Raw genomic sequence first — 113,624 nt, 5'->3', positions numbered from 1 at the left:
GGACAGCCAGCGCGAGCCGGTCGATCAGCGCAAACGCCTGTTTGCGGTACTGCTGCTTGATGTCGCCGCCGACCTGCTTCATGAAGTTGAGCGTGTATTCGCCGCCGAACACGGCGCCAGGGTTCACCTGCCCCGCCAGCCATGCCGGCGAGACGTCCGCTTTCAGGGCTTCGATGTCCGCGGCCAGCGCCTGGCTGTGAAGCCCCTGCCGCTCGGCCGCCTTCTTCAAGGCGTCCCGGAGATGCCAATCGAGCTGGGCTTCCACCTGCTCGGCCAAATCCTCCTGAAACGCCTGCAGCCGTTTCTCCGTCTCCGCGGCCGTCTGCGCGGCCCGCGAGAAAAAGCCTACCTTGAACCCCGGCTTGCGGCTCTCCAAATACGCGTGAGCCTTATCCCGGGTCAAGGCAGGTGTAATATTGGCGTTCTCGATGATCACACCAAGCTCTTTGCGCAGCGCCGCCGTCAGCGTTTCCGGCAGCGCCTGCGCCTCCTCCAGCTCGCGCCGCTTCGCCTCCGCGAGCTGCCGCACTTCCTCCACGTCGCCATCCTGGCGGATCGCTTCGATGAGCTCCGCCTTCAGCGGCTCATTCCGCTCCGCCACCCAGTTGCCGTGCTCGGCCGCCAAATAGCGCGCGGATGCGTCTATGCTGCAGCTGCGCAGCAGCTCACCGCGCTCGATCAAACCTTGCAGGAGCCATCGCAGTTTCGCATATTCGTTATGCGGATGGCCCGGCTCCTTCATCGTGACATACAGCAGGCCGTCCGGCTCGATGCCCCAGCTTAAAAAAGCCTGCTTCGTTCCCTCCTTATACTGTTCGAAAGGGAGCTCCCGCTCTTTATGCTTGTCGATCATATTGACGACGAGATAGAGCGGCTTGCCCCACTCCTTCATCTTCTTCGTGAACGCCAAATTCACTTCCGACTGCACATGGTTGTAATCCATGACATAGAACACGACATCGGCCAAATGGAGCGCCGATTCCGTCGACTGATGATGCGCGTCATCCGTAGAATCGATCCCGGGGGTATCGAGCAGCGCTGCATGTTTCCCCAGAAAAGCAATCGGATACGTGATTTCCACGGATTCGATATCCGTACCATTGACGCAGTACGCTTCCAATTCATCGAGCGGAATAACGACAGCGCTGCGGTCTTCGCTTTTGTGACGATGCGTTACATGTGCCCCCGGTTCGCCGTCCCGAATACTTACAATATTTGCACTCGTCGGAATCGGGCTGGAAGGCAGCAGCGGGTGTCCGCACAGCTGATTGATCAGCGTCGATTTCCCCGCCGAAAAATGCCCGCAAAACGCAATATTCATCCGCTCCGAGCTTATTTTATCGAGAAGCTGCTGCAGCTTCCCCGCGTTATCCGCGTCTCCGGCTTGTTTTACCGCGTCCCGCATCTGTTTGATTGCTTCCGGCATGGACGCAATGCCGGGTTCTGCCAACTGATTCATGATCTATTCTCTCCTGACTCACGTACAAAAAGCACCGATGGATTCACTTCGGTTTTAAGTGTAATGCCCCGGTCGGATTTAGTCAATTTAAGCAAAAAAAATCTCCGCAAGGGAGATTTAAGAAATGGCCGCTTTTTCAGTTTCCGGCAGGAAAATTTCGAACACGTCGCGATGCTGCAAAATCGTAATGTCGGAATCTTTTACTTTCATCACGACAACTTCGGGCTTCGTTTTCATTTTGTCTATGTAGTTTTGAGGAACTTCACCGGATTCGCTGACGGTTACGCCTTCAATGATCTTTTCTTCGTTTTCTTGCAACGGCGTTTTGATCACTTCTTCATAAATATCGGAAAACAATTCAAAACTATTGGTGTATACGGCGATGCATTTCATTTCCATCCCATCCTTTGTTTACTTATCAGTTCTTTTTAGTAGCTTTCCTAGTTACACTTGGTTTCATACGTTTTTTACCTTCCCGGCAGTGATCCAGCAGCGGGCAAATGCCGCATTGCGGGTTTTGCGCCTTGCAATGGTACCTGCCGAAAAAAATGAGACGGTGGTGAGTCTGTGTCCATTCCTCGCGGGGAACTTTCTGCATCAGCTTCTTTTCAACTTCAAGGACGGAATCGTCCCATCCGGCAAGCCCAAGCCTCTTGGAAACCCGCTCTACGTGCGTGTCGACAGCAATGGCCGGCACTTCGAAAGCGTTCGATACGACGACATTGGCCGTTTTGCGGCCTACGCCGGGCAGCTCGACCAATTGCTCGTGCTTCTCGGGAATTTGTCCGTCATACTTGTCCAGTACAAGTCGGCATAACTTTTGAATGTTGCTTGCCTTATTCCGAAACAGCCCGATTCTGCGAATATCTTGCTCCAGCTCCTCAAGCGGTACAGCCAAATAATCTCGAGGATGCTTATATTTTTGAAACAAGGATTCCGTAACCTTATTTACCGTTTCATCGGTACACTGCGCCGAGAGCAGCACGGCAATCGTCAGCTCGAACGGATTGCTGTGATTCAGCTCGCAATGCGCATCCGGGAACATTTCGCCGATTGTGTCTAAAATGTGTCTTACCTGCTTTTGAGTCATCGTTATTATTCCTTGGGGCGTAATATTTTCAAGTGTATCGAATTGTGACTGCAGAATCAATGCTTGAAAGCGTTAAAATGAGAACATTTTTTAAAACTTATCTGATTTTAAGGAAATTTCGTAGAAAAAACAACCGTCTGTCCCAGGATCAGCTCCTGTTAAACAGACGGATGCGGAATACATTTCGTTCAAATTTACTGCTGGTCCATCTCGACAATTTTGTCATCCAGCACATAAATCATAATTTGGTCGCCTGCTTTGAAAGAGCCCGCGGTTACGGTGTTCGCGCCTTTGTGGAAATATGCCCTCGGATACAGGCTGTAGGAAGTTTTGTCTGCCGAGCTCGTCGATTTGAAGATCATTTGGTTAACGATGTTATTATAGCTGGAAAGCTCTCTCTTCGCCGCTGCAGCCACTTGAATGATCGTTCTGTCGGCCGCGTCCTTATTGACCTGGACCCGGTCGCCGACTTTAATCGAGTTAAAGTTAAGCACCGACCCGCCGTTCAGCTTCACCGCATAGTTGCTGCCGGCGTTCACAACCTGATTTTTGCCGGTAAAGTCTTGCACGGTCAAGCTCGTGCTCGTCGGATCGACAGCGATGACTTTGCCTCTTACCGTATCGGTCAGTTCCACCTTCACGACGGATTTGCCTTTGTAAGTCAGCCTCGCATACTCGTCCGCCAAAATATCCGTAATCGCGCCCGCCGTCTTATCGGACTTCGTGATCGGAACGCTGTCCAGGCCGACGGTGTTAGTTGTATTGGTATCGTCCATCACTGTCAGCTGCTTGCTGTTGACGTTTGTGGATACCACTTTGTACAGCCCTGTTTTGCTGATTACGATATTCGTTACGATCGACTGGTCGTAGCTCAAAATGATACCGACGTTATCCCCGACTTTCAAATCGGAAAGTGCACTGGTCTCTCTGTTAGGAATCTCCACCGTCGGTGCATACGTAAGCTTGAAGGTCAAGCTTTGCCCGCTGTCGGTTTTGATCGTCACATCGTTGGACTGCAAATTCAACTGCGTCAAGGTGCCGTTCAGCTGTGTCGACATCTGGACGGAAGTCACGTTGTTTTTGGATACGAGCAGGTCGACGTATTTGCCGGTACTGAACGTTGTATTGAAGCTTGAGAACGGCAGCGTCGTCCCTGCGTATTTAATCGTCGTCGAATCGGTCAACTGGTATGCGTGCGGATTTCCCGAGTTGTCTTTAACCGTCAAAAATTTGCTTGTAGGTTCGTAGCTGATAATTTTCGCAAAATATAAGTTCTCGATGGAACGGTTTGTCACTGTAATCAAAGTCACTTTATTGTTCAGTACGTCCAGCTTCAAGGAATCTCCGGGTGCAATATCGTAAATGCTCGCCGTAGTCAGTCCATTGATTTGCACCTGCACGTTATCGCCCAGCACATATGCCGCCAGCGCGCCGCCGTTCGGTTTGACAATCGTAAGGAACGATTTGTCGTCGCTCAGCTCTTTCAGCGTTCCTTCGACGCTGACGCCCACATCCGCCTGCTTCTTGACGAGAATTTTCACGACTTCGCTGTTGGTTACGGTGTATTCAACCGAATCGCCCACATGCAGCGAATTGATGTCGATCAAGCTGTTGTCCGGCAGCGTAACGATCAAATTGCTGGAAAATCCGAATGCTTCCGTTTGCCCTGTCGTGCTTTCGAGCAGCCCCAACTGGCGCGTATCCTTGTTAATCGTCTGAATGACGCCGAGCGCCGTTTTGTTCACAGGCACCTGCTTGACGATGATCGACGTAATTTTGGTGCCCTTGGTCAGCCTGTTTCTTCTCAGTTCGACAACGCTGCCCTCGACGACGGAAGCAAGGCTGAGTCCCTTGCCGTTCGTGTCCGTTACGGCCACATCGGTGGCAAGCTCATAGCTTTCGTAATCGTCCAGCGTAGCCTTCAAGCCGCTAATGTTTAATTTCAGCAGCTTGCCGTCGTAGATGTCCATTTGCAGTTCGTCCTTGACGACTTCCACATAGTATGCCGTACCGCCTACCTGCACGATGGAAACCTGGTACGTTTCCTCGATCGTTTTCGGATCGATGACCGTATCGTTTTTGTTTCCGTAAAATACGGTGTTCGGAGCCAGTTTATATGTGCTCGTATTGCCGTCGCTATCGCTGATCGAGATGGTGCCGCTCGTCAGGCTCGTCAAATAGCCCCGGACCGCGCGCTGCGGCAGCGTAGTCAAATCCTTCTGGGACCGGCTGAGAAAAGCGGCCATTTGAGCCCGTGTGACGGCTCCTTTAGGCTGGAAAGTTCCGTCCTCGAAGCCGTTGACAATTTGCAGCGATACGGCGGCATTCACGTAACCGAGCGTCGAATAGCTGATGTCGTTGTTATCTTTAAACGAAGTCGCTTGGGAAGCCATGCTTTGCGCAGTCGACTGCTTGCCGATAGCACGGATGACAACTTCCGCCACCCATTCTCTCGTCGCCTTGCGCTGGCCCCATTTATCTTTGGACTTATCGCCCTGCGCCCTTGTTTTTTCTTCCTCGTTCGTAATCAGCCCTTTTTGCAGCGCCAGCGCCACATAATTGCGGGCATAGTCGTCCACCTGTATGAAGTCCGGGAAGACGGTTGCGGATGTCATCGATTTCGCGTCGCTTTCAAGGCCCATCATTCTCGTTGCCATGATCAGCACATCCTGCTGGGAGACGGAGTTCTCCGCACGGTATGCGCCATCCTCATAGCCTTCGATGATCCCTTCCAGAGCAAGCTTGGAAATGTGCCTGATCCCCCAGTAATCCGCGCCTACGTCCGGGAAAGACGATTTCACATTGCTTGCCGTTCCTGTAGAGGTTGTGCCCGTCGATTCCGCCGCCCAAACGGCCGGAGTCCCTGCAAGGCTCGTTATGATCAAAGAGCTGAGCAGCGCGTTCGCTAATTTCTGTTTTTTCATCGTTTGTAAAAACTCCTCTGCATGTTCATTTAATTAGGCCGTTTGATCGGATACGGCAAATCCATATGCCCCATCAAACTTTCCACCTGCTTGCCGTCTTTCAGTACGTAGATATCTTTGACTTCCGCAAATTGAAATGCCGTTTTTTTCAGCGCCTGCAAAAACAAATCTTCACCCGGTGCGCCTAACTGGCTGTTCGGGCCCATTTTCAGATCGATCTTAAGAGCGCCTTTTTCCTTATCGAAAGCAACGCTCTGGAATGTCACATCGACAAATAAGGACACCGCCTTGGGATCGTCATTCGCGGTCAAAACTTTCAAAGCGGCCGCATATATGTCTTCGTCTTTCTTGTAAGAAACGGTGACATCCTTTTCAACGAGCTTTATTTCGTTCTCATCGGTGTAGTAAGCCTTGATTTTCTTTTGTTTCAAAACCTCGGGAGTAGCCGTCGGCTGCGGACTTTGAGTCGCTTGCGCCTGCTGGGTCGGCTGCGGCGTCTGTGACGGCGCGCTGCCGTTCAGCGCAGCCTTTTGCCCGCATGCGGTTACCGTTAAAGCGATTGCGCTTACTAGAAGCGCTCCTTGAATCACGCGGCTTATTCTAGTCATCTCACTCACTCCTTATTTGACGTTCAAGTATTCTTTGATGGCGGACACTAAGGAGGCAGCTACTTGATCCTGAAAAGCTTCCGAGTACATGGCGGCTTCATCGCCTTTGTTCGATAAATACCCCACCTCTACGAGAACGGCGGGCATCGTCGTCTTGTGCACGACCCTGAAATCGCCGATCCGCACCCCGCGGTCGGGCAATCCGGTAGCGTCGGAAACGTATTTGTGAATGACATTGGCAAAAGGCAAGCTATCAGGATTGTAATAATAAGTTTCGGTTCCGCTAATGTTGGCTTTGTTAGCCTTGTTGCCATGAATCGATAAAAAGACGTCGACTTGATTGTCGTTGGCAAAGGCAACCCGATCGTCCAGCTCGACAAAAGTGTCGTCGCTTCGCGTCATTAACACTTCAATTTGCTTCTCCTTGGCAAGAAGGGCTGATACTTTCTTCGCCATCGCAAGCGTAAAATCCTTCTCCTTCCTCCCGTTCACCGAAAGCGCGCCCGGATCTTTGGCGCCATGTCCGGCGTCAATGACAACGCGAATGCGGTGCTCCTCAATCGAAGCCGACCATTCGTTAGGCTTCTTGGAAGTCTGAATCCGGTAATCGGCGGCGCCTTTGAGATCGAGAATGACCCTGACCGTGCTCGGATTGTCGGAAAAGTTGGAAAAGCGAACCTTCTGCACCAAAGGATGCTTGGAATCGAGTTCGCCGATGTTGTTCACCAGCTTTTTGGCGAGGCTATCGTCCAGAACCATATTCGGAAAATCGAACACGATCCTGTTCGGGCCGGACAGTTTGAGCCTCGTAGGGACGAACGTGCCGTCTTTGGCCTTGACGATCAGTTCCTTATCGGTCAGCTCGATGGACGTCAGCAAATGCGCGTTCGCGTCGGCCGGCTTCGAGCCCGCCGCAGTATCGGTGCCTGTTCCGCCATTCGCAGCAGGCGGCTTTGGCGTAGGCGCCGGAGTGCCCGTTCCGCTCGAAGGCTTCTCGTTTACATCCGGCGCCCCTGGTTTGACGGTTCCCGTCCCGGAATTGTCCCCGTCCGCGACGGGGCCCGTCACAGGCTTGGAAGGCACATCGGCTTCTTTGAACATATGTACGGAGGAAGTCGGCTGATCCCAGTTGAATTTCACGCCCATCAGCTCGCCTACAAAACGGAGCGGCAGCATCGTATTGCCGTTCATAATGACGGGAGCGACTTCCATCTTTGTCTGTTTCCCTTGGATCGCAGCGACTTTGCTGTCGATGACGAGCTGGATGTTTACGTCGTCTTTCACGATCGTCACTTTTCGCGCAGCTTCATCCCAACTGATTTTCGCCCCGATTTCTTCGACAATGACGCGAACGGGCACAATCGTGTTGCCGTTTACAATTTTTGGTGCAACTTCGTCTGTGACAAGCAGCTTTTCGTTCATATACAGCTTGATCGGCTTCTCGGCCTCAGCCCCGAATACGGCACCCGGCGCCAACAACATAGCTAAGCTCATGCTCGCTAAAACTACAGGATATTTCATCATTCACCTCTATGTAATGTCGGAATTGGGCATAGTTCCACAAATAGCAATCTGCAACGTTTATACACGAACCATTTCAATAGTACAAATTACGATTACAGCTGACAGCAAATCCACCACCTTACGACAAACTAGTAACCTATTAGACGCGAAAACCTGCCAAAAGTTGCAAAGATCGCAAAAAAAGAAGCCTCCGGAAACCGGAAGCTTCTTGCATTACGGGCAGTTATTATTTATAAGCCAGACGCGCTTGGTGAGCTTCTTCATAGGCGGTGATTTTGTCCGCATGCTGAAGCGTCAGACCGATGTCGTCCAGACCTTGCAGCAGGAACTGGCGGCGGTGCTCATCAAGCTCGAAGCCGATGCTGAGGCCGTAGTCGTCGGTCAGCTTGTTGTTTTCGAGATCGACATGCAGCTTGTAGCCGTCATGCTTCGCCGTGCGCTGGAACAGGTCTTCCACCTGCTCTTCGGACAGCTTGATCGGCAAAATGCCGTTTTTGAAGCAGTTGTTGTAAAAAATATCCGCATAAGACGGAGCGACAATGACGCGGAAGCCGAAATCCTGGATTGCCCAAGGCGCGTGCTCGCGGGAAGAGCCGCAGCCGAAGTTCGCTCTGGAAATGAGCACGGACGCTCCTTGATAGCGGTCCTGATTCAGCGGGAAGCTCTCGATAACGTTCCCTTTTTCATCCCATCTCCATTCGAAGAAAAGGAATTGTCCGAAACCGGAACGCTCGATGCGTTTCAAAAATTGTTTAGGGATAATTGCGTCTGTATCTACATTCACACGGTCAACCGGACCGACAAGGCCCGTATGTTTTGTAAAAGCTTCCATAGTCTCATTCTCCTCCGAAACTTGATTTCAACAAATTAGGCTTGCTGGTAGGCTTTGATTTCCCAGTCGCGCACATCGACGAAATGTCCTTGAATCGCTGCAGCCGCAGCCATTGCCGGAGATACGAGATGCGTGCGTCCGCCGCGTCCCTGACGTCCTTCGAAGTTACGGTTGGACGTGGATGCGCAGCGTTGTCCCGGTTGCAGAACGTCCGGATTCATCGCCAGACACATGCTGCAGCCGGCATCGCGCCATTCGAAGCCTGCTTCGGAGAAGATTTTGTCCAGGCCTTCTTTTTCCGCCTGGATTTTCACGCGGCCGGAACCCGGAACGACGATTGCCGTTACGCTCGGATCCACTTTGTAGCCGTTCGCGATAGCCGCCGCGGCGCGAAGGTCTTCGATCCGGCCGTTCGTGCAGGAACCGATGAAGACATAGTCCACTTTCAGCTCCGTCATTGGAGTACCAGGCGCCAAGTCCATATATTCAAGCGCTTTTTCAGCCGCTTTGCGTTCATTTTCGGTTGCGAAGCTTTGCGGATCCGGAACAAGAGAAGTGACGCTCGTGCCCATGCCAGGGCTTGTGCCCCAGGTCACTTGCGGGATCAGGGAATCCGCGTCGAATTCGACAACGCGGTCGTAAGTCGCACCTTCGTCCGTAACAAGCTGCTTCCACTCGGCTACGGCAGCATCGAATGCAGCGCCTTGAGGCACATATTCGCGTCCGCGCAAGTAGTTGAAAGTCGTTTCGTCAGGAGCGATCAGGCCAGCTCTTGCGCCCGCTTCAATGGACATGTTGCACACAGTCATGCGCTCTTCCATCGAAAGGCCGCGGATCGATTCGCCGGTGTACTCGATCACGTAGCCGGTAGCAAAATCCGTGCCGTATTTCGCGATAACGCCGAGGATCAAATCTTTCGCCGTTACGCCCGGCTTCAGGCTGCCGTTGATGCGCACTTCGAGCGTTTTGGCTTTGGATTGCTGCAAAGTTTGCGTAGCGAGCACGTGCTCCACTTCGCTTGTGCCGATGCCGAAAGCAAGTGCGCCGAACGCGCCGTGCGTGGAAGTATGGCTATCGCCGCAAACGATAGTTTTGCCCGGATGCGTAAGGCCAAGCTCAGGACCCATAACGTGCACGACGCCTTGGTCGATGCTGTCCAGGTCGAACAGCGTCACGCCGAAATCGCGGCAGTTTTGGGAAAGCGTATCGATTTGCTGCTTGGAAATCGGATCCGTAATGTTGAAGCGGTCTTTCGTCGGAACGTTATGATCCATCGTCGCAAAAGTCAAATCGGGTCTGCGCACTTTGCGGCCCGACAATCTGAGGCCTTCGAACGCCTGCGGCGAAGTTACCTCGTGCACCAGCTGCAGGTCGATATACAAAATGCTAGGTTTGCCTTCTTCCGAATGAATAACGTGGTTGTCCCAAATCTTTTCGAACATCGTTTTTTTACTCATACCCAGTCACCTCTTGTTATAAAATCCGCTCTAAAATAAAAAGTATTGCCCTCATGTCGTATCTTAACATTTTATTTATTATTACGCCAAGATATAATAACTATAAAGTTGATAGGAAATAACAATAAACCAACCAGCCGGCAGGCACAAAAGGAGATGCTGACCATATGGAACTGCGCCAGCTGCAATATGCTATACAAATCGCGGCGGAACGCAACTTTTCCCGCGCTGCGGAGAAGCTGCACATCGCCCAGCCCTCACTCAGCCAACAGCTGTCCAAGCTGGAAAAAGAAATCGGCGTCCTGCTGTTTCAGCGCAGCACGAACTCGGTTGAGCTGACGCATGCCGGCTCGCTTTTTGTAGAAAAATCGCAAAAAATTCTCGACATGGTCGAGCAGCTGAAAAAAGAGATGGAAGACATTTCACAAATGAAAAAAGGCCGCCTCGTCGTCGGCAGCATGGCGATTACCGGCTCCACCATCCTGCCGTTTGTCGTCCCCGCGTTCCAGGCCGCGTATCCGGATATCGAAATTTCGCTCGTTGAGGAGACGTCCTTCAACCTGGAGACGCTCACCTCGAACGGCCAAACCGACATCAGCCTCCTCTCGCTGCCGCTCCGCGAAGACTCGCTCGTGTACGAGACGCTGCTGGAGGAAGAAATCGTCCTCGCCGTACCGCCGAAACACCCGCTCGCCCTGAGGCGGGAACCGGTCGAAATCCGCGAGCTGGAGAAGGAAGCTTTCATCGCCTTGAAAAAAGGCCAGGGCTTCCGCAAGCTTACGCTTGATTTGTGCCAAAATGCCGGCATCGCGCCGAACATCGTGTTTGAATCGAGCAACATGGAAACCGTGCAATCACTGGTCGCCGCAGGCATGGGCATCGCCTTCGTCCCTTATTTGATCTCGCGCAGAAGCTTCGGCGAGCTGGCCCCTGTGCACCTGCCGCTGCTCGGCCGTCCGACGCGGACGCTCGTTATCGCCTACCGCAAGGGAAGATACATTTCAAAGGCGGCCGAAGCTTTTGTGGCGACCATGAAAGACGTCATGAGCGGCATCATGTCCAGGTAAAAGGAGGCGGTAGCCTGTGAAAAAAACACAGCGCCTCATCGAGCTGATGATGGCGGTCAACGAACGGATGCAGTTTACGGTCAAAGACATGGCCGAGCAGTTCGGGGTTTCCGAAAGAACGATGCACCGAGATTTGCAGGAATTAAGCGGGCTCGGCATGCCGCTCTACACCGAGTTCGGACCGCACGGCGGATACCGTCTGCTGAAAAAGCGGATGCTGCCGCCGATTTTGTTCTCGGAGCAGGAAGCCGTGGCGATGTTTTTCGCTTTCCAGTCGCTGCAGTATTACGGGACCCTGCCTTTCGAGGCCGAGTCGCTGTCCGCGCTGAACAAGTTTTATCATTACTTGCCGGAAGACGCCAAAACCCGCATCCAATCGATGAAAAGCAGAGTCTCCTTCTGGTCGCCGACACGCACGCAAAGCTCCCCTTACCTGGAGCAAATTTTGGAAGCCGCTATCGGACAGCAGCCGCTGCAAATCGCGTACGACTCCAAGAACGGCCCTTCCGAACGGACCCTGATGCCGATCGGCATTTATTCGCATAACGGATTTTGGTACTTCCCGGCATACTGTTTTCAAAAAGACGCCCTGCTGCTGTTTCGCGCCGACCGGATTTTGTCGCTGGTGCCGTGCGCCGAACCGCCTTACCCGCTGCCAGAACGATTGCGAACGTACACGATCGCCGATTGGCTCGCGGCGGAGCCCGACGGTGAGCGGCAAAAGGTCGCCCTGAAGGTGAAACTGACGCGCGGCGGCGTCCGCGCCTACGAGCGGAGCCGCGCTTTCGGCGGTGTAATCGAGCTGGCTGAAGGCGGCGGCGGGCTGCTCACAGCCGAGATTCACCGGGAAAACATCGAATTTTTCGCCGGTTATTTTCTCGGCTTCGGCGCGGATGCCGTTGTGCTGGAACCCGCGGAAATGGCGCATTGGATCCGCCAGCAGGTCCGAGCGCTCTACGATGCATACGGATGAGCAGTTCGGGTGCATGGATGAGCCGCTCGTCCCCCAAACTGCTCACCCGTGCACCAAGCGACTCAACCGCGTCCCTCCGAACTGCTCAACAATAGCTCGAGTGACTTATCCGCGTACCCCGAACTGCTCAACCGTCCCCCCCCGGGTGGCTCATCCGCATGCCCTGACTGCTCAATCGTGGTGAGACGATCGTTTGAAATAGTATGACAAGAGTTGTCAATGATTCGTTGTATGATCGAGCTGTACTCAATTTTAAAGGAGGCAGCATTCGAATGAGCAAACATGTCGGTACGTTAAAAGGAAAAATAGCCCTCGTTACGGGGTCCAGCCGCGGAGCGGGAAAAGGGATCGCTCTCGTGCTTGGCGAAGCCGGAGCCACCGTCTACGTGACAGGACGAAGCACGCGCGCAAAAACTGCGAGAGAGGACTTGCCGGGCACGATCGAGGATACGGCGGATGAAGTCACGCGCCGGGGCGGTCTGGGCATCCCCGTCCGCTGTGATCATACGGAGGATGGCGAGGTCGCCGCCTTGTACGAACAGATCAAGCGGGAGCAGCATGGACGGCTCGACCTTGTCGTCAACAACGCCTGGGGCGGTTACGAGGGCTACGATGACGTCGACTTCCTCGCTCCCTTCTGGGAGCAGCCGATGGTCCGCTGGGACAAAATGTTCGACGCCGGGCTGCGGGCGCAGATGGTTTCGAGCCGCTTAGCCATGTCCCTCCTGCTCCCGCGGAAGAGCGGCTTGATCATCAATACCGGCGTGTACCCGGACATCGGAGGCAATTACCCGGTTAACGTGTTTTATGACACGGTCAAACGGGCTGTCACCAACATGACCCGCGGCATGGCGCTCAATTTGCAGGCGAACGAAACCGGAATCGCCGCGCTGGCCCTGGCTCCCGGCTGGATGCGAACGGAGGACGTATGCCGTCACTACGGCATCGAGCAAGACGATGCCGATTTCATGCACATCGAAGCGCTGCGGCAGACCGAGTCGGTCGCCTACATCGGCCGGGCGGTCGCCGCATTGGCCGCCGACCCCGATGTGATGAGCAAGTCGGGCCAGCTTATGGAGGTCGGAAACCTCGCCACGGAATACGGCTTCACGGATATCGACGGCACACAAATTCCGCCGTTCCGCGTGTAATTTGATTGACGGGTGGACATGAGTCCTCCCGTTTTTTTGCGCTGCCGTAGCCGCCCGGCCAGGAGAGCCTACGAACGCGTGCAGCTCCCAGCGCGCGGTGTTCCGTTGCGTGACGTCGGTCGGTGTTGTGTTGCATGACGGTGGTCGGAAAAGTGCAGGCTTTTGTTTGATTGTAGCCCATTTGGCAAAAAACCTGCGAAAGTGCAGGCTTTTTCCACGAAAGTAGCTCGTTTTGGCGAAAAGCCTGCAATTGTGCAGGAATTTTCGATGAAAGTGTGTTCAACGTCCGCGTGGAGCAGAAATTACTGCAGATTTGCAGGAATTTTGCGTTGCTAGCATATTAACGAGCAAAAAGATGTACTTTTGCAGGTTTTCTCCGCGCACCAAGTAGATGTGCTGCTTTATCGGGCAAGTTTATCGGCAGTCTCGCATCCACATGTCTTCAGCACGCGATAGTTTGTTATACTATTCTGCCTCAATGAGCAGTTAAGTGGCAGAGGGCGAACCTTTGCGCGGTAGTTCGAACCGAAGCCGACATTTGGCTCGAGCAGTTCGGCCTGGCTGAACGGATCGACGGCTTGGACTGGCGGTCGGACCAGTAGCCAGCGGGTTGGTTCAACGGGCCGGATCGGCGCTTCACCTCGGCAAGACGACAGTCTGGATCGGGCAACTATCCTAGCGGAGCGAGTCGACGGTTTGGCCTGGCGGTCGGACCAGTAGCCAGCGTTTTTTTCGGGCTTCACCTCGGCGGACAGACGGTCTGGATTGGGCAGTTCGGCCTGGCGGAGCGTCGGTCCGGCGGCCTACCGGACCAACTTGCTTGCCGCCACTTGCCGTGGAACGGCAACCTGGCTTCTCCTCCGCATCATCATAAATTTCCCGCAAACGTAAACCATTTTGCACTTACACGCATACGATATATCAAAATTTTTTATGATTTAACTAATAATTATTTATAATTAGTGAGACTAGTCTATTTCTTAGGAGGAAGGCAAGATGAAATTGATTCAAACAATTGAGCAGGTATTCTGCAAATTGCAGCAGCCCGACAGGGAAGAACTGACAGCGGCATTGCAATCGCTGAATCATCTGCTGCATACAGTTCCCGATTACAAATCGGAGCCGGTGCAGCTTCCTTACGGGCGGAACCCGATTTACGTCACAAGCGAGCTGGAAGTGGTCGTGATCCATATTCCCGGCCACAAGGCTACCGCGATTCACGACCATGGCGAATCTGTAGGCGCCGCTTACTTGGCTGCGGGAGAGCTTTTGAACACAAGCTTCGCCCTGGAGCAGGGGCGTTTTCCGATCGCACGGTCTGAGGATCGTATCCGCGAAGGGCAGTTTTTCACAGCTCCTGCGGGACAGATTCATCAATTATCCAATCCGAGCCGCGAGCCCGCCGTCTCCTTGCACGTGTACTCCCCGCCGCTGTGGCAGACGAAACGCTACGCGCCTTTCTGCGACATACTGGACTTCGTCATTTAAAAACAAAACTCCCCTGCCTCGCGTCAATTGGCGCGGTGCAGGGGAGTAGTCGCTGTACACGGGAGTAGTCGTGGTACAGCGGAGTTGTCGCGGTACAGCAGAGTTGTCACGGTATACGGAAGTCGTCACGGTATACGGAAGTCGTCACGGTACAGCGGAGTTGTCACGGTACACGGAAGTCGTCACGGTACAGCGGAGTTGTCACGGTACACGGAAGTCGTCACGGTACAGCGGAGTTGTCACGGTACACGGAAGTCGTCACAGTACACGGGGGACGTCACGGTACACAGGAGTCGTCACGGTACAACCGAGCCGGCAATTAAAATTGCAGCTTGCTTTCGATGAACGCTTTCAGCTCGCTGATCGGCATCCGCGTCTGCTCCATTGTGTCGCGGTCGCGTACGGTTACTTGGCCGTCGGTTTCGGACTCGAAGTCGTAGGTGATGCAGAACGGCGTGCCGATTTCGTCGTGACGGCGGTATCTTTTGCCGATTGAGCCGGCATCGTCGTAATCGACCATGAAATGTTTCGCGAGATCGGCGAAAATTTGCTGCGCGCCTTCAGCGAGCTTTTTCGACAGCGGGAATATCGCCGCTTTGATCGGCGCCAGCGCCGGATGAAAATGCAGCACAGTGCGGCTGTCGTCGCCCTCAAGCTGCTGCTCCTCGAACGCGTCGATCAGCAGCGCCAGCGTGACGCGGTCAGCGCCGAGCGACGGCTCGATGCAGTACGGGATGTAGCGCTCGTTCGTTTCCTGATCGATATAGTTGAAATCTTCGCCGGAATGCTCCATATGCTGCTTCAGGTCGAAATCCGTACGGTCGGCGATGCCCCAAAGCTCGCCCCAGCCGAACGGGAATTTGTACTCGATATCCGTCGTTGCGTTGCTGTAGTGCGACAGCTCGTCGTCGGAGTGGTCGCGCAGGCGGAGATTGTCCGCTTTGGCGCCCAGAGACAGCAGCCAGTTATGGCAGAAGCTTCTCCAGTACTCGAACCATTTCATGTCTTCGCCGGGCTTGCAGAAAAACTCAAGCTCCATCTGCTCGAATTCGCGGGTACGGAAAGTGAAGTTGCCCGGCGTAATCTCGTTGCGGAAGCTTTTGCCGATTTGGCCGATGCCGAACGGAAGCTTTTTGCGCATGGTGCGCTGTACGTTTTTGAAATTGACAAAAATGCCTTGCGCAGTTTCCGGACGCAGATAGACGACATTGGCGCTGGACTCCGTCACGCCTTGGAACGTTTTGAACATCAGGTTGAACTGGCGGATGTCCGTAAAATCTTTGCTGCCGCAGTCCGGGCAGGCGATATCGTGCTCTTTGATCAGCTTTTCCATCTCGGCGAAGGACAAGCCGTCGACGATCATTTCGATATTTTTTTCAGCCAGCTTGCCTTCGATCAATTTGTCGGCCCGGTGGCGCGCCTTGCACTGTTTGCAGTCGATCATCGGATCGTTGAAATTGCCCACGTGGCCCGACGCGACCCATGCTTGCGGGTTCATCAAAATAGCGGCGTCCAGTCCGACGTTGTACGGCGATTCCTGAATAAATTTTTTCCACCATGCACGTTTGATGTTGTTTTTCAACTCTACGCCCAGCGGACCGTAGTCCCAAGTGTTGGCCAGACCGCCATATACCTCCGAACCGGGAAATACGAAACCTCTGTGTTTGGCTAACGCCACAACTTGCTCCATCGTTACGCTCATTGCTCCAATTCTCTCCTTCATCAGTCCAAAAATAAAAATCGGCTTTCCGGCGACGCCATGGACGTCCGGGCAAAAGAAAAAGCCCGTCATCCAAAGGCATCAAACAATGCCTAGGGACGAGAGCCTTACGCACCCGCGGTTCCACCCTAGTTGATACGCCCTGAATAGATTGAAGCCGGCGCATCCCCTTTATCCAAATGACTCCGGATTGCCTTTTCCTTGATCTTCTGTCTGGGCTTCCACCATCCCCAGCTCGCTGAACACGAAGTTGTTCAAGTACTATTGATCCATCATTGCCATAACTTTCATGAAATTACTTCTAGTCTACAAAAAATGGCGAAAAAAATCAAATACCGTGATGCCGGCGGTGTCCGTGGTGTTGTCGGACGAACAGCCGGTCGGAAGCCACGTTCGGACATCCCGCCAATGGCCCAAGGAGCCGCTAATAGAGCTGCGGACGGCGGTCTTCAAAAATCGGGATCTTCTTCCGCACGCGCTCCACTTCGCTCAAATCGATCGATGCCCGCAGGATCGCTTCGTTTTCATCGCCTTCGACAAGCACTTCTCCCCATGGATCAATGACCATCGAATGGCCGAAAAAGCTCGTCGTGCCGCTGACGCCAACACGGTTACAGGAAACAACGTACATCTGGTTCTCGATGGCTCTGGCCATGAGCAGCGTACGCCAATGGTGCAGCCGCGGATGCGGCCATTCGGCCGGCACGAACAGTACTTGCGCACCGTCCAGCGCCAGCTTGCGCGAAAGCTCCGGAAAGCGGATGTCATAGCAGATCATCGCGCCCGCCGGCACGCCCTCAAGCTCGAACCGGCCAACGGAATCGCCGCTGTGCAAATATTTTTCCTCGTCCATCAGACGGAAAAGATGAATTTTGGAATATTCCCCCATATCTTCACCCTGACGGTCGAAAGCGTAAATCGTGTTGTACACGTTGTCCCCGCGCTTGTCCGCAACGGAGCCCCCGACGATGTTGACCCGGTTCGCTTTGGCGAATCCGCTGAGCAGAGCTTTCGTGCGCGCTCCGTCCCGGTCGGCCAGCTCGTGAATTTGGTCGAGCGCGTAGCCCGTATTCCACATTTCCGGAAAAACGATCACGTCAGGCTTGATTTCCGCGGATACCGCATCGTTCAGAAGCTTTTCCAGACGGGCGTAATTAGCTTCCGGCTCGCCGATCGCGATATCCATTTGCAGCAGTGCAATTTGCAAGGTACGGTTGTCCTGCATACTGATTAAAGTCCCCTCTCCTGTACTTTTGTATCTATATTAGACGAAGAAGGCGCGTTCTTCAATGCGGTTTGAAAGCTTTGGACTGTCCTCTCCCAATGCTGAGCGTCGTCCAGCCGCCGCCGGCCCAATGCTTGGCGAGAAACACCATTTGCCCGACGTGATACCCGTAATGGGAAACCTGACGCTGTATGGCTTGCAGCACCGAGTGCGCTTCCCCGCGAATGGTAATCGTGCGCAGCACATCGTCCGGAGTTAAAGCCCTCAGCGCCTGAAAAAGCGCCGCCCAGCCTTCCTCCCACAGCTTAAGCAGGCCGCTCCGATCAAGCTGTCCGCTCTCGAACTCGGCGTCCCGGTTCCGCGTCCCCTTTTCCCCGTCCGTCGTCAAAAAATCCGTCCAGCGGGACAGCATATTGCCATGCATATGCTTGATCAAAATTTCCAGCGAATTGGACTCCGGGTCCGGCGTCATGTAAAAATGTTCGTCTTCGAGCTGTGCCATCGCTTTGTCGGCAAGCTTTTTCATGCTTTCAAACGTGCGGATCGTTTCGCGCAAAAATACTTCTGACACCTGATTGGACGGATTCATAGCGCCTCAACGCCTTTCGCCATAGATTTAATTTAACTTTAGAGCAACCGTGCGGCGAAGTAAATTCCAACTTTTTAATCGGGATGATAACAATAGCTTTCATCAAAAGGACAATCGTGTTACATTAAAAGTATCCTATAAATCCCGACCTCCGGAGTGTGAATTAACGATGTCCAATTTTTCGCAAGCTCAAGCGTCGTTCACTATACAACCTGCCGAGCGCATGCTCGGTCTGCCGACGCAATTTTTTGCGACGCTCGTCCGCAAGGCGAACGAGCAAATCGCCCAGGGCCACGATGTCATCAACCTCGGCCAAGGCAATCCCGATCGTCCGACCCCGCCCCACATCGTCGCATCGATGCAGGAAGCGGCGGCCAACCCGCTGTATCATAAATATCCGCCGTTCAGCGGATTTCCGTTTTTGAAGGAAGCGGTCGCGCAGCGCTACAAAGAAGACCACGGGGTCGTTCTCGACCCTGAGACCGAAGTCGCCATTTTGTTCGGCGGCAAAACCGGGCTGATCGAAATCAGCCAATGCCTGCTTAATCCGGGCGACGTATGCCTTGTGCCAGACCCGGGCTACCCCGACTACTGGTCCGGGGTCGCGCTTGCCGGAGGCGAGATGGCGTTCATGCCGCTGAAGGAGGACAACAACTTCCTGCCGGATTACACGCAGCTCAAGGCGTCCGACCTGAACCGCGCCAAGCTGATGTTCGTCAACTATCCGAACAATCCGACCGGCGCTACCGCTCCGGCATCCTTTTACAGGGAGACAGTCGAATTCGCCCAAAAACACGGCATCGTCGTGGCGAGCGATTTTGCTTACGGCGCCATCGGCTTCGACGGCCAGCAGCCGGTCAGCTTCCTGCAGACGCCGGGAGCCAAGGAAGTCGGCGTTGAATTTTACACGTTGTCCAAAACGTACAACATGGCCGGCTGGCGCGTAGGCTTCGCGCTCGGCAACCGGGAAATCATCCGCCTGATCAACCTGATGCAGGACCACTATTACTGCTCGCTGTTCGGCGGCATCCAGGCCGCGGCTGCAACGGCGCTCACCGCTTCGCAGGAATGCGTCGCGCAGCTCCGGGGCGTGTACGAAAGCCGGCGCAACGCGCTTTTCCGCGCGCTCGGCGCCATTGGCTGGAACGCCCGCCCTTCGCAGGGTTCGTTCTTCTCCTGGCTGCCGGTGCCGAAAGGCCACACCTCGGCCAGCCTTGCGGACCTGCTGCTGCAGGAAGCCAAGGTCGTCGTAGCCCCGGGCATCGGCTTCGGCACGCACGGCGAAGGCTATGTGCGCCTCGGGCTGCTGTCGACGGAAGCCCGGCTGGAAGAAGCCGTACAGCGGATNGCTGCTGCAGGAAGCCAAGGTCGTCGTAGCCCCGGGCATCGGCTTCGGCACGCACGGCGAAGGCTATGTGCGCCTCGGGCTGCTGTCGACGGAAGCCCGGCTGGAAGAAGCCGTACAGCGGATCGGCAAGCTAAATTTGTTTGGCTAGGAGTCCGGCGGGCGGAGCTGTTTTGGCGCGTCGCCCGCCAGGGCCGCTTCATAAAATCTTCAGACATACAATCCTTTACAAACGATTGTACAGCGTGCTATTCTATAAAGAAAATTAGCGATGGCATCATCGCTTCCGACATATCCAACGTTATGATGGGAATAGTAGAAAACGCGCGACGCGACGCAGAGAGCAGGCTCCACCGGCTGAGAGAGCTTGCCGCATTCCGGTTTTCGAACCCGCCCCTGAACGGTCAACGATGAGTTGAACAGTCCCCCTCCTGTTACGAGGGATTCCAGAGTTGGGCGCGCCATGCGCCAATCTAAGGTGGTACCGCGGAAGCCGCAGACTTTCGTCCTTATTGTTATGAGGGCGGAAGTCTTTTTGCATTTTATGTATATCGAACCAAAGGATGGGATTTCTATGACACAGCGAATCGTCGTCAAAATCGGCAGCAGTTCATTAACTTCCGATACGGGCGGCTTAAATCCGGATAAAATTCGTTTCTTCGCCGCCGAGCTCGCCCGCTTGCAGCAGGACGGCTTTCAGGTGCTGCTCGTTACGTCAGGCGCGGTGGCCGCGGGCTTCACGGCACTCGGCTACAGCACGCGACCGAAGGCGCTGCATGAGAAGCAGGCCGCGGCCGCTGTCGGCCAGGCGCTGCTTATGCAGTCGTACCATGAAGCGTTTGCGGCCTACGGGATCAGCGTGGCGCAAATTTTGCTGACCCGGTACGACTTCTCCAACAGGAAGCGCGTGCAGAACGCGCTGATGACGATCGACGAGCTGCTGCAGCGCGGCGTCGTGCCGATCATCAACGAGAACGACACGGTCTCGGTGGATGAGCTCAAATTCGGCGACAACGACAAGTTGTCGGCGCTCGTCGCCAATCTGGTGCGGGCCGGCCGATTGATCATCATTACCGATACGGACGGCTTGTATACGGACGACCCGCGCAAAAACGCGAACGCGCAGCGCATCGAGCGCGTCGATCAAATCAGCGATGAGCTGTACCGCATCGCCGGAGGCTCGGGGAGCGCCGTCGGCACCGGCGGCATGCGCTCCAAGGTCGAGGCCGCCCGCATCGCGATGCTAGGGGGCGTGCCCGTGTTCGTAGGGCGCGTACTCGAGCCCTACGATCTGCCCCTTGCCGTCGAAGGACGGGGCAAGGGCACTTACTTCGACACGTCGCTGGATAACTTGCCGGTCAAAAAGCAGTGGGTCGGCTTCCTCTCGCTGCCCCAAGGCACAATCACCGTCGACGACGGGGCGATGAACGCCCTGATCTCCGGCGGCAAAAGCCTGCTCCCTGCCGGCATCACGGCCGCCAGCGGCGAGTTTCACCCCGGCGACGTCGTCGAAGTGATCGCCGCCGACGGGACGCCGCTCGGCCGCGGCGTCGTCAACTACGCTGCCTGGCAGGTGCAGGCCGCCGCGGGCTTATCGACCGACGAGGTGCAAAGGCGCGTCGAGGTCGCACGAATCGAAGTCATCCACCGGGATGAGTGGGTGCCGCTGCAGTAGAGGTCTTTCGAGGATGAGCGGACCGAGGTTTATTCGCTCAGCCCCGTGTGTGAATTGTCGATAACGTGACGGGTTCGAGGAGCTGTAAGGGGTCAGCCCGCGTGCAGCTCCCAGCGCACGGTATATCGCTGCATGACGGCGGTCGGTCGACCGCATGCTCTTCCCAAACCCGCGTATTTTCCGTATAGGCTGCGGGGCTGAAGTGGGGACACAACAGTGTTGTCAAGTTAGGCAGTTAAAGCCAGGTTAAAGCCCCCCCGTCTCTTTGTATTTGTGCGCTTTTTGACCTTATTCAGTTTGCCACGTTGAAGGAGCGGTCTTTGACCAAAGGGGTCACAAGGCGGCTTGGCAGGGAGAAAACCTGCGAAAGTGCAGGTTTTCTCCGTAAGAATGGTTCAATTTGGCGAAAAGCCTGCGATTGTGCAGGAATTTTTGCCAAAAATGAATCTGAGCCCATGTTCGCAGCGAAAAGCCTGCACAATTGCAGGAATATGTTTCGGCCAACATATCAACCGGGTAAAAACTGTATTTTTGCAGGTTTTCTTCGAGCAACAAGGCGAGATTGTGCGACCGGCTCAGGCGTGAGGGTTTCAGGGCAGCCTGCATTTTCGCAGGTTTGTGCGCTCCCGGTCTCCCATGCCCCCAAGCCAGCTCATGAATGGCGGCACGGTTTTTGATTGTTATGTGGCTTCACCTAAAACAATTAAGAAAAATCTTTATTGAGGTCTATCGAAGATGAAAGGAGCCGGTCTTACGTATGAGACAGCAGCTTTTGTTCAACCGCACGCTGCGCGATACGCCTGCGGATGCGGAAACGGCCGGCCATCGGCTTATGCTTCGCGCAGGTCTGATCCGGCAGCTTTCCAGCGGCATTTATTCGCACTTGCCGCTGGGCTTGAGGGCGCTGCATAAGATTCAAGCCATCGCCCGTAAAGAGCTGGATGCTGCAGGCGCACAGGAAATGCTGATGCCAGCCCTGCATCCTGCCGAATTATGGAAAGAGTCGGGTCGCTGGGACTTGTACGGTCCTGAACTGATGCGGCTCGAAGACCGCAACGGGCGTTCTTTTGCCTTAGGCGCTACGCATGAAGAAGTCATTACCGCTCTAGTCCGGGACGACATACAAACTTACAAAAAACTGCCGGTGCTCTTATACCAGTTCCAAACGAAGTTCCGGGATGAGCGCAGACCCCGCTTCGGCCTGCTCCGGGGCAGGGAGTTTCTGATGAAGGACGCCTATTCCTTCGACCGGACGCCGGACGGACTTGACAAAAGCTACCTGAGCATGTACGACGCTTACGTCCGTATTTTCACCGGATGCGGGCTGCGGTTCCGCGCAGTCGAAGCCGATTCCGGAGCGATCGGCGGCACGGATACGCACGAATTTATGGCACTGGCCGAAATCGGCGAGGATACGATTGTTCACTGCGCCAACTGCGGATATGCCGCCAATCTTGAAAAAGCCGCCGCTCTGCAATCGGCACAGCCGGCGGCAGGCCTTAGCGGGAAGCCCGCTTCCCCGCATGTGCCCGAACCGGTCTATACGCCCGGGATCACGACCATCGCGCAGCTTTGCGAACATCTCGGCGTTGAAGCTCGGCAGATCATTAAATCCATCGCCCTCAAGGCGGACGGGGAACCGATTGTCGTGCTGCTGCGCGGTGATGACGAGCTGAATGAAATCAAGCTTAAAACGCAGCTCGGCACGGATAGCATTGAAATGCTGTCCGAAGCGGAGATCGAAAATGAGCTTCGTTCTCACGCCGGCTTTATCGGCCCTCTAGGCCTTCCGGACATCCGTCTGCTGGCCGACGAATCGCTCCGGGGTATAACGGACGCCATCGCCGGCGCCAATCGCAAAGATTATCATGTCCGGCATATATGTCCGGAACGCGATTTGCCAGTTCTGAGCTACGCCGACCTGCGGTTGGTTAAAGAGCACGATTTGTGCGTACGCTGCAAAAGCGGACTTTCATTTATGAAAGGCATCGAGGTCGGCCACATTTTCAAATTGGGCACCAAATACAGCGCTCTTATGGGAGCCGTTTTTACAGACGAAAGCGGAGACGATTATCCGATGATTATGGGGTGCTACGGAATCGGCGTCTCGCGGCTGCTGGCGGCGATTGTCGAGCAGCACCACGACGAGCGGGGCATTGTGTGGCCCGCAGCGGTCGCCCCGTTTGCCGTCCATCTCGTAACGGTCAATCCCCTGGACGAAGTACAGATGAACGTATCGGAAGCACTGTACCGGGCTTTATCGGCGGCAGGTATCGACACGCTGTGGGACGACCGCGAGGAGCGTCCGGGCGTCAAGTTCAACGATGCCGATCTGCTCGGGATGCCGATGCGGATTACAGTCGGCAAAAAAGCCGCCGAAGGCACCGTGGAATGCAAAGAGCGCCGGAGCGGCGCACAGTACGAATGGGAGGCAGCAAGCCTGCTCCCCCGTTTGCAAACTTTTTTCAAACAGGAGGTTTTTACGCATGAGTGAAGTTGTAGCCAAATCCAGACTTGCCAAGCAAGCCGCCCAAACGATGGCCAATTTGACCACCGAGCAAAAAAACGCGGCACTGCTGCTTATGGCCGATGCCCTTGTAACCGAGCAGCAGGCGATTATCGAAGCGAACGCCAAAGATTTGCAGCGCGGCCGGGAATCCGGCACCAGCGCCTCCCTGCTCGACCGTCTTGCACTGAATGAACAGCGCATTGCCGGGATTGCCGAAGGACTGCGCCAAATCGCGGAGCTGCCTGACCCGATCGGCGATACGCTGGAAACGTTCGACCGCCCGAACGGCCTGCGCATTCACAAAATCCGCGTCCCGCTCGGAGTGATCGGGATTGTGTACGAAGCGCGCCCCAACGTGACGGTGGATGCGGCGGGCCTGTGCCTCAAAACCGGCAACGCAGTCGTGCTGCGCGGCGGCTCCTCCGCTCTTTTTTCCAACGAAAAAATCGTTGAGGTGCTGCACGGCGCTTTAAGCCGTTCGGCGATACCGGTCGATGCGCTCCAGCTCATTTTGAGCTCCGATCGTTCCTCGGTCGACGAGATGCTGAAATTGAACGGCCTGATCGATGTGCTCATCCCGCGGGGAGGCCATTCCCTCATTCAAAATGTAGTCAAGAACGCTTCCGTTCCCGTCATTGAAACCGGAGCGGGCGTATGTCATACTTTTATAGACGAAAGTGCCGATCTCACGATGGCCATTCCCATTGTGATCAATGCCAAAGCCCAACGTCCGTCGGTGTGCAATTCCATGGAAACGATGATTGTGCACGAGGCTTTCGCCTCCCGCCATTTGAACGCGCTGGCCGAAGCTTTCCGGGAGGCAGGCGTGGAGCTGCGGGGCGACGAGCGCGCACATTCGATCGTGCCGTCGATGAAAGAAGCCGTCGAAGAGGACTGGGGAACGGAGTACGGCGACTACATTCTTAACGTGAAAATTGTGCAAAACATGGACGAAGCGCTCGTTCATATTCAAAAATACGGCACCATGCATTCCGAATGCATCATTACGGAACATGCGGCGAACGCCCAACGGTTTTTGCAGGAAGTGGACGCTGCGGCCGTGTATCATAACGCGTCAACGCGCTTTACCGACGGCTTCGAGTTCGGCTTTGGCGCAGAGATCGGCATCAGCACGCAAAAGCTGCACGCACGCGGACCTATGGGACTGCCTGCTCTGACATCGACCAAGTTCCGTATTTATGGAAACGGACAAATCCGGGAATAATCGGCAAACGCGGGTTGTCTCATAAAGGCAGCCTGGCTGCACGGCCAGCACTTGCACAGCCAGCTACTTAAGGAGGAAATACGATTATGACATCTGCCTTGTATCAATCCCGGATCGCCTTTGTCGGCGCCGGCTCGATGGCGGAAGCGATTTTTCGCGGGCTTACCCGGCAAAAAGTCGCCGATCCGCAAAACATTTATGTAATGAACCGTTCCGATCAGGCAAAATTGGAGCGGATTCGCAGCCAATACGGCGTGCAGGTTACTTCCGACCCGTTAACCCGCGAAGCCTACATCCGCGAAGCCGATATCGTCGTGCTTTGCATGAAGCCCAAGGACGTGGAGACGGCTTTTATGGAGCTGCAGCCTCTGCTGAATGAACGGCAGATGCTTGTCTCGGTCATTGCCGGGCTTTCCATCGCCAAGACGGAAGCTTTGCTGCAAACCGCCATGCCGATCGTCCGCACGATGCCCAACACTTCCAGCACGATCGGCATGGGCGTTACCGGCATGAGCTTCTCCGGCAGCGTAAGCGACCCGCTCCAGCGGCTGGCGATCGAAATGTTTGAATCCATCGGCATTGTGAGTGTCGTCGAGGAGTCGAGGATGGAGATCGTCACCGGCGTATCCGGCAGCGGTCCCGCTTACGTATACTACTTCATGGAGGCTATGACCAAAGCCGGGATTGAAGGCGGGCTCTCCAGCGAGGAAGCGCTGCGGCTGACGCTGCAAACCGTACTCGGGGCAGCGCGCATGGTGCAGCATACCGGGGAAGATCCGGCCGAGCTGCGCCGCAAAGTCACTTCGCCGAACGGCTCGACGCAGGCGGCCATCGAGGCGCTGGATCGCCATCAATTTAGCGAAGGCATCGTACGCGCCGTATTCCGCTCGGCTGAGCGGACCAAAGAGATGGGCGAGCTAATCGCCGCTCCCACCGGCACCAAATCGGTGTAACATTTTATTAAAGCAGGTGAACGATCACTATGAGCACATATTGTTTAGCTACTTACCGGTGCTTTGATGAAAAGGCCGACTTTCATAAAAAAGCGACCGGCATCGCCGTCGGCCTGACGGTCGGCAGCTGGACCGAGCTGCCCGAAGCGCAAAAAGCGCAAATGGAAAAGCATCTGGGTAAAGTCGTGTCGGTGCAGGTGTACGAGCCTTCCGCCGGCAGCGCATCGTCCGAACGGTACGCCGACATTCAGATTGCTTATCCGGACGTCAATTACAGCCGGGACATTCCGGCTCTGCTCGTAACGGTGTTCGGCAAGCTGTCGATGGACGGCAAAATCAAGCTGATCGACCTTTCCTTCTCCCCCGGCTTTCTCTCCGGCTTTGCCGGCCCGAAATTCGGCATGGAAGGCGTGCGCAATTTGCTCGGCGTACACGACCGGCCGCTGCTTATGAGCATTTTCAAATCCGTTGTCGGCTACGAGCTTCCGGCTCTCCGCGAGCAGTTTTATTTACAAGCGGCCGGCGGCGTCGATTTGATCAAGGATGACGAAATTTTGTTTGAGAACCCGCTCACTCCGCTGGAAAAACGCATCGAGGTGTGCCTCGAAGCAGCTGCCCAAGCCTCCAAGGAAACGGGGCAGAAGCTGCTCTATGCCGTCAACTTGACCGGTCCTACGCTGGAGCTTGCCAACCAGGCGAAAAAAGCGATTCGCGCAGGCGCTAACGCGCTTTTGTTCAACGTGCTCGCCTACGGCTTCGACGTGCTGCACGCTCTGAGCTCGGACCCCGAAATCAACATCCCGATCATGGCCCACCCGGCGATGGCCGGAGCTTTGTATCCGTCGCCTCACTACGGCATCTCCGCTTCCCTCCTGCTGGGCAAGCTGCTGCGGATCGCCGGGGCGGACCTGGTCCTGTTCCCTTCCCCCTACGGCTCCGTCGTCATGCCGCGGGAAGAGAACCTGGCCATCAAGCACGTGCTGCTGACTCGCGACCTCGGCCGGGATTACATGTATGGTCAAGCGGCTGAGCCCGAGCCACAGCTTGCTCCCAGCTTCCCTGTGCCGTCCGCAGGCATTCATCCCGGGCTGGTGCCGCTCATTTTGCGTGATTTCGGCACCGATGTAGTCGTCAACGCGGGCGGCGGCATCCACGGGCATCCGATGGGCGCCATTGCCGGCGGACAAGCTTTCCGGCAGGCGATCGACGCCACCCTGCAAAGCATTTCGCTTCGCGATTATGCCCTTTCGCATCCGGAGCTGCAAGCCGCCATCGACGCTTGGGGGATCAGAGAATGAGCAAAGAACGCATCGTCTTTTGCGACTTTGACGGAACGATTACAGTTAACGACAACATTATAGCGATCATGAAGCATTTCAAGCCGGAGGGCTGGGAAGACTGGGTCGGCAAAATCATCGACCGGAAGGTATCCATCAAGGAAGGCGTCGGCGCCATGTTCGCGCTCCTTCCGACCGCCCGCAAAGCGGAAATCGTCGATTATGCGATTCATAACGCCGTCATCCGCGACGGCTTTCGCGAGTTCGTGGATTACTGCAAAGCGCAGGGCATTACGCTGCTCGTGACTAGCGGCGGCATCGATTTCTTCATATACCCGCTGCTGAAGCCTTTTCCGATACCGGCAGAGCATATATACTGCAACGCCAGCTCGTTTGAGGGCGACACTATCGAAATTTTGTGGCCCCATGCCTGTGACGAGCATTGCACCGGAGGCTGCGGCATGTGCAAAACGAGCATCATCCGGGCGTACGATCCTGAGCGCTACGAGCGGATTTTGATCGGCGACAGCGTTACGGATTTTGCCGGCGCGCAGCTGGCGGATACGATTTTTGCCAGATCTCACCTGATCGATTTATGCCGGGAGCGCAACTACCCGTATGATCCGTTTGAAACGTTTTTTGATATTATTGAAAAGTTGGAGGCGAAACCGGAAGCATGAGCATTCGTTTGGAAGACAAGCAGCGCGCATTTGCGGAGCTGAGCGGCATCAAGGCGGGATTGGCCGCAAAAGGCTGGTTCCCCGCTACAAGCGGCAACCTATCGATCCGCGTCGGGGAATTTAACCCCGAGGCGTTCGCTTTCGCCGTCACGGCGAGCGGGAAGGACAAATCCGTGTCCACGCCGGAAGATTTTTTGCTCGTCAACGAAAAAGGACAGCCTATCGAGACGACAAGCCTGAAGCCGTCCGCAGAAACGTTGATCCATTGCGAGATTTACCGTTTGACCGGCGCAGGCGCTATTTTTCATGTGCATACCGTATTCAACAACCTGGTCTCCGAACTTTACGGTGAGCGCGGCCGCATTCCCGTCGACAGCGTCGAGCTGATCAAAGGCTTTAACATTTGGGAAGAAAACGCCCGCATCGAAATTCCCGTCCTGCCCAACTACGCGGAAATCCCGCGTATCGCCGAGCTGGTCGAAGGCGCGATCGTGCCGCGCATTCCCGGCATCGTGCTGCGCAACCACGGCATTTACGCATGGGGCGCCAACGCTTTTGAAGCGAAACGCCACCTGGAAGCGTTCGAATTTTTGTTCGAATACGTATACCGCTGGAATCTGCTGCAAAAGGGCGTGTAGGCAGGGCTGCCGCTACACAAAGAAGAGACTGTCCCAAGCGTTCGTATTGTACGGGAACAGCCCAAAAATCGAGCAAAAGGACCTCAACTTCCACTGCCAAGTGGAGTATGAGGTCCTTTCTTTAGGTGAAATTTCAACCGCTTCAAGCGAAAAACCTGCATTTGCTAAAATATTGTAAATTTATGTTGCTAGAGCCAATTGCACATCTGACTCGTGACACGGGAGAAATGCCAGAGTGTCGCGAAAGCCGCGACACTTTGGCAGGGCAGCCGGAAGGGGTGGCCGACCGGCCGCCTGTCATGCAACGCATCCCCGCGCGCTGGGAGTTGCGCGCGGTTTGAGCCCAGCCATATGTGAAAATGGCTCGGCAAACTAAAAAGCCTGCGAAAGTGCAGGCTTTTTCCTGTCTTGAGGCCCATTTTGAGGAAAAGCCTGCAATTGTGCAGGAATTTCCCATAAAAATGGGCCTAAGCCCGTGCAGCCGCTGAAAGCCTGCATATTTGCAGGAATTTTTTGCTGTAGGCGTATACACGAGCAAAAACCTGCACTTTTGCAGGCTTTTCTCCGCGTTGTCGAGTGGATGTTCTTCCCCCTGCATCGCGAGTTTTTCAACAGCCTGCACTCTCTCAGGCTTTTCGGACTGCTTAGCTTCGAGCCGACGGTCGACGGCATGCAGCAAAACACCGCGCGCTGGGAACTGCGCGCGGTGCCGGCTGCTCTTTGCGGCTCCGCACCGCGCTTATCGGGACTGCCGATACCGCTGGGCGTATTCTTTCGCCTGCTCGACTGTCGCTACGCGGTTGCGGCTCCATTCCAGCAGGATCCGGTCGATGTAGCGAAAATATACTTTGCCGGCAAACACGGCTTCTTTCAAGGCGGTTAAAATCAGCTCGTTCGGATACTGGTCTTTGTCCAGCCACCCGCTGATCGTCTCCAGTTCCATCGGCGTAAGCGGCCGGGCGAATTCGTTTTCGAACGTCGTATAAATGTCTTTGGCCTGCGAGTCGGCCTGGATCGGGCTCCGTACGGCGGCAAAAGCGGCTGTCTGCTGTTCGATCACGAAAGCGGCCAATTTTTGATAAAGCGGCGTTATGTTGTAGCGCTCGCATCTTTTGCCGGTTTCCGGCTCGACATCCTCGTCGATGGCGATGAACTGCTCGCCGAGCAGTTTTTGCAGACTGGCGATCACTTGATCCGGAGCCGCCGACATGCGGGCTTGAATTTCCTCGATCGTCGGAAAGTCGTTGCGCTCTTTTTCCAAAAATGCCATCAGTTGGATCAGTGTCATCACTTCGGTTTCATTTAGCCGAAGACTGCGGTAATGTTTCAGCAGCAGGGACGGAATCGCCACGCTGCCTTCTTGAATACCGATCTGAAAAACCGCTTCAAGCTGCCTGCGGTGAGCTTCATTTCGATTCATTTTTCATCTGTACCCCCTCTTTATGCCGATAAACGAACATCGGTTACGGGTACAGGCGGTACATGCCGCCGCCCAAACGGTTCACGTTCAACCGCCGGCTGCGTATCGTTGCGGTATCGCCGAGATGGCGTTTCCATTCATTGATCCTGCATTTCACGAAATGTCGTACCTCCTACCTCTTGTCCAACGTTCATACGAACCTTTTTCTATTGTACACCATTTTCGGCCAACAATCAGTTCGTTTGAACAAGTGCGTAGGTATCCCGGGCAATGACCAATTCCTCGTTCGTCGGAATGACCAATACCTCGACTCTGGAGCCGTCTTTCGTAATTCGGCGCTCCGTCCCTCTGCCTGATCTGTTGCGCTCGTCGTCGAGCTCCACGCCAAGGAAGGAGAGCTTGTCGCAAACCGTTTTGCGCAGCAGCTCGGAGTTCTCTCCGACGCCCGCGGTAAAAACAATCGCATCGATGCCGTTCATCGCCGCGGCGTAGGCGCCGATGTATTTGCGAATCCGATACTCGTACATCTCGAAAGCCAGCGCGGCGTTCCTGTCGCCCGCCTCCATCGCTTCCACAACCTCCCGCATGTCGCTGCTGATGCCGGAGATCGCCTGCAGGCCGCTGTGCTTGTTCAGCATGGAGCTGATCTCGCCCAGCGTCAAATCCTCCTTGCCCATCGCGTAAGGCACGATGGCCGGGTCCAGATCGCCGCTGCGCGTGCCCATCATCAGACCTTCGAGCGGGGTCATCCCCATGCTCGTATCGACCGACCGGCCGCCCACGACGGCCGTGCAGCTGCACCCGTTGCCGATGTGGCACGTCACGATTTTCAGCTGCTCCAGCGGGCGGCCGAGCAAGGCGGCGGCGCGCTCGCTGACGTATTTGTGGCTCGTACCGTGGAAGCCGTAGCGGCGCACCTTGTGCTTCCGGTACAGCGCCATCGGCACCGGGTACAAGTATGCCGCCGCCGGCATCGTTTGATGGAAGGCGGTATCGAATACGACGGCCTGCGGCACGCCTTCCATGTTCGCCTCTACCGCCGCGATGCCGAGCATGTGCGCCGGATTGTGCAGCGGCGCAAGATCGAACAGGCGGCGGATTTCCCGCTTCACTTCGTCATTGACGATGACGGAGTTTTTGAAGCTTTCGCCGCCGTGCACGACCCGGTGGCCGACGGCGTCGATCTGTTCGATCGACTCCAGCACGCCGTGCTGCTTATGTACGAGCATGTCCAGCACTTTGCGGATCGCCGTCGTATGTTCCAAAATTTCGCTGACCTCATTGACATCCGCTTTGCCTTCCGGCTCATGGGTCAAGATCGCGGTTTCCATGCCGATGCGCTCCACTTTGCCTTTGGCCAGCACATGTTCGTCGGTCATGTTGAAAAGCTGATACTTCAAGGATGAGCTGCCTGCATTAATGACGAGTATGTTCACAGTCGGTCACCGTCCTTATCGTAGCGGAAAAATCCTTCTCCGGTCTTCACGCCGAGATGGCCGGCGCGCACCATTTGCTTGAGCAGAAAAGACGGCCGGTATTTAATATCCCCGTAATCGCGAAACATAACTTCAAGCGCCGCCTGTACGGAGTCAAGACCGAAGCGGTCGCACATCTCCAAAGGACCGTAGCGGAAATCGTAGCCGATGCGCATCGCCGTATCGATGTCCTCCGCAGAGGCCACACCCTCGGACAGCGTATGCAGCGCTTCGTTGATCAGCGTACAAATCAGCCTTGTCGTAATAAATCCTGGCGACTCGTTCACTTTGATGCTCTTTTTTTGAATCAGCTCGTCGACGAACGCTCTTGTATTTTCGTATGTCTCATCCGACGTTTTCATCGCTCTGATAATTTCTACCAAATTGATTTTAGCTACCGGATGCAAAAAGTGCAGGCCGATAATCCGTCCCGGGCTCGTCGTAACGGCAGCAATTTCGGTCACGCTCAGTGTCGACGTGTTGCTGGCCAAAATGACATGCGGCGGACAAATTTGATTCAATTGGAAAAACACGTGCTTTTTCGCGTTCAAATCTTCCGTAATCGTTTCGATAACCATATCGCAAGCGGCCATTTCCTCTATGGACTCCGCTCTCTTGATTTTTGCCAGTATGAGCTTCTTCTCCGCCTCGGTAAGCGCCCATCGTTCTATTTGTTTGTCCAGACTGACCGTAATCATCCGCATCGCATTGTCCAGTTTTTCCGCAGTTTTTTCTGCGAGCAACACTTCCAGACCGCGAGCGGCCAACATTTCGGCAATTCCTTGCCCCATCGTTCCTCCGCCGACAACACCGATCGTTTTGAATGCCATATGTTTCTCCTGTCCGCCCCAAGTTCGGCTTTATCTATATGATTCTCAATGAGTTCTCACTCTTCATCATACACCGTTTACAAACTTATTGCATTAGTATACACAAAACATTCATGATGCTTCCGAATATTGGACACACTTTTGCAAAAAAGAAAAAACCGCCGACCCAATAGTCAGCGGCCGCCGGTTGTAAATTATGCGGTTTGTCCGACGTGCGTCCGGATCAACTGCCGGAACTTGTCGCCGGAAATCACTTCTTCTTCCATCAGCACATCGAACGATTGGTCGAACACGTCCCGGTATTGCTCCAGAACTTGCTTCGTACGCAGCATCAGATCGTCCAGAATGGCGCTGTTTTCTTTCATCAGCTCTTCCTTGGTAACCATATTGCGATCGATAATCCCAAGCGAAGTCAAGCCCGAATCCATCATATTGCGGACCATCGAAAGCGCCTGTTCAAAATCGTTGCGCGAGCCGGTGCTGCGCCCGCCATAAATGATTTCTTCGGCAGCCGCGCCGCCCAGCGCGATCATGATCTGCTCTTCGATGTAATCCTTCGTGTACAAATACTGGTCCTTCGGCGGATTATGGCGCACATAACCGAGCGCTTTTCCCCGCGGACTTACGGTCACTTGCGACACGGAACCGGGGCGGACGATTTCGGCTGCGATAGCATGGCCGAGCTCGTGATACGCAACGCGTTCCTTTTCGTCTTGAGCGGTTTCTCTATCCGTTCTTTCGCCCATCATCACTTTGTCGATCGCGGAAGCCAGATGCTGCTGCTCGATCGCTTCCTTGTCCTCCCTAAGCGCGTAGATCGCCGCTTCATTCAGCACGCTTTCCAGCTGCGCTCCCGAAAACCCGAAAGTTTGCTCGGCAATTTTGTCGAGCGATACGTGTTCGGCCAAAGGCTTGTTTTTCTTATGGATGTGCAGGATGGACAAACGGCCTTTCTTGTCCGGCAAATCGACATCGATATGACGGTCGAACCTGCCCGGGCGCAGCAGCGCGCTATCCAGCATTTCCTTGCGGTTCGTCGCCGCCATAATGAGAATTTTCGGCGCATCGTTCGTATGAATGCCGTCCATCTCGGTAAGCAGCTGGTTCAGCGTCTGATCGTACTCCCGATGCTGGCCGCCGTCCCTTTTGCCGCCGATGACGTCGATTTCGTCGATAAAGATGATCGCGCTGTCCTTGCCTTCCTTGGCGGCACGCGCTCTCGCCTCTTTAAACAGGTCACGGACGCGGCTTGCGCCGACGCCGACGTACATCTCGACGAACTCGCTTCCCGACGCTGCAAGGTACACGGAGTTCGTATAATGAGCCGCCGCTTTGGCCATCAGCGTTTTCCCGGTGCCCGGAGGCCCGGTAAGCAGAATGCCTTTCAGCGGCCGAATGCCGAGCTTCTGAATCTGATCGTGCTTGATGAGAAAATCAAGAGCCTCCATCAGCTCGCGCTTGGCCCGGTCCTGACCCCCGATTTCGTCGAAAGTCAAATAAGAGGGCGTGCGGTTTTTGCTTTTGCGTTCGCCGCCGGCCGCCAGCCCCAAGCCGCCGCGGCTGCGAATCATCAAAAATAAGGAGATGCCAAGTACGCCTGCAAACAACACGGGAACAATGTTAACCCCGATAAATACGAGAAAAATCAGCAGAACCGGAACGAATCCGATACAAATCTCTTTGCCCAATTTACTCATTCGGCCACACTCCTATCTTTCCCGGAGTCCGTGAGAGCATCACGAATTTGCTGGAATCGCCGTCCGTCAAACGAACGTATACGTAATGTTCGTCCATTTCCGTATCGACCTTCAAATTCGCAAGCTGACCCGCGTAGCTTTGCAATGTTTTCGGAACATCGGCATAATGCTTCGTTTCCATCGCCTGGGCGACGTCAAACAAAGCTTTCGACCACCAAGTATCGAGTTCCGCAGAAGTTTTGGACTGCAGATTATAATGAACCGTCCGTTTGCCGATGATCGACGATCCTTCCTTCGAAATGCGGTTCACGATCGTGCGCAAATCGGCATCGGGCTTCAAAGTTAAAGTAATATTTACCTGATCGCTGTCCAATTGTATCGCAGAGCTTTCCACTCCGGTCGTTGCGGTCACAATGTCGGATAACGGATTTTCCATAGCCAGACTATTATATGCAAACCAACCACCGAACAATACTGTGGAAGATACGATGACGCTTATGACAACAGGTAAGAGACGCAGCTTCATCAGACAACGTCCCCCTTTCTATAGTCTATTTTGTTTTGTTTACCGGCTCGCTATACGAAGAGTATATCATAAGCGATATACTTATTCCTTATACAAAGTGTGGAAAGAAAAAAAAGCCCAGCCTATTGCAGGCTGAGCCGGTACGTATCGACAAAAGTTCCGTCTTTAAAAGCGTAATAATCGTAAAAATAGCGTTCTCCATTCGCATCCTGCTTTTTGTAAAACACTTCCCACACGTATTGCGCGCCCAGTTTGCCCGGTAAAATGCGCAGCACGTCGATGGCGCTATCTTTTTTAAGCATCTTTTCGCGCACTTGCTCTTCCGTAAAAGCTTCTGCGGCCATCTCCGTATGAACTTCCTTGTCCGAGATCCAGACGATGACGGGCTGACCGATTTTGTCTTCGCCCCGAACGATTTGGAACGGCTCGTCACCGTAAAAAGCTTCCACTTTTGTCGCTTTGGTCAAAATGGTTTTCTCATAAGCGGTTTCCACAGCTTGGCTGTTCGCATCCCAGTGCGTGTTCTGCACGTTGAGATAAAAACGGCTGATAACAACAACAAGCGTCAAAACGATAAACGCGCCGAACATCACGGTTCTTTTCCAGCTCACTTATGCCGCTCCCCTTTCTGCAGCCGCCCGGGAACGGACGTTACCCGATCAGCTTTTCAAAACGAAGCTCGAATTCGCGCTTGATCTTTTCTTCGTCCAAAGTCAGGCATTCGCCGCCGCGGACGATCCATTTGCCGTCTACGCACACATCGACAACGTCTTTGGCGGATGCGGAATAAACAATATGAGACACGAAATCCGTCTTGGGCAAAAAATGCGGCTGATCGATATCCAGCGCGATGAAATCGGCCTTCATTCCTGGCGCAAGCTGTCCTACCCGGTCCAACCAAATGGATTCGGCACCCATCCGGGTTCCGAGCTGAAGCGCCTCGGCGGCAGGCACCGCAAGCGGATCGCCGGAAACGCCTTTATGAATCAAGGCGGCGAGCCTCATTTCCTCAAACATATCCAAATTGTTGTTGGAAGCCGCGCCGTCCGTCCCCAGGGACACCTTCACGCCTGCGCGAAGCAGTTCAGGCACTCTGGCAACGCCGCTGGCCAGCTTCAAATTGCTTCCCGGATTATGGGAAATCCGCACATCGTACTTTTTCACGATTTCGATTTCTTCATCGGTCAGATGCACCCCGTGGGCGACGAGCGTCGGCCGGCTGAATACACCGAGCTTTTCCAGGTGGGCGACAGGACGCAGCCCGTACTGCTCCACGTTGGCCTGAACTTCCCGATTCGTTTCCGACATATGCGTATGTATAGGAAGATCCAAATCATGCGCTGCCTGCACGATACGCTCAATGTAATCCGGCGGGCATGTATAAGGCGCATGCGGAGACATCATCGTCGTAATTCTGCCGTCAGCTTTGCCGTGCCAGCTTTTTGCAAACTCGGTCGCCTCTTTCAGCTTCGCATCCTGAACTTCCGGCGGGCACAGACCGATGACGCCCCGCGTCAGGCAGCCGCGCATCCCCGATTGCTCGACGGCTTGCGCCACCTCGTTCATATGGTCGTACATATCGACGAAAGTTGTGGTGCCGCCTTTGATCATCTCAACGACGGACAGCAAAGTGCCCCATTTTACATCCTGCGAAGAAAATTTGGCTTCCATCGGCCACATTTTCTCCTCCAGCCAAATTTGCAAAGCCAAATCGTCGCCGTATCCGCGAAGCAACGACATCGCCGCATGGCCGTGAGTGTTCACCAGACCCGGCATGTACAGCTTGTTTGTGCCGTCTATCACTTCATCGTACTGCTCTCCGGCAGGGGGCGCCTGTTCGCCCAAATAAGCAATGCGGCCGTCTTCGATAACCATCCATCCTTTGACAACAGGTCTGGACGAATCCGCCGTTACAAATATTCCGTTGCGTATGCACATTTTTTTCATAGGTAAAGGTTCCTCTCCAGGCATTCTTCTAACGAACACCGCTTTTTCCAATGTACAACTTCGCACCCGTAAAATCAAGAAAACCGGCAAATGCAAAATCCAAGTTATTTAGCATTGCTTTCCGTATAAATGTTATGATATTTTTAACTTCGTGAGTTTTCAACAAATTGGTCTGTTTTGTAGCAAAAATCGATCAAAATTTTGTACATATAGAAAATATTGGGAGGGTTTTATGACAACGTTATTTACTAGAAAAGGGGACGTCGATTTTCTCCAGCTTCTCATCGGGTCTGCCGAGAATGCCTTGGAAACCGCTCAAATGTTCCGTACGGCGATGATGGGTGAGAAACCGCCCGTCGATTATGTAAAAGCCATCCACGACCTGGAGCATAAAGGCGATTCGATCACGCATGAGATTTTCAAAGGACTGAACAAAGTGTTCATCACTCCTCTGGACCGCGAAGACATCATGGAGCTCGCCTCCAAAATCGACGATGTCACGGACGGCATTGAAGCCACGATCGCCCGTTTCGACTACCTCGGCATTTCGCATACCGATCAATTTATGAGAGACTTTTCCGCGGTTATCGTCGACTCCTGCCAACATATGCTGGATGCGTTCAAACTGCTCGCCAAGAAAAAGTACATGCAAATTACGGAGCACACGGTTGCCATCAACAGCCTGGAAAACGACGGCGACCGGCTGATGCGCGAAGGCATACGGCAAATTTTTCTCGCCAAAAAAGATATTTATGAAGATTTCAAACTCAAAGAAGTGTATGAAAGACTGGAAGAAACAACGGACGCGTGCGAAGATGTGGCCAATATTCTGGAGAGTGTCGTTCTTCGGTACTCTTGAGGAAACGATTTAGGAGGAAAACATGTTAACCTATCTAATCGTTATCGTGGCGCTCGCACTTTTGTTTGACTTCATCAACGGATTTCACGATACGGCGAATGCAATTGCAACATCCATCTCTACAAGAGCGTTAAACCCCCGGGTCGCCGTTGTTATGGCGGCGGTACTGAACTTTGTCGGAGCGATCGTCTCTTCCGAAGTCGCCAAAACAGTCGGGGGCAAAATCGCCAACCCGGCCAAAATCGACCACGGCGTTGAAATTGTAATCGCGGCGCTTATAGCCGCCATTATCTGGAACCTTGTGACCTGGTATTTCGGCATTCCTTCCTCCTCCTCGCATACGCTGCTCGGCTCCCTGGCCGGTGCGGTAATTGCCGGAGCAGGCATGAGCTCCGTGAACTGGGGCGGTTTCACCGAAATTATCATCATCCTCATTTTATCGCCGATCATTGCTTTTGCAGCGGGCTTTGTGATCATGATCCTGATTAAGTATATCATCCTTTGGTCGGGCAACACTTCGCGTTCCAAGCTGAACCGGATGTTCCGTTCTTTGCAGGTACTGTCAGCCGCGCTGCTGTCCTACTCCCACGGCGGCAACGACGCGCAGAAGGCGATGGGCATCATCGTGTTCGGGCTTGTTGCAGCGGGTTATCAAACGGATCTGGATGTGCCTTTATGGGTAAAAATCGCCGCGGCTACAGCCATGGGCCTCGGAACGTCCATCGGCGGCTGGCGCATCATCAAAACGATCAGCCGCAAAATTATTAAAATCGAGCCGATCAACGGCTTCGCCTCCGATTTGACGTCGTCGATCATTATACAAGCATCCACTCATATGGGGATGCCTCTGTCAACGACGCACGTCATTTCATCGTCCATTATCGGAACGGGAAGCGTCCTGCGCTTCCATGAAGTCCAATGGGCAACCGTCGGCAAAATGATCATGACCTGGGTCATTACCATCCCGATCAGCATCGTCTTGTCTTACTCGATTTACTTCGTGTTGTTTAAGTTGTTTTAGATGAAAAACCCGGGCCAGTATGTGGCTCGGGTTTTTTGTTATTTTTGCAAAGCGCGGCGGGGCGCTGCAATGCGGCTATGGAGCGAGCCGCTTGTGCGTTGCATGTGGCTGTGGAGCGAGCCGCTTGTGCGTTGCATGTGGCTGTGGAGCGAGCCGCTTGTGCGTTGCATGTGGCTGTGGAGCGAGCGCTTGCACGCTGCATACGGCTGTGGAGTGAGGCGCTTGTGCGCTGCTTGCGCTCTGGAACGTGCGCTTGCACACTCCTTGCGTTGTTCTACGAGCCACTTGTAACGCTCTACCATAGCCACTCTCAGCGTTGCGTCGAATTGAATGGCTACAGCACGTTAGATGTGTGCGCAAGATCGCGTATTTGTTTTGTTTGTTGAGCTTCGCAACCAGGAGCGGTTTTAAAGCCGAACTTTCACCGGTTTCCGCTTCTTTTTGCCGTCCGCCCAAAGACGGCACTTCGCGCCAATGAAACGAATTGGCTCGACAGCCGGAAAAACCTACAAAACTCCCATGACGCCGTAGACGTTATCCCCACAGAATGAAAACAATCGTCTACTGAAACAATTTCAAGCTTTAAAAGCGTAAAAGTTGGAAACGAGTACATTATTTTCGTTAAAATAGAGGCTGCTGAGAAAACATACATTGGAGAGACGCATCATATTACGGGTAGAAAACCAGACTGTTGATAAAGTAACGGGGTAGAGGAACCAAAAGGGGCACAATCACTCTTCAGTAACCTACGGCTCTCTCCTGTACGGGTTACGGCGTTGGAACAAGCAGCCTGGCACAGAAAAAACCTGCGAAAGTCAGGCTGTTTCAGCAGAAATGGTTCATTTCGGCAAAAAGCCTGCGATTGTGCAGGAATTTTCGCTAAAAACGCTTCTCAGCCCATGTTCGCGGCGAAAAGCCTGCACATTTGCAGGAATTTTTCGTATCCAGCGCATCAGCGAGCAAAAAACTGTACTTTTGCAGGTTTTCTCCACGTTGCTAAGCAAATGTACTGCCTGCTGCCATGCGAGTTTTTCGCCGATCCAGCTTCCGGAGGCTTCTGCAGGGTTTTGTTTCTCTTCTGCAGGTTTCTGCGGGTTTCTGCGGGTTTCTGCAGGTTTCTGCGGGTTTCTGCAGGTTTCTGCAGCTTTCCCCTGCGTCCTGCTGCAAATTTCCGCATAGCGCGAGCCCTTGGCCTAGTCCAAATAATAGGCCAGACTCTGCAGCTCGGTCGTGAAATCGGCATGGTGCACGCGGATTTCGGGCGGCACCTTAATGATGACCGGCGCAAAATTAAGAATCGCTTCAATGCCGGCTTCGACGAATTGATTCGCCACATTTTGCGCTTCCGCTGCCGGTACCGTAATGATGCCGATTCTGACGCCAAGCCGCGATATCGCTTCTTTCAGCTCGTGCGTCGGCTGCACGATCAAATTATTGATCGTCTCGCCCGTTTTCTCGGGCATCGCGTCGAATACGGCGACAATTTTCATATCGTTGCGCAAATATGTGTTGTAGTTGCACAGTGCCCGCCCCAGGTTGCCCGCCCCGACCAGAGCGACCCGGATATGGCGGTCCAGCTTCAAGATCTGCCTGATCTTCTCGATGAGATAGCCGACGTCGTAGCCGATCCCTTTTTTGCCGAATTCCCCGAAATAGGCCAAATCTTTGCGGATTTGCGCGGGGTTCAAATCGAGCTTTTGCCCCAGATCCTGCGACGAGACCGTCATAATATTTTTCATCGCCAGCTCGTTCAAAAACCGCAAATAAATCGGCAGCCGGCGGACTACAGCTTCGGATATTTTTTGTGTCTTCACCGCTGCGCCTCCCCCATCCATTCCTCAATTCTTGGAATCATTTGTTCCGTCGTCATATGTTCAATCTTCGGACCGGGCAGCGAATAAAGAAAATATTTGCCGTACTGCGTATCGATAACGCGGGTATCGTAAATAATAACGATTCCTTTATCCGTAGCCCGCCGCACGAGCCGCCCGAATCCTTGTTTGAAACGAATGACCGCCTGCGGCACGGAAAATTTCATAAACGGATTTTCGTTCCGCTTTTTAATATTTTCACATTTGGCTTCAATGAGCGGGTGATTCGGAGGCTGAAACGGAAGCCGAATAATAGCCAAGCAGGACAACGCATCGCCCGGGATGTCCACGCCTTCCCAGAACGAGCTTGTACCCAGCAGCACGCAGGAATGGTGGTCCTGGAACATGCGGGTCAGCTTGCTGCGGTTGCCGCTGTCTACGCCCTGTCCAAGCACGGTAATCCCATGCGGCTTTAACCGCTCCTTCATGCCGGCATGAATCTGCTTTAACATCCGGTTGGATGTAAACAGCACGAGCATTCGGCCGTTGGTAACCAAAGCGACATTGCTTAAAGAATCGATAAGTGCTTGTATGAAAACGGCGTCCCCGGAAGGGCCTTTAATCGTCGGAAAATCTCTGGGAATACAGACCAGCGCCTGCTCCCTGTAATTGAACGGGGACGGAAGCTGCACCGTTTTGAGCTTGCCGGCCTCTTCGCCGGCGGGAATTTGCAAACCGAGCTGATCGGCCGAGTATTGGAACGATTTGTTCACGGATAACGTAGCCGAAGTCAAAATGATGCTGTCTTTATTTTTGAAAAAATGCTCCTGAAGCAGCGGACTCACATCCGTCGGCACACTGATCAGCTGCAGCGACTTGCTCTTGGAATACGTGCCGGCTTCCATCCAGTATACGTAACCTTGATCCTCCATTTTCATGAAAAAATGAAGCGCATCCCGGTGCCCGTAAAGCTCCTTCAAAGTTCCGTTCAAATCCGTCACGATGCTCTGGACTTCCAGAACTTCCTGCATCTCTTTGATCTCGCTCAGCATTTTGTCGAGCGTGCGGAGCGTATCGTTCATGCTCAAATAAATGTTGTCCTCCATCATCGTCAGCTCGCTCCAATGCGCCGGCAGCGCCTCGGGCTTCATGCGCAGCACGTATTGCGAGTTCTCCGATTGCGACGGGTCGCTTTTTGCCGTAAGCAGCTCGTACAACCCTTCGCTCAAACGCTCCCAGTCTTCCTTGATCTGCACGATTTTCGGGTACAAACCGTCTATCGCTGCGCTCCAGGCCAAAGCTCTCTCCTGCTCTTCCGCCGCCTTCTGAAGACGAAAGCGGAGCATAGGCAGCTGCCCGCTGCGGTTGTCTTTATACAACCACTGCAAAGAATGGTAAAACGCGCCCGAGTGCAGCTCGATCCCCAGATGCTTGCTGGCCACTTCTTCAAAGTGGTGTGCTTCGTCGATGACCAGATGCTTGTAGCCGGGTAGCAGGCGGTTCTCGGCCTTCATATCGGTAAACAACAGCGAATGGTTCGTTATGATGACATCTGACGTGTTCGCATCGTGGCGGGCGCGGTGGTAGAAACATTTTTTGAACCAGGGACACATCCGGTTCAGGCAGGAATCGGTATCGCTGGCCACCGAATGCCAGAACTGCGCGCCTTTATTGCCGAAATTCAGCTCCTCTTCGTCCCCGTGTTTCGTTTCGCTGAGCCATACGACCATTTGAGCCGCTGTGACCGAGTCGTCCTTGCCGTACTCGTAATCGCGCGTGACCAGCTTGTTTTCGAACTTGCGCAAGCAAAGATAATGACTTCTGCCTTTCAATACGGCCGCTTTAAAAGGTATCGGAAAAATGTCCTTCAGCAGCGGAATATCCCGCTCGCGCAGCTGTTCCTGCAAATTAATCGTATGCGTGCTGACGATCACTTTTTTATCGTGTTTGATTCCGTAATACAGCGCAGGAATCAGGTAGCCCAGCGATTTGCCGGTACCCGTACCCGCTTCAATCATTAAATGCGTGTCGGCCTCCAGCGACTGCTCCACTTCATGGATCATCTGCTCCTGCGCCGGGCGGTCCTCGAACACGTCAAACCGCTGCTGAAGCGCCTGCTTCAAACTGTCATGAAATTCGGAAAAAGCAGCACCGAGCTTCCGAATGTCCTGCGCGTCTCTTTCCTCTTCGTCCTCGCCCCAATCGCTTACGTTCATCGTAAACTGCCGGAAATAACGGTGAGTATCGGTATCGATGCTCGTATTCATTTCCTTGTAGGCGCGGATTTCATCCAAAAACCAGCCCAAATCGCTGGCACCGCTTTCGAATATGTGGCTGAGCCGCTGCACGGTCAAGAGCGGAAGACCGAGTATGCGCTCCATGCAAATGATCCAGATCAAAGCGGTAACCTCGGCGTCGCTGTCGGCCTGATGCGGCCTCTCATGATCCAGTCCGAACATGTCCGCCACCATGCCAAGCTGCAAGCTCGGCGTCGACGGAAACAGCATGCGCAGCATATCCATCGTATCGAGCACGCGGCCCGAAAACGGAGGAAATCCGCATTTCGTCAAGCCTTTCTGCAAAAACGATAAGTCGAATTGCACATGATGGCCGACGAGAACACAGTCAAAAAGAAGCGGAAACATCGCCGTCATCACTTCGTCAAGCTGCGGCGCATGCTCCACCATTTCATCGGTAATGCCGGTCAGCGTAGTAATAGAAGAAGGTATACCCATTCCTGGATTGACCAGGGAAGTATACCTGTCGACAATTTGAAATTGATCTATAATGACAAGCCCAACCTGAATAATTTCATCCGAAGACTGGCTTCCTGTCGTTTCAAAATCCAAAACTGCAAATTTCATGACGTATCCTTCAATCCCTTCGTCCTGCTCTTCCTCTAGCATACCAAATCTGTTCAGGAAAAGGGAATACCCACTTGCCGGTTCGTTATGATTCGTCGAGATTAATGAGCGGTTCCATGCAAGTCGGGTCCGTATGATAAGCTTTTTGAAAATATTCGAAAGCTTTTTCCATATTATGATTTTGCACCTGTATGCAGCCCATGGCATTATAGGAAATGGCTTTCATCTTCGCATTCTCGGTTAGCGGAAGGAGGAATTGGAAATGCCTGTAAGCTTCTCCGAACTCCCCTTTCCTTAAATAACCCATCGCCAAATACATCCGGGCGAGCAAAAAATCCGGCCGCCGCTTCATCAGCGACTCGAACTCCCGAATCGCCTGATCGTACATCGACAGCTTGTAATAGCCCTGTCCCCGCAAAAACTCATCGGTCTGCTTGCCGGTTACATCCAGATCCATGAGCTCTTTATGCAGGGTTTGAGTATCCATCGGAACGCCCCCATAAAACTTTCCCAGCTTCTCCTCGAATTGAAGCCAAGACTCGATAAACTCGTCGCTCATCAGCTTCAGAACTTGAAGCTGCTCGTCAAGCTCGGCTTTTTTGTGGTCTGCGGCATTCGGATACTCTTTTTGGATTTCTTCCAAAACCTCGTTCATCGTGGAAAATAAATGCTTGAACATTTGCCATCCCACCTTTGCTTCGAAAGCTTATCCTCATTCTTTGTTAAGAGCGCCGATTTCATGCATGCCCCTTCAAGGAAGATTGATCAAGGGAAGACGGATCAAAGCACGGTCGAATGGATTTCTTCTTTCAGCAGTTGCGTCACCTTATTGTTCTCGCCCATAATGGCGATCGTCGGCGTATGCCGCTTCGCTTCTTCGTCGGTCATCATCGCATAGGAGACGATAATGACCGTATCCCCTGCCTGCACAAGCCGGGCGGCCGCGCCGTTCAGGCAAATGACGCCCGATCCGCGGGGGCCGGGAATAATATAGGTTTCCAGTCTGGCGCCGTTGTTGTTGTTGACGATTTGCACTTTTTCGTTCGGCAGCATATCCACCAAATCGATCAAATCCTCATCGATCGTAATGCTGCCCACATAGTTGAGATTGGATTCGGTAACGGTGGCGCGGTGTATTTTGGCTTTCATCATCGTACGAAACATTGGGCTCACTTCCTAACGGGTAAAATGATATTATCGATAAGTCTCGTTTGTCCGAATTTGACGGCTACCGCAACAATGACGGATGACGTTTCCGCGGCGGACAACGTTTCATAAGGTTCCAAAATCGGATATTGCAAAGCTTCGACATAATCAATGTTTGCCAGCGGCGCCGTGGCAATATGCTCGCTCACGATCCGGACCAAAGATGCGGAACTCGAAGCCAAGCCGTCCCGCACCGCGGCAGAGGCTTTTTGCAAAGCCTGGGAAAGCACAACCGCCTGCTGCCGCTCTTCGCCGCTCAAGTAGACGTTGCGCGAGCTCATGGCTAGTCCGTCCGCTTCGCGCAGCGTAGGGCAAGGGACAATCTCGACAGGCATGTTCAAGTCGTCGACCATTTGTTGAACGACCGCGACCTGCTGGGCATCCTTTTGCCCGAAATAAGCTTTGTCCGGCTGCACGATCTGGAACAGTTTGCTTACAACCGTCGCAACGCCGTCAAAATGCCCCGGACGGGACGTTCCGCACAACCGGGAAGTTATCCCCGACACGCTAACCGTCGTGCGTATTTCCCGCGGATACATTTCCATGACTTCGGGCAAAAAGACGATATCAACACCCGCGGCTTCCGCCAACTGCAAATCGCGCTCCGTATTCCGCGGATAGCGTTCAAAATCTTCATTCGGGCCAAATTGCAGCGGATTGACAAAAATGCTCAGCACGACAAGTCCGCTTTTTTCCCTGGCCGTTTTCAGAAGGCTCATATGCCCGTCATGCAAATATCCCATTGTCGGCACGAACCCGACGTCCCCGCTGCGGCTGCGCCGAAATTCCGCAATCCTGGCGCGCAGCCCGGCAATGGTGCGAATGACTTCCATCGTTTGAGTTTGAGTCGCTTCCATCGCAGACATCACTCCTTGCCCCCGTATAAATATTGAACGACTTCGTTGTCCATATGAAACGTATGCTCGGCTGCGGGAAAGCTCCGTTCTTTCACTTCTTTCACATACCCGCCGATTCCTTCACGAATAGTTTCTCCAATATTCGCGTACGATTTAACGAATTTTCTGGGTGGCGTCTCCGGTCCGTATTGGAGCAAATCGTGAAAAACGAGCACTTGGCCGTCGCAATTCACGCCTGACCCGATCCCGATCGTCGGGATGGACAGCTCCTTCGTTACCCATGCGGCAAGCTCATCGGTAACGAGCTCCAGCACGACGGCAAACGCGCCGGCACGCTCCAGCGCCTTCGCATCGCTAAGCAGCTTCTCGGCCTGTTCCGAGCTTCTGCCCTGCACGCGGAAGCCTCCGATCTGGTGTACGGACTGCGGCGTCAACCCGAGATGCCCGACGACGGGAACGCCCGCCTTCGTAATCGCCTCCACCGTCGCCGCGATTTCCGCGCCGCCTTCCAGCTTGACCGCCTGCGCTCCGCCCACTTGCATCAAGCGGGCAACACCCTGCAGCGCCAAATCGACGCTGCCGTGATACGTCATAAACGGCATATCCGCGACAACGAACGTAGAAGACGCTCCCCGCACCGCCGCGCGCGTATGATAGACCATATCGTCCAGCGTTACGGGCAAAGTCGAATCGTAGCCGAGCACAACGTTGCCAAGCGAATCCCCGACCAAAATAACGTCGACGCCCGCTTCTTCGGCGAGCTTTGCCGACGGATAGTCGTAGGCGGTAACCATCGCGATCGGAACGCCGTCCTGTTTCATTTTCCTCATTTTAGCTGTCGTTAGCGGCTTGCGCTGTACCATAGGAATCCCTGCTTTCGTCAAAAAATAAAAAAACCTTTTAGCCTCAGAGCTAAAAGGAGCGCACGCAAAAGAATCCAATGATCCTTCCGTCTCGGTCCCTTAAGGCTCAGAGCAGAATCCGACATCTTGCTTGAATTTCGTACTTTCGGTTGTACAAAGCTTTCCTGCGGCTCGCGAGTGCCGTTCCTTCACGGATACAGCCCCGGGTCATAGCAAAAAAATTAAAGCTTTGACACAAGTATAACAAATTTTGCACTATTTCGATACCCTTAATTCCGGCCCGCCGCAACCAACTCTCTATCGCAGCTCGATATCGCCCGAATACACTTTAACCCGCTCGCCCGAGCCCGTCACGATCGTTAACGCGCCCGAATCGTCCAGAGATTCGGCAATGCCTTCGATGATGCCTGCGGGGGTATGCGTCCGTATCGGCCTGTGCAAAGTGACGCTGAGCGCTTCCCACAGCAGGCGGATCGGGGCAAAGCCCTGCTCGGCGTAGAGAGCGTACAAATCTTCGAATTGTTTAAGAAATGCCTGTATCAGCCCTTCCCGGCTGATTTCCGCTCCCGATTCGATAGCCAGCGAAGTTGCGACCTGACGCAGCTCTTCGGGGTAATCTTCGCGCTGCAAATTCGCACTGATGCCGATCCCGGCAATGACGTATTTCAGCCGCTCGTCCTCGCCGCTGCTTTCCAGCAAAATGCCGCTCACCTTTTTGCCGCCGATCAACAGATCGTTCGGCCATTTGATGCCGACGGCCACGCTGCATATTTCCCGGATCGCCCGGCACAGCGCAACGGCGGCGAGCAAAGTCAGCTGCGGCATAAAATAAACCGGGATGCGCGGCGTCAGCACGAGGCTCATCCAGATGCCTTTGCCTGCCGGAGAATGCCACTTGCGGCCCATCCGGCCCCTCCCGGCGGTTTGCGCCTCAGCAAGGACGAGCGTGCCTTCCGGAGCGCCGGAAGCGACGAGTGCGTGCGCTATCGTCTGTGTGGAATCGACCTCCCCGTGTATGTACAGGCGCTGTCCAAGCGACTTCGTCCGCAGCCCGGAGAGCAGCCTTGCCTTATCGTATTTGTCCGGCTTTCTGATCAGCCTGTACCCTTTGCGCGGTGCCGACTCGAATACGTAGCCGGCCTGGCGCAGCTCGGCGATATGCTTCCATATCGCCGTACGGCTGCATGCCAGTCTGCGGCTCAGCTCCTCCCCCGACACATAGGCGCCCTCAAACTCCGCGAACAGCTGCAAAATGCGTTCGTTCATTCGTAGCATTCACTCACATTCCTGTCCATATTTGAACCGTTAGGAGTCGGTCCGATGAGTTCAACGTAACTTCACCGGATAGACTCCTGACGTTAGCGTTAATCCAAACTATCCCGCGCGGCTTGCAGCAAAGCCGCGCGCTCATTGCGCAGCTCGCCGAGCGCGGTGCGCTCCAGCAGTTGCTGCAGCAGCTTGCCCAGCCACGGGCCCGGCTGCTTGCCCAGCTCCGACGTCAGCTCGCCGCCGCTGACGGCAAGCTCTTTCAGGCTGAAGCAGGGAATCTCGCTCAGCCATGCTTCCCCGCGCCGGACGAGCTCCGGCGCGGCTGTCCCCAAGAAGCACGCCAGCTCCGACGAGCCGCGCCCTTCCTCCGGCGGCAGCACGCGCAGCAGCCGCAGCAAATCGCGGGCCGCCGGCTCGCCGCGGCGGACCGCGCCAAGCTTCCAGACCCGCGCGAGCTGCGCAGGGTCTGCCGGCGCCTCGGCCAGCCATTCGCGCAGGCCGAGGATGTCCGCGACCGCGTCCGTGTCGGCGCGGGAGAAGGTCAGCTCCTGGAGCGCCTCGCGGCATATCGCCGCCGGCGTCTCCAGGAGCAGCAGCAGCAGCGCCCAGCGGGTGTGCTGCCGCTCCAACGCGCTGACGGCGTCCAGCGCGAGGTCGTGCGCGAGCCAGCGGTCAAAAGGCAGCGGCAGCTGCTTTTTGACGTGCGCCGTCAGGCCGCTCGCGAGCAGCAGACGGACGGCCCGCGCCGGGGCCGGGCCTTCGATCATGCGCTGCAGCTCGCTGCGCACGCGCTCCATGGCGATGTGGCGCAGCAGCGGCGCTTGCGCGAGCAGCGCTTGCCACGTCACCGCCTCGACCTCCAGTCCGTAGGTCGAGGCAAAACGAATGCAGCGAAGCATGCGCAGCGCATCTTCGCCGAATCTTTCCTCCGCGGCTCCGACGCAGCGGAGGACGCCTGCTTCCAGATCCTTTTGCCCGCCAAAAGGATCGATGATCGCGCCCGCCCTGTCCATCGCCATGGCGTTCATCGTAAAATCGCGCCGCCGCATATCCTCCGTAAGGTCGGAGATATACTCCACGGAAGCCGGGCGGCGGAACTCTTCGTACTGCGACTCCTTGCGGAACGTCGTCACCTCGTACGTCCCCGTCTCCAGGATGACGGTAACGGTGCCGTGCTGCAGTCCGGTCGGCGCCGTCCGTTTAAAGCAGGCCATCACCTGCTCCGGCAGGGCGGAGGTGGCGATGTCGATATCCTTGACAGGTTTGCCCAATACGGTATCTCTGACGCAGCCTCCGACCATATAGGCCTGGTATCCTTCTTCCGCAAGCCGGGCGAGCACATATTCGGCCCCTGCCTTCATTTGTATAACCGACGGTTGTTCCGTCATGCTCCCGCCCTCCTAGCCGCTACTGACAGGATGAGGCGACCAGCCGGTGGGACTCGGGAAGCTCTCTTCCAAGAACGCGGTAATAAATTTCCTCATACTGCACAGTCGTAATATCGTTGCAAAACGTTTGCCGAGCGCGGTACAAGCATTTCTCCACCATCAGCTCGTACTGCTCCGGCTGGCTCAGCATTTGATACACATACTCGGCCATTTGCTCCGTATCGCCGATTTCCGCCAAATATCCGGTCTCTCCGTGCGTAATCAGCTCCGGAATTCCCCCGGCGTTGGAACCGACCGTCGGCACTCCGCAAGCCATCGCTTCCAGCGCGACCAGTCCGAAGCTTTCTTTTTCCGAAGGAAGCAGCATCACATCGGCCAAAGAAATGACCTGCGCCACATCGTCCTGTTTCCCGCAAAACGTAACCCGGTCGCTCAGCCCCAGCTCTTTCACTTTGGCAATAATTTTCGACAGTTCCGGGCCTTCGCCGACGAACAGCAGCCTCGAAGGCAGCCTTTCGCTCACTTTGGCAAAAATATCGACGACATCGGAAACCCGTTTGACCGGTCTGAAATTCGAAATGTGGATCAAAATTTTTTCATCGGGACGGGCGAATTCCGGCCTCAATTTGCTGACGTCCCGCGGGTAATACACCCGTTTATCGACGAAATTGTAGGCAAGGTCAATCGGCCGGTCGATCGCCAGCGATTCTCGCGTCTCTTTGATCAAATCCTGGGACACCGCCGTTACGGCGTCGCTTTCGTTAATCGCGTAGCGGATCAGGTCGCTGATCGATTGGTCCTGCCCCAGAACCGTAATGTCGGTTCCGTGAAGCGTCGTGACGACTTTCAGCTTGCTGCCGATCATCTGCTTGGCCAGCAGCGCGCACACGGCATGCGGGATCGCGTAATGAACGTGCAGCAGATCCAGGTCCTCCATCTTCGCTACCTGGGCCAGCTTGCTCGCCAAAGAAAGATCGTAAGGCGGGTAGCGGAAAACGTAATAATCGCTGACCTCAACCTCATGGTAAAATATATTTTTATGGTATTTCCCCAGCCGGAACGGCATGCTGTGCGTAATAAAGTGCACTTCGTGGCCTTTTTCCGCCAGCAGCTTTCCGAGCTCCGTCGCCACGACGCCGGAGCCTCCCAAAGTCGGATAGCAGGTAATGCCTATTTTCAGCTTATCGCTCATTGTTCCCTCTTTCTCATCACTCGAAACGGTTCACCACAAAGGGCAGTTTCGAGATGAAGCCTTCGGCATAGGTAATCATCCGTTTTTGCCCCATCAGCCTGTCGCGCGCCTCCACCCGCTCCACGTAACCCTGATTCAGCGGAGTCGCCACAGTCCCTTGGCCGGATTCGAATTGCGAACGATATGCGCTCAGCGCGGCGATTTTGCTCTCGTAGACGTCGGTGACGTCCACCATCACATCGGCTTCGTACACATCGTTGATAAAATAAAAGTACAGCTGCTGCACGTTCACCGGCTCGGTCTCCGGCAAATATTTGCGCAGCTTGGCATTAAACGCCGCTTCCTGCACCAGGTGCGAGCAGGCGATATGATCCGGATGCCGGTCCTGCCAATAAGGCGCAAACACGATCCTCGGCTTGTGCTTGCGTATTTCCTGAACAATCCGTTCGATATGCTCCGGCGTCAGCAAAAGCCCGCGGTCGGGCAGCCCCAGATTGGAACGCATGGCCAGCCCGAGAATGCGTCCCGCTTCTTCCGCTTCCCGCTTCCGGTTGTCCACGGTGCCGTTGGAGGACATTTCGGCGTATGTCAGATCGCATATTCCGACACGGTAGCCCAAAGCCGTATGCTTGGCGATCGTCGCCCCCATCCCGATCTCGGCATCGTCGGCGTGGGCGCCGAATATAAGAATATCCAGCGGCTCACTCATTGGAATCAATTCCCGGTTTGTATTTATGCACAAGCTCCCGCCATGCGAAATCGCCACGGTCAAGCGCTTTGACCAAAATCTCGGCTGTCGCGATGTTCGTCGCGCACGGAATTCCCTGAACGTCGCAAAGCCGAAGCAGCGCGATGATGTCCGGCTCGTGCGGCTGCGCCATTAAAGGATCGCGCAGGAAAATGATGAGATCCATCTCGTTCTCGGCCACAAGCGCGCCGATTTGCTGGTCGCCGCCCAGCGGTCCGGACATGAAGCGGTGCACATCCAGCTGCGTGTTGTCCATAATGCGCTGCCCGGTCGTTCCGGTAGCGTACAATTTATGCCCGCTGAATACGTGCTCGTAAGCCGTAACAAAGTTCACCATTTCATCTTTTTTTCGATCATGCGCGATCAATGCAATTTTCAACATGCCGACTCCACTCCCTAATCTATAAAATGCTCAAATCCGTAAATCATCCCCGTGTAGGTCATTACTTTTCTGACCCCTAGCGCAACTCCGGGCATGTAAGCCGCTCGATCATAAGAATCATGGCGAATTTTGAGCGCCTGGCCGGGTTCGGCCATAATGACTTCCTGCTGTGCAAATATGCCCGGCAGCCTAACGCTATGTATTCTAAATCCATTGTAATACCCGCCGCGCGAGCCTTCAATCGTTTCCTCTTCTTGAGGGTTGCCTTGGCGCAATTCTTCCCTCACTTCCGAGATGAGCTCGGCCGTTTTGACCGCCGTCCCCGAAGGGGCATCCAGCTTTTGATCGCCATGGTACTCGATAATTTCCAGGTTCGGGAAATATTTCGACGCCTGCGCGGCAAATTTCATCATCAGAATGGCACCGATGGAAAAGTTCGGGGCGATCAGTCCTCCGATCCCTTGTTCCCGGCATTGCTTGTCCAACGCTGCGATATCCTCGGCAGTGAACCCGCTTGTTCCCATCACGGGACGGACTCCGTGGCGAATCGCCAAATTCGTATGGGCTATCGCAAACTGCGGGCCGGTAAAATCAACGACTACGTCCGGCTTCGACTCGACGAAAGCGAGCTCTACGTCGCTGCTCATCGCAACTCCGCAAGGCTCCATCCCTACGAGCTTGCCCAAATCGACAGGGCCGGAAGAACGGGAAATACCTGCCACCAGCTCCATATCCGGCTCTCTGAGTACCGTTTTGACGACCTCTCTGCCCATTCTTCCGCTTGCTCCTACGACTGCCACTCTTATTTTACGATCCATATCGGCTGTTTCTCCTTCGTTTGCATGATCTCATTTCAACTTCTGCTGGTACAAATCGGCCTGCTGCATCGCAAGCTCGTGGTAAGGCTCCATGCGCAGTGCTTCCATGACCGTTTGATACGCTCTTGCATAATCCTGACGTTCGGCGAATACCTCGGCCAGTATTAAGTAAGCTTCAATCAAGAGCGGATCGAGGACAATCGCTTCCTTCAGCAAAAATATGGCGATCTCCGCGTGCTCGGCTTTGCCGCTAATATGCTTTTGTGCCTGCTCCACCAGCCCTCTGGCATGAAGGTTCTGCAGGTGGTACTTGTACGCTTCGTTGCCCTCCTGCAGTTTCACCGCTGTCGAAGCATGCTCGATGGCTTTGCTCAGCTTGTTGCTTCTCGCGTAAGTGATGGACAGCTTGTGGTGATAGGCAGCGTTGTCCGGTTCAGCCGCTATCGCTTTTTCAAACCATTCGATGGCTTTTTGAAAATCGTGGCCAAGAATGGATTCGTACGCCTTTTGGATTTGGTTCGCCCCATTCATCTGCCCATCCTCCCTTCCCAGAGCCATACTTGCTTCGCAAGCTCGCTCGACAAGACTCCCGCAAGCGGGGATGGTACAGTTTATGAAGGTTATGTATTTTCGGTGTTAATTTTAGTCCACCTGTTCGCGTCCCGAGTATTGAATTTGTGCATCACTTTGTCGTGAGCCTCCGTCAAATCGATGCCGAGCGAATTGGCAAAACAGATCGTAATGAACAAAATGTCGCCCAGTTCGAGCTCGATCGAATTGTCGGCCTCGCTTGACTTTTTCGGCTTCTCGCCGTACTTGTGGTTAACTTCTCTCGCCAGTTCCCCCACTTCCTCCGACATTCTCGCCAGCATCGAAAGCGGGCTGAAATAGCCTTCCTTGAACTGTGAAATATAAGCATCAACCTCTGCCTGGAGGTCCTTAAGTGTACGTTCCGACATGCTCACCCTTCTTTCCATGATCACATACGAAGATATCATTACCATGTTAAACTAAAGAGGAAAAGTTGACAAATTTTTTTCGTTATCCAAAAAGGTTATAATACTTTTATCCGCTGTTAAATGCTGTCAAATGGAGGTTTCCCGATGTTGAAGGATCTTATCGTCAGCCGATTCACCCAATTTTTCGCCATTATGCTGGGAACCGCGATTTACGCATTCGGTCTTCATTATTTTGTTATTTCCAACGAGCTGATGGAAGGCGGTGTAACGGGCATCTCCCTGCTGTGCAACTATGTGCTGGGCATCCCGCCCTCCGTATCCACGCTGCTGATCAATATCCCTTTATTTTATTTGGGATGGAAAATATTCGGAAGATCGTCGATGGTTTTCACCATTTTCGGCGTCATCTCCTTATCCGTTTTTTTGTGGGTGATGGAGCTGTTGATCCGCCAGCAGTGGATTGTCCCTTTTAAAACGACGCAGGATTATTTCCTCGCCACTTTATATGCCGGCTTGACTTTAGGCGCCGGTCTCGGCCTTGTTTTCCGCTATGGCGGCACAACCGGGGGTTCCGACATCCTCGCCCGCATCGGACATAAAATGCGGGGCTGGAGCGTCGGCCAAATGATTTTGGCGATAGACGTCCTCGTCATCGGCTCCTCCCTGCTTTATTTGCCGAAGGAAAAAGTGCTGTATTCGCTCGTCGCCGTCTTTGTGTCCTCGAAAATGATCGATTACATTTCCGAAGGCGCCTACGCGGCCAAAGCTTTTACGATCATTAGCGAGCATACGGGGCCGCTCGCCCAAGCCATTACGTCGGAGCTCGACCGGGGCGTCACTTTATTTCCCGCCCGCGGCGCCTATTCCGGCAAAGACAAGGAAGTCATTTACTGTGTCGTCTACCGGCACGAAACGCGCAAGCTGCGGGAAATCGTCAAATCGATCGATCCGGCCGCCTTTATTATTATCGGCGATGTGCACGAAGTGCTCGGCGAAGGCTTCAAAACGCCATGAAAAAATCCCGGGGCACCGCTGTGACGGCGGCCCGGGATTTGCTTTTGCATATGTGAGTTACGGCTGCTCGCCTTCCGTCTTTTGCTTGACGGTCACGACGTTCCGTCCGGAGCGAAACATCCTCCATGCGGTATAGGTGAGCACGCTGATGATAATCAGCCCGATTCCAATCGACCAAATAATCGGCTGTTTCGGGTCCGTCAGCGGCAAGTATGCCGCCGCATCCGATTTTCTCATGAACAGTTCGTCAATCGTCCGCTGCAATTGCTCTAAGCCCGATTCCGTCTGCTTGACGTTCATCGGCGAGCTGTTCAAGCTGCTGCGGACAAACGTCATCAAGGAATCCAGCTTCTCTACATCAGCCGGGTCCCGGCTGATAAGCAGCGACGGGCGGATGACGGAGATGTGCTGCGACAAGCTGGCGAACTTCGAGACGGCCTCCTGCTGCCTGTTGTCCCTTACGGCTTTCTCCAGCACCGACAAATCGTTGCGCAGCAGCTTGTAATATTGAAGCCACATCGGTTGATTTTTATGGGTTAGCGCGTCGGCGGCCAGACGTATTTTGGCCACGGCGACCCGCGCTTCTTCCTGGGAATAATTCACTGCATTATACACGCGCTTCGCCTGTGTAATTGATTCGGTCAACGCGTTCAAGCCTTCGACGGAGGTGATGCCTTCAAAGCGGATTTTTGGAATTTGATCCGACATTTGAATCAGTTTGGTGCGGGCTTCCACCACTTGGCCTTCCATCGTTTTTTTGTACATATCTTCCGCGATTTCGTTCAAAAACTCCATTTTACGGAGCTGCTCGGGGTCTGTTTGGACGGAAGCTTGTCCTTTCCCGCTGCCGGCCGCTCCGCACGCCGAGACAACGCACACTAGCGCCAATGCAAATATCATCAAGACAACCCGCTTCAAACCTGGATAAACAAACATGGGACATTCCCTCCTTCACCACATCATATGGAGGATTGTCCCAAATTAGACCATGCTATGAAGCTGTAATTTTTTTTGTTTTTCGCCGGGCTATGAACCAAATAGCGATGCAGATGCCTATTACGCTTAAACCGATGGTGAACATTTCGATGATCGGCAGATCGTCCCAAAGCTCTCTTGGCAATCTGGGGAACACGCCTCTTTCATAGTCCATAAAATCGTTCGAGAACGCCCATACGGCTACCAGAGCTACCGCAGGAAGCTTATAAACGTACCACCTTGCAAAAAGCAGCGCCTCTACGGCCATTGCGAGGTGCGAAGCTGTCAGCATCCAGCCGTCCCAGCCGACCGGCACACCCTGCCAGGCGCCCGCCCAAATCATCGTCACAGCCCAGACTCCGTATTTGAACGAGGTGATCAATGCAAAAGCTTCGACAAAGCCGCGGCAAGCTGTAAACAGCTTGGAATGCTTGCGGTTCGAGTAACGGTCGATCAGCAAGTAGATGAGCGAGCCTGAAAAAAACAAGCTGGCCGTCGGGCTGTCCGGTACGAAAAATACGTACCAAAGCGGATCCTCCGCTATCGTATCGACCAGTTGATTCCCATACCAAATATAACCATATACCGTGCCAAGCGCATTGCAAATTAAAAACAGCCACAACATTTGTTTGCTCAATAAAAAAGACTTGCTCCAAAAGTAAGAAACCGTTAGTCCGTCCTGCAATGAAGCTCCTCCTCACGATGCTCTGATCCAAAAAAACCTGACCGGTTAAATCGGTCAGGTTTTTCATTCTTACTCTGCTTTCTTTTGTCTGGATAACCAGTCGGCCAACTTGTCGATGTCGGCATCTGTCAAGCCTTTTGCGATATTATCCTTGTACTGCGCGCCCATGTTGCCTTTGCCGTTTTTGATAATGCCGAGAATTTCGTCCTTGGAATGCTTGTCGCCTACACCCAGCAGCGCAGGAACTCCGGAAGTCGGCATTCCTTTGAGGCCGGCGCCATGACAAGACAAGCATGTTGCTTTCTTGTAAATTTCGGCTCCCGGGTCGTCCGCGGCCACGATCGCCGGCGCTTTCGTGCTTGCTTTGCCGGCTCCGCCTCCGGTTGTGCCTTTGCTTGCTTTCAATTCCTCTTCGCGCTTGATGTGCTCAGGAATCATATTTTTATCCTTAAGCTCCACTTGGTAGTGAGACCAGGAAGTGTAAGTCAGGTACGTACAAGCGATTAAAGATAAGATCATTAAGGAAGAAGCGATCGGTCTTCTGTAAAATCTGCGTTCTTTACCCGTATCGAGGAACGGCGCCAAAAGCAAGCCTCCGAACAACAAGCCGGGAACGACAACAGCCCCGAGTACGACAAACTGATCCGAAGTGTACGGATATTTAAGCAATTGGTACATGAACAGGAAGTACCAGTCAGGCATTGGAATAAACTGTGTATTTTTCGGGTCCGCCGGATAACCGAGAGGTGCCGGATCGGACATGACAAGCGCCAGCATGCCGACCAGTACGACAACGCCGACCATCCATTCCTTTAACAGGAAGTTAGGAATGAACGCTTCCGATTTGCCCGGATAAGCCGAATAATCCCTTGGAATTAAACGCTGCTCCGGTGTTTTTTTAATGACGCGGGAATCCCCTACGTAAACGATTTTTTCGTCAGATTTATGACCATGCGCCACGCTGTTAGCCCTCCTTTCAATTATAGCGGTCCGGAAATGCCTTGTTTGCGAATCATGAAGAAGTGTCCGGCAAGCAAAGCGAGCAGAACGCCTGGCAGGAAGAACACGTGAATGGCAAAGAAACGAGTCAATGTTTCCGCGCCTACGATTTCTCCGCCCTGCAGCAGCGTCTGAATGTATTGTCCGATGAACGGAACGGACGCGGCGATTTTAATACCTACCTGGGTAGCAAAATACGCTTTGTTATCCCAAGGAAGCAGGTATCCTGTAAAACCGAGACCGAGCATGACGAAGAAAATAAGCATCCCGACAACCCAGTTCATTTCGCGCGGTGCTTTGTAAGAACCGGTAAAGAACACGCGCAGCGTATGTAAGAACATCATAACGATCACAAGGCTGGCTCCCCAGTGGTGCATCCCCCTAACGATGACGCCGAATGCCACTTTATGCTGAAGATAGTCAACGCTTGCGTATGCATTGATAATATCAGGCGTGTAGTACATCGTGAGGAACATGCCTGACAAAATTTGAATGACTGTAATGAAAAACGTCAATCCGCCAAAGCAATAAACGAATGCGGAAAAGTGATGGGCAGGGTTAACGTGTTCGGGAACCTCGTGGTCTGCTACATCCCTCCACATCGGCGTGATATCAAGACGTTCGTCAATCCAGTTGTATACATTTTTAAACATCTGATGGTGACGCCTCCTTATACTCTAGTGTTAGGGTGCAGCGGCCCCAAGTACACGAAGCCGTTTTCAATCTTAACGTCATATTCATCCAACGGCTTTGGCGCTACGGCCAGATTTTTGCCGTCTACCGTATAGTGCGCGCCGTGGCAAGGGCAAAAATATTGATCCTTGTAAGCTGGATTGTCGTTCCAGTTCACCGTACATCCAAGGTGTTTGCAAGTCGGGTTCAAAGCGTAAATTTTGCCGTTGCTGTCTTTCGTAATCCAGGCCGCAAGCTCCGGATCGCTTTCATACCAGCCGTCCACCTGGTGAACTTGGAAAGTAAACGATTTGGGTTCGTTCGTAATTTTGCTCTCTTCCACGACTTTAATCCAATCGGATGCTTTCTTCGGTTGAAGGACTGGATCGACGGCAAACCTCAGCATCGGTACCATAATACCGGCCGCCATGAATCCTCCAGCGCCACCAAGGGTGTAAGAAAGAAACTGCCGGCGGGACATCTCGCGTTTTGTTCCCGCTTTCTTTCCGTGCTGTTCTTCATTGTGATTGTTGTGGTCACTCATTCTCAGGTCTACCCTCCTACATTGGCCGACGCGTCCGTTACACCGGACGTTCAGAAACCTCTATCACGTGTCGTTCGACATTACACTACATAACTAGGACATTTCTAATAATAGCCTACGACCTCTAGGGCGTCAAGAATGCGCGACTTGTTTTCGGACACAGTTTTGTCAGGCTTCAAATAAATTTTAACGAAATTGTCACAACTTCTTGTCCGTGGAGAAACCGTTTACTTCTCTTATCCTGCGCAAATTTATTTCCAATAATACACTCATTCCTGCAAATGATCGCCGCTTTGCCAAAGCTGCTGAACTTGTCTGGCAATGTCCGCCTTCCATTCGCGCTGTTTGCCTGCCCACTCCTTCATATCGACAACGATCAGCAAATCCGTCGGCTCAGGCTTCGCCTGCAGCGCATCCGTATGTATAGTCAGAACGATGACAAAGCGAAAACCGGCGTTTTTGAGCTGGAGGCTCAGTTCACCGATCTGCTTCCCGGCATCTGTTCCCGTCAAATAGTGCAGGGCGGGATAAGTCACCACTCTGCCTGTAAAAGGAATTTCTATGGTTTCCAGCGCATCCCGCAGCTGCTCCAGAGCGATCGTAGCCTGCCAAGGCTCCTCTGAACCGGTCAGCCCGGTGAGCGGCAATAAGCATGTATCCAAATACGGCTTCAGCTCCGGCCACTGTTCTCCCTGGATATCGCTGAATTTCATAAATGATCCCCCCACATATAATTTGCAAAACAAAAGCTTGCTATGTAAGCAAGCTCTATTAGCTACTTTAATTTGTCTTTTCTTCGCTGTCAATTGAAAGTCCTGCTTGCGTATTGCGAAGCGCTTCGAACGCTCTGGCCATATCCTGCCTGTCGACGACCAGATACGGGCTTTGCCAGTCGCCCTCCAAATGAATGTAATGGATCGTATCCGGTTTCAGCTCCTGATATGAGCCTGTAAGCCGCTTCAGCTCTTCGGCAGGAATATCCGTTTTTACCGAGCCGCCGATAATGTCCAGCAATTTGCTCCATGCCGATATGCCGCTGAACGAAGTCAGCTTGTTTAAGATTTGATCCAGCACCAATTGCTCCCGCTGATTCCGCACCGTATCCGAAGACTCCTCCGTTCCGAGGTTCGACTTCCTATAGCGTACGAAATCCAGCACCTGCTTGCCGTTCAGCAACTGCTCGCCTTTGCTCAGGTTAATGTACGTGCCGTCGCTTTCATCCGAATATTTCATATCCATATCGACGTTGACCTTAAGCCCGCCCACTTGATCGATCAGCTTGCGGAATCCTTCGAAATTGATGATGGCCATATAATCGATCGGCACATGATACATGCCGGAAAACAGCTCTCTCGTTTGCTGCAAAGCTGTGCTGCTGTTTTTGTTGTAAAAATAAGCGTAAAAATAGTTTGCTTTATGCGAGTCATCCAAGCCGGATTCTTCCGGGGTTACTTCCAGGTCCCTCGGTATGGACACGATAGTAGCCTCGCCTGAAGCCGGATTGACGCTGACCAGCATCATGACATCGGTATTGAGCGAACCTTCGCTGCCTTCACGCGCGTCAACCGCAGCCAGCAAAAAGGACAGCGGCTTTTCCTTGAGAGCCGCATTCGACTCATGTGACAGCTGTTCGACCGGAAAGGAATTCGAGTTCCTCTCCGCGGGCTGCGGCGCGGCAATCTGTTCAATCGTTTTATTCACTTTATTATACAAATATGCGGCATAGGCGGAAGCTGCAGCCAGCAAAACGCCGGCGGCAATAATCGTCAACGTTACAACAGTACGCAGCCTGGGATTGGATCGCAAATTTCTCATACATGCACACTCCTCATTACAAGAATCGTCAATAATTTTGACGAGTGCGCACTCCGATTGGTTCTATTTTCATTCATGAAAAAAAAGACATATGAATGGCTGTCACATGTCTTTCTTTGCAAATATGCTAATGGCGGCAGTCAAGAACACGATCTAACCCGGTGATTGTAACGTTTTCAGCTCAGAAGTTAGGGCCAGGAACGTAGCTTGATCGCCTTTGGCTAAAGCACGGTCAATCTCTTTGTAGAGATTTTCCTCTTTATGTTTGCGTATGGCGTCGTCCCAAACCATCTCCGCGAAAAGTGCCAACAGCGCATCATTGGATACATTCATTTTTCCCATAGGACCTACCTCCAAATTATGTCCGCGCATTGTCAGGAACATTCATTGTCCAGAGAGTACGTCGATGATCAAGCAACTTTAAATCTCTCAAAAGTGTATGCTCCTACTTTAAGCATATTCACGCATTCCTTCGCCGTTGCCTGCATCAGCCCTCTATGCCAAGGAATGTGCCTTTACCTAGCGCATGGACGAATCGATCATTTTTTCAAACATCAGGTCGATTTTATCGTCCGCAGCGACAAACGTTCCCTGAATCACGCTGCTTCCCAGCTTCGTAACCTGAAGAATGGGCTTGCGCTGCTCGTCCTCCCCGATTCGAAGCAGCCCCAAATGCATCATCATCTGCAAAATTCTTTGTTCGAAAATCGATTCCGACGTGTCGTAATAAAACGGTTTGATCAGCTTGCAAAGCACTTCGGCAAGCGATGCCGAAGTTACCCATTGCCCGGCCAGACGGTCGATCCACCCCGCAATAACCTGTACGTTCGGGACCGGATTCTTGTAAAGCCGGAGCCAAAACCGGTAAACGTGGGAAAGATTCTCCCTGCGGCCTTCGAGCACCCGCGATTTTCCTCCTTCCGTCAAAGAAAGGCTCTGATGATCCTCCGCAATCAGCTGGTGATAATAGCAGTAGTCGTAAATGAGCGAGAACCGGTTCGGATAATCTTTAAACATTCGCCCATATCCGAATCTCCAGGCGCCTTTGGCAACCATATCTTCCTGAACCGACAGGCAATCCATCATTTGCTGCAGCTGCCTTTTGTACATGGTGCCTTCGACGGTAAGCGGTATTTCCGACTGCCTGTAAACATAGCTTAGGAAATGCAAAATATCGTCTACAATCAGCATCTGTTCGTCGCGGTATACGCCGGGCTCGCCGCTGATCACCAACTGGCGCTTAAAATCGGCAGCCAGTACCTCGGCAAACTTTTTCTTGAGATCTTGAGGGACGTGAAACAAATATTTCGTTTGCAGCGAGTAGCCGTTAAACAGCCACCCTAACTGCTTGAAACGGACGATCATGTCGCGAGGGTTCCAGTCCTCGCTTTCATTTTTTTGAAACCGCGACTGTTGGGCTCTGGCGATCAATTCTTCCAGACTGAACGCATTGCGTCCGTCAAACAGAAGAGAGTTCAGAAACCGGATGTCCTCCATGCTCAGCTTTTGGACATACTTCTCAAAAATCTCCCTTCTCAGCGCGGTGCTTAGGATCGACTGGATCAACTCGTTTTTGGAATGACCGTTGCACTCGCATTCGTAGGTACGGGCTATTCTGCTCAAATCATGGATATCGGCATAGCTGAGCATGTCCGCCAGATTCATTTCCATCGTATACCCCCCAGTTTGCGAAGCTTGCTGCTCCGTGGTTTCTAGTAACCATTATGGGAATTTTTTCCGAAAATATTCGAAGAACCGATAAGAAATAAAATGAGGGGCTTAAAAAGCGGAGCAAATGAAGGGTTATGGCAAAATAGTTACGACCGGTGGCGGGCGGCGTTCCTGCATGAGCCTGCCGCCAAGCGGAGGCCTCGGACGGACACCTGCGGTGTGGTCGACGGACCGCAGTCAGACAGCGCAGCACCGCGCGCTGGGAGCTGCGCGCGGTGCGATCTTGCACGATGCTTGGCGATGATTTCCGGCGCCGCTGTTTAAAGCCTCTGCGGCTTGCCTTCGCTCAAACAGCGCCGATGGGGAGGCCAGGCCTCTCACTGGCGGGCTGGTTGCGGCTGCCGCTGTCACCATCCGGTGAAGGTTCAAAGTGCACCAGACGGCCTGTGGCAGTCTCCTCCATCGAAAAAGCCTGCACTGATCAACATGGACGCATGTGGTCGACCATACGATCGACCGCCGTCAGGCAGCGCCACACCGGACGCCGGGATCTGCTTGCGGTGAAAAAGACCGCAGCCGTTCATGAAGCGGCTTGACTAGGGGAAAAGCCTGCGATTGTCAGTGATTGCCGGGCTTTTCGCAGGAAAGGTCCGTTTTGCTAAAAAGCCTGCGATTGTGCAGAAATTCCCCATCAAAATGAGACTCAGCTCAAGTTCGAGCTTACAAAACTGCACATTTGCAGGCTGCTAGGAAAACGTACATACACTAGAAAAACGCATCTCTATTAACACGTAGAAAACCTGTGAAAGACAGCTAGTTGATGGAGCAACAGAAAACCTGCGAAAGTTATATTGTTGATTGGAGTGATAGTAAACCTGCGAAAGTCAGATTGTTGATGGAGTGACAGTAAACCTCCGAAAGTTATATTGTTGATTGGAGTGACAGGTTAGAAGAACCGCAAGGGGCGCGAGCAGCTCTTCCCTAACCTCTACGCCTCTCCTTGTACTGGTTGCTGTGCTGAAAGGGGCGGGGGCAAGGGGCTCGGCAGGAGAAAACCTGCGAAAGTGCAGTTTTTTTCCGTAGAAATGGTTCATTTTCGCGAAAAGCCTGCAATTGTGCAGGAATTTTCGATGAAAATGAACCTGAGCTTATGTTCACGGCAAAAAGCCTGCACAATTGCAGGAATATTTTCGTGGCCAGCGCATCCATCGAGCAAAAGATGTACTTTTGCAGGTTTTCTTCGCACCACCAGACAAATTAGGGTGATGACAAAGGGCTCGGCAGGAGAAAACCTGCGAAAGTGCAGGTTTTTTCGCAAAAATGGTTCATTTTCGCGAAAAGCCTGCAATTGCGCAGGAATTTTCGATGAAAATGAACCTGAGCCTATGTTCGCGGCAAAAAGCCTGCACAATTGCAGGAATATGTCGTAATCAGCACATCCATCGAGAAAAAACTGCACTTTTGCAGGTTTTCTTCGCACAAACAGGCAGAATGTGCTGCCGGCTCTGGCGTACGGGTTTCTGGACAGCCTGACATTCCAGGAATGTTCGTTGCAGTCGTATCTACTGGCATAAAGCCGCACTTTATACGAAAATAATGCACTGGTTTCCAACTGATACGCTTTTAAAGCTTGAAGTTGAGTTGTAGCAGCAGACCTGATGTGGTCGACCGACCGCCACCATGCAGCGCAAAACTGCAACGTTGGGAGCTGCACGCGGAGCGAAAATCTGTGGGGCGACATCCACTTGGCGGCGTCATGGGAATCTTTGCAGATTCCCTCCCCACGCCCTCAAGTGGATGTAAAAGCTCTGGCTGGCGACTATTTCGCCAGGCTCAGTCCAGGCCGCGCCTCCGGGGCAGGGCCGTACAATAAAGGGCAGCCTCCCATGCTGCCCAAAAAACAAAAAAACACCGCTCCGTAACAGAGCGATGCTTCCAATGCGGCGTGCGCGTTACACGGTCGGTTCCCGTCCGCCCGTCGTCACGCTCCACTTCCGCTAAAGGCACTTCCGCCAGCCCCCACGCTGCCGTTATCACGAAGAAACCAAGTGAGCCTGGCAGTTGTAAAGCAGCAGCTCCCATGAAGAATCTTTCCTTTGCAGAACCGTCAAGGAAGTGTTGTTCAAAAACTCATCGCGCTCCATGCGGAGCCCGCGCAGTACCTGAACGATGAATCCGCCGTGCGAGATGATCAATATTTTGCCTTCAGGCTCCGCCGCCGTCAGTTCCTCTATAAAATGAACCCACCGCTCCCAAACCTGAGCGTCGGTTTCGCCGCCCAAATCAAGCTTCTTCCAGTCGGCTCCCCAGCGCTCCTGGCGTTCTTCGAGCGTCGTCCCCTCCGCCAGGCCGAAACTGCGCTCCCGAAGCCTTGCGTCTGTACGGAGCAGCGGAATTCCCGACAACTCCGAGACGATCCTTGCCGTCTCGCTCGCTCTGCGCAAATCGCTGCAGACGATGCCGGACCAGTCTTCTTTGGCCAGGCGTCTTCCCAGCAGTTCAGCTTGCTTAATCCCCTCTTCCGTCAACTCCGTGTCCAGTTGTCCCTGAAGCTTGCCAAGCCGGTTCCATTCCGTGCTGCCGTGTCTAATAAGTCCAATCGTTGTCATAGTTGCCCTCCAATGAGATAAACCTCTACCCGAGGAGTCTGTCCGACGGAGTTACTTTTGTGCATACACACTGAATATTGACTGCATATACTGCCGCTCACGCTGCATCAACACCATCATTTTGCATAAATATACCTTCTGCGTGGTTCATCGGACAGGCTCCTGGGTCATTCGAAAATAAGCGACCGCGCCCTTAGGCAGCTTTTTTCGCCAATTACAAACAATCCGAGATGATAGAAAAATGCTCCTCCACGGAGCATTTTGCATTCGTTAATTATTGTTCGCCGGCTTAAGCTTTCGTCCGCGAAAGCCAGTTCATAACCAGCATGGTGCTGATTAATCCAAGTATGGATACTACAAGCAAATAATGCGGATAAGAGTGGATCGGTCCGACATGAAAAGTTAACGGCTCCATGAAGCTCGGATTCAAGCTGGCGACCGCGTCCACCATCTTGTGCCCGTTCATCGACTCCGAAGAATCGCTCTTCAAAGCTTGCGGGGCCTGCAAATCAAACAAGGAATTGTCGGCAGCCGCCACCGTCGATCCCGAAGTGCCATTATAAACGATGGCAAATAAAAAGCTGAACATGAACAAAGCCAAACAAAAAGCGATGACAGCCGTGAGGTTTCGCCTGAGCTTGTATGAAATGGCGTACATACGCTCAGGAATCGGGATGCGCCACGATTCGTCCTGATAAATTCGGCTCATCACCTTATCCGAAACGATCGGTTCGTATTCAGGCAATTCCTCGGCCAGCGCCGTAGTCCGAATCAGCATCGTGCTCTCTTCCCAGATTTGAAATTCCTCCGCGCAATTAGGACAAGAGGCGATATGTTTATCTACCGCTGCGCGTCTCAGGTCATCATTCGGCAAATCCCAATAGACTCCAAATAACTCCTGAATGTCATTACACTTCATCGTTGCTTCATCCCTTCGACTCTTCAAATATCGGTTCGCTGAAATAAGGCTCCAGCTGCAGTTTGACGGAAGCTCTCGCCCGAAACAGTAAAGATTTGACCGAACTGACGGTCTGGCCCAAAATATTCGCGATCTCCTGGTAATCCATCTGATCGTATTCGCGCAAAATCAACGCCGATCTCTGTTTCTCCGGCAAGCTGTTGATGGCTTCGCGCACCATGACCACTTTTTCGTTGCGCAGCATGGTTTGCTCCGGCAGGGATTCGTAGGAAGCAAGAGGCGTATGCCCGCTTTGCTCCAATGAGACTTGCACGCTTTTATTTTTACGAAGTTCGCTCAGCACGGTATTGCGGGCAATCGTATACAGCCACGTAGAAAAAGAGGCTTCCACCTCGCGGAACGAATGCAAACTTCGGTACGCTTTATAAAACGTCTCATTGCACAAGTCTTCGGCGATTGCCTCCATCTGTGTACTTTTGAGCATATGGTATATGAATGCAAGGATTTTACGCTCGTAACGACGCATCAGTTCGTTGTAAAGCTGAACATTTCCATCCTTGATTTCTCTGATCAACTGGGAATCGGTCATTACGCGGCGATCCTCCTCGCGATTCCGGGTAGCACTCCCAACTGCTCATACATTGTTGTACTGCACAGAGAGTGAAAAGTTGCGCGACGGCAACGATTTTTTTTAGAGCCATCATTTTTAGAAGCGAAAATAGAGGCAGTCTAATATCATTCTTGATCGATGGCAAAAATCCTGCTTATTTCGACAAAAATTTGTAAGCCATGTTAAAAAAGCGTGTCTGCCGCATGCGCAGCAACCCGTCTTTTCAATTGTATAATAAAATTCAGATAAATATGGTATTTAAAGCAAAAAAAAAACCGCCGAATCGGCGGTTGCACTTATTGGTGCGATTATCGGATAGGAGTGGAGAGAAACCATACTGTACTTTTATTATATGTATCCGTTTTCAATTTGTCAACAGTTTTTTGAAAACGGATACAAGCAATGTGAAAAAAATATGAATCGGACCGTGTACCGGCCCGACTCACGAATGAAATCAATCTATTTTTTGCGGAACAGCCCTGCCTCCTCCCCGCAGCGATTGCTGAATCAGATTGTTGACGGAGTTCCCTCTTACGAAAGGACTTCCGGCATTAATGCGGGGAAGCTGCATCGGATCCGTCTTTCTCGTTACAATTCCGCTAGCCGTGGTGAAACCGTATTTCATACCGGCTTGTTTTAATAAACCGACGACTTTTTCGTTATAGCTGCCAAAAGGATACGCATAAGCGTCTATCGCTTCGCCGTTCAAAGGCTCCAGCTTGCTGATCGAAGTCTTCGTATCGTTCGTTACGCGCAGCTCGTAATCCTGATCCGTCTCGAATGCATCCTTTAATCTCATTTTGTAGGACAGAAGCGGCTTTCCGTCCTTCATATCATGGAGCCGGTCGGAATGGCATTGGAATTCGATGTTCGGGTCTTCCTTTTCTATTTCCGCAATCTCCTCCCTGGACAAGGAAGGTATCGCGCTGGCTTGCGGGGCGTCCAGATCTTTCGTAATGACAAAATTCACTGCCGGGATTTGCAGCTTTTTGAGCACCGGATAAGCATTCGTATAAAAGCTCTCGTAGCCGTCGTCAAATGTGACCAGTACGGCATTGTCGGGAATCGCTGCGCCAGCGGACATAAAATCGCGAAACTGCTGCAAAGAAATAAAATTGTAACCGTGCCTGAGCAAATTTTTCAGCTGTCTTTGGAACAGCTTCGACGAAATGGTAACCGGTCCGGAAGTCTGATCGTCGATATGATGATAGACAAGTACGGCCACCTGGGAGCTGTAGCGGATCCCGTCGACTTCACCGGAAGTAACCGGCGCAAAGTTCAAGCAAAGAGTGAGGATAAGAATGAATGCAAGCACACTTTTATTGCGAATTCCTGACATGTTCCCGGCTCCCTGTAACGTTAGTAAATGGTCATCACAAATACTAATAATATCATATTTGATCAAAAAAATAACCTGATGCTTCTGTCTCATCTATCGACAAAACCATCAGGCCGTATGGAACGGCTATACGTGGACCGCGTATTCTTTGCCCAGCGCGGCAGCCGACCGGTCCGCATCTTCCTGGTTGCGGAAAGAAAGCCGCAAAATTCCGGGCACATCTTCTCTGCTTTCAATGACTTGAATATTGCTGAGATTGATCGCTTCGTTGCCAAGCAGCGTCGTAATTTGAGCGATAATTCCGGGATGATCGGGAACGTCCACATAAATGTCGAACAATGACGTTATCATGCCTTTTCTGCGCTCCGGCAGCTGGTTGCGAAACTCTCCGGCGATGCGGAACTGCTCGGCGATTCCTTCGCCGTCGCCGTGCTGCAGCAAATCGATGAACCTGCCGATTTCCAAATTCCAGTCCTTCAGCAGGCGCAGCAGCACTTCCCGGTTGCCCACGAGAATGTCGCGCCATATCGTCGGCTCGCTGGATGCGATCCGGGTAATATCGCGAAACCCGCCCGCGGCCAGGTTCTGGTACAACGAATTAGTCGAGTTGTAGCCCCGGACCTGATTCACCAGAGCTACGGCAATGATGTGAGGCAGATGGCTGATCGCTCCTACAATATCGTCGTGCTCGCGGGCATCCACCTGAACAATTTGCGCCAGCGTCGGTTTCAGCAAGCTGGCCAAGCGATCCACAGCCTCCTGGGGAGTTCCTTCGGCCGGCGTCAGCACGTAAAAAGCATTCTCAAACAAGTGGGAAGAGGCCGCTTCCACACCGTGTCTCTCGGAACCCGCCATCGGGTGGCCGCCGATAAAATAGGCGCCTCCCAAATCCAAAGCGGCTGCGCATTCCGTAACAGAAGCTTTGGTGCTGCCGACATCCGTAATGATGCAGCCCTGCTTCAAAGGCAGCTTGACCAACTGCCGCAAATAATCTTCCAGCAGTCCGACCGGAACGCAAAGGAAAATATAGTCGGCGTCCTGAGCCGCCTCCTCCATGGAAGTCGTCGCGTCATCCACAACGCCGCGTTTCAACAGCTTTTCCACAGACTTCGGGTTCGGCGAATGTCCTACGACGGTAAAACCTGGCTTTCCTTTGTAGCATAAGGCCAGCGAACCGCCGATCAGCCCTACGCCGAATATCGCAATTTTCGTCATGAAATCAACCTTTAACCATGAAATTAGGCTTGCACAGCTGTCTCGGCAAGTACTTGCGTTAATGCTGCAATAAATTTTTCGTTTTGTTCGCTGCTGCCGATCGTCACGCGCAGGGAAGTCGGGAAACCGAGTTGGTGGCCGCCGCGGACAATGATTCCCCGCCGCAAAAGCCCCTCGAATACAGCGGCAGCCGGGCGTCCTACGTCAACCATAACAAAATTGCCGTGAGCCGGGAAGGCCGTCAAGCCCAATTTGGCGAATTCCCCGGTCAGGTAGTTCAAGCCGGCCGTGTTCGCCTCGCGGCAGCGGGCGATGAACTCGTCGTCCTGAATCGAAGCAATCGCCGCCGCTTGCGCGAAACGGGTCGTGTTGAACGGCTCGCGAACCTGATTGATCGTACGAATGACAGCGGCGTCACCTACGCCGTAACCGATACGCAGGGAAGCAAGTCCGTAAATTTTGGAAAACGTGCGCAGCGCAATAACGTTAGGGTACTGCTTGATCAGCTCGATGCTGTCCGGATATTCATCGGTCGTATTGTACTCGCAGTAGGCTTCGTCCAGTACAACGAGCACATGAGCCGGAACTTTGGCCAGAAACGCCTTGATTTCGGCTTCGGTGTTCATCGTGCCTGTCGGATTGTTCGGATTGCAAATCCAGACGATTTTGGTGCGATCCGTAATTTTGTCCAGCATGGCGTCCAGATCGTGCGTTCCTTCTTTCAAAGGAACCTCGATGCATACCGCACCCTCAATCTCGCAGTTATGCTTATATTGCGGGAACGTGTGCGAGGCCATGACCGTTTCATCGCCCTGCACCAAATAAGCTCTGGCTAGCATCAAAATCACTTCGTCCGAGCCTGCTCCAAAAATGATTTGATTCGTTTCTACGCCCAAATACTTGGCCACGGCCGCAGTCAGTTGCACAGCGCCGCCGTCGGGATACAAGCTGATATTGGAAAGCTCGGCTTCGATGGCCGCTCTCGCTTTCGGGGAGCTTCCGAACGGGTTCTCGTTGGAAGCAAGCTTGATGACTTCCGTAAGCCCCAGTTCCCGTTTCACTTCCTCAATAGGCTTGCCCGGCTGATAAACCGGTAAATGGACGATCGTTTGTTTCGGCTTCACCTGAGTCACCTCATCCAGAAATATTCGAACCTTTTAATTGTGACACAAAATTATGAATTTGCAAGAGTCCTTCCGGATGAGCGGCATCGGCTTGCAGATGCGGCAGCGCGTCCTCAATCTTACGGACGATCGCGCTTCCTACGACGACGCCGTCGCATTGTGTTTCAAAACGCTGTACCTGCTCGCGGCTGGATATGCCGAAGCCGACAACGATCGGCACTTGAGCGGCTTCCCTCACTGTAGCGAGAAACTCGTCGATGCCGCCAAAAAATTCGGAACGGACGCCCGTAACGCCGAGCGAGGATACGCAGTAGACGAACCCTTTGGCGTTCGCGGCAATCCGCTTTACCCGTTCATTCGATGTCGGGGCGACGAGCGGGATCAAATGGATGCCGAAGCCCTCTGCAATCGCTCTCGTCTCGCCGTCTTCTTCCAGAGGCAGATCAGGTATAATGATGCCGCTTATGTCTTGATCCTGCATCAGCTTGAAAATTTTTTCAAGCCCGATTTGCAGAACCGGATTGTAATAAGTAAATAAAATAAATGGCAGTTTGGAGCCTCTGCTTCGCGCCCGGCCGGCGGTATCGATCACATCGAAGATCGTGATGCGGCGCTGCAGCGCCCGTTCGGACGAACGCTGAATGACAGGCCCGTCTGCAAGCGGGTCGGAATACGGCACCCCGAGCTCGATCAGATCGGCGCCCGCCCGCTCCATCTCAAGAATGAGCTCCACAGACGCCTCCAGGGACGGGTCTCCGATCGTTAAGAAAGGAATCAATGCGGTTTCCCCGCGCTCCTTCAACTCGGCAAATCGTTGATCTATACGGTTCATCGCTTATTCTCTCCCTACCCCAAGATAGCCCATAATCGCTTCCACGTCTTTGTCTCCACGTCCGGACAAGCTCACGACGATAATTTGATCTTTGCTCATGGCAGGCGCCGTCTTGACCACTTGTGCAATCGCATGCGCGCTTTCCAGAGCAGGGATAATGCCTTCGGTGCGGCTGAGCAGTTGGAGCGCGTCAAGCGCCTCCTGGTCCGTAATCGGGAAATACCTGGCGCGCTCGATATCTTTCAAATACGCGTGCTCCGGTCCGATGCCCGGGTAGTCAAGCCCTGCCGAGATCGAATGAGCAGGCTGCACCTGGCCGAATTCATCCTGCAGCAAGTAGCTCATCGAGCCCTGGAATACCCCCGGCGTTCCCATCGTCATCGTAGCGGCATGCTCGTCCGTATCGACGCCGCGTCCGGCTGCTTCCACGCCGATCAGCTTGACGCTCGCGTCGCCGACAAACGGATAAAAGATGCCCATCGCGTTGCTGCCTCCGCCCACACAGGCGATTACCGCATCGGGCAAGCGGCCTTCCGTTTCCAAAATCTGCTCGCGCGACTCGTCGCCGATAACCCGCTGGAAGTCGCGGACCATCATCGGGTAAGGATGCGGACCGGTTACGGAACCGAGGATATAGTACGTATCCTGCACGTTGCTGACCCAGTAGCGCAGCGTTTCGTTACATGCGTCTTTCAGCGTTCTCGTGCCGGAAGTGACCGGAATCACTTCGGAGCCGAGCAGCTTCATCCGGAATACGTTGAGCTGCTGGCGCTTCGTATCCTCCTCGCCCATGAACACTTTGCATTCAAGGCCGAGCAGCGCGGCTACCGTAGCCGAGGCCACGCCGTGCTGGCCTGCGCCCGTCTCTGCGATGACCTTCTTTTTCCCCATCCGCTTGGCGAGGACGGCTTGTCCGATCGTATTATTGATTTTATGCGCCCCTGTATGGTTCAGGTCTTCGCGCTTCAAGTAAATTTTGGCGCCGCCCAGCTTCTCCGTCAGCCTTTCCGCATAATAAAGCGGAGTCGGCCTGCCCGAATACTGCTTTTGCAAATAGCGGACTTCCTCTATGAATTCAGGATCGTCTTTATATCGATTGTAGGCTTCTTCCAGCTCGATGAGCGCATTCATCAGCGTCTCCGGCACATAACGGCCTCCGAACTTACCAAACCTGCCTTGAGCATCAGGTACTTGCGTCACTTACGGGTCACCCTTTCCACAAATGCTGTTATTTTGGATACGTCTTTCACGCCGTCCGTCTCGACGCCGCTGGACACATCGACGCCGTCTGGCGCGTACTCGCGAACGAGCAGTTCGACATTGTCAGGCTGCAGTCCGCCGGCAACGAGCAGCTTGATTCCGGCCTGGCGGGCCCATTCCTGGTATACAGGTATGCAGTCCCAGGCAAACGTCTTGCCTGAGCCGCCTCCATACACCGGATCAAACGTGTCGAGCAGGATGGCATCGACCGAATCCCGATAAGGATCGAGCTGCGCTGCAACAGCTTCGAAAGCAGGCGCAGCATCGGCCGACTTGGAAATCGGCACCGATTTAAATACAAGCACGCCAAAATGCTGCCGAACCCGACTGCAAAATTCCGGCGTTTCCTGTCCGTGCAATTGAACGACATCTAACGGAGCCGCCGCCAGCGTCCGTTCCAGCTCCGCTTCCACGGGATTGACAAAAACCCCGACGGCAAGCGGCGTCCTGGCACCGCGTTCAGCCTCCGATCGTAAAAAAGCAATCAGTTCGCCCGCCTGTTCGGGGGTAACCTGACGCTTGCTTGGCGCAAAAACAAAACCGATATGGTCTATCGGCAAATGTACGATTGATTTTAACACTTCAACGCTTTGAAGTCCACAAATTTTTACGGTTGGAGCTGCCTGTACAGCCATCTTATCCGCCTCTTTCCGTTACAGCTTCGTTATGGCGTCAAACCGCGCCCATCAAATCATGAACCGCCTGCTCCACTACAGGCTGGCGCATAAAATGCTCGCCGATCAGTACCGCATGGGACCCGATCTGCTGCAAGTAAGCCATGTCCTGCACAGAAGAAATGCCGCTTTCGCTGACGACCGTTTTGCCGGCCGGAATGTGGCGGATCAGCTCTTCCGTCGTCCGCAAATCCGTCACGAACGTTTTCAGATTGCGGTTGTTGATGCCGATCAGCTGCGTATCCAGCTCCAGAGCGCGTTCCAGTTCCTCGCGGTCGTGCACCTCCACAAGGGCATCCAGGCCAAGATCGCCTGCCAGCGCCAAAAACCGCTTCATTTGCTCCGTAGTCAATATCGCTGCGATCAGCAAAATGGCGTCCGCACCGATCAGACGGGCTTCATAAATCTGCTTTTCGTCGATCGTAAAATCTTTCCGCAGCAGCGGGATGCCCACCGCCTTGCGCACTGCGCTCAAGTAATCGTTACTGCCTTGAAAGTACTGGACATCGGTCAGAACGGATATGCAGTCCACTCCGGCCCGCTCGTACGCCTGCGCCAGCGCCACAGGCTCAAAATCGGGGCGTATCAAGCCTTTGGACGGCGATGCTTTCTTCACTTCCGCGATCAGCCCCATCGGGCGGTTTTTGCGCTCCGTGAGCGCCTTTTCGAATCCGAGGCACGGAGGCAGCTCGGCGATTTTTTTCTCCGCATCCCGCACGGAAAAGCTGTCCTTCATCGCTTCCACTTCCGCTTGCTTGGTGACTACGATTTTATCAAGAAACATGGCTCAATTCTCCCGTAAATTGAATGTATTCGTTCAGCTTTTGCTCCGCTTTGCCCGCGTCGATAATGTCGGCCGCAAGCTTGACCCCTTGCTGCAAAGTTCCGCAATGGCCCGTTACATAAAAGCATGCTGCGGCATTCGCCAGCACGATATCGCGGTGAGCGCCTTTGTCACCGGCGAAAATATGACGGATAATTTCCGCATTCATCTGCGCGTCGCCGCCCGCCACATCTTTGATGCTGTGGGCTTTCAGCCCAAGTTCGTCCGGCGTGACCATGTAAGTTGAAACCGTGTCGACCTTCAGCTCGGTCACTTTGGTCGGCGCCGAGATGCTGATTTCGTCCAAGCCGTCTTCGCTGGCAAGCACCAGCGCCCGTTTGAGGCCCAGGTTTTGCAGCGCATGCGCGACCAGCTCCGTTTTGGAACGGTCGAACACGCCCAGTACCTGGCGGTCGGCGCAGGCCGGGTTCGTCAGCGGCCCGAGCAGGTTGAACACGGTGCGGATGCCCAGCTCTCTGCGGGGCGCCGCTACGTGCTTCATCGATTGATGGTACGCCTGGGCGAACATGAAGCAGATGCCGGTCTCGTTCAAACAGCGGGCCGCCTGCTCGCCGTTGATCGTAATGTTGACGCCGAGCGCTTCAAGCACGTCGGCGCTGCCGCTTTTGCTCGACATCGCGCGGTTGCCGTGCTTTGCGACGCGGATGCCGCCGGCCGCCGCCACGAATGCAGCCGCCGTTGAAATGTTGAACGTATCCGCTCCGTCGCCGCCGGTTCCGCACGTATCCAGCAAGTTCGCCTGGGCTACGCGAACCTGCGTCGCCTTGCTGCGCATCGTCTCGGCAAAGCCGGTAATTTCATCCAGCGTCTCGCCCTTGATTCTCAGTGCCGTAAGCAGGCTGCCGATCTGGGCTTGCGTCGCCGCACCTTCCATAATTTCCGCCATGACAGTGCGCGCCTCAGCGCGATTCAGATGCCCGCCGCTCACAACTTTGGCAATTGCCGCCTGTACCGAAATATGCCCGTTCATACGCGTCCTCCTTCTCCCGATTCCCGCTTAGGAATTTACATAGTAATCTTTATTAATGTCGCTTACCGGTTTCGGCGCCGGGCTGAACATCGCCTCAGCCATGCGAATCGATTTCAAAAGCGCCTTCGCTTTGTTGACGGTCTCTTGGTACTCGCTCTCCGGCACGGAATCCCAGACGATGCCCGCTCCCGCCTGCACGTAAGCTTTGCCGTGTTTGAAAATGATCGTCCGGATCGTAATGCACGTATCCAGATTGCCGGAAAAGCCGAGATAGCCGATCGCTCCGGCATAAGCGCCGCGCGCTTCGGGCTCAAGCTCAGCGATGATTTCCATCGCTCTCAGCTTGGGCGCGCCGGAAACGGTCCCCGCCGGCAAGCAGGACAAGAAGGCGTCGAAGAAATCTTTATTTGGCGCGAGCTTGCCGGATACGTTGGAGACGATATGCATCACATGCGAGTATCGCTCGATATCCATGAACGTATCGCATTTGACCGAGCCGAACTCCGACACGCGGCCGATATCGTTGCGTCCGAGATCGACGAGCATCAAATGCTCGGCGCATTCTTTCTCGTCGGCGAGCAGCTCCCGTTCGAGCGCCAGATCCTCCTCCGGCGTCTTCCCTCTCGGCCTGGTGCCGGCAATCGGCCGCGTCTCGACTTTCTCCTCCTCGACGCGGACGAGAAGCTCCGGCGAAGTGCCGACTACGACTTCGTCGTCCATTTTCAGCACATACATGTACGGGGACGGGTTCATCGTGCGCAGCACGCGGTACACCTGAAGCGGCGAAACCGCCGTTTCGATTTCAAACCGCTGGGACAGCACGACTTGGAAAATATCGCCGGCGCGAATATATTCCTTCGCTTTTTCCACATTGGCGATAAACTTCTCCTTCGTAATGTTGGAACGGATCTCGCCGAGTTCGGGCTCAGCGGCAATCGGATTGTGCGTCATCGTGTCCACGCTGAGAGGACGTTTGATTTTGTCGATCGTCACGTCGATCTTCGCGCAAGTTTCGTGGTAAGCTCTGACGATATCTTCTTCCGTGGCAAACTGCGCCACATGCACGTTCGCAATGACTTTGATCTGCTGCTTGAAGTGGTCGAATACGACTACCTGGTCGCAGAACATGAACTGGATGTCGTTCATTTGCAAATCGTCGATCCGGTGGGCCGGCAGGTTCTCGTAATATTGCAGCAGATCGTAGCCGAAAAATCCGACGGCGCCGCCCGTAAAACGCGGCAGATCGGGAAGCTGCGGGCTTGAAAAAGAGCGCAGATAAGCTTTGAGCACATCGATCGGCTTATCCGCCGTCACCTTCGTCTCCGCCGCCGTCTGCACTTCCGTTTGGCCATGCTTCGCCCGGATCATCAAAAACGGATCGCTGCCGATAAACGAATATCTCGCCCATTTTACGCCGCCCTCCACACTTTCCAGCAGAAAAGCGCGCGGTTCCGAGTACAGATGCTGAAAGACGCGAATCGGCGTTTCCGTATCGGCCAGCAAATTGCGGACTACGGGTATCAGATTATAATCCTTTGCCAGACGTATGACTTCTTGAATTTCCGGTGTGTACATGGTTTGGCATCCCCTTTCAATAAATCCCTGTTAAAATTCAGACTGCCCGAGAAACTCGATCGCGCGCGCCGCCCGCACTTTCGCACCGCTCCCGGCATGCGGTATTGCGCTTCATGACGGCGGTCGGTCGACCGCATGATCTGCCTGGCAACGCGGGAAAGCCTGCAAAAGCAAGACTACCGTAGAATTTCCTCGCTAAAGCTATCACATCTACCGGCGTATGCAGAAAACCTGCAAAAGTGCAGCTTTTTGTCCGCAGATCCGCTTGCCTCGAAATATTCCTGCAAAACTGCAGGTTTTTCCCCCTAAACTCGCACCTTGAGCCGCAATGACCGAAAATTCCTGCACAATTGCAGGTTTTTCGCCAAAACAAGCTGCTTTTATGGAAAAAGCCTGCACTTTCGCAGGTTTTGCCAGGGAGCCGGGCCGGACGCGAGGTACCAGGTCGTCTACGAAACGGCCCTGACAGCGTGGCGAGACTTTCTCAACATTCTGAAAAGTTTCCCATCCTGTACAGCGAGTTGTTCGAAGCCAGTTTCGGCGCGGCAATGCTAATTGCGATCAGCCGATCCTCACTTTCAAAGCCGGCGGGGCGCGCCTGCTCCAGTCGTTGAAGCAACAGGCAAGCTCCCCAGGAACGGAGTCAAATAAAAAAACCTCTACCGAAGTAGAGGTGATCATGTTATAAGCAGAAAGGCAGCATGAATTGAATCAAAGAAAACAAGATTGCACCGGACGGGCAGACAATTCCCGCATCAAAAAAATCCGTATCCGGACTCCGGGTTCCACTTTGCATTCTCCACTCAACTTCGCTCAGCTCTACTATAACTATACTCGGCTCTACTCGCTACTTACTCAACTACAACCAATATACTACCACTTTTATTGGTTTGTCAATTTTACAATATCAGGACGAAGCGCTTGCGCCTCTTTTAAATAGACGTGGTTCATTTCGGACTGACTTTTAGTCGTATTCACCTGCACCATGAAGCGGATGCATCTGGGCAAGCTGTTTTCCACAGGAATTTCCAACGAGCACATGAGGGGAACGAGATCCCATCCTGCCATCGAACGAATGGCGCGCGCCGGAAAAGTCGCTGTAAGATCCTGCGTAACCGTAATGAATACGGAGCAAATCTCATCCGGTCTAAAATCGTTAGCTTCTATAATGGCATGAAGCAGCTCCGATGTTGCCGCTAAAATCTCTTGTTCTTCGTTGTGCTCCACTGTCGTCGCACCGCGAATTCCCCTGACGAACATAGACTAGCTCTCCCCTTTTAAATAATCCACAATTTGTCTGACCTGATCCACGGTCACGTCCTTGCGGATTTCCACCTTGCCGATTTCGGTCGGTATGATGTAGACCATCGTCCCTTCCTGGAACTTCTTGTCATGCATCATTGCGCTCATGATACTATCCGTATCCAAATGCGGTGGAATCTGTACAGGCAAACCGAATTTCAGAAACAAATTGCGCGTGATCGTATGGATGTCCTCGCTGTAACCGAATTGCTGAGCCAGCTTGGCCGCGCCGACCATACCGATGGATATGGCTTCCCCGTGAAGCAGCTCGCCGTATCCGGCCACAGCTTCCAAAGCATGTCCGATCGTATGTCCGAGATTAAGAATGGCGCGAAGATCGTTCTCCCGCTCATCCTGCGAGACGACGATGGCCTTGACTTTGCACCCTTGATACAGCGCATAGCCTAGCGCATCCGAGTCGAGGCCGAGCAGCTTGTCTGCGTTGTCGTCGCACCACTGGGTAAAAGCGGCGTCCCAGATCAAGCCGTGCTTGATCACTTCCGACAGCCCGGCCTTCACCTGGCGGTCGGGCAGCGTCAGCAGCGTGTCGAGGTCGAACAGGACAAGCTCAGGCTGGTGAAACGCGCCGATGATGTTCTTCGCCATCGGATGGTTCACGGCCACCTTGCCGCCGACACTGCTGTCGTGGGCAAGGATCGTCGTCGGGATCTGCACGAAGCGGATCCCGCGCATGAAGCTCGCCGCGGCGAAGCCGGCGAGGTCGCCGACCACGCCCCCTCCGAGGGCGACGATCGCGGATTTGCGATCGAGACCCGCCCGGAGGGCGGCCGAGACGATTCCCTCGAGCTGCGCGAGGGATTTGGACGTTTCGCCTGCGGGCACGACGCAGGCCTCGGCGGCATAGCCGCCCTCGCGGAGCCGCGTCATCACGCGCTCCAGGTGCAGCGGAGCCACTGCGTCGTCCGTGACGACGAGCAGCGGCGATTTGCGGCTCAGCTTATGCCGCTCGAACAGTTCGGCGATATCGCCGAGAATGCCTTGGCCGATATAGATAGGATAAGAGCGTTCTCCCAGATCGACGGTCAGCTCTCTCATCCTAGTAGCTCCCCACTTGCGCCAGGTAATTGTTCAAGTTCGCGCGGATCTCTTCCAGCGAATCTCCGCCGAATTTATCGAGAAACGCGTTCGCCACTTCCCACGCGATAACGTTCTCCATGATGACGCCGGCTGCCGGAACCGCACACGTATCGGAGCGTTCCACCTGGGCGGTGAACACTTCCTTCGTGTCGATATCCACGCTTTGCAGCGGCTTATACAGCGTAGAGATAGGCTTCATGACGCCGCGCACGACGATTTGCTCGCCCGTCGTCATTCCGCCCTCGAAGCCGCCTGCGCGGTTCGTAGCGCGTCGGAAGCCGCCTTCCGGCGTGTACAAAATTTCATCGTGCACATTGGAGCCTCTGCGCTCTGCGGCTTCGAAGCCGATGCCGAATTCAACGCCCTTGAAGGCTTGAATGGAAAGCACCGCCTGCGCGATTTTGCCGTCCAGCTTGCGGTCCCACTGCACGTGGCTGCCGAGTCCGACCGGCACGCCTTCGATGATTACTTCCACGATGCCGCCCAGCGTGTCGCCGTCATCTTTCGCTGCGTCGATGGCGGCGATCATTTTCGCTTCCGCGTCTTTATCCACGACGCGAACCGGCGATTCCTCCGTAAGCCGGATCAGCTCGTCGATCGGCAGTTCCTTGCGCTGAGCTTCAACGTCTCCGATGCGGATGACTTGCCCGGCTACTTTAATGCCGAATTCCGCAAGCAGTTGGCGGGCAACCGCGCCGGTCGCCACGCGCATCGTCGTTTCGCGGGCGCTGGAACGCTCCAAAATGTTGCGCAAATCTTTCTGATTGTATTTAAGGCCACCGTTCAAATCGGCGTGTCCCGGACGGGGACGGTTGACCCGGCGTTTGCCCTCGTTGTCCTCTTCCACAGGCTCGATGCCCATTACGGTCGTCCAATGCTTCCAATCGTTGTTCACGACAACGAGCGCGATCGGCGCGCCTGTCGTTTTGCCATGGCGTACGCCTCCGACGATGTCGGCGGTATCTTTTTCAATCTGCATCCGACGACCGCGGCCGTAGCCTTTTTGACGTCTATGTAATTGAAAGTTCAATTCATCGAAATTCAGGGTCACATTGCTCGGGAACCCCTCAATAATTGCCGTGAGCTGCGGACCGTGCGTTTCTCCAGCCGTCAAGTATCTCATTTTCCGTTTCCCCCTAAAGAGTTTTTCGAGAACAACCTGCTTCGCAAGCATTCCCGATCTCCTGACTCCTCCTTACGCGTCCGCCAAACACTTTAGCGCTTTGACGCGTAATTACCTTTTGTCATTATAGTATAGCTCTCCCCGTTTGGCAACCTGCCAAAGCTCCCGAAATGATACGAACCCATCGGCGGCTACCGTAACGGAACATCCCCGCGCAGCCGTCTGCATACAGCAAAAACACGCTTCATCAGGGAGAAAGCTTCTCTCTGCGAGGCGTGTCTATACGCGCTGCATCCGCATTTAACCGTGCATGTGCTGTTTTTGAATCACTCTCGGAATGTCGGCCATCTGCGGGTCGTTCATCAGCCCCATGAGCTGTACCGAATCGATGCCCAGTATTTGCGCGCACTCCTGAATCGTGATCATTCCCCTTCGGTAGGCGGTAATCACTTTTCTTTTGTCCATAAAGCCCCTCCTAAAAGTTTTCGCCCGGGAGTCTGTCGGCGGAGCTGCTTGTGTGCATACCGCCTGCTACTGGGTTCACCCGCCAAACTCCAAGAAAACTTGCATCGTAAGCGCCGGCCGAGCGCTGCCTTGCTTTTGCAGAGCCGCCGCCGTAAGGATAAGTATTCTTAGTATAGGAAGATATGGAAAAAGTTATACCAGCCGCTGCGCGAAGCTACCCCTTTTTACGGTAAAAGAACGTCTCCGCAGGTTCGAAATCGTATTGTCCCGGGGAGAAAATTTGCTCGGTAGAGCCGACAAACAGCAGCCCGCCCGGCTTCAGCGCCTTCGAAAACTTTTGATAGAGCACATGTTTCGCTTCTTCGGTAAAATAGATGATCACATTGCGGCACACGATCAGATCGAAGCCCGTGTCAAACGCATCGACTAGCAGGTTCTGCTTCTGAAATTTTATCGATCGTTTCAGTTCGTCCGAAACGCTGTACATGACCTGGTCCTGGCGGAAATATTTTTTGACGTACTTGTCCGGCACGTCGCGCAGCGAGCGGTCGAGGTAGATGCCCTTGCGCGCTTTGTCCAGCGCTCCGTCGTCGATGTCCGTAGCTTGCAGGTGAGTATCCGCAAGTGCGCCCTGCTCCGCCAAAATCATCGCCAGCGTATAAGGCTCTTCGCCTGTCGAGCACGCGGCGCTCCAAATTTTCAGGCGGCGGTTTTTGCGCAGCATCTCGGGAACGAACCGCTGCTCGACGAGCTCCCAGCGATTCGGGTTGCGCCAAAACTCCGATACGTTGATCGTCATTCTGTCGAGAAACTCATAGAACAGTTCCTTGTCCTTCATCATTGCATCGAAAAAAGCGACGAACGTGTTGTATCCGCGCTTCATCCGAAGCGTCGTCAGACGCCTTTTCATCTGCGCTTCTTTATACTGTGCAAGATCGATAGCCGTATAATCTTTGACTTTTTTTATAAAGAGGGAAAAATCCTGATCTTCCATGCTGTTCACCCGCCTTGACCATTTGCTGACTATAGGGATTCTGTAAAATAAAACAGAATTCCTGCAAATAACGACAAAGACTGTAAGACTCGCCTTGCCGAGCGCAAAAAAACCTGCAACTGCTTGGCCGTGTATAGCAAACTTGAATTCTTTTCATTCTGTGGGGCGACGTCTCCCGGTACGTGGTGTTGCGCTGCATGACGGCAGTTGATCGGCCACATGCCCAGAAACCACCCGCACGCCAGAGCCGGTCGCACAATCTGACTGGTTGCATGAAGAAAACCTGCAAAAGTACAGGAATTTGTGCCTTGATACGTTGGCAATGAAAAATTCCTGCAAATGTGCAGGCTTTTCACCGCAAATATGGGCTCAGAGTCTTTTTCACGGAAAATTCCTGCACTATCGCAGGCTTTTCGCTGAAATGACCCTTTTTCACGGAGAAAGCCTGCACTTTCGCAGGTTTTCTCTCTGCCAAGCCACCTTGTGCCCCCCACTTCAGCGCCGCAACCCGTGCAATTGTGGAAGAGAGGTTGCGCCGCCTCTGATGCCACTAGCCAGTCAGTATACTAACCATCTGATTGTTGCGGAATTTCTACGCGTTAATAGAGATGGGTCTCTCCAGTGTACGTTTTCTCAACGCCTGACTTTTACAGGGTTAGCAGGGTTTGCAGGACTTGCAGGACTTGCAGGATTTGCAGGATTTGCAGGGTTCGCAGAATTCGCAGGCAACCAAGCCACGCAGCAAAAAACAGCCCGCTGGCCTAAGCAGCAGGCTGTCTCATTACGGAGACCGGCTCCGTGTTATGTATGTTTATATCAAATCCATGGACCGATCGCTTTGGCATACTCGCAGAGCTCGTTCGGGCTGAAAAAGTTGCCGATTTCGCGCTCCGCACTGGCCGGGGAGTCCGATCCGTGGATCAGGTTCAAATTCGTATGTACGGCGAAATCTCCGCGAATAGTTCCGGGAAGAGCTTCCAGCGAGTTCGTTTTGCCGATCATCGTGCGGGACAGCGCTATAACCTGCTCGCCCTGCCAGACCATTGCAAAAACCGGGCCGGACGTAATAAAATTGACCAATCTTTCAAAAAAATCTTTACCTTTGTGCTCCGCGTAGTGATATTCCGCCTGCTCTCTCGTAATGACCATCAGCTTGCCGCCAATGAGCTCAAAGCCCTTTTGCTCAAACCGCTTTACGATTTCGCCGATCAGCCCGCGCTGCACACCGTCAGGCTTCACCATTAAAAACGTTCTCTCCATGCATCATCGCCTCCTGATCATATTTACACGTACATCACTCTATAGTTTACACCTCTTGGAAGCATTTCTCAAATATACGATACGGGAACCGGTTAATAAGAACGATTGCCAATAAAATGCGCAACTTCGATAAGATCTTTTTTGGCTTGAATGTCGGGAAGCCGAACCAGCGCTGCGATCGCTTTGTCGATATATTTTTGCGCCAGCTCTTCGGCTTTGCGAATGCCTTCGCTGCCGCGAATAAGATCGAGAAACCGGGTGACGTCCGTCTGCCCGTCCAACTGCTGAATCCTGTCCAGCTCCTGCAGCAGTTGCGGCTTAAGCAACGGATCCTGCAGCGCGAAAATGACGGGAATCGTAATGTTCCCCTGCTTGATATCGCTGCCCGGCGGCTTGCCTATTTGCTTCTCCGTTCCCGTCAAATCCAAAATATCGTCGCGGATCTGAAACGCCATGCCGACATTGTAGCCGAAAGCATAGAGCTTGCTGCTCGTCCAATCCTCGCTGTCGGCAGCCATCGCCCCGAGCTGGCAGCTGATGGCGATAAGCAGCGCTGTTTTGCGGCGGATCCGCAGCAAATAGTCGCGAACCGACTGCTCCGCATGGTAGAAGAAGCGGATTTGCTCCATTTCGCCGATCGACATTTCCACGATCGCCTTGGACATGACCTGATGCACGGCAGGCTTCCGGATTTGAGTAATGACGGTCAGCGCTTTGGCGAAAATATAGTCTCCCGTATACATCGCGATCCGGTTGTCCCACTTGGAACGGACCGTCAGCTGGCCCCGGCGCGTATTCGCATCATCGATTACGTCATCGTGCACAAGCGAAGCCATATGGATGAGCTCCAGTGATACGGCGACGTGTTTCATCGTTTGCAGCCTGTAGGTCCCGAATTCGCCGGACAACAGGACAATCGCGGGGCGAAGCCGCTTGCCCCCCGCTTTCAGCAGGTGCAGCGAGGTTTGTTTCAGCATCGCATGATCGGTATATACGCTTTCTTCCAGCTCTCTTTCGATCGAGGCGATGTCTTTTTTCTTTCTTGCATAAATATCCAATAGGTTTTTCATTCTGTCACCCGTGCTTTATCTTTCTCTGACCAAAGCTCAATCTTCGCCTGTTTCGGTAAAAAGCCAAGCTCATAGCAGTACTGATAATACAGCTGAAGGCCTTGCCATTGTTCCTGACCGAAATCGTAGCATAACGTATGAAAATAGTGATTCCAGTAGCCTTCCGTTCCGCCGACGCTCTCCCGGGCGTCCCGGATCATCGCTTCCGGCTGGCGGTGCGCCATTTCCTTGCTTTTTACAAACGCCGCGAACACTTCGGATACCAGCTCCGGATAGCGCTCCACAGTATCCCTGCGGATCGCCCAGACGGCAAAAGACATCCATTGTCCGGTCCATTTCGCCCATTCTTGCCCAAGATCGGTAATCATATACTTGTCGTTCCGCCAGCTTTCCTTAATGGCGTCGTCGCCGATCAGGAGCGCTGCGTCCGAATCTTTGATCATCTCTTCCAGATTCGGGGCCGCATCGTGGTATTCCGGCTTGCCGCCGTAAAACTTTTCGATAATGACTTTCAACAGATTGACCGAGGTCGCCGATGTGGTCGGCAGCGCAATGCGCCCGTTCGTAATTTCCCGCAGCGGCTTCTCGTGAAACAGCAGAATCGAATTGACGTCGCCGTAGGCGCTGACGGATAAATCGGGATAGAGCATGTAATGCTCGAACGATTGGCCGTAGGCGAATGACGAAATCGGCCCCATATCGATCTCGCCCGCGGCCATCGCCCGATTCAGAGAGGTGGGCACCTGTTCGATAATGTCGACCTCCCCGCTTGTCATCAGCTCGGGGAAATAATAGTAGATGGGCCAAACATTCGTATAGTCGATACGGCCGATTCTTATTTTAGCTTCCTGGTTGTTCATCGTTTTCTCCCCATCTTCGGTACAAGGAATGCTCAATGTCCATACTGTCCAGCACTTTGCCCACTAAAAAGTCGACCATTTCGCCGATCGAGCCGGGACGGTTGTAAAAAGCCGGCATCGCCGGAATAATACGCACGCCCATCTTCGACAAGGTGAGCATATTTTCAAGATGTATCGCATGCAGCGGCGTTTCCCTTGGCACCAAAATCAGTTTTCTTCCCTCTTTGAGCATCACGTCAGCCGTCCGCTCCAGCAAATTGTCGGAAGCGCCGTGAGCGATCCCCGATAATGTCCCCATCGAGCACGGGACGACGACCATCCCTTTCGTTCGAAAGGAGCCGCTGGCTACGGAAGCTCCGATATCGGCGATCGGATGATACGTATACGTTCCCGCAAACCCGCCGAAATGCTCCTGAAGCATTTCTTTCCGCTTGCCTGCGTTCCAATCCAGCTCATCGTGCAGAACTCTCCAGCCGGCTTCCGTAATCATCAGATGCACGTCCAAACCTTGCGCCAGCATCGCTTTGCACAGTCTCACCCCATAGACCGCTCCGCTTGCGCCGGTTATCCCTACGACCCAATTGCCGCTATTGCCGCTCATGGATGGTTGGAGACGACGACGTCCAGCAGCGTAAACGCGAATACGACTACGCTAAGCACGCCGTTCATCGTGAAGAAGGCCGTATTCAACTTGGATAAATCGTCGGGTGAGACCAGTCTGTGTTCTTTGTACAACAATACGTAAGCGATAACCAGTCCGATTAAATAAAACCAGCTGAGATGCGTCATGAAAAATAACGTGACCAAACCGACGGCCGTAAGCGCATGCAGCACGCGGGCCGTCACCAGAGCCGCCTTGATACCGAACCGGCCGGGCAGCGAATACAGCCCTTCCTTGCGGTCAAAATCCGTATCCTGGCACGCGTAGATGAGGTCGAAGCCGGCGCTCCAGCAGGCAACCGTCAAATAAAAGACGATCGACGACCAGGTGATATGCCCGGTAACTGCCACCCAGCCGCCGAGCGGCGCAAGTCCGAGCGTCAGGCCGAGAATGAAATGGCATGTCCACGTAAATCTTTTGGTGTAGGAGTAGAAAACAAGAAAAAACACTGCAATCGGCAGCAGTTTCATCGCTAAAGCGTTTAAATTGTAAGTTGCCCAAAACAGCAGCGAAAACGATAGAATGATATAGATGATTACTTGTCTAACCGATATCAAGCCTGCCGGAATGGCGCGGTTCGCCGTCCGCGGATTTTTTTTGTCGATCGCGCGGTCGATAACGCGGTTCAAAGCCATTGCGGCGGTTCTGGCTCCGACCATCGCCAGCGATATCCAAAGAATCTGCATCCAGGTCGGCAGATGCCCTGTCAGCACCACGGAGCCGAGTATCGCTCCCATGAAAGCGAACGGCAGCGCAAACAGCGAATGCTCGAATTTGATCATTTCCAAAAATACTTTTAGTTTTGTAAACATATCGTATTACACTCCCGAATTAGTTTTCCCCTTGGTGCCGATGTGCAGCGCCGCGATGCCGCCGGTCAGCGGGTAAGCTTGCACTTCCTGCAAACCCTGCTTGGCGAATATGGCAGCCAGCTCTTTATGATCGGGAAAATGAATTAATGATTCCGGCAGCCACTTGTACTGCTCGTAGCTTTTGGCCAGCAGCTTGCCCAGAACGGGCAGCACGCGCTGAAAGTAAAAGTAGTAGATCGACTTAAAAGGCTGCCAAGTCGGCTTGGACAGTTCCAGCGACACGACCAGCCCGCCCGGCTTGACCACCCGCCGCATCTCGCGGATGACTTGCGCCAGATCGGGTACGTTGCGGAGCGCGAAGCCGATCGTCACATAATCGAAGCTGTTGTCCTCGAAAGGGAGCGACATGGCGTTCCCGCGGATGAGGCGGATCTGCTTGTCCATCCCCAGCCGGCTGATTTTGTCCGCCCCGACGTCAAGCATTTGCTGGCTAAAATCAAGCCCTACCATCTCGCCGGTTCCGCTTGCCTGCGCCAGACTGATCGTCCAGTCGCACGTTCCGCAGCAGATATCGATCGCAGTAGAGCCTGGCTTAACTTGGATTTTGTTCATCGTGAACTTCCGCCACGCCTTATGCCGGCGAAAGCTCAAAATATCGTTCATCAAATCGTACTTCGGAGCGATCCGCTCAAACACGGAATGAACGAATTCCTCTTTGGATTTTGTCGTCATCAGGAAGGTCACCTCATATTTCTTCAAGCACTTTAGGTTTGGACAAAAACCGCAGGAACGGCTCCCCAATGTGAAACAGTTCACTTACGAGCTTATCGGAATCCAGCTGTGCGATCAACGTATGCAAATGCTTGACATTCGTTTCGAGCATTTGGTAAAGCTGCGATGAGACGTTATATTTATGCATCAGCAGGCGGATTTTGGCTTGATCCGTTTCTTCGGCATGAAGCTGGTTCCGCTCTTCCTTCGTGCCGTGCTGCAAAATGTGCCAGAATCCCCAGCTTCCGTGAAAATTAGCCGTCGTCTCGGCCCGGAAAATTTCTTCGGACAGCACTTCGCACTTCGTGTAGCCGTTTAAAATTTCCGGCCAGGCGCGGTCGTATACGCCCGCCATAAATTCCGAAAAAGACAAAAAAAGCTGAGACTTAATCTCCACCGAATGGTGAATATAATCTTCTGCCGTCATTTTGAACTGCTTCATTTTGGTATATACACTCATCTTCATCCGGTTCACATCGCAAATAGCGCCGGCCAGCTGCTTGATCGTATCGATATGGCCCGCCTGCGACAGAAGATGGTAAAATCGCGAGCTGAAATAATCGCCAGCCAGCACTTTGAGCTGCCGCGAACGCGCCGCCTTCTTCTCCTTCAGCTCATTTCCCGGAGACACTTGCTCATGCGTATCCAGCGCCAACTGCACGAGTGAGGTCGCCAGCGAATACAGTTCGCTTTCCCCGCTAAACTTCGTATTTCCGTTCAAAAAGGCAAACAGCAAACGTGTGCGAAGCTCCGGAAAATCCGGCAAATCGGTGTGAATCTGGATCATGTCATATTCCGTATATTGTTTGGCGATCTCTGGGATCCGAAAAGAATTCATTCAAAAGCCTCCGTAACCGTACGCAGTTGTGTCTTCATGCTCTCATCCAAGTAATTATATCATAACCCGCTATGAGAAGCACAATTAATTGTGATGACTCCCCATGCCTAAAGACAAGGGCTTCTCGGTTCATCGAGGATGGCAACCCGTTCCTCTCCCCGAAGGCTCCATCCGAGCCCAGTTCATGTTTAGGCGGTCGCTCGTTGCAAGATGTTAATTGCCGCGTTCACGTCTCGGTCTGCCACGTATCCGCAGTATGGACAGCGGTGGACACGCTCTTTCAATTCTTTTTTAACTACTTCGCCGCACTTAGAGCATAGCTGTGACGTATTGCGGGGGTCAACTTGCTTCACGATTCTACCGGCACTTTCAGCCTTGTATTTCGTGAATCGGACAAGCTGATTCCATCCTGCGTCTGTGATGCTCTTTGCAAGCCTGTGATTCTTGACCATACCCAGCGCATTCAAGTCCTCGAAAGCAATCAACCCGTAACGGTTCACAAGGCTTCGGGAAAGTTTGTGCGCGTAATCCTTGCGCTGATTGGCGACATGCTCATGCAGACGCGACAGAACGCGCACAGCCTTCTTACGGCGGTTTGAGCCTTTCTTCTTGCGGCTTACTGCACGTTGAATACGCTTAAGCTGTCTCTCCCTATTACGCAAGCATTTCGGAGCGTCGAACGTCTCGCCATCTGATGTGATGGCAAGGTGTTTCAGTCCAAGATCAATTCCTACTTGGCTCTCATTTTGTGGTAGCGGAACCGTCTCGACTTCACAACTTAAGCAAACGTAATACTTGCCATTCTTCTGAATGACGGTGCAAGTCTTGATCCTGCCTTCGATGGGGCGGTGAAGCTTGATCTTAACGTCTCCGATCTTGGAAAGCTTAAGCTTGTTACCATTCAAAGCGTAACCGCCTTGCGGATAGGTGAAAGAATCGTATTGTGTCGCAGGTTTGAAGCGCGGGAATCCCGGCGTTTCCCCTTGCTTCACACGACGGAAGAAGGCTTGGAACGCTTTGTCTAGGCGTCCCGCAACGTCCTGCAATACTTGACTATGCACTTGCTTAAGCGCAGGGATATGTCGCTTACGCTCACCCAACGTATTCGCCTGATCGTAGTAATTTAAGCTCTTGCCTTCGCTCTTGTAAGCGTGGATACGTTCCTCAAGTAATCGATTGTACAGCAGACGACAACGTTCTAAAGTGAAGTCAATCGCCTTGCGCTGCTCTCGGTTTGGATACAGTCGGTATTTGTACGCTATGAGCATATGGTCACCGTTCCTTCTGCTCTTCGATGTACTTCTTAACCGTTTCGAGCGACAAGCTTCCGACCGTGGCGACGAAATAGGAATTCGTCCACAGAGAAGGAAGTCGAGAAGATAGGTGCTTGTACTCCATGCGTAAAATGCGTGACGTATAGCCTTTCAGATGCTTTACGGCGCGATGAATGCCGAATTGCGGATCGCATTTAATGAGCAGGTGTACATGATCGGGCATTACTTCCATTTCCAGCAGCCCGACGCTAAGTTCCTGAGACTTTTCGCGGAATAGCTCTTTAAGCCGCTCGTCGATAGGCGAGACAAGAACTTTGCGGCGATACTTCGGACAGAATACAACGTGATATTTGCAATCAAAGACGACGTTATTGTTGCTGTCTATGTCTCTTGACATACTTTTCACCTCAAGAAAAGTATACCACAAACAATAGATAACTCCTAGATATCTATTAAAATGAAGGCAACTTACATCCTCATAGCTAAAGCAAGGGGTTTTACGTCGCATCCTATAAGGGGTAGCGCTGCTGCCATTTCGGGGTGTATGTGATGCGAAAACGGTTCGACAGCTGCTGTTCGAGCTGTACCTGGCTTAACTCGCTCGCCTTCTCCTTCATGTCTTTTCCGTGTTCGCGGTCCGCGACCATAGCCAGAACGAGCTGAGCCGACGAGCTTTCCGCCGCCCCCGAATAGTCCATAACCCGTACCCATACTTGATTCACATTTTTCGTTCTGGCGTTCATCGTCTGCGCGATCGTATACAAGTCGCGGTACACTGCGGCGGCGTCCGCGTTTTTGGGAAGGCTCAGATCGATGAACAGGTTCGAATCGCTCAATTCCACTTTGCGGATCCGCAGCTGCAGCGGAACCTGAACGAGCAGATCGACCAGATTGCGGTCGGTCAGCTGTCCGGCGCGATGGCCGGACGACCACGCGTCGGATGTGCGGACGCCTGCCGACGGGTCCAGCTGCGGCAGCAGGGACAGGCCTAACGCCACAGCGCCCGAAATCCCCGCAGTGATCAAAATACGAGCCGTCCATTTCATGTACAAGGCACCCCCAGGCAATAGAGCTTATACACCATTGTACAATGAAAAAAAGCAGGCTATGCCTGCCGCAGCAAATTATTCACTCCTCGGTATCGACGACGCCGAATTTGGTCATAATGATCGCTTTTCCCCTAATCTTAACCGCCGACGTGTGCTCCGTAAACTGAGCGATCATCACTTCGCCTTTGTCCAGCTTCTCCGTATGGCCAAACCGGGTTTCGTGTCCGCGGGTCAATCCGATTACATGAACCCCGTTGTCTTTGGCTTTGACGATAAAAAAATCGTTTCCGTTATTTGCTTCCATCTGCATTCCCCTCCGTTCCATGTCATGCGTGTTCATCTTGTTCCTATGATGCAAAAAAAGCTTCCGGAAGTCAACTCGATCGCCGCATTACGCCGAAGCGTTTTGGGAAACGGCGGCAGCTTTCTTCCCGTAAAACAGCTTGAATTTGGCCGGAATCACCTTGTTGGAAACCGTAGCAATGAGCAAATCAGCCAGTTTGACAGTGCCGTATGCGAACAGCATGCCGGCTATAACGTCGATCAGCCAATGAATTTGCAAATACAACGTCGAAAAAATAATCGAGCTGCAATACGCGACCATCATCGTTTTGAAAATACGGTCTTTCTCGCGCAGTGCCAGCAGCAGCATCGCGAACGAGATCGACGTGTGCATGCTCGGAAAGCAGTTCATCACCGCGACCAGCAGTTCGTTGTTGTCTGCAAAAGTTCTGTGAAGCAAATCAGGCTGCCCGTTCACATACCAAACCTCATGGAGCAAAATCAGGTTATAAAAAGGCAATATGAGCGGAAACTGCAGCATGTGCCCGGAGAGCGCGTAAGAAATCATTTTTTTGATGCTCCGGGTCCAAAAGCTGCGAACGATACAAATCCAGAGCGACAGCACAAAGCCGTAGTTATAAATCCACACCATGGCCTTATCCAGAAACGGATTGGCGATCCATCTGGCCCATCCGCCGGTATTCAATGGAATCGCATTCATATATGCGTCCCAATGCCACGGATGACGGTTGTTTTCAAACATCCAATTCGCTATTCTCCACCAAAAGCTGTTGCCCGAACCGTAAAAGTAATAAAAAACGCCGAGCAGCGGAATGCCGAAAACGAAAAACTTTTTCCAATCCACATCGATCTGGTCCTTGCGGACGCCGAGCAGACAGATGAACAGCAAAATCCAGCATTCCGTGCTCCAGTTCCCAACGGTTCCGATCCGCCAGATCAAAAAGATCGATAAAATAATGCCGTACATCGTCCAATCCTGAGCCTTTGCCAGCTCATTTAATCGAAGCTTGTTCAATGCTGCTCCCCCTGTCTATTTTCCCCACAAACCGTGACAGAACCTGCGAAGCGCAGTCCGCTTGTTATACGGGGACCCCCTGAGTCAAAAAAGAAAAAGACATCGGCATGACGATGTCTTTCCCATGGTCGGAGTAACACGATTCGAACGTGCGACCTCACCCACCCCAAGGGTGCGCGCTACCAGGCTGCGCCATACCCCGAAAGCGAAAATAGCTGCTTATTTATTTTCTTTTGTAATTATAGTTGGACTGTTCAAAAATGTAAAGGTTATTTTAATGCAAAACAGGTAAAAATAAATAAAGCCGATAGCCAGCAATATGCGGCTACGGCTTCGTGCTTGATATGATGAAAAATCATATGTAAGACTTGCAATTATTGAATCCCGTCTCTAAGCGCTTTGCCAGGTTTGAAAGCTGGAATTTTGCTAGCAGGGATTTCAATTTCATCACCAGTCTGCGGGTTGCGTCCCTTACGAGCGGAACGTTCACGAACTTCGAAATTGCCGAATCCTACAAGTTGAACTTTATCCCCGCTTTGCAGCGCTTCGGAAATTGCGTCAAAAACAGCGTCAACCGCTTTAGTCGCATCTTTCTTGGAAAGCTCGGAGGTTTCAGCAACCTTGTTAATCAATTCAGATTTATTCATGCCATTCACCTCCCCCCCAAAAATACTCACTTCCATTTACTTCCTGTTTTCACCGTTTCGTCAGAAAATATACATGATCGTACGAAAAATCGTTGATTTTATTAGGGAAAACGAATTCCCCCTAGCAGACGAATAAATTTATAGTAATACACCGGGGCGGCAATTTCAAGTGCCGTTTTGCTTGACGGGCGTTGGATTACGATAAAAATCGACAAAAAACACTCTTTCGAGTGTTTTTTGGTGTATGATTTCACATTCCTGCGAAAATTTTACAAAATGATCGCGATGAGACCGCCGGATCCTTCGTTAATGATCCGCCCAAGCGTCTCCTGCAGCTTGTAGCGCGCATTATCCGGCATCATGGCGAGCTTGCCCTGAATGCCTTCGCGCACGATGGAGTGAAGCGATCGGCCGAAAATGTCGGACTCCCATATTTTGAGCGGGTTATCCTCAAAGTCCTGCATCAGATAGCGGACAAGCTCCTCGCTCTGCTTCTCCGTCCCGATGATCGGCGAAAATTCGGATTCGACATCCACACGAATCATATGAATGGATGGCGCGGTCGCTTTCAGACGGACGCCGAACCTGGAGCCTTGACGGATCAGTTCGGGCTCGTCGAGCGCCATTTCCGCCAGCGTCGGCGGCGCAATGCCGTAGCCGGTCGTTTTGACCATTTCCAGCGCTTCGGCGAATTGGTCGTACTCGCGCTTGGCATGCGTGAAATCCTGCATCAGTTGGAGCAGGTGATCCTTGCCGCGGATTTCCACGCCGACGACCTCCTGCAAGATGCGGTCATACAGCTCATCCGGCGCTTGGAGGTCGATTTCGGCCACGCCCTGGCCCATGTTCATATCGGCCAAAGCGGCCTTTTCGATAAAGTCATATTCGGCGAACTGGCTGACCACCCGATCCACGTCGCGCAGGCGGCGGATGTCCTGCACCGTATCGCGTACGGAGTTCTCGAAGCGGCCGCGCAGCCAGTGATTTTCGCCCAGAACCATGACCCAGCTCGGCAGGTTGACGTTTACTTCATGCACAGGGAACTCGTAGAGCACCTCGCGGAGCACCGAGACCATTTCCTCTTCCCCCGCATTCGCCACGCTCATCGTGACGACAGGCACGTCATAGCGGCTTTGCAGTTCGCTCCGCAGCTCCAGCGCGGGCTCGCCCGTAGGCTTTTGCGAGTTGATAATGACGATGAACGGCTTGCCGACTTCTTTCAGTTCGTTGATGACTCTCTCTTCGGCCAGTACGTAAGAAGACCGTGGAATATCGGAAATCGTGCCGTCGGTCGTGACGACCACGCCGAGCGTCGAATGTTCCTGAATGACTTTGCGCGTTCCGATTTCAGCCGCTTCCTGAAACGGAATCGGTTCGTCGAACCATGGCGTATTGATCATCCGCGGTCCGTTTTCATCCTCGTAGCCTTTGGCGCCATCGACTGCATAGCCGACACAATCAACCAGCCGAACGTTAACGTTCAGCCCTTCCGCAACCGAGATTTGAACCGCTGTATTCGGTACGAATTTCGGCTCCGTTGTCATAATCGTGCGGCCGGCAGCGCTCTGCGGGAGTTCATCGGTAGCCCGGATCCTGTCCGCTTCGCTTTGAATGTTGGGGAGCACTACAGATTCCACAAAACGTTTGATAAAGGTTGATTTTCCTGTTCGGACTGCGCCGACAACCCCCAGGTAAATATCCCCTCCCGTCCGTTCTGCAATGTCCTTAAAGATATCCACTTTCTCCAAGAGAATCCCTCCTACAGTTTGGTCGTCAACTGACTACTCGGCAGTAACCATTGACTACTCGTACATTCATTTGGACTAGTAAGAAATATATGTACTTTCGATAGAAATATGATAGATGTCCGCTATCTTTTTTTGCGGGCGCCTATTTCCGAAAAGCACATCATGCTTTCCCTGCCATGCTAAAGAACCTCTGAATGAATATATGAGAGACAGCTCTTTGATATTCTGAAAAAAATTAAGGACCATCCATGGGAGTCTGTCCGATGGACTCAGTAGAAGGCATACTTATGCAAAATGACAGACCTTGTGCAGCTTAAGCGGCATAAAGTCTGTCATTAATAAAAGTAAGTTTGTCGGAAAGACCCCTAACCCAGGGCATTAGAATGACGAAAGGGCTGTCCCCGTAATAAGGGAGGGGGTGAGCGGGCTAACAGCAGAGACGGCGATTTGCCCGTTTCGGCAAGCGGATCGACAGCCTGAGCCTGGACCGCGAAGCCCGGTTCGATGGCTTAGCGCGATTGCCAGGGCCATAAGCCCGGTTCGATGGCTTAGCCCGATTGCCGGGCCGCGAAGCCCGGTTCGATGGCTTAGCCCGATTGCCGGGCCGCGAAGCCCGGTTCGAAAGCCTAACTCAGCTGCCTGAATCGAAAAGCCTGCAAAAGTACAGGAATTTTCTGCAGAAGTGGCTCGTTTTCGGGAAAAGCCTGCGAAAGTGCAGGAATTATCGGCCAAAATGGAGTCCAAACCCGATTCGCAGCGAAAAAACTGTACTTTTGCAGGAATATTTCCCCGTAAGCGTATCTGCGAGAAAAAAACTGTACTTTTGCAGGCTTTCTGCGTAATTTCTATTTGCTCGTGAGATGACAGCTCCGCCGCACTCCTTGCGCGACTCCACGCTGAGCCTGCCCTAGCTCCGCCGCACTCTTGCGCGACCCCGCGCTGCGCCTACTCGGCTACGCAAGCAGCCCGAAAGCTGCTTACGGATCAGCCTGCGAGCAAAGCTAATTATCGGATGGAAGCGGCTGGTTGTCTTTCCAATAGTAAGGATAGCTTTTAGCGGGTACAAAATAGGAGCTGGCTACGAGCAAATCGCGCAAATCCTGCTCGGGCGCAAGCGAGTTTTGCATCGCTTTGTCCTGGATCAGCTTCATGATGTCCGGCGCATAGTCGATCGCCACCGTGCCGGAAACTTTATCCAGCATGTAGTTGACATAACTTTGTCTATTAAACGCCGATTTGATTTCCGGAGATTTCATGCCCAGCTTCTCAAAATCGACATAATCGAACGCTTCATCGATGGCGATGCCGGCGGGCAGCTGTCCGTTATGCTTTACTTTATAGGCGTCCACTTTGGCCTGCACGTCGGCTACGCTTTGAAACGCAGATAGATCGATCAGCTTCACTTCCGGCTTCGTTTCCGCATTGACGAGCACATACATAAAAATGCCGCCCTTTTCAAAGGCGTTGGCCGGGACGCTGCTCAAATAGTTCATTTTTTGCAGCTTGCCGAAATCGACGACATATTTCTCATAAAGCGGCGTGCTCATATCGCTGTTTTTAATCGGCAGAACGCCCGTCTTCTCATGGAACTTGTCAATTGCCTGCTGAACGACCGCAATGAATTCGCCGGGATTGATTTTATTTTCCTGACGCAGCTCTTTCGGATAAGCACAGCCGCTTAATAGGACGAGCAGGCAGAAGCATAGAACGTACAATTTCAGCTGCCGGGGTATGAGATAAGTTTTCAACGCGGAATCATCCTTTTTAAAATAAATCTTCTTCCTCCCGCTGCCTGGCAAGCTGTGCGCGAATCGCCGCCTTCAGCGGATCTTCCGGAACGATGACCTGCACGGGGCCGGTTACGCGCGCCTGGCAGGCAAGCCGGAATCCTTCGTCGGCCTGTGCGCCGAGCTTCAGCCGCTCGTTCTGATTCATCGGGGCCAGGCCACCCGCATCGGCCACTTTTACTTTGCACATCAGACAGGCGGCTTTGGCCCCGCAGCGCGTGCGGATGTTGACGCGGGCCCTGCGGCCTGCATCCAGCAAAGTTGTGCCGGGGCGCACCCCGATTTTTTTGTCGTCAGGCCAAAAATGCACTTCGCAAAGCGCCATCGCTATTCCCTTCTTTTTGACCGAAAATCGGATTATAATTGGCAGTCCAGCAGCATTTCCAGCCGGCGCAGCATCGGAATGCCCCAGTTGTTGCGGGCCAGCAAATCCTGAAGTGCCGGAAAATGCTCGCCGGGCTTCTGCTGCATAGCCTCGGCAATGCGCTCGTAGCGGTCGGGACGGCCGCGCAGCACATTGAACAGCAGCTCATGGGCGAGCGGCATGACTTTGACCGTACTCTCGCCGATGCATACCTCCGTGCTGTGGCGATCCCAAAAATAAGCCGCTTCGATACGATAGGACGAATCCAGCGCGTGAACGCGGAAGGAACCTACCAATTCGACCGCATTGTCTTCAATTTGATAGTGACTAAGAATAGAAGCATAGATCGGGGTTTCGCTGTATAACGGCTGGTCCGTAGCATAGATGCGCAAAGCTTCGTGCACCCGGTCCACCTCTTCCTGATCGATATACAGATCCAGATCCCTCGGATCTCTCTCCAGCTTAATGCCGTGCAAAAGCAGCCCGCAGCTGCCTCCGACGAGCCATTTCGCAGCCTGCGGCTCCAGCCGCCGGTAAATCGTATTTAAACCGCTGCAGAGCGGCTCTGATAAAAACAAGGGGCCCCACACCTTTCCGTATGTATGCTATGATGTTAAAAATATGGTTTGTGCGTGACGGAAATATCCCCATTTTGTCGAATCGCGCATTGACAGGCCAACCGGAAGCCTTGCTCCAGTTCTTCAGGCTCCAGGCGCAGTTCCTCCGCTTCGGTCGGCGGGGCCAGCAGTTCCCTTCCCGCTGCGACGTAGCACCGGCATCTGGCGCATGTCCCCCGCGTGCACGAGAAGCCCCAGTCCACTTGATGTTTCAAAGCAAGATCCAGAATCGTCATTCCGGTATCGGTTTCAACTTTGGTTTGGCCTTTGCGAGTTTTAAGCTCCAGCATCCTTTCAACCCTCCACGCAGTCTACAGCATTGAAAGCAGCATGTACACCATAATCGGAATAAAAAGCAAAAAAGCGATGATCGACAAAATGGCGCGGACAGCGCCCTTCGTACGCGTTCTTGCAAACGAAATCAATAAGGAAGCAAAGACCATAAGTCCGATGGCGACAAACGACGCCCACATTTTATCCAAACCTGACATTCCCATTGCTCCTAATGTTAAATTTGCAAATTCAGCACTAATTATAGCATAAGCCGAAAAAAAATAAACCTTGACGGTCAGAGCCGCTCAAGGTTTTACGCTGCAAGCCATCTGTTTTTGCAAAATCATCCGCCTGCTCTTCGATATGAAATCCGCCGCAGGGGAAGCGCCTCTATCACTTATTTTTCCCAAGCATCATTTGCATCAATTCCTGCATGTTGTTCGTGTCCAGCTTGCTGCTTTTTACGGCCTGGATAATTTCCTTCATCGTCTCTTCCGAAACTTTGACGTTGACCAGTCCGGAAATCTGTTTGATCAGCTGGCGAAGCTGGGCTTCGCTAGTCATCGTCGAAGGTTTTACGCCGCTTGCTATTTTTTGGATATCTTTAGGAGTAACGGATTTACCCGTTCTTTTCTTGACCACGTTCAAAACGTCTTTGGACAGATCTCGATTCGTCACAATTGCCGCCTCCCTATTCCTGAGATCATTAAACTATCTAAGGTATAGTATGAAAGCAGGCTAAGTATGGTGTAGGCTACCCCAACCATTTTGTCGCCGAGGAGCTGGCGATTTCTTCGATTTCATGCGTTTTGACGCGCCCCATCAAATCTTGCGCCGCCAATTTGGGCGACTTCCCTTCGAACAAAACGTGATGCAGCTCATCTGTAATCGGCATCGTCACCCGGTAGCGGCGGGACAGCTCGTAGGCCGCCTTGGTCGTCTTCACACCTTCAACGACCATGCCCATTTCTGCGAGCACTTCATCCAGCGGCGCGCCCTGCGCGAGCTTGTATCCGGCCCGCCAGTTGCGGCTGTGCTTGCTCGTGCAGGTGACGATCAGATCGCCGATGCCCGCAAGCCCGGCGAACGTCTGCGGATTCGCCCCCATCGCTGTGCCGAGCCGGGCAATTTCCGCGAGGCCCCGCGTAAGCAGCGCCGCCTTGGCGTTATCGCCGAAGCCGAGGCCGTCGGTAAGACCGGCGCCCAGCGCGATAATATTTTTCAATGCGCCGCCGACTTCGACGCCTTCGACGTCAGGATTCGTATATACGCGGAAATACGCGTTCATCAGCAAATCCTGGGCCGCTTCCGCCGCCGCCACCTCGCGGGCCGCAACGACGACGGTCGTCGGACATTTGCAGATGACCTCTTCGGCATGGCTCGGCCCGGACAAAACGACGAGCCGATTGGCGTCGAAATCAGGCAGCTCATCGGCGATGACCTCCGTCATCCGCTTGAGCGTGCCTGCTTCGAATCCTTTGGTCGCATGGATGAGCAGCGCATCGCTTTTCAAATACGGGCGAATGCGCGACGCTACCTCCCGCATGCCGGACGAAGGCACGACCATCACGATGGCGTCGGCATCCTGAACGGCCTCCTGCAGCGAATTCGTCGCAACGATAAGCGGCGACAATTCGATATCATTCAGAAAGCGGCTGTTGCGGTGCTCTTCATTGATTTCGCGGACCTGCTGCTCGCTGCGCGACCACAGCAGCACCTGCTTCCCGTTATCCGCCAGCACGGAAGCGAGAGCCGTCCCCCAGCTTCCGGCGACGAGTACCGAAACTTTATTCGACAATATGGATGCCTCCTTAACCGGCTAAATTCAGTATCGGTCAGGCCCGCTTCGAGCCCAATTTGTTCTCCTTGCCTTGAATCAGCTTGACGATATTCGTGCGATGGCGAATAAAGGCAAATACGCAAAGCAAAATGCTAATCCACAAGATCGGCAGCGGCCGGTCCATCCCCCAAATTAGAAATGGTAAAAGTGCTGTAAGAATAAGGGAACCGAGCGAGACAAATCTTGTTATGGCAATGATGACGATAGCGGTAATTCCGGCGATCAAGGTAGGGATGAAGCACAGCGTAGCCATCACGCCGATCGTGGTCGCGATGCCCTTGCCGCCGCGAAATCCGAAGTAGACCGGCCAGTTATGGCCGACGATGGCGGCAAGCCCGCACAGCACGCGAATCCATATTTCGTCCGGCGCCGCCCAAACGCCGAACATGACGGCCGCGACGCCTTTGAGCCCATCCAGCAGCAGGACCATGATGGCAGGGCCTTTGCCGAGCACGCGCAGCGTGTTCGTCGCGCCCGCGTTGCCGCTGCCGTGCTTGCGGATATCGATGCCCTTGAACCATTTTCCAAACAAATAGCTGAAACTGACAGACCCTAACAAATATCCCGCAACTATAGCTATGATCGAATACAAGCTCAATTCCCCCTACTCGTCATCCGACGATTTTCTGCGGCTCAATATGCGAATCGGAGTTCCCTCGAAGCCGAAAGCCGCCCGTATCTTGTTGTCCAGATAACGCTCGTACGAGAAATGCATCAGCTCGGGCTCGTTCACGAAAAGCACGAAAACAGGAGGCTTCACCGCAACCTGCGTCGCGTAATTGATGCGCAGGCGCTTGCCTTTGTCGGTCGGCGGCGGGTTGTAGGCTACCGCATCGGAGACGACATCGTTCAAGACGTGCGTCTGCACGCGAAGCGCATGATTTTCCGCTACCTGCACGACGACCGGCAGCAGCTTGTGCAGCCTTTGCGTCGTTTTGGCAGAGACGAATACGACAGGCGCGTACGTCATGAACAGGAAATGATCGCGAATCTTTTGCGTGAACTGGTGCATCGTTTTGTCGTCTTTTTCCACGATATCCCATTTGTTCACGACGAAAATGGCCGCTTTGCCGGCTTCGTGCGCATAACCGGCGATATGTTTGTCCTGCTCGATAATGCCCTCCTGACCGTCGATGACGACGAGGACGACATCCGCGCGCTCAATCGCCTTCATGGCCCGCATCACGCTGTACTTTTCCGTGTTTTCGTAAACTTTGCCGCGCTTGCGCATGCCCGCCGTATCGATGATGACGTACTTTTGCCCGTCCCGCTCAAAAGGCGAATCGATCGCGTCGCGCGTCGTTCCGGCCACATCGCTGACGATAACCCGCTCTTCGCCGAGAATAGCGTTGGTGAGTGACGATTTGCCGACGTTCGGGCGCCCGATAAGCGCAAACTTGATCACTTCTTCGCCATACTCCTCTTCCGCCGCCAGCGGGAAATGGGAGCACGCCGATTCCAGCAAGTCGCCGATTCCGATTCCGTGGGAGCCGGAAATGCCGATGGGATCGCCGAAGCCCAGGCTGTAAAACTCGTAAATTTCGTCCTGCCGCTGCAAATTATCCACTTTATTAACGGCAAGCACGATCGGCTTCTTCGAACGGAACAAAAGCTGGGCGACTTCCTCGTCGGACGGAGTGACGCCGGCTTTGGCGTCCACCATGAAAATAATGACATCGGCTTCCTCAATCGCCAGCTCCGCCTGCACGCGGACCGATTTCAAAATGGCGTCATCGCCGTCGATTTCGATACCTCCCGTATCGATGACGCTGAATGGCTGATTCTGCCATTCGCCGACTCCATACAAACGGTCACGCGTGACCCCCGGTTTATCTTCCACAATCGCAAGCCGGTCTCCGACAATACGATTAAAAATTGTCGATTTGCCGACGTTGGGACGTCCTACAATCGCAATAACAGGTCTGGCCACTTATTGTTCACTCCCTAGTGTTGTTCGCCACAAAAACTGGCTTCGCAAGCGTCAACTTCATTTTGCTTTTGGAAAAATTCACAACTTACATCATAACAAAAAAGACACGGCTTGGCTAATACCAAATGAGATGCGCTCATTCGGGCAGGCTTTTCTTCCGCATGACTCAGAAGTGCCTTACCAAGATCATCGTGCCGTTTTTCAAATCGTGAGCCGTTGCGTTCAATATTTTTTCCAATAAAAATGAAACTTTTTCCTGTTCTTCGGGGCTGTCCACGATAAAAATCGGCGCGCCGCCCCCCACCCGATCATGCTCCATGCTGACAACCGCAAGTATTTGCGACATCGACATCGGTTCAAGCCTCCTTCCGTTGATTGACGCCGGCTTCTGAAGGCTTGCGCACCGCGCTTTCCAGCACAGGAACGCGATTCAGGGCGGTCAGCAATTTGTCCGCATCCTTCTCTTGCGGCAGCAGCAGGAGCGCCAGCGTACCGTCGTTAATATTCAGTTTCGCCATCGGAACCAGAGAAGGCTCGCCATCGTCGCGGTATACGCCGAACAGCGTGGAGATGTCGTGCAAAATAGCTTGCCGCTGCCCCAAATTCGCCAGCGTAACGCGGCTGTTGCGGTTTTTCGGCTTCAGGTGATAACCGAGCGCCTGTTCCTGAATCAGCTTGCGGCTGCTTTCAAGGCCGACGTTCATCATGTAAATGGAGCCGACGAACAGGTCCGGCCCATCCAGGCGAACCGGCGCCTGCTCGATATGAGCGATCGATGACAAATTTTTGCCGGATTTCAAATAGTTCGACAGCCATATGGAAACGATCCCTGCCAATGCCCCCCAGTACCAGTCAAATATAATGCTGAACAATGAGGCGGCAAAAGCGGAAAAAATGACGAGATAGTTCCTGCCCTCAAACACCATGGCGATTCCTTCGATGTAGGATACTCCTCTGGGAACGAGCTCCAGCTCGTCGATTTTGGACAAGCTTTGCCTCTCCATGTTGCGGACATCGCGAAACTGCTGCGCCGCAAGCGACAAAAACGTAACGGCCGTATAGTTTTTTTCCAGCAGCGCCGGAACCGCGACCGCCCCCAGAGCCGCCGCGATCACGCCGAGCGAGATGTGAATGATTTTTCCGTGCGGGTAAGTCGGATACTGCCGATAGTCGGTGCGCAGCATGTTCATCCGGGATAAAATGCCGAAGATGACACCTATGACGACACCTGTCGTATAGCGGTTCGCATGGATCCACTCGATCACTTTTTCCATCCTCCTTTTCGTTCCAAGACAGCCTGAAACCCGCTGTAAACTTGCTGCACCACAACGGTCAATACACGCGCCGCAAAAACCGCGAGCCACCATTGATCCTGAAAACCGGTGCCGCCGATCCGGTGAATGCCATTCCACGTATGAATGCTTGTCTGATACAGCTCGCCCAGCAGGCAGCCGATGGAAAGCCCAGCGATTTGCTGCAGTTCGCTGCGCTGAATGACCGTGACCGCGAAAGCCAGAAACAAAGCCGTATCCCACCCGGGATTGCCGACAATGAGTATCGGGTCCATCACCAGCAGCTGCTGGATCAGGAAGTGAAAGGAACCCAGCAGCAGTCCGATGGAAAGCAGGTGCAGCTTCTGGATGAAGCCCCGAGTCGCAAAAAGGATGCCTATGCTGACCAAAGCGATTCCCGCATACACCGCATACATTTGCACATGGCCCCATGTAATGACGATTCGCGAGCCAACGAGCCAAGCCATAAAAAAAAGAAGTATTCCCTTGTACGATATACTTCTTAAAAAAATCTCCTTCCAGCCGCTGACAACCAAAATCAGCGCAATGCAGAGGAGAATGAGCGAAAGATAGCCGGAATTCATGTCGTTACCCACCCTGCGGAACTTCGGGCCTCCGGACGCATCGGTCCGGAAGCTCCGTCTGAACCTTAGTATGGCAAAAAACAAATTATTTACTCCGGGTTCCTCTTTCTGCATATTCGGTTGTTGAAATGCCGCGTGCCCTGCACCACTCGGCCGTCTCGCCGGTTATGACGGCGGGGCGGTCCCACAGCTCCCTGACCGTGCGGGCGCCGAGCGCCGTCATGATCAGGACGAGCCCCTCGTGCAGCTCGCCGGCAAAACGGTGCAGCGCATCCGCTCCTTCGGTGCGCAGCACCTTCAGGAAGGCGCCGGCCATCCCGACGGCGGAGGCGCCGAGAACGAGCGCTTTGACCGCTTGCAAAGCGTTCGTAATGCCCCCCGAGGCGATGACCGAGCCGCGGGGATACACTTGCAGAGCTTCGAGCAGCGCGACGCTCGTCGGGCTTCCCCAATCGTTCAGCCAATCCAGCGCCGATGAACGCCGTGCATTCTCGATCGCGGCAAAATTCGTGCCGCCGGTCCCGCCGACATCGAGGATGCGCACGCCGATGTTGTGCAGCTCCCTGGCGTTCTCCCCCAGGATGCCGAAGCCGACCTCCTTGACGATCACCGGCACTCCAGCCTGCCGGACAATCGCTTCAATGCGGCGCAGCATGCCGGTAAAGCTGCGGTCGCCTTCAGGCATGATCAGCTCCTGCATGACGTTCAAATGAATTTGCAGCGCATCCGCTTCGATCATGTGCACGGCGCGCAGCGCTTGCTCCACGGTCGCTTCGCTGCCTAAATTGGCGAAAATGACGCCGGCCGGGTTTTCGCGGCGCACCACCTGATAGCTGGATGCCATCCCGCTATCCTTAATCGCGGACATTTGCGAGCCTACGGCCATCGCCAGCCCCTTCTCCCGGGCGACGATCGACAGCTCGCGGTTAATGATTTCCGTCTCCTTAGCACCGCCGGTCATCGCATTAATTAAAATCGGCGAGCTCAGATTGAGTTCGCCGATTTGAGTCGTTAATGCAATTTGATCCGTCGAAGTCTCAGGCAGACAATTGTGCACGAGCTTAACGTCCGACAAGCCCTGCTTGCCGGATTGGCCGAGCTCCAGCGCATAATGGACATGCTCCATTTTGCGTGAAACACGCATGTTGAGTCCTCCTAAGTGCTTTCTGCCGGAAAGCTTTCATCGAATCGCTTATTTGAACTTGGAAAGCTTGTCGCCGAAACGCTCGCCGAGCGTCAGGGAAAGACCTTGATTGCTGAGCGAAACGTTCTCGTTGCCGGCAATCTCTTTTTGATGGCTTGCGCTGTTGCCGCGGTCGCGGTCGGCGCGAGGCTGTCTTTCTCTTTCCGGTTTCGCGGATGCCGCAGGAGCTTCAGGAGCTTCTTCGGTCTCTTTGATGCTTAAGCTTACGCGCTTTTCAGCGGCGTTGATTTCAAGAATTTTCACTTGAACTTCCTGGCCCTCTTTCAATACTTCGTGAGGAGTGCCGATGTGACGGTGAGCAATTTGGGAAATGTGCACCAAACCTTCTACGCCCGGAGCAACCTCAACGAACGCGCCGAAAGATGCAAGGCGTTTTACAGTGCCGGAAACGATGTCTCCCGCTTTGAATTCGCGCTCCACTTTGGACCAAGGACCTTCTTGCGTCGCTTTGATGCTGAGGCTGATTTTTTCGTTGGCCGGATCGAGTTTGAGCACTTGAACTTTGACTTTATCGCCTTCTTTGACAACGTCGGAAGCTTGCTCGACATGGTGCCAAGCCATCTCGGAAATATGTACAAGTCCGTCGATGCCGCCGATATCGATAAATGCGCCGAACTGCGTCAAGCGTTGAACCGTGCCGTCCAGCACTTGTCCCACTTGGAGCCCTTCGATGATTTTCTTTTTATTCGCTTCGAATTCTTCGTCCAGAACATCTTTCTGGGACAGAATCACTTTGTTTTTCTCGCGGTCGATCTCTTTCACGCGAAGGCGAAGCGTACGTCCTTTGTAGTCGCTGAAATCTTCAACGAAATGACGCTCAACCATGGAAGCCGGTACGAAGCCGCGAACGCCGACGTTGACTACGAGTCCGCCTTTTACCACTTCGGCTACGGCAGCTTCGATAATTTCGCCTTTTTCCAGCTGGCTTTGCAGCGTTTCCCACGCTTTTTCGCTATCGATGGCGCGTTTGGAAAGAACAAGTGTTTCTTTCGCATCATTGATCGATACGATTCTCAGTTCGACTTCCTGACCGATTTGTACCGCTTGGCTTGCGTCTTCAACGGTTACGGAAGAAAGCTCGCGCACAGGAATAACGCCGTCGTATTTATAACCGATATCAACGAACGCTTGGTCCGCATCCACTTTCACGATTTTACCTTTAACCGTAGCGCCTTTTTTCAGAACGGCTACGTTGTTCAGCGCTTGTTCGGCTTCAGCCTGGGATACGGCTGTTTCCTCCACCTCTTGAACTTCTTGTACCTCCTGGGATTGATCTTGCACTTTTACTTCTTCTGACATTGGTTAGTCCTCCTCATTCAACACTTACAATAATAGTTTATAAGTCACAAAGCATCGGCAAGCGAGCTTCTGCTCTGTATCAAACAAAAAATTCCATTCGCTTAAGAATAGTATAATTCCAAGCTTTCAATTCCATACATCGCGCTCAGCCTTTATTGTGCGACGCGTGCAGGGCGCGAATTTCTTTCATGATCAATTCGGTAGCTTGTTCCAGATCATCGGAGCTCGCTGCCGCAAAAGGGCTCAGATCGACCGGTTTCCCGTAGACGATCTTCATGGCGCGAAACGGCTTGTATTCGCCGATGATCGCTACCGGCACTACGGCTGCGCCCGATTTCAACGCAAGGCTGGCTGCGCCTTTCTTGCCCATTCCTCCGGCGTTGCTGCGGCTGCCTTCCGGGAAAATCCCCATGACGCCGCCGTCCTTCAGCAATTGGATCGCCAGGCGAATCGATTCTTTGCTGACGCCGCCCCGTTTCACGGGAAAAGCTCCCACTTTGCTGATGGCCGTGCCTAATACCGGAATATCGAAGAGCTCGGCTTTCGCCATGAAGTACACCATGCGCTTTAGCGGCGACCCGAGTAATGGAGGGTCCCACAAGCTGGTATGGTTGGCGCACAGGACAACCGCGCCCTGGGCAGGGACGTTGTCCGTTCCAATCGCGCGAAGGCGGAAAAGCAGGCCGAATATGACTCGAAACATCGCTCTGCCGATGCGGTAAAGCATCTTATTTGCCACCTCCGACTTTGTCTTTGCAAAGCCCCAAAATCCCGTCAACGACTTCATCTATCGTCATCGATGTACTATCCATAAGAATAGCGTCGGGAGCCCGTTTAAGCGGCGAAATCGCTCTTTCCTGATCCAGTTGGTCGCGGCGCGCGATATCCTGCTCCAATTGCTCGAGCGTCAGCGTACCGGAACCGCTGTCCTGCATTTCTTTGAAACGCCGCTCCGCACGCTCTTTGACGCTGGCCGTAAGGAATATTTTGAGTTCAGCGTCCGGTATGACATGGGTGCCGATATCTCTGCCGTCCATGACAACGCCTTTGGATACCGCCATTTGCTTCTGCATGGCTACAAGCAGTTCCCGGATGGCGCCGATGCTGGCGATCTGGGAAACATGATCCGTAATGGAAGTCTTGCGGATCTCGCGGGTCACGTCCGTGCCGTCCACTAGCACCTGTTGTCCGTCGGAACCGGGCACCAGCACGATGTTCATGCGATTCGCCAAAGCAATGACTTCCTTTTCTTGGTGAGGAAGCAGCCCTTCCTGCTGTACCTTCCACGTTACTGCCCGATACATGGCCCCGGTATCCACGTAAACAAAACCAAGCACGCCTGCGACAAGCCGTGCGATAGTGCTTTTACCGGCTCCGGCGGGGCCATCTATGGCAATATTGAACTTTTCCAAGCTGCGGCTCCTCCTTAACAATACCTTACGAACAAAAAAGCAGGCACTGCCTGCTAATGATGAAAATTATACCACACCCAAAAACCATATGCAAAACTAGAATCACTCGCCGCCGGTTTGCCGGCCTATCGGATACGGTTTGCCTTCCAAAGGATCGACTCTCGTAAAATGCTTGCGTACGTACGGAATGTGCAGCAGCGATTGCGCGCACAGCAGCAGAACGAAAAAAACGAGCGTCAGCCGGATCAACGCCTTCTCCACCTTGGCGGAAAAGACGATGAACAGCCGCTCGTAATCCGGATCTTCTTGATCCGATTTCATGGAATCACCCGCTTGTTATTGGCATTTTGCATCGTAGTATGCCCAGGCGCGGCGATTCTATGCATTATCTTTTGCGGAATTCCATCTGTCTTTCAAAGCAGAACCGGATCAGCTTTTGCCGGTCGCGGTCGACGATTTCGACAAATCTTACCATGGCGAGCTGCCGGCCGCTTTCCAGCTCTTTGATGCGGACGATTTCGCCCTTGAGCGGAATGTGCTCGATGCTTCCGTTTTTGAACGGCACCAGCACCCAACAGGAGATCTGCATATTGACCCCGATCGGTACGTGAGCGTCGCAAATAAAGGAAATGCCGCCTCCGCTTACATCGTCGGTCAGCGCGGTAAACTGGATTTGCTCGGATATCCGGACGGCCACTTCCAGCTCTGCAAGCACGCGCAGAAAGCTGCGCCGCTGAACTTGGGTGATCGCCTCCGGCTCCGGCTTTTTCAGCTCGACCAAGCGGATGACATCTTCGCTGGAACCTGTAACGGTAGTGGTGAAATAGTTTTTCACGCCGTCGCTGCCCAGAAAATAAGTGCTCAGTTCATCGCCTGTGTACAATTTTTTGAATCTGCCGGTCGTCTCGTTCAGCGGAACTTCGATAACAATAGTCGTATCCGAAATGTCGGCAATTCTCGACTTGTATTCGATCTTGGATTCCTCTTCGTCAATGGAATTGATCTGCATATGTAAAATTTGGTTAACCTTAGGAAACAAAGCCTGCACCTCCAACGCATTTTATGTCAAAATCTGCTTCTTAAGCACTACATCTCTGATTATAACATGACAACCGATTTTAGAAAGCAAATAAAAAAAATCACCCTGCGGGTGACAAACGAATACATCCGTCGGAAAATGAACGACCGGCATCACCGACATGGTGAGAAAAAGCTGTGAATGACAACCGACACCTGCCATTCGCAGACAACATGCAAAAAAAGGACCTCAGTAATGCGCGTAAAATCTGCAAAAATCAGGCAGTTGCTGGAACCCGCCCGCAAAGCCAGATGGCCTGGCTGCCTAATCCCCCGCGTCAGAGGTGATAGCCGCAATCTGCCTGGCTGTGCGAAGAAAGCCTGCTAAAGTCAGGCTCCCCCCCACGTCAGAGGCGATACCCCCAATTTGCCTAGTTGCACAAAAAAACCTGCAAAAATACATGAATTTGCGTCCTCAATTACTGGCTACGAACAATTCCTGCAAAAGTGCAGGCTTTTTACCGAATACATGGACTCAGATGCACTTTCAGCAAAAATTCCTGTACTTTTGCAGGTTTTTCGCCATTATAAGCCAATTCCGCAGAAAAAAACTGCACTTTCGCAGGTTTTCACCCTACCATCCTGCTTCCTGCCCAGTTGCGCACTTCCACGACCTATGCCAGGAGGCATACGTTGGGAAACGACCCTACCGCTTCCCCTAACCTTAACAAGGTGTCGCGACTTTCCAGGGTGATCTGACTTTCGCTAGGTTTCATCCTAGATCGGCTTGCCAAGCCACCTCATCCCCCCCTTCCGTGCAGCATCTGCAACCCGCGCCGGAAGAGGCGTACATTAAGAAATGGCCCCACTGGTTCCCCGTCGGGAGTGGTGCGTATTAGGAAGCACAACGCCACCACCACCGTTTCGGGATGGCAAAAGAACATGTCGTGCAAAAAACTGCCCCGATAGACGTTAGAAAATCGCGCGATACCTCTTTCATAACGCCGAGCCGCACGATGTTCATCAAATCTTCCGCTTGCCAAAACCCGAGCATACACAAAATCTATATATGCAAAAAAGAAAGCGGGAATAGCCCCCGCTTTCCTTGAACGCTTATATTGATTTGGCCGCCGCGACCGTCTGCTCCGGCCGGATCGTCTCGATTTTTTCCTCGGTTCCGGTATCTCCGTTGACGTAGACGCGGTACGTGTTGCCTCTCATTTTGCCGATAAATTCATGGCACAGCACTTCCTGGTCGAGCTCATTCTTGATGACGGCCAGCGAGTGGCCGGACATTTGCATGTGCGGGCTCAACGTTTTGCGCGCTTCTTCCTCGGTCACTTTCGGCTTGCCGATCATGCGCTGTTTGTGTCCGAAAAGGTAATCGGTCGCATGAACGCCCGTCACTTCCAGATTGTCGAGCGCAACAGTGACGCTCACTTGCTCCGGATAGATCAGCACGTCGTCCTGACGCTTGGCGAATATGATGTTCGCATGATTCTGGTATTGATCGTAGCTGACTGCGCTCATATCCTTATAGTCGTGCTGATCCAGGAACTCGTTTGCCGCGTCGCGCGCTTGCCGCAAATCGTACTTCCTTTCATTCACAGTCCGCGGCTTCATGAAGTACACGAGATGGCCGCCCTTTTTCGTGTAGTCCAGGTGAATATCGTTTTCCCGGCCGTCTCCGCCGGGCACGATGACGCTGAAGCTTTGATATTCGGGAGCGCTGCCGCCGTTTTCGACCACCTGAATTTTGGAGGTATCCTTGTGGCCCAAATACTGCGCGGCTTTCTGCTTGATCTCCTCGGCGGTCATCTGTTTGCCGGAGAGCGTGTTGACGTCGTTTTTTTGCAAAATGTTCAAGCTGCCGGGTCCCCAGTTAAGCTCCGGATAAGCTCCCACTTTTTTGTCCACGGTAGTAAAGCCGTCGATGATGGCGTTGTCGCGAACCTCTTTTTGCGAGATCAGGGCGGTTTCCACGTCCATCCAGCGCAAATTTTTGGTCATCACTTTATCCTGCACGCCCCGCAGTTCCTTCGTAATTTCGTTCGAATGGTCGTACAAAGTGTTCAGCGTCTTCATCTCATCTTCCGTCAAAGGCTGCTTCGTCATATCGCGGACAGACATCCGATAGGAGAAGTTGGCCATATTCGCCAGGAAATCCCCCGTTTTGTTAAACGGCAGCAGCGAGAGCGGCAGCTGGTTGATATCGCTTTGCGCCTGGCTGGTCAATCTCCATACATTGACAAGACCTTTCCGGTAGGACGGTTCGGAGGTAGAATTGACCGCCAGCGTGTTTCCAAGCTCGGTATGTAGCTTGTCCACATGGAAGGAAAGATCGTGAAACGCACGCTGGTACTGATTTTCCGCTTTGATCAAAATCGTGTTTTTCTCCTGATGCTCCAAGTAGCCCCAGACTCCGGCACCGATTAATGCAAGCAAGAGGAACGGGAACAAAACCATACTTAATCTTTTGTACATAACCGCTTCCATTCTCCTTTCATTTCCGCCAAACTTGCCGTTAGTTTCTGCCCGGAAATGAAGGTTTATACATCCGAAATTACTTTACGGAGAATGGTTTCGAGACGCTAAGCGGGACCTGCCTGAAAATGAAAAAAGAGGCCGATTCCATAAGAATCGCCTCTCCTAATCGTCAGTCTCCACGTCGAAATCGTGCTCATTGCTGCAAATGCATTGACGGAATCCCGTTTCGATCTTGCCCTTTTCTTTTTTGCCTTTCAAAACGAATCTTTCGCCGCACTGTTTGCAGCGGATCGTCACTTTGACTCTCGTTTCGGACATGTGCACCCTCCCGGCAATGGCGGAACATTCAACCATACGTCTGTTTATGTCCATTATGGCCAAATTCAGTGCATTTTAATCTTTTCGTCGCGGGAAGCGATCCTCATCGGAGAATGGGCGTTCGCTTTATTCACGCGCCACAGCGTGCGTATCCACAGGTACGTCATCACCGGGATCATGATCCAAACCCAGTACGTTTTGGCCACAAGCAAAATGTAATCGAACACGCCGTGCCATAAAATCGGAAAAAGCAGCGAGTACCACATATACGTTTGCGTTTTGTGCGGCGTAAACTTCGCTTTGCCCAAGTAATAGCCCATCATCACTCCGAATAGCGCATGCCCGGACACAGGAAGCAAAGCGCGAACCATCAACGCGCTGAACGACGACGCGTTCAGGAACGCGTATATAATGTTCTCCAGCGTCGCATACCCCAAGCTGACGGCCACCGCATACACGATGCCGTCATACGGTTCGTCGAACGAGGCATGGCGGTAAATCAAATGATACAAAACGAACCATTTCAGGAACTCTTCAATTCCGCCGGACAAAAAGAAAGCGGTCGTAATGTTGCCATTCCCGATCTCTTCAATAAACGCTCGCTGCAGCACCATAGTCGGATACACAAGTAGCACGCCGAAAATAAACATGCGGACGACCAAATGAATCGGCTCAGTTTCGTAGCGGTCTTTAAGATAAAAATAGGCAAGCAGGGAGAGACCCGGTGCGATAGCTGCCAACAAAATAGACAGTACTTGCATGTATAACTCCCCTTCTGCTTCGTTTTTGCGCGGCCGCCTGCTAGACCCACCCTCTGAACCGGGAGGCTTCGGCCATTTTGCGGACGCCTACCATATAGGCGGCCAGCCGCATGTCGACACCGCGCGTGCTATGAACATTATAGACATTTTCAAAGGACTTTTCCATGACATTTTGCAGCCTGGCATGAACTTCATCTTCCGTCCAGTAATATCCCTGATTATTTTGCACCCATTCGAAATAAGAAACGATGACGCCTCCGCTGCTGGCCAAAACGTCTGGGACGATCAGCACGCCTTTGTCCGTCAATATTTGCGTCGCTTCCAGGGTCGTCGGCCCGTTCGCCGCTTCCACCACGATGCTTGCCTTGATGCGGTCCGCATTGTCGCTCGTCAACTGGTTCTCGATCGCCGCGGGAACGAGGATGTCGCAATCCTGCTCCAAAATTTCCCGGTTCGTGAGCGTATTTTTGAACAGCTTGGTCACCGTGCCGAACGAATCCCGGCGGTCAAGCAAATATTCGATATCGAGACCGTTCGGGTCATACAAAGCCCCGTGCACATCGGAGATGCCGATAACTTTGGCTCCCGCCTCGTACATGAATTTGGCCAAATAGCTGCCGGCGTTGCCGAAGCCTTGAATGATGACCCGGGCGCCCTGCAGCGCGATATTTTTTTTCTGCAAGGCCTTGTCGATCATGATCGTAACGCCTTTGGCGGTGGCCGTTTCCCGCCCATGGGAGCCCCCCAGCACCAGCGGCTTGCCCGTTATGAACCCTGGAGCGTCGAACTCCCGGATCCGGCTGTATTCATCCATCATCCAGGCCATGATCTGCGAATTCGTCATCACATCGGGCGCCGGAATATCTTTGGACGGCCCGACCAATTGGCTGATCGCTCTGACATACCCCCGGCTGAGCCGCTCCAGCTCGCGAAAAGACATGTCCCGCGGGTCGCAAATGATGCCGCCTTTACCCCCGCCGTACGGGAGGTCCGAAATGCCGCATTTCAGGCTCATCCAGATCGAGAGCGCCTTTACCTCGTCTTCCGTCACATCCGGGTGAAAGCGCACGCCGCCCTTCGTCGGGCCGACAGCGTCATTATGCTGCGCCCTGTAGCCTGTGAACACCTTCACCTTGCCGTCATCCATGCGGATCGGAATCCGCACGGTCAACACGCGCAAAGGTTCTTTGAGCAGTTCATACATTTCATCGGAGTAGCCCAGACGTCTGAGCGCTTCGTGAATGACGGTTTGCGTCGATTCCAGCACATTCAAATTTTCGGTATGAGCCATAGGGACCCCCTCATGGTCGAGTTATTCGGTAAACAATGCCTGATCGTTATGGAAAAATACAGGCAGGAAGCCAAGCGTGCCGTTTCTGTTTTTCGTCAGTTCCAGAGACAGCGGCTGCACGTGATTTTCTTTCAAACCTTTTTGCTTCAAAATCATGACGACATCGGCGGAAGCCTGCACGCCTTCAGGCACATGTTCTTGCCCGGATTCCAGCGCGGATGCGGCGATGATCGGACTGTTCCACTCGCGAGACCACTGCTTAAGCGTGTAGGCGATAGCCGCCTGCTGCTGCTGCCAAGTCAATCCGGCCAATTGCTTGCCTACAGGTATGCGCTGCAGATGATCGATGAAGACGACCGGCTCTTTGCCGGCGATGACGGCAATCCGTTCGATCGAAGCCGCCACCTGATCAAGGCTCGTGTCCATCGTGCATTCCAGCGTCCAGAGCGTCCTGCTGATTTTGCCGTACTGCTTGTTGGCTTCGGCGACTTGATCCGGGTCCGCTTTGCCTCCCAGCACTTTCTGCGGGGCGATCCCGATAATTCTCGCGATGCTGCGGGCCCACAGCTCAAAATTGGTCATATCCCAGGAAACAAAAATAACCGGCGTTTGCTGCAGTGCGATATGGTCCGCCATTTGCTTCAGCAGCATGCTTTTGCCGATCGCCCCGGTGCCGGCCAGCAAGTAGAGACCGGCTCCGAAGCCGCCGAACAAAATCGTGTCCAGCTTGGCAAACCCGGAACTGATGCCCGAAACTTGGCCCCGGAAGCGCTTCATATACTCTTCCAAATAAACGGTGCTGTTTTTGATATCGGGCGCGACGGGCGCCAGCATCGTTTCTTCCACGGCCTCGTTCACCAGCTTGACGAACGCTTCCGCAGGATTTTGCGCCCGCACGAACAAATCGTTAATATCCCGGATCGTTTCCGGCAAATTAACAATATATGTTTCCTTAGCATGTTCGCTTAACAAAGATTCTATGCGGGTGGACTCCCTTCTCCCCGTCTCGTCGTTCCCCATGCAAATGTAAACCCTTTTATTCGCAAAGAGTTGAACGTGATAGTCTTTGAACACGGCGAAATCGGGCACGCATACGGCCGGCAGCCGCGCTTGAGTCAGCATCATCACGTCGAAAATGCCGTTGCAAAGCACGACTTCGTCCGATTCCCGAAGCACTTCATAGTTAAACAGAAACTGATCCACACCGTACAAAGGCTTGTACTTCGGCTCCCTGTGGTCGATCGAGCGTCCGATCAAGTCGACGACCTCACCGTCATAATTGCGAATCGGCACGATAACGCGGTTCTCGAAATAGCCGGCCAATTGATTTTGATCCACATAGAAGCCGATTTTCCCGATTTCAAAACCGATGCCGAACTGCCCGACAGTTTCCTCTGAAATCCCTCTTTTTTGCAAATAAAAATACGCTTCTTCCCGCAATTGCTTTTGATAATAGGATAACAGCTTATCCAAATCAACGGCAGCAGGAGTAGGCGCAATTTGTTTTCGTTCCGATCCAGCCATCTGCAGCGCCCCCAGTTGTTCAACATAAAAAGCACCTTGCAAAAACGAATGTTTTTGAAGATGCTTGTTTCATAACGATTCGAAAAAATGTTACCGGAAATGGTGACACAGCACTTTCACGGCGTCGTCAGCGATAATTACTTTTCCATATTCCTCCAAAATAGCCTGCGTTACCGACGCTGCTTCCCCAAATTCGGAAAGTACGGCAATCAAAGCTTGATATTTGGAATCTTCCAGCTCTACAGGCTCCAATTGCAAAATGTATCTTTCTTTATATGCATACAAGCTTCCGCCTTCCATCAGAAGCGGATTGATAATCTTCGCAACGCGCAGCAAGTCTTCGAAATCGCGAAATGCGTACGAGATCAGATCGCTCTGTTCGAGCGTCACTTCCATTTCATACACTTCGTCAGCCTCATGATCCTCATAGGAATCCGAGTTCGCGTACAAGTCAAGCTTGCCTCTAGTCACGATGACTACCATTCCTTGTGCAGGAAGCGCAAACACCTCGACTGCAAGCGGACCGGACGGATCGAATCCCAGCTCGGAATAAGCCTGATCCATCATTTCGCTAAAAAGCTCATGTACTTTTGGAATTTCCCTCCACATATCGTCTTTTTGAATCCCGCGTTCAGTTAAGTCATCGAATGTTAGGAAAATCCGTATCTTATCCTGACTTAAGCGTTCAATTTTCATGATAGGATCCTCCTCGGAGCTTTCCGACTGGAAAGCCAGCATCGTCAGCGATATCGTTTTTTTGAAAAAAAGCCGCCATCGCAAGCGTGTGGTCTGCTCTCGTTAAAACAGAATATGAGCGAAAATAAAAAAAGGTGAGTGCGAAACGTTAAATTGGACATGCGGCCCTTAACGTTTTCAATTTCCATGTTAACATTTTTTGATGAGAAATGCACGCGAAAGATAAGTATAAATGAAAAAGCACAGCCGGCCCCGTGGGTTCCCTAACTGTGCGCAGGATGTATGTTTTATTGAACGGCCGCCGTATTTTCCTTATTTTGTTCCAATATTTGATTGACCGTAGCTTTCAACGACGAATCTTCATTGACAATTTTTCCGACCTGATGCAGTCCGTCCGCAGCGCCGCCACCCATAGCTGCCATATTGCCACCCATATTGGCAGCCGATTTTTTAAACGTTTTGTTCGCCAAAGTATTTTTTGCTTTCCCCATCGCCTTGCCCATCGTTTCGCCGGAAGAGCTGAATGCGGAGAACAGCATCGATTTGTTTCTGCGGCTCAAATACATGACGGCCGCCGCGCCCGCAATGCCGCCGAGCAGGAATGTACCCAATCTCAATCTCATTATAATCCCTCCGAAAAAGTAGTATGAATCATAAATAGCTTGTTCGAATCGGAAGGCGGGCATACGCGCTGCGGGCAGGAAATCAAAGGCGATTGCAGCCGGAAAATGTGATAATATAGAGTTGGACA

General features: G+C 53.2%; 114 protein-coding genes, 1 tRNA gene and 2 pseudogenes. 18 read left to right on the top strand and 99 right to left on the bottom strand.

The annotated features are described in order from the left end of the window. From AC6RNO_RS09260 to leuC, 8 genes are all read right to left on the bottom strand, one after another. On the bottom strand, positions 1-1,459 hold a 1,459-nt coding region (locus AC6RNO_RS09260), incomplete at its 3' end, for a dynamin family protein (RefSeq protein WP_497105253.1). A 117-nt stretch (positions 1,460-1,576) separates the two neighbouring features. Beyond that, the gene (locus AC6RNO_RS09255; protein ID WP_474681980.1) at positions 1,577-1,852 is read right to left on the bottom strand and encodes an NAD/NADP transhydrogenase alpha subunit; all 276 of its coding nucleotides are present in this window, start codon (positions 1,850-1,852) and stop codon (positions 1,577-1,579) included. A gap of 25 nt (positions 1,853-1,877) precedes the next feature. Beyond that, on the bottom strand, positions 1,878-2,549 hold the full coding sequence (gene nth, locus AC6RNO_RS09250) for an endonuclease III (protein ID WP_497105252.1): 672 nt from the start codon (positions 2,547-2,549) through the stop codon (positions 1,878-1,880). A gap of 194 nt (positions 2,550-2,743) precedes the next feature. Continuing rightward, on the bottom strand, positions 2,744-5,473 hold the full coding sequence (locus tag AC6RNO_RS09245; RefSeq protein ID WP_497105251.1) for an S-layer homology domain-containing protein: 2,730 nt from the start codon (positions 5,471-5,473) through the stop codon (positions 2,744-2,746). 29 nt (positions 5,474-5,502) lie between these two features. Continuing rightward, the gene (locus AC6RNO_RS09240; protein WP_497105250.1) at positions 5,503-6,081 is read right to left on the bottom strand and encodes a GerMN domain-containing protein; all 579 of its coding nucleotides are present in this window, start codon (positions 6,079-6,081) and stop codon (positions 5,503-5,505) included. 12 nt (positions 6,082-6,093) lie between these two features. Then, positions 6,094-7,563 carry an N-acetylmuramoyl-L-alanine amidase gene (locus tag AC6RNO_RS09235; RefSeq protein ID WP_497105249.1) on the bottom strand — a complete coding sequence of 490 codons (1,470 nt, stop codon included), beginning with the start codon at positions 7,561-7,563 and terminating at the stop codon, positions 6,094-6,096. A gap of 268 nt (positions 7,564-7,831) precedes the next feature. Further along, on the bottom strand, positions 7,832-8,437 hold the full coding sequence (gene leuD / locus AC6RNO_RS09230; protein WP_497105248.1) for a 3-isopropylmalate dehydratase small subunit: 606 nt from the start codon (positions 8,435-8,437) through the stop codon (positions 7,832-7,834). Between the two features lie 35 nt (positions 8,438-8,472). Beyond that, complete coding sequence (gene leuC, locus AC6RNO_RS09225; RefSeq protein ID WP_474681986.1) at positions 8,473-9,894, bottom strand: 3-isopropylmalate dehydratase large subunit; 1,422 nt, start codon at positions 9,892-9,894, stop codon at positions 8,473-8,475. Between the two features lie 167 nt (positions 9,895-10,061). Between leuC and AC6RNO_RS09220 the strand changes: the two genes are divergently transcribed. From AC6RNO_RS09220 to AC6RNO_RS09205, 4 genes are all read left to right on the top strand, one after another. Further along, a complete protein-coding gene (locus AC6RNO_RS09220) occupies positions 10,062-10,961 on the top strand; it encodes a LysR family transcriptional regulator (protein ID WP_474681987.1) in 900 nt (299 codons plus the stop codon). 16 nt (positions 10,962-10,977) lie between these two features. Then, the gene (locus AC6RNO_RS09215; RefSeq protein ID WP_497105247.1) at positions 10,978-11,934 is read left to right on the top strand and encodes a WYL domain-containing protein; all 957 of its coding nucleotides are present in this window, start codon (positions 10,978-10,980) and stop codon (positions 11,932-11,934) included. A gap of 272 nt (positions 11,935-12,206) precedes the next feature. Further along, the gene (locus AC6RNO_RS09210) at positions 12,207-13,085 is read left to right on the top strand and encodes an SDR family NAD(P)-dependent oxidoreductase (RefSeq protein WP_497105246.1); all 879 of its coding nucleotides are present in this window, start codon (positions 12,207-12,209) and stop codon (positions 13,083-13,085) included. A gap of 996 nt (positions 13,086-14,081) precedes the next feature. Then, complete coding sequence (locus tag AC6RNO_RS09205; RefSeq protein WP_497105245.1) at positions 14,082-14,573, top strand: cysteine dioxygenase; 492 nt, start codon at positions 14,082-14,084, stop codon at positions 14,571-14,573. A 319-nt stretch (positions 14,574-14,892) separates the two neighbouring features. Here AC6RNO_RS09205 and AC6RNO_RS09200 read toward each other — a convergent pair whose 3' ends face one another. From AC6RNO_RS09200 to AC6RNO_RS09190, 3 genes are all read right to left on the bottom strand, one after another. Continuing rightward, complete coding sequence (locus AC6RNO_RS09200; RefSeq protein WP_474681348.1) at positions 14,893-16,275, bottom strand: glycine--tRNA ligase; 1,383 nt, start codon at positions 16,273-16,275, stop codon at positions 14,893-14,895. A 442-nt stretch (positions 16,276-16,717) separates the two neighbouring features. Beyond that, the gene (locus tag AC6RNO_RS09195) at positions 16,718-17,518 is read right to left on the bottom strand and encodes a nitrilase-related carbon-nitrogen hydrolase (RefSeq protein ID WP_497105244.1); all 801 of its coding nucleotides are present in this window, start codon (positions 17,516-17,518) and stop codon (positions 16,718-16,720) included. Between the two features lie 61 nt (positions 17,519-17,579). Continuing rightward, on the bottom strand, positions 17,580-18,107 hold the full coding sequence (locus AC6RNO_RS09190; RefSeq protein ID WP_474681350.1) for a DUF1572 family protein: 528 nt from the start codon (positions 18,105-18,107) through the stop codon (positions 17,580-17,582). A 169-nt stretch (positions 18,108-18,276) separates the two neighbouring features. On the opposite strand from AC6RNO_RS09190, the pseudogene AC6RNO_RS09185 reads away from it, so the two are divergent. From AC6RNO_RS09185 to mtnB, 10 genes and pseudogenes are all read left to right on the top strand, one after another. After that, a pseudogene (locus AC6RNO_RS09185) lies at positions 18,277-19,452 on the top strand (pyridoxal phosphate-dependent aminotransferase); the annotation flags it as partial. 4 nt (positions 19,453-19,456) lie between these two features. Beyond that, positions 19,457-19,603 (top strand): annotated as a pseudogene (locus tag AC6RNO_RS09180) (LL-diaminopimelate aminotransferase); the annotation flags it as partial. 423 nt (positions 19,604-20,026) lie between these two features. Next, the gene (gene proB, locus AC6RNO_RS09175; protein ID WP_474681674.1) at positions 20,027-21,127 is read left to right on the top strand and encodes a glutamate 5-kinase; all 1,101 of its coding nucleotides are present in this window, start codon (positions 20,027-20,029) and stop codon (positions 21,125-21,127) included. Positions 21,128-21,472: 345 nt separating this feature from the next. Further along, positions 21,473-21,712 (top strand): hypothetical protein, encoded by a 240-nt coding sequence (locus AC6RNO_RS09170; protein ID WP_497105243.1) that lies wholly within the window; start codon positions 21,473-21,475, stop codon positions 21,710-21,712. A gap of 172 nt (positions 21,713-21,884) precedes the next feature. Then, positions 21,885-23,621 (top strand): proline--tRNA ligase, encoded by a 1,737-nt coding sequence (locus tag AC6RNO_RS09165; protein ID WP_497105242.1) that lies wholly within the window; start codon positions 21,885-21,887, stop codon positions 23,619-23,621. Next, positions 23,614-24,861, top strand: a complete 1,248-nt coding sequence (locus AC6RNO_RS09160; protein ID WP_497105241.1) for a glutamate-5-semialdehyde dehydrogenase — start codon at positions 23,614-23,616, stop codon at positions 24,859-24,861. Before AC6RNO_RS09165 ends, AC6RNO_RS09160 begins: the two co-directional genes overlap by 8 nt. An 86-nt stretch (positions 24,862-24,947) precedes the next feature. Further along, positions 24,948-25,814 (top strand): pyrroline-5-carboxylate reductase, encoded by an 867-nt coding sequence (gene proC / locus AC6RNO_RS09155; protein WP_497105240.1) that lies wholly within the window; start codon positions 24,948-24,950, stop codon positions 25,812-25,814. A gap of 29 nt (positions 25,815-25,843) precedes the next feature. After that, complete coding sequence (locus AC6RNO_RS09150) at positions 25,844-27,112, top strand: 2,3-diketo-5-methylthiopentyl-1-phosphate enolase (protein ID WP_497105239.1); 1,269 nt, start codon at positions 25,844-25,846, stop codon at positions 27,110-27,112. Continuing rightward, entirely contained in the window at positions 27,109-27,771 is a 663-nt protein-coding gene (locus AC6RNO_RS09145) for a 2-hydroxy-3-keto-5-methylthiopentenyl-1-phosphate phosphatase (RefSeq protein ID WP_488436290.1), read from the top strand. The genes AC6RNO_RS09150 and AC6RNO_RS09145 overlap by 4 nt, the downstream gene beginning before the upstream one ends. Further along, entirely contained in the window at positions 27,768-28,409 is a 642-nt protein-coding gene (mtnB, locus tag AC6RNO_RS09140) for a methylthioribulose 1-phosphate dehydratase (RefSeq protein ID WP_488436291.1), read from the top strand. Before AC6RNO_RS09145 ends, mtnB begins: the two co-directional genes overlap by 4 nt. A 739-nt stretch (positions 28,410-29,148) precedes the next feature. Here the strand turns inward: mtnB and AC6RNO_RS09135 are convergent. The 7 genes from AC6RNO_RS09135 to AC6RNO_RS09105 all read right to left on the bottom strand — a co-directional run bounded on the left by AC6RNO_RS09135 (position 29,149) and on the right by AC6RNO_RS09105 (position 36,304). Beyond that, entirely contained in the window at positions 29,149-29,829 is a 681-nt protein-coding gene (locus tag AC6RNO_RS09135) for a DnaD domain protein (RefSeq protein WP_474681358.1), read from the bottom strand. Between the two features lie 233 nt (positions 29,830-30,062). Beyond that, positions 30,063-31,265 carry an acetate/propionate family kinase gene (locus AC6RNO_RS09130; protein WP_497105238.1) on the bottom strand — a complete coding sequence of 401 codons (1,203 nt, stop codon included), beginning with the start codon at positions 31,263-31,265 and terminating at the stop codon, positions 30,063-30,065. Beyond that, positions 31,262-32,134, bottom strand: coding sequence for a 3-hydroxyacyl-CoA dehydrogenase NAD-binding domain-containing protein (locus AC6RNO_RS09125; RefSeq protein ID WP_497105237.1), 873 nt, complete (start codon positions 32,132-32,134; stop codon positions 31,262-31,264). Before AC6RNO_RS09125 ends, AC6RNO_RS09130 begins: the two co-directional genes overlap by 4 nt. A 194-nt stretch (positions 32,135-32,328) precedes the next feature. Next, the gene (locus tag AC6RNO_RS09120) at positions 32,329-33,831 is read right to left on the bottom strand and encodes an AAA family ATPase (RefSeq protein ID WP_497105236.1); all 1,503 of its coding nucleotides are present in this window, start codon (positions 33,829-33,831) and stop codon (positions 32,329-32,331) included. Beyond that, the gene (locus AC6RNO_RS09115) at positions 33,824-34,357 is read right to left on the bottom strand and encodes a hypothetical protein (RefSeq protein WP_497105235.1); all 534 of its coding nucleotides are present in this window, start codon (positions 34,355-34,357) and stop codon (positions 33,824-33,826) included. Before AC6RNO_RS09115 ends, AC6RNO_RS09120 begins: the two co-directional genes overlap by 8 nt. 122 nt (positions 34,358-34,479) lie before the next feature. After that, complete coding sequence (locus AC6RNO_RS09110) at positions 34,480-34,968, bottom strand: cell wall elongation regulator TseB-like domain-containing protein (protein ID WP_497105234.1); 489 nt, start codon at positions 34,966-34,968, stop codon at positions 34,480-34,482. A 40-nt stretch (positions 34,969-35,008) separates the two neighbouring features. Beyond that, entirely contained in the window at positions 35,009-36,304 is a 1,296-nt protein-coding gene (locus AC6RNO_RS09105) for an amidohydrolase (protein WP_474681364.1), read from the bottom strand. Between the two features lie 232 nt (positions 36,305-36,536). Here AC6RNO_RS09105 and AC6RNO_RS09100 point away from each other — a divergent pair, with 232 nt between their 5' ends. The 3 genes from AC6RNO_RS09100 to AC6RNO_RS09090 all read left to right on the top strand — a co-directional run bounded on the left by AC6RNO_RS09100 (position 36,537) and on the right by AC6RNO_RS09090 (position 39,363). Then, on the top strand, positions 36,537-37,163 hold the full coding sequence (locus AC6RNO_RS09100; RefSeq protein WP_474681365.1) for a DUF47 domain-containing protein: 627 nt from the start codon (positions 36,537-36,539) through the stop codon (positions 37,161-37,163). 22 nt (positions 37,164-37,185) lie between these two features. Next, positions 37,186-38,184 (top strand): inorganic phosphate transporter, encoded by a 999-nt coding sequence (locus AC6RNO_RS09095; RefSeq protein ID WP_474681366.1) that lies wholly within the window; start codon positions 37,186-37,188, stop codon positions 38,182-38,184. An 834-nt stretch (positions 38,185-39,018) separates the two neighbouring features. Continuing rightward, positions 39,019-39,363: a hypothetical protein gene (locus AC6RNO_RS09090; RefSeq protein ID WP_497105233.1), complete on the top strand. Its 345-nt coding sequence runs from the start codon at positions 39,019-39,021 to the stop codon at positions 39,361-39,363. A 14-nt stretch (positions 39,364-39,377) separates the two neighbouring features. Here the strand turns inward: AC6RNO_RS09090 and AC6RNO_RS09085 are convergent, their stop codons facing one another. The 14 genes from AC6RNO_RS09085 to AC6RNO_RS09020 all read right to left on the bottom strand — a co-directional run bounded on the left by AC6RNO_RS09085 (position 39,378) and on the right by AC6RNO_RS09020 (position 52,541). Continuing rightward, positions 39,378-39,998 carry a redox-sensing transcriptional repressor Rex gene (locus AC6RNO_RS09085; protein ID WP_474681368.1) on the bottom strand — a complete coding sequence of 207 codons (621 nt, stop codon included), beginning with the start codon at positions 39,996-39,998 and terminating at the stop codon, positions 39,378-39,380. After that, the gene (dinG, locus tag AC6RNO_RS09080) at positions 39,995-42,859 is read right to left on the bottom strand and encodes an ATP-dependent DNA helicase DinG (RefSeq protein ID WP_474681369.1); all 2,865 of its coding nucleotides are present in this window, start codon (positions 42,857-42,859) and stop codon (positions 39,995-39,997) included. The genes AC6RNO_RS09085 and dinG overlap by 4 nt, the downstream gene beginning before the upstream one ends. Before the next feature lie 85 nt (positions 42,860-42,944). Then, entirely contained in the window at positions 42,945-43,538 is a 594-nt protein-coding gene (locus AC6RNO_RS09075; RefSeq protein WP_497105232.1) for a tetratricopeptide repeat protein, read from the bottom strand. A 101-nt stretch (positions 43,539-43,639) separates the two neighbouring features. Continuing rightward, positions 43,640-44,023, bottom strand: a complete 384-nt coding sequence (gene panD, locus AC6RNO_RS09070) for an aspartate 1-decarboxylase (protein ID WP_474681371.1) — start codon at positions 44,021-44,023, stop codon at positions 43,640-43,642. 5 nt (positions 44,024-44,028) lie between these two features. Beyond that, positions 44,029-44,898 (bottom strand): pantoate--beta-alanine ligase, encoded by an 870-nt coding sequence (panC, locus tag AC6RNO_RS09065; protein ID WP_497105260.1) that lies wholly within the window; start codon positions 44,896-44,898, stop codon positions 44,029-44,031. A gap of 32 nt (positions 44,899-44,930) precedes the next feature. Further along, positions 44,931-45,785 (bottom strand): 3-methyl-2-oxobutanoate hydroxymethyltransferase, encoded by an 855-nt coding sequence (gene panB / locus AC6RNO_RS09060; RefSeq protein ID WP_474681372.1) that lies wholly within the window; start codon positions 45,783-45,785, stop codon positions 44,931-44,933. A 297-nt stretch (positions 45,786-46,082) separates the two neighbouring features. After that, complete coding sequence (locus tag AC6RNO_RS09055; RefSeq protein ID WP_497105259.1) at positions 46,083-47,051, bottom strand: biotin--[acetyl-CoA-carboxylase] ligase; 969 nt, start codon at positions 47,049-47,051, stop codon at positions 46,083-46,085. Positions 47,052-47,149: 98 nt separating this feature from the next. Next, a complete protein-coding gene (locus AC6RNO_RS09050; RefSeq protein WP_497105231.1) occupies positions 47,150-48,442 on the bottom strand; it encodes a CCA tRNA nucleotidyltransferase in 1,293 nt (430 codons plus the stop codon). A gap of 19 nt (positions 48,443-48,461) precedes the next feature. Then, entirely contained in the window at positions 48,462-49,634 is a 1,173-nt protein-coding gene (gene bshA / locus AC6RNO_RS09045) for an N-acetyl-alpha-D-glucosaminyl L-malate synthase BshA (RefSeq protein WP_497105230.1), read from the bottom strand. A 16-nt stretch (positions 49,635-49,650) separates the two neighbouring features. Then, entirely contained in the window at positions 49,651-50,343 is a 693-nt protein-coding gene (bshB1, locus tag AC6RNO_RS09040; RefSeq protein WP_474681375.1) for a bacillithiol biosynthesis deacetylase BshB1, read from the bottom strand. After that, positions 50,336-50,764 (bottom strand): methylglyoxal synthase, encoded by a 429-nt coding sequence (locus AC6RNO_RS09035; RefSeq protein WP_474681376.1) that lies wholly within the window; start codon positions 50,762-50,764, stop codon positions 50,336-50,338. The genes bshB1 and AC6RNO_RS09035 overlap by 8 nt, the downstream gene beginning before the upstream one ends. 14 nt (positions 50,765-50,778) lie before the next feature. Then, positions 50,779-51,582: a 4-hydroxy-tetrahydrodipicolinate reductase gene (dapB, locus tag AC6RNO_RS09030; protein WP_474681377.1), complete on the bottom strand. Its 804-nt coding sequence runs from the start codon at positions 51,580-51,582 to the stop codon at positions 50,779-50,781. A gap of 30 nt (positions 51,583-51,612) precedes the next feature. Further along, positions 51,613-52,113, bottom strand: a complete 501-nt coding sequence (locus tag AC6RNO_RS09025; protein WP_474681378.1) for a tetratricopeptide repeat protein — start codon at positions 52,111-52,113, stop codon at positions 51,613-51,615. A gap of 89 nt (positions 52,114-52,202) precedes the next feature. Further along, positions 52,203-52,541, bottom strand: coding sequence for a nucleotide pyrophosphohydrolase (locus tag AC6RNO_RS09020; protein WP_474681379.1), 339 nt, complete (start codon positions 52,539-52,541; stop codon positions 52,203-52,205). 144 nt (positions 52,542-52,685) lie between these two features. Between AC6RNO_RS09020 and AC6RNO_RS09015 the strand changes: the two genes are divergently transcribed. Then, on the top strand, positions 52,686-53,555 hold the full coding sequence (locus tag AC6RNO_RS09015; protein WP_474681380.1) for a YitT family protein: 870 nt from the start codon (positions 52,686-52,688) through the stop codon (positions 53,553-53,555). 57 nt (positions 53,556-53,612) lie between these two features. Here AC6RNO_RS09015 and AC6RNO_RS09010 read toward each other — a convergent pair whose 3' ends face one another. The 67 genes from AC6RNO_RS09010 to AC6RNO_RS08680 all read right to left on the bottom strand — a co-directional run bounded on the left by AC6RNO_RS09010 (position 53,613) and on the right by AC6RNO_RS08680 (position 113,496). Then, a complete protein-coding gene (locus AC6RNO_RS09010; protein ID WP_497105229.1) occupies positions 53,613-54,491 on the bottom strand; it encodes a sporulation protein YpjB in 879 nt (292 codons plus the stop codon). A gap of 55 nt (positions 54,492-54,546) precedes the next feature. After that, entirely contained in the window at positions 54,547-55,215 is a 669-nt protein-coding gene (locus AC6RNO_RS09005; protein ID WP_497105228.1) for a DUF1405 domain-containing protein, read from the bottom strand. Positions 55,216-55,284: 69 nt separating this feature from the next. Further along, positions 55,285-56,175: a c-type cytochrome gene (locus AC6RNO_RS09000; protein WP_497105227.1), complete on the bottom strand. Its 891-nt coding sequence runs from the start codon at positions 56,173-56,175 to the stop codon at positions 55,285-55,287. A gap of 20 nt (positions 56,176-56,195) precedes the next feature. After that, the gene (gene qcrB, locus AC6RNO_RS08995; RefSeq protein WP_474681384.1) at positions 56,196-56,867 is read right to left on the bottom strand and encodes a menaquinol-cytochrome c reductase cytochrome b subunit; all 672 of its coding nucleotides are present in this window, start codon (positions 56,865-56,867) and stop codon (positions 56,196-56,198) included. Positions 56,868-56,884: 17 nt separating this feature from the next. Next, positions 56,885-57,430, bottom strand: a complete 546-nt coding sequence (locus tag AC6RNO_RS08990; protein WP_497105226.1) for a Rieske 2Fe-2S domain-containing protein — start codon at positions 57,428-57,430, stop codon at positions 56,885-56,887. A 269-nt stretch (positions 57,431-57,699) separates the two neighbouring features. Beyond that, positions 57,700-58,143: a DUF2487 family protein gene (locus tag AC6RNO_RS08985; RefSeq protein WP_474681386.1), complete on the bottom strand. Its 444-nt coding sequence runs from the start codon at positions 58,141-58,143 to the stop codon at positions 57,700-57,702. Between the two features lie 67 nt (positions 58,144-58,210). Beyond that, entirely contained in the window at positions 58,211-59,245 is a 1,035-nt protein-coding gene (locus AC6RNO_RS08980) for an LCP family protein (protein WP_474681387.1), read from the bottom strand. 153 nt (positions 59,246-59,398) lie between these two features. Continuing rightward, on the bottom strand, positions 59,399-59,587 hold the full coding sequence (locus tag AC6RNO_RS08975; protein ID WP_474681388.1) for an IDEAL domain-containing protein: 189 nt from the start codon (positions 59,585-59,587) through the stop codon (positions 59,399-59,401). A gap of 177 nt (positions 59,588-59,764) precedes the next feature. Beyond that, positions 59,765-60,910, bottom strand: a complete 1,146-nt coding sequence (locus AC6RNO_RS08970; RefSeq protein ID WP_497105258.1) for a hypothetical protein — start codon at positions 60,908-60,910, stop codon at positions 59,765-59,767. A 1,096-nt stretch (positions 60,911-62,006) separates the two neighbouring features. Further along, the gene (locus tag AC6RNO_RS08965; protein WP_497105225.1) at positions 62,007-62,528 is read right to left on the bottom strand and encodes a hypothetical protein; all 522 of its coding nucleotides are present in this window, start codon (positions 62,526-62,528) and stop codon (positions 62,007-62,009) included. A 421-nt stretch (positions 62,529-62,949) separates the two neighbouring features. Then, positions 62,950-63,525, bottom strand: a complete 576-nt coding sequence (locus tag AC6RNO_RS08960; RefSeq protein ID WP_474681390.1) for a histidine phosphatase family protein — start codon at positions 63,523-63,525, stop codon at positions 62,950-62,952. Between the two features lie 289 nt (positions 63,526-63,814). Beyond that, positions 63,815-64,444 carry a zf-HC2 domain-containing protein gene (locus AC6RNO_RS08955; RefSeq protein ID WP_497105224.1) on the bottom strand — a complete coding sequence of 210 codons (630 nt, stop codon included), beginning with the start codon at positions 64,442-64,444 and terminating at the stop codon, positions 63,815-63,817. A 7-nt stretch (positions 64,445-64,451) separates the two neighbouring features. Continuing rightward, positions 64,452-65,033, bottom strand: coding sequence for an RNA polymerase sigma factor (locus AC6RNO_RS08950; RefSeq protein ID WP_474681392.1), 582 nt, complete (start codon positions 65,031-65,033; stop codon positions 64,452-64,454). Positions 65,034-65,508: 475 nt separating this feature from the next. Continuing rightward, positions 65,509-66,393 (bottom strand): polysaccharide deacetylase family protein, encoded by an 885-nt coding sequence (locus tag AC6RNO_RS08945; RefSeq protein ID WP_497105223.1) that lies wholly within the window; start codon positions 66,391-66,393, stop codon positions 65,509-65,511. A 126-nt stretch (positions 66,394-66,519) separates the two neighbouring features. Then, positions 66,520-67,608 (bottom strand): prephenate dehydrogenase, encoded by a 1,089-nt coding sequence (locus AC6RNO_RS08940; protein ID WP_497105222.1) that lies wholly within the window; start codon positions 67,606-67,608, stop codon positions 66,520-66,522. Between the two features lie 23 nt (positions 67,609-67,631). Next, a complete protein-coding gene (gene hisC / locus AC6RNO_RS08935) occupies positions 67,632-68,732 on the bottom strand; it encodes a histidinol-phosphate transaminase (RefSeq protein ID WP_488437769.1) in 1,101 nt (366 codons plus the stop codon). Positions 68,733-68,742: 10 nt separating this feature from the next. Then, on the bottom strand, positions 68,743-69,564 hold the full coding sequence (trpA, locus tag AC6RNO_RS08930; protein ID WP_497105221.1) for a tryptophan synthase subunit alpha: 822 nt from the start codon (positions 69,562-69,564) through the stop codon (positions 68,743-68,745). A 3-nt stretch (positions 69,565-69,567) separates the two neighbouring features. Further along, positions 69,568-70,764, bottom strand: coding sequence for a tryptophan synthase subunit beta (gene trpB, locus AC6RNO_RS08925; protein WP_488437771.1), 1,197 nt, complete (start codon positions 70,762-70,764; stop codon positions 69,568-69,570). Beyond that, entirely contained in the window at positions 70,761-71,459 is a 699-nt protein-coding gene (locus AC6RNO_RS08920; RefSeq protein WP_497105220.1) for a phosphoribosylanthranilate isomerase, read from the bottom strand. Before AC6RNO_RS08920 ends, trpB begins: the two co-directional genes overlap by 4 nt. Positions 71,460-71,496: 37 nt before the next feature. Beyond that, on the bottom strand, positions 71,497-72,282 hold the full coding sequence (gene trpC, locus AC6RNO_RS08915; RefSeq protein ID WP_497105219.1) for an indole-3-glycerol phosphate synthase TrpC: 786 nt from the start codon (positions 72,280-72,282) through the stop codon (positions 71,497-71,499). Continuing rightward, positions 72,272-73,312 carry an anthranilate phosphoribosyltransferase gene (trpD, locus tag AC6RNO_RS08910; RefSeq protein ID WP_474681400.1) on the bottom strand — a complete coding sequence of 347 codons (1,041 nt, stop codon included), beginning with the start codon at positions 73,310-73,312 and terminating at the stop codon, positions 72,272-72,274. The genes trpC and trpD overlap by 11 nt, the downstream gene beginning before the upstream one ends. 27 nt (positions 73,313-73,339) lie before the next feature. Then, positions 73,340-74,887: an anthranilate synthase component I gene (gene trpE, locus AC6RNO_RS08905; protein ID WP_497105218.1), complete on the bottom strand. Its 1,548-nt coding sequence runs from the start codon at positions 74,885-74,887 to the stop codon at positions 73,340-73,342. An 882-nt stretch (positions 74,888-75,769) separates the two neighbouring features. Then, positions 75,770-76,147, bottom strand: a complete 378-nt coding sequence (aroH, locus tag AC6RNO_RS08900) for a chorismate mutase (protein ID WP_474681402.1) — start codon at positions 76,145-76,147, stop codon at positions 75,770-75,772. A gap of 3 nt (positions 76,148-76,150) precedes the next feature. Next, a complete protein-coding gene (aroB, locus tag AC6RNO_RS08895) occupies positions 76,151-77,245 on the bottom strand; it encodes a 3-dehydroquinate synthase (RefSeq protein ID WP_474681403.1) in 1,095 nt (364 codons plus the stop codon). A 1-nt stretch (position 77,246) separates the two neighbouring features. Continuing rightward, positions 77,247-78,410, bottom strand: a complete 1,164-nt coding sequence (gene aroC / locus AC6RNO_RS08890) for a chorismate synthase (RefSeq protein WP_474681404.1) — start codon at positions 78,408-78,410, stop codon at positions 77,247-77,249. A gap of 300 nt (positions 78,411-78,710) precedes the next feature. Continuing rightward, positions 78,711-78,875, bottom strand: a complete 165-nt coding sequence (locus AC6RNO_RS08885; RefSeq protein ID WP_488437774.1) for a hypothetical protein — start codon at positions 78,873-78,875, stop codon at positions 78,711-78,713. Between the two features lie 214 nt (positions 78,876-79,089). Further along, positions 79,090-79,869, bottom strand: coding sequence for a CheR family methyltransferase (locus tag AC6RNO_RS08880; protein ID WP_474681406.1), 780 nt, complete (start codon positions 79,867-79,869; stop codon positions 79,090-79,092). An 816-nt stretch (positions 79,870-80,685) separates the two neighbouring features. Continuing rightward, the gene (ndk, locus tag AC6RNO_RS08875; RefSeq protein WP_488437775.1) at positions 80,686-81,129 is read right to left on the bottom strand and encodes a nucleoside-diphosphate kinase; all 444 of its coding nucleotides are present in this window, start codon (positions 81,127-81,129) and stop codon (positions 80,686-80,688) included. Positions 81,130-81,221: 92 nt separating this feature from the next. Further along, complete coding sequence (locus tag AC6RNO_RS08870) at positions 81,222-82,199, bottom strand: polyprenyl synthetase family protein (protein WP_488437776.1); 978 nt, start codon at positions 82,197-82,199, stop codon at positions 81,222-81,224. Then, positions 82,196-83,059 carry an MqnA/MqnD/SBP family protein gene (locus AC6RNO_RS08865; RefSeq protein ID WP_497105217.1) on the bottom strand — a complete coding sequence of 288 codons (864 nt, stop codon included), beginning with the start codon at positions 83,057-83,059 and terminating at the stop codon, positions 82,196-82,198. Before AC6RNO_RS08865 ends, AC6RNO_RS08870 begins: the two co-directional genes overlap by 4 nt. Beyond that, a complete protein-coding gene (locus AC6RNO_RS08860) occupies positions 83,040-83,660 on the bottom strand; it encodes a UbiX family flavin prenyltransferase (protein WP_488437778.1) in 621 nt (206 codons plus the stop codon). The genes AC6RNO_RS08865 and AC6RNO_RS08860 overlap by 20 nt, the downstream gene beginning before the upstream one ends. Beyond that, entirely contained in the window at positions 83,657-84,532 is an 876-nt protein-coding gene (locus tag AC6RNO_RS08855) for a UbiA-like polyprenyltransferase (protein WP_497105216.1), read from the bottom strand. The genes AC6RNO_RS08860 and AC6RNO_RS08855 overlap by 4 nt, the downstream gene beginning before the upstream one ends. 6 nt (positions 84,533-84,538) lie before the next feature. Next, positions 84,539-85,264, bottom strand: coding sequence for a demethylmenaquinone methyltransferase (locus AC6RNO_RS08850; RefSeq protein WP_497105215.1), 726 nt, complete (start codon positions 85,262-85,264; stop codon positions 84,539-84,541). Between the two features lie 13 nt (positions 85,265-85,277). Further along, entirely contained in the window at positions 85,278-86,141 is an 864-nt protein-coding gene (locus AC6RNO_RS08845; protein ID WP_474681413.1) for a heptaprenyl diphosphate synthase component 1, read from the bottom strand. Between the two features lie 188 nt (positions 86,142-86,329). Further along, the gene (locus AC6RNO_RS08840; RefSeq protein WP_474681414.1) at positions 86,330-87,409 is read right to left on the bottom strand and encodes an RNA-guided endonuclease InsQ/TnpB family protein; all 1,080 of its coding nucleotides are present in this window, start codon (positions 87,407-87,409) and stop codon (positions 86,330-86,332) included. Positions 87,410-87,413: 4 nt separating this feature from the next. After that, positions 87,414-87,812, bottom strand: coding sequence for an IS200/IS605 family transposase (tnpA, locus tag AC6RNO_RS08835; protein WP_497105214.1), 399 nt, complete (start codon positions 87,810-87,812; stop codon positions 87,414-87,416). 112 nt (positions 87,813-87,924) lie between these two features. Next, complete coding sequence (locus AC6RNO_RS08830) at positions 87,925-88,461, bottom strand: hypothetical protein (RefSeq protein WP_488437782.1); 537 nt, start codon at positions 88,459-88,461, stop codon at positions 87,925-87,927. 82 nt (positions 88,462-88,543) lie between these two features. Beyond that, positions 88,544-88,768 (bottom strand): trp RNA-binding attenuation protein MtrB, encoded by a 225-nt coding sequence (mtrB, locus tag AC6RNO_RS08825; RefSeq protein ID WP_474681417.1) that lies wholly within the window; start codon positions 88,766-88,768, stop codon positions 88,544-88,546. An 87-nt stretch (positions 88,769-88,855) separates the two neighbouring features. Beyond that, entirely contained in the window at positions 88,856-89,782 is a 927-nt protein-coding gene (locus AC6RNO_RS08820; RefSeq protein ID WP_497105213.1) for a phosphatase PAP2 family protein, read from the bottom strand. A gap of 125 nt (positions 89,783-89,907) precedes the next feature. Continuing rightward, positions 89,908-89,984, bottom strand: a tRNA-Pro gene (locus AC6RNO_RS08815). A gap of 172 nt (positions 89,985-90,156) precedes the next feature. Further along, positions 90,157-90,429, bottom strand: a complete 273-nt coding sequence (gene hbs, locus AC6RNO_RS08810; protein ID WP_235122749.1) for a non-specific DNA-binding protein Hbs — start codon at positions 90,427-90,429, stop codon at positions 90,157-90,159. Positions 90,430-90,698: 269 nt separating this feature from the next. Continuing rightward, complete coding sequence (gene spoIVA / locus AC6RNO_RS08805; RefSeq protein ID WP_474681419.1) at positions 90,699-92,177, bottom strand: stage IV sporulation protein A; 1,479 nt, start codon at positions 92,175-92,177, stop codon at positions 90,699-90,701. 1,001 nt (positions 92,178-93,178) lie between these two features. Next, a complete protein-coding gene (locus AC6RNO_RS08800) occupies positions 93,179-93,925 on the bottom strand; it encodes a YphF family lipoprotein (protein WP_497105212.1) in 747 nt (248 codons plus the stop codon). Positions 93,926-93,941: 16 nt separating this feature from the next. After that, positions 93,942-94,289, bottom strand: a complete 348-nt coding sequence (locus AC6RNO_RS08795) for a 2Fe-2S iron-sulfur cluster-binding protein (RefSeq protein ID WP_474681421.1) — start codon at positions 94,287-94,289, stop codon at positions 93,942-93,944. 32 nt (positions 94,290-94,321) lie between these two features. After that, entirely contained in the window at positions 94,322-94,906 is a 585-nt protein-coding gene (locus tag AC6RNO_RS08790; protein WP_474681422.1) for a nucleotidyltransferase domain-containing protein, read from the bottom strand. Positions 94,907-94,941: 35 nt separating this feature from the next. Then, positions 94,942-95,235 carry a 2Fe-2S iron-sulfur cluster-binding protein gene (locus AC6RNO_RS08785; RefSeq protein ID WP_474681423.1) on the bottom strand — a complete coding sequence of 98 codons (294 nt, stop codon included), beginning with the start codon at positions 95,233-95,235 and terminating at the stop codon, positions 94,942-94,944. Between the two features lie 21 nt (positions 95,236-95,256). Further along, positions 95,257-95,436 (bottom strand): DUF2768 family protein, encoded by a 180-nt coding sequence (locus tag AC6RNO_RS08780; protein ID WP_474681424.1) that lies wholly within the window; start codon positions 95,434-95,436, stop codon positions 95,257-95,259. Positions 95,437-95,611: 175 nt separating this feature from the next. After that, the gene (locus tag AC6RNO_RS08775; protein WP_474681425.1) at positions 95,612-95,896 is read right to left on the bottom strand and encodes a stage VI sporulation protein F; all 285 of its coding nucleotides are present in this window, start codon (positions 95,894-95,896) and stop codon (positions 95,612-95,614) included. A gap of 76 nt (positions 95,897-95,972) precedes the next feature. Next, positions 95,973-97,016 carry an NAD(P)H-dependent glycerol-3-phosphate dehydrogenase gene (locus tag AC6RNO_RS08770; RefSeq protein WP_497105211.1) on the bottom strand — a complete coding sequence of 348 codons (1,044 nt, stop codon included), beginning with the start codon at positions 97,014-97,016 and terminating at the stop codon, positions 95,973-95,975. Positions 97,017-97,053: 37 nt separating this feature from the next. Further along, complete coding sequence (gene plsY, locus AC6RNO_RS08765; RefSeq protein ID WP_497105210.1) at positions 97,054-97,650, bottom strand: glycerol-3-phosphate 1-O-acyltransferase PlsY; 597 nt, start codon at positions 97,648-97,650, stop codon at positions 97,054-97,056. Between the two features lie 12 nt (positions 97,651-97,662). Continuing rightward, entirely contained in the window at positions 97,663-98,988 is a 1,326-nt protein-coding gene (gene der / locus AC6RNO_RS08760; RefSeq protein WP_497105209.1) for a ribosome biogenesis GTPase Der, read from the bottom strand. 166 nt (positions 98,989-99,154) lie between these two features. Then, positions 99,155-99,340, bottom strand: a complete 186-nt coding sequence (locus AC6RNO_RS08755; protein ID WP_488437786.1) for a capping complex subunit for YIEGIA — start codon at positions 99,338-99,340, stop codon at positions 99,155-99,157. A 4-nt stretch (positions 99,341-99,344) separates the two neighbouring features. Continuing rightward, on the bottom strand, positions 99,345-100,262 hold the full coding sequence (locus AC6RNO_RS08750) for a YIEGIA domain-containing protein (RefSeq protein WP_497105208.1): 918 nt from the start codon (positions 100,260-100,262) through the stop codon (positions 99,345-99,347). Beyond that, complete coding sequence (locus AC6RNO_RS08745; protein WP_474681431.1) at positions 100,250-100,864, bottom strand: YphA family membrane protein; 615 nt, start codon at positions 100,862-100,864, stop codon at positions 100,250-100,252. The genes AC6RNO_RS08750 and AC6RNO_RS08745 overlap by 13 nt, the downstream gene beginning before the upstream one ends. Positions 100,865-100,949: 85 nt before the next feature. Beyond that, positions 100,950-102,008, bottom strand: a complete 1,059-nt coding sequence (gene fni / locus AC6RNO_RS08740; RefSeq protein ID WP_497105207.1) for a type 2 isopentenyl-diphosphate Delta-isomerase — start codon at positions 102,006-102,008, stop codon at positions 100,950-100,952. A 48-nt stretch (positions 102,009-102,056) separates the two neighbouring features. Next, positions 102,057-103,367, bottom strand: coding sequence for a 30S ribosomal protein S1 (gene rpsA, locus AC6RNO_RS08735; protein ID WP_497105206.1), 1,311 nt, complete (start codon positions 103,365-103,367; stop codon positions 102,057-102,059). Positions 103,368-103,512: 145 nt separating this feature from the next. Beyond that, positions 103,513-104,094 carry a lysophospholipid acyltransferase family protein gene (locus AC6RNO_RS08730; protein ID WP_474681434.1) on the bottom strand — a complete coding sequence of 194 codons (582 nt, stop codon included), beginning with the start codon at positions 104,092-104,094 and terminating at the stop codon, positions 103,513-103,515. A 1-nt stretch (position 104,095) separates the two neighbouring features. Then, the gene (cmk, locus tag AC6RNO_RS08725) at positions 104,096-104,779 is read right to left on the bottom strand and encodes a (d)CMP kinase (protein WP_497105205.1); all 684 of its coding nucleotides are present in this window, start codon (positions 104,777-104,779) and stop codon (positions 104,096-104,098) included. Positions 104,780-104,881: 102 nt separating this feature from the next. Next, on the bottom strand, positions 104,882-105,100 hold the full coding sequence (locus tag AC6RNO_RS08720; RefSeq protein ID WP_488437791.1) for a hypothetical protein: 219 nt from the start codon (positions 105,098-105,100) through the stop codon (positions 104,882-104,884). 64 nt (positions 105,101-105,164) lie between these two features. Next, on the bottom strand, positions 105,165-105,818 hold the full coding sequence (locus AC6RNO_RS08715; protein WP_474681437.1) for a flagellar brake protein: 654 nt from the start codon (positions 105,816-105,818) through the stop codon (positions 105,165-105,167). 1,091 nt (positions 105,819-106,909) lie between these two features. Then, positions 106,910-108,280, bottom strand: a complete 1,371-nt coding sequence (gene ypeB / locus AC6RNO_RS08710; RefSeq protein ID WP_474681438.1) for a germination protein YpeB — start codon at positions 108,278-108,280, stop codon at positions 106,910-106,912. Positions 108,281-108,445: 165 nt separating this feature from the next. Continuing rightward, entirely contained in the window at positions 108,446-108,601 is a 156-nt protein-coding gene (locus AC6RNO_RS08705; RefSeq protein WP_474681439.1) for a hypothetical protein, read from the bottom strand. A gap of 65 nt (positions 108,602-108,666) precedes the next feature. Next, entirely contained in the window at positions 108,667-109,362 is a 696-nt protein-coding gene (gene prsW / locus AC6RNO_RS08700; protein WP_474681440.1) for a glutamic-type intramembrane protease PrsW, read from the bottom strand. Between the two features lie 40 nt (positions 109,363-109,402). Beyond that, the gene (locus tag AC6RNO_RS08695) at positions 109,403-110,653 is read right to left on the bottom strand and encodes a Glu/Leu/Phe/Val dehydrogenase dimerization domain-containing protein (RefSeq protein ID WP_497105204.1); all 1,251 of its coding nucleotides are present in this window, start codon (positions 110,651-110,653) and stop codon (positions 109,403-109,405) included. Positions 110,654-110,674: 21 nt separating this feature from the next. Next, on the bottom strand, positions 110,675-112,177 hold the full coding sequence (locus tag AC6RNO_RS08690; protein ID WP_474681442.1) for a DnaB-like helicase C-terminal domain-containing protein: 1,503 nt from the start codon (positions 112,175-112,177) through the stop codon (positions 110,675-110,677). A 90-nt stretch (positions 112,178-112,267) separates the two neighbouring features. Beyond that, complete coding sequence (locus tag AC6RNO_RS08685; protein WP_474681443.1) at positions 112,268-112,873, bottom strand: genetic competence negative regulator; 606 nt, start codon at positions 112,871-112,873, stop codon at positions 112,268-112,270. 287 nt (positions 112,874-113,160) lie between these two features. Further along, the gene (locus AC6RNO_RS08680; protein ID WP_497105203.1) at positions 113,161-113,496 is read right to left on the bottom strand and encodes a hypothetical protein; all 336 of its coding nucleotides are present in this window, start codon (positions 113,494-113,496) and stop codon (positions 113,161-113,163) included. Positions 113,497-113,624 lie beyond the last annotated feature (128 nt).

It is taken from the genome of Paenibacillus sp. sgz302190 (genome assembly GCF_059820445.1).
Note: the sequence above shows the minus strand (reverse complement) of the source record. Positions and strands in the feature narration are given on the sequence as shown.

Coding starts and splice junctions, on each gene's coding strand:
- AC6RNO_RS09255 (WP_474681980.1), bottom strand. CDS start 1,852: ATGAAATGCATCGCCGTATACACCAATAGTTTTGAATTGTTTTCCGAT.
- nth (WP_497105252.1), bottom strand. CDS start 2,549: ATGACTCAAAAGCAGGTAAGACACATTTTAGACACAATCGGCGAAATG.
- AC6RNO_RS09245 (WP_497105251.1), bottom strand. CDS start 5,473: ATGAAAAAACAGAAATTAGCGAACGCGCTGCTCAGCTCTTTGATCATA.
- AC6RNO_RS09240 (WP_497105250.1), bottom strand. CDS start 6,081: ATGACTAGAATAAGCCGCGTGATTCAAGGAGCGCTTCTAGTAAGCGCA.
- AC6RNO_RS09235 (WP_497105249.1), bottom strand. CDS start 7,563: ATGTTGTTGGCGCCGGGTGCCGTATTCGGGGCTGAGGCCGAGAAGCCG.
- leuD (WP_497105248.1), bottom strand. CDS start 8,437: ATGGAAGCTTTTACAAAACATACGGGCCTTGTCGGTCCGGTTGACCGT.
- leuC (WP_474681986.1), bottom strand. CDS start 9,894: ATGAGTAAAAAAACGATGTTCGAAAAGATTTGGGACAACCACGTTATT.
- AC6RNO_RS09220 (WP_474681987.1), top strand. CDS start 10,062: ATGGAACTGCGCCAGCTGCAATATGCTATACAAATCGCGGCGGAACGC.
- AC6RNO_RS09210 (WP_497105246.1), top strand. CDS start 12,207: ATGAGCAAACATGTCGGTACGTTAAAAGGAAAAATAGCCCTCGTTACG.
- AC6RNO_RS09205 (WP_497105245.1), top strand. CDS start 14,082: ATGAAATTGATTCAAACAATTGAGCAGGTATTCTGCAAATTGCAGCAG.
- AC6RNO_RS09200 (WP_474681348.1), bottom strand. CDS start 16,275: ATGAGCGTAACGATGGAGCAAGTTGTGGCGTTAGCCAAACACAGAGGT.
- AC6RNO_RS09195 (WP_497105244.1), bottom strand. CDS start 17,518: ATGCAGGACAACCGTACCTTGCAAATTGCACTGCTGCAAATGGATATC.
- AC6RNO_RS09190 (WP_474681350.1), bottom strand. CDS start 18,107: ATGAATCCGTCCAATCAGGTGTCAGAAGTATTTTTGCGCGAAACGATC.
- proB (WP_474681674.1), top strand. CDS start 20,027: ATGACACAGCGAATCGTCGTCAAAATCGGCAGCAGTTCATTAACTTCC.
- AC6RNO_RS09165 (WP_497105242.1), top strand. CDS start 21,885: ATGAGACAGCAGCTTTTGTTCAACCGCACGCTGCGCGATACGCCTGCG.
- AC6RNO_RS09160 (WP_497105241.1), top strand. CDS start 23,614: ATGAGTGAAGTTGTAGCCAAATCCAGACTTGCCAAGCAAGCCGCCCAA.
- proC (WP_497105240.1), top strand. CDS start 24,948: ATGACATCTGCCTTGTATCAATCCCGGATCGCCTTTGTCGGCGCCGGC.
- AC6RNO_RS09150 (WP_497105239.1), top strand. CDS start 25,844: ATGAGCACATATTGTTTAGCTACTTACCGGTGCTTTGATGAAAAGGCC.
- AC6RNO_RS09145 (WP_488436290.1), top strand. CDS start 27,109: ATGAGCAAAGAACGCATCGTCTTTTGCGACTTTGACGGAACGATTACA.
- mtnB (WP_488436291.1), top strand. CDS start 27,768: ATGAGCATTCGTTTGGAAGACAAGCAGCGCGCATTTGCGGAGCTGAGC.
- AC6RNO_RS09135 (WP_474681358.1), bottom strand. CDS start 29,829: ATGAATCGAAATGAAGCTCACCGCAGGCAGCTTGAAGCGGTTTTTCAG.
- AC6RNO_RS09125 (WP_497105237.1), bottom strand. CDS start 32,134: ATGGCATTCAAAACGATCGGTGTTGTCGGCGGAGGAACGATGGGGCAA.
- AC6RNO_RS09120 (WP_497105236.1), bottom strand. CDS start 33,831: ATGAGTAAATTGGGCAAAGAGATTTGTATCGGATTCGTTCCGGTTCTG.
- AC6RNO_RS09115 (WP_497105235.1), bottom strand. CDS start 34,357: ATGAAGCTGCGTCTCTTACCTGTTGTCATAAGCGTCATCGTATCTTCC.
- AC6RNO_RS09105 (WP_474681364.1), bottom strand. CDS start 36,304: ATGAAAAAAATGTGCATACGCAACGGAATATTTGTAACGGCGGATTCG.
- AC6RNO_RS09100 (WP_474681365.1), top strand. CDS start 36,537: ATGACAACGTTATTTACTAGAAAAGGGGACGTCGATTTTCTCCAGCTT.
- AC6RNO_RS09095 (WP_474681366.1), top strand. CDS start 37,186: ATGTTAACCTATCTAATCGTTATCGTGGCGCTCGCACTTTTGTTTGAC.
- AC6RNO_RS09090 (WP_497105233.1), top strand. CDS start 39,019: ATGGTTCATTTCGGCAAAAAGCCTGCGATTGTGCAGGAATTTTCGCTA.
- dinG (WP_474681369.1), bottom strand. CDS start 42,859: ATGAAATTTGCAGTTTTGGATTTTGAAACGACAGGAAGCCAGTCTTCG.
- AC6RNO_RS09075 (WP_497105232.1), bottom strand. CDS start 43,538: ATGTTCAAGCATTTATTTTCCACGATGAACGAGGTTTTGGAAGAAATC.
- panD (WP_474681371.1), bottom strand. CDS start 44,023: ATGTTTCGTACGATGATGAAAGCCAAAATACACCGCGCCACCGTTACC.
- panC (WP_497105260.1), bottom strand. CDS start 44,898: ATGGAAGTCATTCGCACCATTGCCGGGCTGCGCGCCAGGATTGCGGAA.
- panB (WP_474681372.1), bottom strand. CDS start 45,785: ATGGTACAGCGCAAGCCGCTAACGACAGCTAAAATGAGGAAAATGAAA.
- AC6RNO_RS09055 (WP_497105259.1), bottom strand. CDS start 47,051: ATGAACGAACGCATTTTGCAGCTGTTCGCGGAGTTTGAGGGCGCCTAT.
- AC6RNO_RS09050 (WP_497105231.1), bottom strand. CDS start 48,442: ATGACGGAACAACCGTCGGTTATACAAATGAAGGCAGGGGCCGAATAT.
- bshA (WP_497105230.1), bottom strand. CDS start 49,634: ATGAGCGATAAGCTGAAAATAGGCATTACCTGCTATCCGACTTTGGGA.
- bshB1 (WP_474681375.1), bottom strand. CDS start 50,343: ATGAGTGAGCCGCTGGATATTCTTATATTCGGCGCCCACGCCGACGAT.
- AC6RNO_RS09035 (WP_474681376.1), bottom strand. CDS start 50,764: ATGTTGAAAATTGCATTGATCGCGCATGATCGAAAAAAAGATGAAATG.
- dapB (WP_474681377.1), bottom strand. CDS start 51,582: ATGGATCGTAAAATAAGAGTGGCAGTCGTAGGAGCAAGCGGAAGAATG.
- AC6RNO_RS09025 (WP_474681378.1), bottom strand. CDS start 52,113: ATGAATGGGGCGAACCAAATCCAAAAGGCGTACGAATCCATTCTTGGC.
- AC6RNO_RS09020 (WP_474681379.1), bottom strand. CDS start 52,541: ATGTCGGAACGTACACTTAAGGACCTCCAGGCAGAGGTTGATGCTTAT.
- AC6RNO_RS09015 (WP_474681380.1), top strand. CDS start 52,686: ATGTTGAAGGATCTTATCGTCAGCCGATTCACCCAATTTTTCGCCATT.
- AC6RNO_RS09010 (WP_497105229.1), bottom strand. CDS start 54,491: ATGTTTGTTTATCCAGGTTTGAAGCGGGTTGTCTTGATGATATTTGCA.
- qcrB (WP_474681384.1), bottom strand. CDS start 56,867: ATGTTTAAAAATGTATACAACTGGATTGACGAACGTCTTGATATCACG.
- AC6RNO_RS08990 (WP_497105226.1), bottom strand. CDS start 57,430: ATGAGTGACCACAACAATCACAATGAAGAACAGCACGGAAAGAAAGCG.
- AC6RNO_RS08985 (WP_474681386.1), bottom strand. CDS start 58,143: ATGAAATTCAGCGATATCCAGGGAGAACAGTGGCCGGAGCTGAAGCCG.
- AC6RNO_RS08980 (WP_474681387.1), bottom strand. CDS start 59,245: ATGAGAAATTTGCGATCCAATCCCAGGCTGCGTACTGTTGTAACGTTG.
- AC6RNO_RS08975 (WP_474681388.1), bottom strand. CDS start 59,587: ATGGGAAAAATGAATGTATCCAATGATGCGCTGTTGGCACTTTTCGCG.
- AC6RNO_RS08970 (WP_497105258.1), bottom strand. CDS start 60,910: ATGAATCTGGCGGACATGCTCAGCTATGCCGATATCCATGATTTGAGC.
- AC6RNO_RS08960 (WP_474681390.1), bottom strand. CDS start 63,525: ATGACAACGATTGGACTTATTAGACACGGCAGCACGGAATGGAACCGG.
- AC6RNO_RS08955 (WP_497105224.1), bottom strand. CDS start 64,444: ATGAAGTGTAATGACATTCAGGAGTTATTTGGAGTCTATTGGGATTTG.
- AC6RNO_RS08950 (WP_474681392.1), bottom strand. CDS start 65,033: ATGACCGATTCCCAGTTGATCAGAGAAATCAAGGATGGAAATGTTCAG.
- AC6RNO_RS08945 (WP_497105223.1), bottom strand. CDS start 66,393: ATGTCAGGAATTCGCAATAAAAGTGTGCTTGCATTCATTCTTATCCTC.
- AC6RNO_RS08940 (WP_497105222.1), bottom strand. CDS start 67,608: ATGACGAAAATTGCGATATTCGGCGTAGGGCTGATCGGCGGTTCGCTG.
- trpA (WP_497105221.1), bottom strand. CDS start 69,564: ATGAACCGTATAGATCAACGATTTGCCGAGTTGAAGGAGCGCGGGGAA.
- AC6RNO_RS08920 (WP_497105220.1), bottom strand. CDS start 71,459: ATGGCTGTACAGGCAGCTCCAACCGTAAAAATTTGTGGACTTCAAAGC.
- trpC (WP_497105219.1), bottom strand. CDS start 72,282: ATGTTTCTTGATAAAATCGTAGTCACCAAGCAAGCGGAAGTGGAAGCG.
- trpD (WP_474681400.1), bottom strand. CDS start 73,312: ATGAACGGGCATATTTCGGTACAGGCGGCAATTGCCAAAGTTGTGAGC.
- trpE (WP_497105218.1), bottom strand. CDS start 74,887: ATGTACACACCGGAAATTCAAGAAGTCATACGTCTGGCAAAGGATTAT.
- aroH (WP_474681402.1), bottom strand. CDS start 76,147: ATGTTCGTCAGGGGAATTCGCGGTGCGACGACAGTGGAGCACAACGAA.
- aroB (WP_474681403.1), bottom strand. CDS start 77,245: ATGAGAGAGCTGACCGTCGATCTGGGAGAACGCTCTTATCCTATCTAT.
- aroC (WP_474681404.1), bottom strand. CDS start 78,410: ATGAGATACTTGACGGCTGGAGAAACGCACGGTCCGCAGCTCACGGCA.
- AC6RNO_RS08885 (WP_488437774.1), bottom strand. CDS start 78,875: ATGGACAAAAGAAAAGTGATTACCGCCTACCGAAGGGGAATGATCACG.
- AC6RNO_RS08880 (WP_474681406.1), bottom strand. CDS start 79,869: ATGGAAGATCAGGATTTTTCCCTCTTTATAAAAAAAGTCAAAGATTAT.
- ndk (WP_488437775.1), bottom strand. CDS start 81,129: ATGGAGAGAACGTTTTTAATGGTGAAGCCTGACGGTGTGCAGCGCGGG.
- AC6RNO_RS08870 (WP_488437776.1), bottom strand. CDS start 82,199: ATGAAAAACCTATTGGATATTTATGCAAGAAAGAAAAAAGACATCGCC.
- AC6RNO_RS08865 (WP_497105217.1), bottom strand. CDS start 83,059: ATGAACAACCAGGAAGCTAAAATAAGAATCGGCCGTATCGACTATACG.
- AC6RNO_RS08860 (WP_488437778.1), bottom strand. CDS start 83,660: ATGAGCGGCAATAGCGGCAATTGGGTCGTAGGGATAACCGGCGCAAGC.
- AC6RNO_RS08855 (WP_497105216.1), bottom strand. CDS start 84,532: ATGTTTACAAAACTAAAAGTATTTTTGGAAATGATCAAATTCGAGCAT.
- AC6RNO_RS08850 (WP_497105215.1), bottom strand. CDS start 85,264: ATGACGACAAAATCCAAAGAGGAATTCGTTCATTCCGTGTTTGAGCGG.
- AC6RNO_RS08845 (WP_474681413.1), bottom strand. CDS start 86,141: ATGAATTCTTTTCGGATCCCAGAGATCGCCAAACAATATACGGAATAT.
- AC6RNO_RS08840 (WP_474681414.1), bottom strand. CDS start 87,409: ATGCTCATAGCGTACAAATACCGACTGTATCCAAACCGAGAGCAGCGC.
- tnpA (WP_497105214.1), bottom strand. CDS start 87,812: ATGTCAAGAGACATAGACAGCAACAATAACGTCGTCTTTGATTGCAAA.
- AC6RNO_RS08830 (WP_488437782.1), bottom strand. CDS start 88,461: ATGAAATGGACGGCTCGTATTTTGATCACTGCGGGGATTTCGGGCGCT.
- mtrB (WP_474681417.1), bottom strand. CDS start 88,768: ATGGAAGCAAATAACGGAAACGATTTTTTTATCGTCAAAGCCAAAGAC.
- hbs (WP_235122749.1), bottom strand. CDS start 90,429: ATGAATAAATCTGAATTGATTAACAAGGTTGCTGAAACCTCCGAGCTT.
- AC6RNO_RS08795 (WP_474681421.1), bottom strand. CDS start 94,289: ATGGCGCTTTGCGAAGTGCATTTTTGGCCTGACGACAAAAAAATCGGG.
- AC6RNO_RS08785 (WP_474681423.1), bottom strand. CDS start 95,235: ATGCTGGAGCTTAAAACTCGCAAAGGCCAAACCAAAGTTGAAACCGAT.
- AC6RNO_RS08780 (WP_474681424.1), bottom strand. CDS start 95,436: ATGTCAGGTTTGGATAAAATGTGGGCGTCGTTTGTCGCCATCGGACTT.
- AC6RNO_RS08755 (WP_488437786.1), bottom strand. CDS start 99,340: ATGTCGATGTCGCAAATACTTGCGGTTGTCAGCATGGAGCATGATCGG.
- AC6RNO_RS08750 (WP_497105208.1), bottom strand. CDS start 100,262: ATGGAAAAAGTGATCGAGTGGATCCATGCGAACCGCTATACGACAGGT.
- AC6RNO_RS08745 (WP_474681431.1), bottom strand. CDS start 100,864: ATGAATTCCGGCTATCTTTCGCTCATTCTCCTCTGCATTGCGCTGATT.
- fni (WP_497105207.1), bottom strand. CDS start 102,008: ATGCGTGTTTCACGCAAAATGGAGCATGTCCATTATGCGCTGGAGCTC.
- rpsA (WP_497105206.1), bottom strand. CDS start 103,367: ATGTCAGAAGAAGTAAAAGTGCAAGATCAATCCCAGGAGGTACAAGAA.
- AC6RNO_RS08730 (WP_474681434.1), bottom strand. CDS start 104,094: ATGCTTTACCGCATCGGCAGAGCGATGTTTCGAGTCATATTCGGCCTG.
- AC6RNO_RS08720 (WP_488437791.1), bottom strand. CDS start 105,100: ATGAAATCGGATCAAGAAGATCCGGATTACGAGCGGCTGTTCATCGTC.
- ypeB (WP_474681438.1), bottom strand. CDS start 108,280: ATGTACAAAAGATTAAGTATGGTTTTGTTCCCGTTCCTCTTGCTTGCA.
- AC6RNO_RS08705 (WP_474681439.1), bottom strand. CDS start 108,601: ATGTCCGAAACGAGAGTCAAAGTGACGATCCGCTGCAAACAGTGCGGC.
- prsW (WP_474681440.1), bottom strand. CDS start 109,362: ATGCAAGTACTGTCTATTTTGTTGGCAGCTATCGCACCGGGTCTCTCC.
- AC6RNO_RS08695 (WP_497105204.1), bottom strand. CDS start 110,653: ATGGCTCATACCGAAAATTTGAATGTGCTGGAATCGACGCAAACCGTC.
- AC6RNO_RS08690 (WP_474681442.1), bottom strand. CDS start 112,177: ATGGCTGGATCGGAACGAAAACAAATTGCGCCTACTCCTGCTGCCGTT.
- AC6RNO_RS08685 (WP_474681443.1), bottom strand. CDS start 112,873: ATGAAAATTGAACGCTTAAGTCAGGATAAGATACGGATTTTCCTAACA.
- AC6RNO_RS08680 (WP_497105203.1), bottom strand. CDS start 113,496: ATGAGATTGAGATTGGGTACATTCCTGCTCGGCGGCATTGCGGGCGCG.